This is a genomic window from Caldovatus aquaticus, assembly GCF_019458025.1.
GTDB lineage: Bacteria > Pseudomonadota > Alphaproteobacteria > Acetobacterales > Acetobacteraceae > Caldovatus > Caldovatus aquaticus.
Window position 1 is genome coordinate 1 of the sequence record NZ_JAHZUY010000007.1, and the last position, 112,159, is coordinate 112,159.

97 protein-coding genes and 4 pseudogenes (1 of these 101 cut by a window edge) are annotated in these 112,159 nt (G+C 74.0%); 60 read left to right on the plus strand and 41 right to left on the minus strand.

The annotated features are described in order from the left end of the window. Positions 1–346 precede the first annotated feature (346 nt). Complete coding sequence (locus K1J50_RS04800; protein WP_369413522.1) at positions 347–727, minus strand: GtrA family protein; 381 nt, start codon at positions 725–727, stop codon at positions 347–349. Positions 728–1,035: 308 nt separating this feature from the next. On the opposite strand from K1J50_RS04800, the gene K1J50_RS04805 reads away from it, so the two are divergent. The 12 genes from K1J50_RS04805 (at position 1,036) to K1J50_RS04860 (ending at position 17,241) form a co-directional block, all read left to right on the plus strand. Continuing rightward, the gene (locus tag K1J50_RS04805; RefSeq protein WP_220116306.1) at positions 1,036–2,637 is read left to right on the plus strand and encodes an ABC transporter substrate-binding protein; all 1,602 of its coding nucleotides are present in this window, start codon (positions 1,036–1,038) and stop codon (positions 2,635–2,637) included. A 111-nt stretch (positions 2,638–2,748) separates the two neighbouring features. Beyond that, positions 2,749–4,332 (plus strand): ABC transporter substrate-binding protein, encoded by a 1,584-nt coding sequence (locus tag K1J50_RS04810; protein ID WP_220116307.1) that lies wholly within the window; start codon positions 2,749–2,751, stop codon positions 4,330–4,332. After that, positions 4,329–5,942 carry an ABC transporter substrate-binding protein gene (locus K1J50_RS04815; RefSeq protein WP_255574931.1) on the plus strand — a complete coding sequence of 538 codons (1,614 nt, stop codon included), beginning with the start codon at positions 4,329–4,331 and terminating at the stop codon, positions 5,940–5,942. The genes K1J50_RS04810 and K1J50_RS04815 overlap by 4 nt, the downstream gene beginning before the upstream one ends. A gap of 16 nt (positions 5,943–5,958) precedes the next feature. Then, entirely contained in the window at positions 5,959–7,539 is a 1,581-nt protein-coding gene (locus K1J50_RS04820) for an ABC transporter substrate-binding protein (RefSeq protein ID WP_220116437.1), read from the plus strand. Positions 7,540–7,732: 193 nt separating this feature from the next. Continuing rightward, positions 7,733–9,337, plus strand: coding sequence for an ABC transporter substrate-binding protein (locus K1J50_RS04825; RefSeq protein WP_220116308.1), 1,605 nt, complete (start codon positions 7,733–7,735; stop codon positions 9,335–9,337). Positions 9,338–9,361: 24 nt separating this feature from the next. Beyond that, a complete protein-coding gene (locus tag K1J50_RS04830) occupies positions 9,362–10,303 on the plus strand; it encodes an ABC transporter permease (protein ID WP_220116309.1) in 942 nt (313 codons plus the stop codon). Further along, positions 10,303–11,235, plus strand: a complete 933-nt coding sequence (locus tag K1J50_RS04835; RefSeq protein WP_255574933.1) for an ABC transporter permease — start codon at positions 10,303–10,305, stop codon at positions 11,233–11,235. Before K1J50_RS04830 ends, K1J50_RS04835 begins: the two co-directional genes overlap by 1 nt. Beyond that, on the plus strand, positions 11,235–12,242 hold the full coding sequence (locus K1J50_RS04840; RefSeq protein ID WP_220116310.1) for an ABC transporter ATP-binding protein: 1,008 nt from the start codon (positions 11,235–11,237) through the stop codon (positions 12,240–12,242). Before K1J50_RS04835 ends, K1J50_RS04840 begins: the two co-directional genes overlap by 1 nt. Further along, entirely contained in the window at positions 12,239–13,288 is a 1,050-nt protein-coding gene (locus K1J50_RS04845; RefSeq protein WP_255574934.1) for an ABC transporter ATP-binding protein, read from the plus strand. The genes K1J50_RS04840 and K1J50_RS04845 overlap by 4 nt, the downstream gene beginning before the upstream one ends. 184 nt (positions 13,289–13,472) lie before the next feature. Beyond that, complete coding sequence (locus K1J50_RS04850; RefSeq protein ID WP_220116312.1) at positions 13,473–13,976, plus strand: (2Fe-2S)-binding protein; 504 nt, start codon at positions 13,473–13,475, stop codon at positions 13,974–13,976. 51 nt (positions 13,977–14,027) lie between these two features. Continuing rightward, positions 14,028–16,421, plus strand: coding sequence for a xanthine dehydrogenase family protein molybdopterin-binding subunit (locus tag K1J50_RS04855; protein WP_220116313.1), 2,394 nt, complete (start codon positions 14,028–14,030; stop codon positions 16,419–16,421). A 25-nt stretch (positions 16,422–16,446) separates the two neighbouring features. Beyond that, positions 16,447–17,241: an FAD binding domain-containing protein gene (locus tag K1J50_RS04860; protein WP_220116314.1), complete on the plus strand. Its 795-nt coding sequence runs from the start codon at positions 16,447–16,449 to the stop codon at positions 17,239–17,241. A 211-nt stretch (positions 17,242–17,452) separates the two neighbouring features. On the opposite strand, the gene K1J50_RS04865 is transcribed toward K1J50_RS04860, so the two are convergent. Continuing rightward, positions 17,453–17,947, minus strand: a complete 495-nt coding sequence (locus K1J50_RS04865) for a hypothetical protein (RefSeq protein WP_220116315.1) — start codon at positions 17,945–17,947, stop codon at positions 17,453–17,455. A gap of 638 nt (positions 17,948–18,585) precedes the next feature. On the opposite strand from K1J50_RS04865, the gene K1J50_RS04870 reads away from it, so the two are divergent. From K1J50_RS04870 to K1J50_RS04890, 7 genes and pseudogenes are all read left to right on the plus strand, one after another. Next, the gene (locus tag K1J50_RS04870; RefSeq protein WP_255574935.1) at positions 18,586–19,302 is read left to right on the plus strand and encodes an OmpA family protein; all 717 of its coding nucleotides are present in this window, start codon (positions 18,586–18,588) and stop codon (positions 19,300–19,302) included. Positions 19,303–19,339: 37 nt separating this feature from the next. Further along, positions 19,340–20,446, plus strand: a complete 1,107-nt coding sequence (locus K1J50_RS04875) for a hypothetical protein (protein WP_220116316.1) — start codon at positions 19,340–19,342, stop codon at positions 20,444–20,446. 441 nt (positions 20,447–20,887) lie between these two features. Further along, positions 20,888–21,720: pseudogene (locus K1J50_RS04880) on the plus strand (Bug family tripartite tricarboxylate transporter substrate binding protein). A 52-nt stretch (positions 21,721–21,772) separates the two neighbouring features. Further along, positions 21,773–21,928: pseudogene (locus K1J50_RS19520) on the plus strand (hydantoinase/oxoprolinase N-terminal domain-containing protein); the annotation flags it as partial. Then, positions 21,906–22,241, plus strand: a pseudogene (locus tag K1J50_RS19525) (hydantoinase/oxoprolinase family protein); the annotation flags it as partial. The pseudogenes K1J50_RS19520 and K1J50_RS19525, both read left to right, overlap by 23 nt. A gap of 152 nt (positions 22,242–22,393) precedes the next feature. Continuing rightward, positions 22,394–22,831 (plus strand): hydantoinase/oxoprolinase family protein, encoded by a 438-nt coding sequence (locus K1J50_RS18970; RefSeq protein ID WP_255574936.1) that lies wholly within the window; start codon positions 22,394–22,396, stop codon positions 22,829–22,831. Continuing rightward, a complete protein-coding gene (locus K1J50_RS04890) occupies positions 22,828–24,549 on the plus strand; it encodes a hydantoinase B/oxoprolinase family protein (protein WP_220116319.1) in 1,722 nt (573 codons plus the stop codon). The genes K1J50_RS18970 and K1J50_RS04890 overlap by 4 nt, the downstream gene beginning before the upstream one ends. A gap of 222 nt (positions 24,550–24,771) precedes the next feature. Here the strand turns inward: K1J50_RS04890 and K1J50_RS04895 are convergent, their stop codons facing one another. The 3 genes from K1J50_RS04895 to K1J50_RS04905 all read right to left on the minus strand — a co-directional run bounded on the left by K1J50_RS04895 (position 24,772) and on the right by K1J50_RS04905 (position 27,908). Next, positions 24,772–25,752 (minus strand): Bug family tripartite tricarboxylate transporter substrate binding protein, encoded by a 981-nt coding sequence (locus tag K1J50_RS04895; protein WP_220116320.1) that lies wholly within the window; start codon positions 25,750–25,752, stop codon positions 24,772–24,774. 78 nt (positions 25,753–25,830) lie between these two features. Continuing rightward, entirely contained in the window at positions 25,831–27,036 is a 1,206-nt protein-coding gene (locus tag K1J50_RS04900; protein WP_220116321.1) for a CaiB/BaiF CoA transferase family protein, read from the minus strand. Then, positions 27,033–27,908: an FAS1-like dehydratase domain-containing protein gene (locus K1J50_RS04905; RefSeq protein WP_255574937.1), complete on the minus strand. Its 876-nt coding sequence runs from the start codon at positions 27,906–27,908 to the stop codon at positions 27,033–27,035. Before K1J50_RS04905 ends, K1J50_RS04900 begins: the two co-directional genes overlap by 4 nt. A gap of 182 nt (positions 27,909–28,090) precedes the next feature. On the opposite strand from K1J50_RS04905, the gene K1J50_RS04910 reads away from it, so the two are divergent. Genes K1J50_RS04910 through K1J50_RS04935 form a run of 6 tightly spaced genes read left to right on the plus strand, consistent with a single transcriptional unit; the run spans position 28,091 to position 34,458 of the window. Next, entirely contained in the window at positions 28,091–28,873 is a 783-nt protein-coding gene (locus tag K1J50_RS04910) for a class II aldolase/adducin family protein (RefSeq protein ID WP_220116322.1), read from the plus strand. Positions 28,874–28,881: 8 nt separating this feature from the next. Beyond that, positions 28,882–29,865, plus strand: coding sequence for a Bug family tripartite tricarboxylate transporter substrate binding protein (locus tag K1J50_RS04915; protein ID WP_220116323.1), 984 nt, complete (start codon positions 28,882–28,884; stop codon positions 29,863–29,865). Then, positions 29,862–30,848: a Bug family tripartite tricarboxylate transporter substrate binding protein gene (locus K1J50_RS04920; RefSeq protein WP_220116324.1), complete on the plus strand. Its 987-nt coding sequence runs from the start codon at positions 29,862–29,864 to the stop codon at positions 30,846–30,848. Before K1J50_RS04915 ends, K1J50_RS04920 begins: the two co-directional genes overlap by 4 nt. Before the next feature lie 30 nt (positions 30,849–30,878). Next, positions 30,879–32,552, plus strand: coding sequence for a thiamine pyrophosphate-dependent enzyme (locus K1J50_RS04925; RefSeq protein WP_220116325.1), 1,674 nt, complete (start codon positions 30,879–30,881; stop codon positions 32,550–32,552). Continuing rightward, positions 32,549–33,526, plus strand: a complete 978-nt coding sequence (locus K1J50_RS04930; RefSeq protein WP_369413523.1) for a Bug family tripartite tricarboxylate transporter substrate binding protein — start codon at positions 32,549–32,551, stop codon at positions 33,524–33,526. Before K1J50_RS04925 ends, K1J50_RS04930 begins: the two co-directional genes overlap by 4 nt. Before the next feature lie 14 nt (positions 33,527–33,540). Further along, positions 33,541–34,458 carry an SMP-30/gluconolactonase/LRE family protein gene (locus K1J50_RS04935; protein WP_220116326.1) on the plus strand — a complete coding sequence of 306 codons (918 nt, stop codon included), beginning with the start codon at positions 33,541–33,543 and terminating at the stop codon, positions 34,456–34,458. A 689-nt stretch (positions 34,459–35,147) separates the two neighbouring features. Here the strand turns inward: K1J50_RS04935 and K1J50_RS04940 are convergent. Beyond that, a complete protein-coding gene (locus tag K1J50_RS04940) occupies positions 35,148–35,345 on the minus strand; it encodes a hypothetical protein (protein WP_220116327.1) in 198 nt (65 codons plus the stop codon). A gap of 452 nt (positions 35,346–35,797) precedes the next feature. On the opposite strand from K1J50_RS04940, the gene K1J50_RS04945 reads away from it, so the two are divergent. Then, positions 35,798–36,772, plus strand: a complete 975-nt coding sequence (locus tag K1J50_RS04945) for a Bug family tripartite tricarboxylate transporter substrate binding protein (protein ID WP_220116328.1) — start codon at positions 35,798–35,800, stop codon at positions 36,770–36,772. A 10-nt stretch (positions 36,773–36,782) separates the two neighbouring features. Beyond that, the gene (locus K1J50_RS04950; protein WP_220116329.1) at positions 36,783–37,568 is read left to right on the plus strand and encodes an SDR family NAD(P)-dependent oxidoreductase; all 786 of its coding nucleotides are present in this window, start codon (positions 36,783–36,785) and stop codon (positions 37,566–37,568) included. A gap of 10 nt (positions 37,569–37,578) precedes the next feature. Here the strand turns inward: K1J50_RS04950 and K1J50_RS04955 are convergent, their stop codons facing one another. Further along, positions 37,579–38,712 carry a serine hydrolase domain-containing protein gene (locus K1J50_RS04955; RefSeq protein ID WP_220116330.1) on the minus strand — a complete coding sequence of 378 codons (1,134 nt, stop codon included), beginning with the start codon at positions 38,710–38,712 and terminating at the stop codon, positions 37,579–37,581. 147 nt (positions 38,713–38,859) lie between these two features. On the opposite strand from K1J50_RS04955, the gene K1J50_RS04960 reads away from it, so the two are divergent. Further along, complete coding sequence (locus K1J50_RS04960) at positions 38,860–39,849, plus strand: aldo/keto reductase (RefSeq protein WP_220116331.1); 990 nt, start codon at positions 38,860–38,862, stop codon at positions 39,847–39,849. Here K1J50_RS04960 and K1J50_RS04965 read toward each other — a convergent pair whose 3' ends face one another. Then, positions 39,850–40,590, minus strand: a complete 741-nt coding sequence (locus tag K1J50_RS04965; RefSeq protein ID WP_220116332.1) for an enoyl-CoA hydratase/isomerase family protein — start codon at positions 40,588–40,590, stop codon at positions 39,850–39,852. 99 nt (positions 40,591–40,689) lie between these two features. Here K1J50_RS04965 and K1J50_RS04970 point away from each other — a divergent pair, with 99 nt between their 5' ends. Together K1J50_RS04970 and K1J50_RS04975 are read left to right on the plus strand one after the other, a co-directional pair. Further along, a complete protein-coding gene (locus tag K1J50_RS04970; protein WP_220116333.1) occupies positions 40,690–41,265 on the plus strand; it encodes a chromate transporter in 576 nt (191 codons plus the stop codon). Beyond that, positions 41,255–41,800 (plus strand): chromate transporter, encoded by a 546-nt coding sequence (locus tag K1J50_RS04975; protein WP_220116334.1) that lies wholly within the window; start codon positions 41,255–41,257, stop codon positions 41,798–41,800. Before K1J50_RS04970 ends, K1J50_RS04975 begins: the two co-directional genes overlap by 11 nt. Here K1J50_RS04975 and K1J50_RS04980 read toward each other — a convergent pair. After that, the gene (locus tag K1J50_RS04980; RefSeq protein ID WP_220116335.1) at positions 41,797–42,741 is read right to left on the minus strand and encodes a 3-hydroxyacyl-CoA dehydrogenase NAD-binding domain-containing protein; all 945 of its coding nucleotides are present in this window, start codon (positions 42,739–42,741) and stop codon (positions 41,797–41,799) included. The two genes, K1J50_RS04975 and K1J50_RS04980, sit on opposite strands and share 4 nt — an antisense overlap. A 55-nt stretch (positions 42,742–42,796) precedes the next feature. Beyond that, entirely contained in the window at positions 42,797–43,645 is an 849-nt protein-coding gene (locus tag K1J50_RS04985) for a nitroreductase family protein (protein ID WP_220116336.1), read from the minus strand. A 176-nt stretch (positions 43,646–43,821) separates the two neighbouring features. Here K1J50_RS04985 and K1J50_RS04990 point away from each other — a divergent pair, with 176 nt between their 5' ends. From K1J50_RS04990 to K1J50_RS05000, 3 genes are all read left to right on the plus strand, one after another. After that, a complete protein-coding gene (locus K1J50_RS04990) occupies positions 43,822–44,799 on the plus strand; it encodes a hydroxymethylglutaryl-CoA lyase (protein ID WP_220116337.1) in 978 nt (325 codons plus the stop codon). A gap of 6 nt (positions 44,800–44,805) precedes the next feature. Continuing rightward, entirely contained in the window at positions 44,806–45,969 is a 1,164-nt protein-coding gene (locus K1J50_RS04995) for a CaiB/BaiF CoA transferase family protein (RefSeq protein WP_220116338.1), read from the plus strand. Between the two features lie 68 nt (positions 45,970–46,037). Further along, complete coding sequence (locus tag K1J50_RS05000) at positions 46,038–47,165, plus strand: zinc-dependent alcohol dehydrogenase family protein (RefSeq protein WP_255574938.1); 1,128 nt, start codon at positions 46,038–46,040, stop codon at positions 47,163–47,165. Between the two features lie 20 nt (positions 47,166–47,185). On the opposite strand, the gene K1J50_RS05005 is transcribed toward K1J50_RS05000, so the two are convergent. Continuing rightward, positions 47,186–48,262, minus strand: a complete 1,077-nt coding sequence (locus tag K1J50_RS05005; RefSeq protein WP_255574939.1) for an NAD(P)-dependent alcohol dehydrogenase — start codon at positions 48,260–48,262, stop codon at positions 47,186–47,188. A 490-nt stretch (positions 48,263–48,752) separates the two neighbouring features. Here K1J50_RS05005 and pcaH point away from each other — a divergent pair, with 490 nt between their 5' ends. Next, the gene (gene pcaH / locus K1J50_RS05010) at positions 48,753–49,466 is read left to right on the plus strand and encodes a protocatechuate 3,4-dioxygenase subunit beta (protein ID WP_220116340.1); all 714 of its coding nucleotides are present in this window, start codon (positions 48,753–48,755) and stop codon (positions 49,464–49,466) included. A gap of 1 nt (position 49,467) precedes the next feature. Next, positions 49,468–50,013: a protocatechuate 3,4-dioxygenase subunit alpha gene (gene pcaG, locus K1J50_RS05015; RefSeq protein ID WP_220116341.1), complete on the plus strand. Its 546-nt coding sequence runs from the start codon at positions 49,468–49,470 to the stop codon at positions 50,011–50,013. Positions 50,014–50,035: 22 nt separating this feature from the next. Here the strand turns inward: pcaG and K1J50_RS05020 are convergent, their stop codons facing one another. From K1J50_RS05020 to K1J50_RS05040, 5 genes are all read right to left on the minus strand, one after another. Next, positions 50,036–50,455 carry a Rieske (2Fe-2S) protein gene (locus K1J50_RS05020; protein ID WP_220116342.1) on the minus strand — a complete coding sequence of 140 codons (420 nt, stop codon included), beginning with the start codon at positions 50,453–50,455 and terminating at the stop codon, positions 50,036–50,038. Beyond that, the gene (locus tag K1J50_RS05025) at positions 50,455–51,567 is read right to left on the minus strand and encodes an amidohydrolase family protein (protein ID WP_220116343.1); all 1,113 of its coding nucleotides are present in this window, start codon (positions 51,565–51,567) and stop codon (positions 50,455–50,457) included. The genes K1J50_RS05020 and K1J50_RS05025 overlap by 1 nt, the downstream gene beginning before the upstream one ends. Further along, the gene (locus K1J50_RS05030) at positions 51,564–52,634 is read right to left on the minus strand and encodes an amidohydrolase family protein (RefSeq protein WP_220116344.1); all 1,071 of its coding nucleotides are present in this window, start codon (positions 52,632–52,634) and stop codon (positions 51,564–51,566) included. The genes K1J50_RS05025 and K1J50_RS05030 overlap by 4 nt, the downstream gene beginning before the upstream one ends. Before the next feature lie 105 nt (positions 52,635–52,739). Continuing rightward, positions 52,740–55,487, minus strand: coding sequence for a formate dehydrogenase subunit alpha (fdhF, locus tag K1J50_RS05035; RefSeq protein WP_220116345.1), 2,748 nt, complete (start codon positions 55,485–55,487; stop codon positions 52,740–52,742). Continuing rightward, entirely contained in the window at positions 55,484–57,181 is a 1,698-nt protein-coding gene (locus K1J50_RS05040; protein ID WP_220116346.1) for an NADH-ubiquinone oxidoreductase-F iron-sulfur binding region domain-containing protein, read from the minus strand. The genes fdhF and K1J50_RS05040 overlap by 4 nt, the downstream gene beginning before the upstream one ends. Positions 57,182–57,423: 242 nt before the next feature. Between K1J50_RS05040 and dctP the strand changes: the two genes are divergently transcribed. Genes dctP through K1J50_RS05055 form a run of 3 tightly spaced genes read left to right on the plus strand, consistent with a single transcriptional unit; the run spans position 57,424 to position 60,270 of the window. Continuing rightward, positions 57,424–58,443, plus strand: coding sequence for a TRAP transporter substrate-binding protein DctP (gene dctP / locus K1J50_RS05045; RefSeq protein ID WP_220116347.1), 1,020 nt, complete (start codon positions 57,424–57,426; stop codon positions 58,441–58,443). Beyond that, complete coding sequence (locus K1J50_RS05050) at positions 58,440–58,982, plus strand: TRAP transporter small permease (RefSeq protein WP_220116348.1); 543 nt, start codon at positions 58,440–58,442, stop codon at positions 58,980–58,982. Before dctP ends, K1J50_RS05050 begins: the two co-directional genes overlap by 4 nt. 7 nt (positions 58,983–58,989) lie before the next feature. Then, complete coding sequence (locus tag K1J50_RS05055; protein ID WP_220116349.1) at positions 58,990–60,270, plus strand: TRAP transporter large permease; 1,281 nt, start codon at positions 58,990–58,992, stop codon at positions 60,268–60,270. Between the two features lie 30 nt (positions 60,271–60,300). Here K1J50_RS05055 and K1J50_RS05060 read toward each other — a convergent pair whose 3' ends face one another. The 3 genes from K1J50_RS05060 to K1J50_RS05070 form a co-directional block, all read right to left on the minus strand. After that, complete coding sequence (locus K1J50_RS05060) at positions 60,301–60,861, minus strand: carboxymuconolactone decarboxylase family protein (protein WP_220116350.1); 561 nt, start codon at positions 60,859–60,861, stop codon at positions 60,301–60,303. Between the two features lie 98 nt (positions 60,862–60,959). After that, positions 60,960–61,535: a peroxiredoxin gene (locus tag K1J50_RS05065; protein ID WP_220116351.1), complete on the minus strand. Its 576-nt coding sequence runs from the start codon at positions 61,533–61,535 to the stop codon at positions 60,960–60,962. A gap of 181 nt (positions 61,536–61,716) precedes the next feature. Beyond that, entirely contained in the window at positions 61,717–62,628 is a 912-nt protein-coding gene (locus tag K1J50_RS05070; RefSeq protein ID WP_220116352.1) for a manganese catalase family protein, read from the minus strand. A 145-nt stretch (positions 62,629–62,773) separates the two neighbouring features. On the opposite strand from K1J50_RS05070, the gene K1J50_RS05075 reads away from it, so the two are divergent. The 7 genes from K1J50_RS05075 to glcF all read left to right on the plus strand — a co-directional run bounded on the left by K1J50_RS05075 (position 62,774) and on the right by glcF (position 70,648). Beyond that, positions 62,774–63,679, plus strand: a complete 906-nt coding sequence (locus K1J50_RS05075; protein ID WP_220116353.1) for a hydrogen peroxide-inducible genes activator — start codon at positions 62,774–62,776, stop codon at positions 63,677–63,679. Positions 63,680–63,711: 32 nt separating this feature from the next. Continuing rightward, positions 63,712–64,962: a 3-sulfinopropanoyl-CoA desulfinase gene (gene acdA / locus K1J50_RS05080; protein WP_220116354.1), complete on the plus strand. Its 1,251-nt coding sequence runs from the start codon at positions 63,712–63,714 to the stop codon at positions 64,960–64,962. A gap of 72 nt (positions 64,963–65,034) precedes the next feature. Further along, entirely contained in the window at positions 65,035–65,160 is a 126-nt protein-coding gene (ykgO, locus tag K1J50_RS05085) for a type B 50S ribosomal protein L36 (RefSeq protein WP_220116355.1), read from the plus strand. 181 nt (positions 65,161–65,341) lie between these two features. Further along, entirely contained in the window at positions 65,342–66,799 is a 1,458-nt protein-coding gene (locus K1J50_RS05090) for an FAD-linked oxidase C-terminal domain-containing protein (protein WP_220116356.1), read from the plus strand. After that, complete coding sequence (gene glcE / locus K1J50_RS05095) at positions 66,796–67,995, plus strand: glycolate oxidase subunit GlcE (RefSeq protein ID WP_220116357.1); 1,200 nt, start codon at positions 66,796–66,798, stop codon at positions 67,993–67,995. The genes K1J50_RS05090 and glcE overlap by 4 nt, the downstream gene beginning before the upstream one ends. Before the next feature lie 113 nt (positions 67,996–68,108). After that, positions 68,109–68,933, plus strand: coding sequence for a hypothetical protein (locus K1J50_RS05100; protein ID WP_220116358.1), 825 nt, complete (start codon positions 68,109–68,111; stop codon positions 68,931–68,933). Between the two features lie 368 nt (positions 68,934–69,301). Next, positions 69,302–70,648, plus strand: coding sequence for a glycolate oxidase subunit GlcF (gene glcF / locus K1J50_RS05105; protein WP_220116359.1), 1,347 nt, complete (start codon positions 69,302–69,304; stop codon positions 70,646–70,648). A gap of 328 nt (positions 70,649–70,976) precedes the next feature. Here the strand turns inward: glcF and K1J50_RS05110 are convergent, their stop codons facing one another. The 13 genes from K1J50_RS05110 to K1J50_RS05170 form a co-directional block, all read right to left on the minus strand. Continuing rightward, on the minus strand, positions 70,977–72,359 hold the full coding sequence (locus K1J50_RS05110; RefSeq protein ID WP_220116360.1) for an MFS transporter: 1,383 nt from the start codon (positions 72,357–72,359) through the stop codon (positions 70,977–70,979). Between the two features lie 30 nt (positions 72,360–72,389). After that, positions 72,390–73,418, minus strand: coding sequence for a zinc-dependent alcohol dehydrogenase family protein (locus K1J50_RS05115; protein WP_220116361.1), 1,029 nt, complete (start codon positions 73,416–73,418; stop codon positions 72,390–72,392). 101 nt (positions 73,419–73,519) lie between these two features. Beyond that, positions 73,520–73,867: a carboxymuconolactone decarboxylase family protein gene (locus K1J50_RS05120; RefSeq protein WP_220116362.1), complete on the minus strand. Its 348-nt coding sequence runs from the start codon at positions 73,865–73,867 to the stop codon at positions 73,520–73,522. A 43-nt stretch (positions 73,868–73,910) separates the two neighbouring features. After that, on the minus strand, positions 73,911–75,098 hold the full coding sequence (locus K1J50_RS05125; protein ID WP_220116363.1) for an NnrS family protein: 1,188 nt from the start codon (positions 75,096–75,098) through the stop codon (positions 73,911–73,913). A 16-nt stretch (positions 75,099–75,114) separates the two neighbouring features. After that, positions 75,115–75,738, minus strand: a complete 624-nt coding sequence (locus K1J50_RS05130) for a carbonic anhydrase (protein WP_220116364.1) — start codon at positions 75,736–75,738, stop codon at positions 75,115–75,117. Between the two features lie 65 nt (positions 75,739–75,803). Beyond that, positions 75,804–76,346 (minus strand): hemerythrin domain-containing protein, encoded by a 543-nt coding sequence (locus K1J50_RS05135; protein ID WP_220116365.1) that lies wholly within the window; start codon positions 76,344–76,346, stop codon positions 75,804–75,806. Positions 76,347–76,361: 15 nt separating this feature from the next. After that, positions 76,362–77,120, minus strand: coding sequence for a peptidylprolyl isomerase (locus tag K1J50_RS05140; protein ID WP_220116366.1), 759 nt, complete (start codon positions 77,118–77,120; stop codon positions 76,362–76,364). A gap of 13 nt (positions 77,121–77,133) precedes the next feature. Next, positions 77,134–77,832, minus strand: a complete 699-nt coding sequence (gene narI, locus K1J50_RS05145; protein ID WP_220116367.1) for a respiratory nitrate reductase subunit gamma — start codon at positions 77,830–77,832, stop codon at positions 77,134–77,136. Between the two features lie 8 nt (positions 77,833–77,840). Then, complete coding sequence (gene narJ / locus K1J50_RS05150; protein ID WP_220116368.1) at positions 77,841–78,569, minus strand: nitrate reductase molybdenum cofactor assembly chaperone; 729 nt, start codon at positions 78,567–78,569, stop codon at positions 77,841–77,843. Between the two features lie 5 nt (positions 78,570–78,574). Continuing rightward, positions 78,575–80,209: a nitrate reductase subunit beta gene (gene narH / locus K1J50_RS05155; protein ID WP_220116369.1), complete on the minus strand. Its 1,635-nt coding sequence runs from the start codon at positions 80,207–80,209 to the stop codon at positions 78,575–78,577. 12 nt (positions 80,210–80,221) lie between these two features. Next, the gene (locus K1J50_RS05160; RefSeq protein WP_220116370.1) at positions 80,222–83,968 is read right to left on the minus strand and encodes a nitrate reductase subunit alpha; all 3,747 of its coding nucleotides are present in this window, start codon (positions 83,966–83,968) and stop codon (positions 80,222–80,224) included. Positions 83,969–83,979: 11 nt separating this feature from the next. Further along, a complete protein-coding gene (locus tag K1J50_RS05165; protein ID WP_220116371.1) occupies positions 83,980–85,350 on the minus strand; it encodes an MFS transporter in 1,371 nt (456 codons plus the stop codon). 25 nt (positions 85,351–85,375) lie between these two features. After that, entirely contained in the window at positions 85,376–86,836 is a 1,461-nt protein-coding gene (locus tag K1J50_RS05170) for an MFS transporter (RefSeq protein ID WP_255574941.1), read from the minus strand. A gap of 143 nt (positions 86,837–86,979) precedes the next feature. Between K1J50_RS05170 and K1J50_RS05175 the strand changes: the two genes are divergently transcribed. Then, entirely contained in the window at positions 86,980–87,732 is a 753-nt protein-coding gene (locus K1J50_RS05175; RefSeq protein ID WP_220116372.1) for a helix-turn-helix domain-containing protein, read from the plus strand. A gap of 24 nt (positions 87,733–87,756) precedes the next feature. On the opposite strand, the gene K1J50_RS05180 is transcribed toward K1J50_RS05175, so the two are convergent. Continuing rightward, positions 87,757–88,539 carry an enoyl-CoA hydratase/isomerase family protein gene (locus tag K1J50_RS05180; protein WP_220116373.1) on the minus strand — a complete coding sequence of 261 codons (783 nt, stop codon included), beginning with the start codon at positions 88,537–88,539 and terminating at the stop codon, positions 87,757–87,759. Between the two features lie 146 nt (positions 88,540–88,685). Here K1J50_RS05180 and K1J50_RS05185 point away from each other — a divergent pair, with 146 nt between their 5' ends. Beyond that, the gene (locus tag K1J50_RS05185) at positions 88,686–89,549 is read left to right on the plus strand and encodes a MaoC/PaaZ C-terminal domain-containing protein (protein WP_220116374.1); all 864 of its coding nucleotides are present in this window, start codon (positions 88,686–88,688) and stop codon (positions 89,547–89,549) included. 16 nt (positions 89,550–89,565) lie between these two features. Here K1J50_RS05185 and K1J50_RS05190 read toward each other — a convergent pair whose 3' ends face one another. From K1J50_RS05190 to K1J50_RS05200, 3 genes are read right to left on the minus strand one after another with little or no spacing between them, the layout of a single operon-like run. Continuing rightward, positions 89,566–90,000: a hypothetical protein gene (locus K1J50_RS05190; protein WP_220116375.1), complete on the minus strand. Its 435-nt coding sequence runs from the start codon at positions 89,998–90,000 to the stop codon at positions 89,566–89,568. Beyond that, positions 89,997–90,335 carry a rod-binding protein gene (locus K1J50_RS19530; RefSeq protein WP_220116376.1) on the minus strand — a complete coding sequence of 113 codons (339 nt, stop codon included), beginning with the start codon at positions 90,333–90,335 and terminating at the stop codon, positions 89,997–89,999. The genes K1J50_RS05190 and K1J50_RS19530 overlap by 4 nt, the downstream gene beginning before the upstream one ends. Further along, positions 90,332–91,429, minus strand: coding sequence for a flagellar basal body P-ring protein FlgI (locus K1J50_RS05200; protein WP_255574954.1), 1,098 nt, complete (start codon positions 91,427–91,429; stop codon positions 90,332–90,334). The genes K1J50_RS19530 and K1J50_RS05200 overlap by 4 nt, the downstream gene beginning before the upstream one ends. 290 nt (positions 91,430–91,719) lie before the next feature. Between K1J50_RS05200 and K1J50_RS05205 the strand changes: the two genes are divergently transcribed. Next, positions 91,720–92,205, plus strand: coding sequence for a flagellar assembly protein FliX (locus K1J50_RS05205; protein ID WP_255574955.1), 486 nt, complete (start codon positions 91,720–91,722; stop codon positions 92,203–92,205). Positions 92,206–92,330: 125 nt separating this feature from the next. Continuing rightward, positions 92,331–92,750 (plus strand): RNA polymerase-binding protein DksA, encoded by a 420-nt coding sequence (gene dksA / locus K1J50_RS05210; RefSeq protein WP_220116378.1) that lies wholly within the window; start codon positions 92,331–92,333, stop codon positions 92,748–92,750. A gap of 209 nt (positions 92,751–92,959) precedes the next feature. Here the strand turns inward: dksA and K1J50_RS05215 are convergent, their stop codons facing one another. The 3 genes from K1J50_RS05215 to K1J50_RS05225 all read right to left on the minus strand — a co-directional run bounded on the left by K1J50_RS05215 (position 92,960) and on the right by K1J50_RS05225 (position 97,388). Beyond that, positions 92,960–93,691, minus strand: coding sequence for an SOS response-associated peptidase (locus K1J50_RS05215; RefSeq protein ID WP_220116379.1), 732 nt, complete (start codon positions 93,689–93,691; stop codon positions 92,960–92,962). 161 nt (positions 93,692–93,852) lie between these two features. Next, complete coding sequence (gene bcp / locus K1J50_RS05220; protein WP_220116380.1) at positions 93,853–94,404, minus strand: thioredoxin-dependent thiol peroxidase; 552 nt, start codon at positions 94,402–94,404, stop codon at positions 93,853–93,855. Beyond that, complete coding sequence (locus K1J50_RS05225) at positions 94,401–97,388, minus strand: bifunctional [glutamine synthetase] adenylyltransferase/[glutamine synthetase]-adenylyl-L-tyrosine phosphorylase (RefSeq protein WP_220116381.1); 2,988 nt, start codon at positions 97,386–97,388, stop codon at positions 94,401–94,403. Before K1J50_RS05225 ends, bcp begins: the two co-directional genes overlap by 4 nt. Before the next feature lie 17 nt (positions 97,389–97,405). Between K1J50_RS05225 and K1J50_RS05230 the strand changes: the two genes are divergently transcribed. The 10 genes from K1J50_RS05230 (at position 97,406) to K1J50_RS05275 (ending at position 110,580) form a co-directional block, all read left to right on the plus strand. After that, positions 97,406–100,783: a DUF3971 domain-containing protein gene (locus K1J50_RS05230; protein ID WP_220116382.1), complete on the plus strand. Its 3,378-nt coding sequence runs from the start codon at positions 97,406–97,408 to the stop codon at positions 100,781–100,783. 259 nt (positions 100,784–101,042) lie between these two features. Next, entirely contained in the window at positions 101,043–102,050 is a 1,008-nt protein-coding gene (locus K1J50_RS05235) for a PstS family phosphate ABC transporter substrate-binding protein (protein ID WP_220116383.1), read from the plus strand. Between the two features lie 92 nt (positions 102,051–102,142). Then, positions 102,143–103,045, plus strand: coding sequence for a phosphate ABC transporter permease subunit PstC (gene pstC / locus K1J50_RS05240; RefSeq protein ID WP_220116384.1), 903 nt, complete (start codon positions 102,143–102,145; stop codon positions 103,043–103,045). Beyond that, a complete protein-coding gene (gene pstA / locus K1J50_RS05245) occupies positions 103,042–103,989 on the plus strand; it encodes a phosphate ABC transporter permease PstA (RefSeq protein WP_220116385.1) in 948 nt (315 codons plus the stop codon). The genes pstC and pstA overlap by 4 nt, the downstream gene beginning before the upstream one ends. A gap of 17 nt (positions 103,990–104,006) precedes the next feature. Next, entirely contained in the window at positions 104,007–104,828 is an 822-nt protein-coding gene (gene pstB / locus K1J50_RS05250; RefSeq protein WP_220116459.1) for a phosphate ABC transporter ATP-binding protein PstB, read from the plus strand. 30 nt (positions 104,829–104,858) lie between these two features. After that, a complete protein-coding gene (phoU, locus tag K1J50_RS05255; protein WP_220116386.1) occupies positions 104,859–105,590 on the plus strand; it encodes a phosphate signaling complex protein PhoU in 732 nt (243 codons plus the stop codon). A 16-nt stretch (positions 105,591–105,606) separates the two neighbouring features. After that, on the plus strand, positions 105,607–106,347 hold the full coding sequence (gene phoB, locus K1J50_RS05260) for a phosphate regulon transcriptional regulator PhoB (protein WP_220116387.1): 741 nt from the start codon (positions 105,607–105,609) through the stop codon (positions 106,345–106,347). Between the two features lie 141 nt (positions 106,348–106,488). Beyond that, positions 106,489–106,995, plus strand: coding sequence for a flavin reductase (locus K1J50_RS05265; RefSeq protein ID WP_220116388.1), 507 nt, complete (start codon positions 106,489–106,491; stop codon positions 106,993–106,995). A 32-nt stretch (positions 106,996–107,027) separates the two neighbouring features. Beyond that, the gene (locus tag K1J50_RS05270) at positions 107,028–108,329 is read left to right on the plus strand and encodes a flavin monoamine oxidase family protein (protein ID WP_220116389.1); all 1,302 of its coding nucleotides are present in this window, start codon (positions 107,028–107,030) and stop codon (positions 108,327–108,329) included. Positions 108,330–108,582: 253 nt separating this feature from the next. After that, positions 108,583–110,580 carry an elongation factor G gene (locus K1J50_RS05275; RefSeq protein ID WP_220116390.1) on the plus strand — a complete coding sequence of 666 codons (1,998 nt, stop codon included), beginning with the start codon at positions 108,583–108,585 and terminating at the stop codon, positions 110,578–110,580. Between the two features lie 62 nt (positions 110,581–110,642). On the opposite strand, the gene K1J50_RS05280 is transcribed toward K1J50_RS05275, so the two are convergent. Next, positions 110,643–110,978 carry a c-type cytochrome gene (locus tag K1J50_RS05280; protein WP_220116391.1) on the minus strand — a complete coding sequence of 112 codons (336 nt, stop codon included), beginning with the start codon at positions 110,976–110,978 and terminating at the stop codon, positions 110,643–110,645. 229 nt (positions 110,979–111,207) lie between these two features. Further along, positions 111,208–111,804: pseudogene (locus K1J50_RS19535) on the minus strand (SDR family NAD(P)-dependent oxidoreductase); the annotation flags it as partial. A 190-nt stretch (positions 111,805–111,994) separates the two neighbouring features. Between K1J50_RS19535 and K1J50_RS05290 the strand changes: the two are divergent. Then, on the plus strand, positions 111,995–112,159 hold the start of the coding sequence (locus K1J50_RS05290) for an SDR family NAD(P)-dependent oxidoreductase (protein WP_220116392.1). The gene runs 666 nt beyond the window's last position; the window shows 165 of its 831 coding nt (coding positions 1–165); its start codon is at positions 111,995–111,997; its stop codon lies beyond the right edge, outside the window.

Below are 112,159 nucleotides of genomic sequence, written 5' to 3' on the forward strand. Positions count from 1 at the left end.
CACCGCCGTCTCGTCCGCGACTTCGAGCAGCGCACCGATGTCGCCGAAACCCTCATCGTCATCGCCGCCACCGCCACCATGCTCCGCCGCATCACCTAGCAGCCAGCACTTCTCAAACACGCTCTAAGGCCGCGAGCGCAGCCTTGCGGGAAGGGCTCTCGACGCCCCGGCCGAGCGATCGGAGGGCGGGTCGGCGGCCGGCGCGCCCGCGGCCGGAGAGCACTATCGGCGTCGCGCCCCGGCGCCATTCCGCAGAGGGAAGCCGGAGGCGAGGCGCCACCCCGCGAAGCCGGCGAGGCGGGGCCGTGATCGCCGACGCGCCCCGGCACGCGCGGGTGGTTGTCCCTCAGGAGCCGCGCCCGGGGCGCGGCGAGAAGACGAAGCGCCGCGACAGTGAGAAGTTCCAGGCCATTCCCGCGACCGCCCCGGCGGCGACGCCGATCACTGGGTGCTGCGCGCAGAAGGGCGAGAGGCTCACAAGGGCGGCATAGGTGCCGTAGTTGCTCGCGAAGCCGAACAGATTGACGACGAGAAAGGCGATCCACTGCCGCGCCGGGTGGGCGCTCCCTCGTCGGTGCCGGAAGGTCCAGTGGCGATTGAGGGCCCAGGTCGTCGTCGCCGCGGCGAGGTAGGAGAGGGCGCGGCCCGCATAGAGCCCGGCCCCTGCGAGGCCGATCGCGGCGTAGAGCACTGCGGTGTCCACCAGGAAGCCGATCGTGCCCACCACGCCGAAACGGAGGAATTCCCGGACGAGGGGTGCTTGGTCGGGGCCGAACAGGGCGGCGGCGCGGCGCGGGACGCGAATCGGGACAGTCTCCGTGGGGGGCGGGGCGGATGCGGCAGGGCGCGGCTGTCCGCATAGCGTGGCGCGGCGGCGAAGCAAGTCCGAACCCCGCGCGCGGAGGCGGGCGCGGCCTGGCGGGGCGGGGCCGCTTGCGGCGGGCAGGCGAGCGGCCGCGCCCCGAGGCGCTTGCGTCCCGCATCGCCGCTGTGTTTGCTGCCGCCGACACCGATCCGTCACTGGGGGACGCACCGATGCAACGACGCCAACTCCTTGCCGGCGCTGCCGCCGCGGCCGCCGCCGGCCTGCCGCGCCCCTCCCTCGGGCAGGGGACCACGGGGGCCGCGCGGACGCTGAAGTTCATCCCGCAGGCCGACCTCGCCGTGCTCGACCCGATCCTGACCACGGCTTACGTGACGCGCCACCACGGCTACATGATCTGGGACACCCTCTACGGCTTCGACGGCGACTACAAGGCGCAGCCGCAGATGGTGGAGGGGCACGTCGTCGAGGACGGCGGCCGGCGCGTGACCATGCGGCTGCGCGAGGGGCTGAAGTTCCACGACGGCGAACCGGTGCGGGCGCGCGACTGCGTCGCCTCGATCCGGCGCTGGGCGGCGCGGGACGCGCTCGGCCAGGTGCTGATGGCGCAGACGGACGAGCTTGCCGCGGCGGACGACCGCACCATCGTCTTCCGCCTCAAGCGGCCCTTCCCGATGCTGTTCGAGGCGCTCGGCAAGCCCTCGACCCCGGTCTGCTTCATCATGCCGGAGCGGCTGGCGAGCCAGGACCCGAACCAGCCGCTGCGCGGCGAGCTGGTCGGCAGCGGCCCGTTCCGGTTCAAGGCCGACGAGCGCGTGCCCGGCGCGCGCGTGGTCTACACGAGGTTCGAGGGCTACGTGCCGCGCCCCGAGGGGACGCCGAGCTGGACCGCGGGGCCGAAGCGCGTGCACTTCGACCGCGTCGAGTGGCACGTCACGCCCGATCCCGCGACGGCGGCGGCGGCGCTGCAGAACGGCGAGATGGACTGGTGGGAGCAGCCGACCGGCGACCTGCAGCCGGTACTGCGGCGCAACCGCAACATCGTCCTCGAGATTCCCGACCCCACGGGGCTGATGGCGATCTGCCGCTTCAACCACCTGCACCCGCCCTTCGACAAGGCGGCGGTGCGCCGCGCCCTGCTCGGCGCGGTGAACCAGGCGGACTACATGACCGCGGTGATCGGCACCGACCGCAGCCTCTGGCGCGAGGGGGTCGGCTTCTTCCCGCCCGACACGCCGCTCGCCAACGACGAGGGCATGGAGGCGCTGACCAGCCCGCGCGACTACGAGAAGGTCAAGCGCGACCTCGCCGCCGCCGGCTACCGCGGCGAGAAGGTGGTGCTGATCGCCGCCACCGACTTCCCCTCGCTCAACGCCCTGGCGCAGGTCGGCCACGACATGTTCCGCAAGGCGGGGATGAACGTGGAGTTCGTCGCCACCGACTGGGGCACGGTGGTGCAGCGGCGCGCCAGCAAGGAGCCGCCGGAGCGCGGCGGCTGGAGCGTGTTCTTCACCTTCTGGGCCGGGGTGGACATGTTCAACCCCGGCGTCCACCAGTCGCTGCGCGGCCACGGCCAGCAGGCCTGGTTCGGCTGGCCGACCATCCCGCGCATCGAGGAGCTGCGCGCGCAGTGGTTCGAGGCCCCCGACCTGGAGGCGCAGAAGCGCATCGCGCGCGAGATCCAGAAGGTGGCGTTCGAGGAGGTGCCCTACCTGCCGCTCGGCCAGTACTTCCAGGCCACCGCCTACCGGCGGGGGCTGACCGGGGTGCTGAAGGGGCTGCCGCTGTTCTGGAACGTGCAGCGGAGCGACTGAGGCCGGCGCGCCCCCCCCGCGCCCGCCGCGGCGCCCCGGCAATTTTGTCAAGGCGGCGGCGGGCGGGCGATGGTCCCATCCTGCCCAGGGAGACGACCGAGGGAGACGGAGATGTTCCGCCGCGACCTGCTGATCGGCGCCGCCGCCGCCACCGCCGGCCTGCCGCGCCCGTCCATCGCCCAGCCCGCCCGCGGCCGCGTGCTGAAGTTCGTGCCGCAGGCCAACCTCACCAGCCTCGATCCGATCTGGACCACGGCCTACATCACGCGCAACCACGGCCTGATGGTCTGGGACACGCTCTACGGCGTGGACCGGCAGTTCCGGCCGCAGCCGCAGATGGCCGAGGGCCACGTGTTCGAGGACGAGGGCCGGATCTGCACCATCACGCTGCGCCCGGGCCTGAAGTTCCACGACGGCGAGCCGGTGCGCGCCGCGGACTGCGTGGCGAGCCTGAACCGCTGGATGCGGCGCAGCCCGATGGGGCAGAAGCTCGCCACCGTCGTGGACGAGCTGGCCGCGCCCGACGACCGGCGCCTGCGCTTCCGCCTCAAGCGCCCCTTCCCGCTGCTGCTCAGCGCGCTCGGCAGCGTCAACGCGCCGATCCCCTTCATCATGCCGGAGCGGCTCGCGCGCACCGACCCGTTCCAGCAGATCCGCGAGGCGGTCGGCAGCGGCCCCTACCGCTTCAAGGCGGACGAGTTCAACTCGGGCAGCCTGGTCGTCTACGAGCGCAACCCGGACTACAGCCCGACCCCGGTCGGGCAGAGGTCGCTGCTCGCCGGGCCGAAGGTCGCCCATTTCGACCGGGTCGAGTGGCACATCATCGTGGACGCGGCGACGGCGGCGAGCGCGCTGCAGACCGGCGAGATCGACTGGTACGAGCAGCCGACGCCGGAGATCCAGCAGCTCCTGCGGCGCAACCGCGCGATCCGGGTGGAGCCGATCGACCCGCTGCCCAACGGCGCGATCCTGCGCTTCAACCACCTCCATCCGCCCTTCAACGACAAGCGGATGCGCCAGGCGCTGCTGCCGGCGATCAGCCAGGAGGACCACCTGGTCGCGATCGTCGGCACCGAGCCGGGGATGTACCGGATGGGCGGGGTGTTCACGCCGGGCACGCCGCTCGCGAGCGAGGTCGGACTCGAGCCGCTGAAGGGGCCGCGCAGCACCGAGCGGGCCAAGGCGCTGCTGCGCGAGGCCGGCTACACCAACCAGCTCATCCGCCTGATCGGCCCGACCGACATCCTGGCGCCGGCGGCGCTGACCCAGGTCGGCGTGGACCTGTTCCGCCGGCTGGGCGTGAACCTCGACGCGGTGATCACCGACTGGGGCACGGTGGTGCAGCGGCGCGCGAGCCGCGAGCCGCTCGAGCGGGGCGGCTGGTCGGTCTTCTACACGGCGTTCGGCGCGTACGACTTCCTCGACCCTTCCGGGCACTTCCCGCTGCGCGGCAACGGCGCCGGCGCCTGGTTCGGCTGGCCGACCATCCCGAAGCTCGAGGAGCTGCGCGACGCCTGGTTCGAGGCCCCCGACCTCGAGGCGCAGAAGCGCATCGCCGAGGAGATCCAGCGTGTGGCGATGGACGAGCTGCCCTACGTGCCGCTCGGCGCCTACATGTCCATGACCGCGCTTCGGAGCGACCTCGCGGACCGGGTGGAGGGGCCGGCGATGTTCTGGGGGATCCGGCGGACATGAGAGGGAATGCGACGATGCGGCGGCGCGGCATCCTGGCGGGCGGGGCGGCGGCGGCCGCGGCGGCGGCGGGAGGGCTGCCGCGGTTCGCGGTGGCGCAGGGCGCGGCGGCGCGCACCCTCCGGGTGATCCCCCAGGCCAACCTCACCAGCCTCGACCCGGTCTGGACCACGGCGGTGGTCACGCGCAACCACGCCTTCCTGGTCTACGACCAGATCTGCGCCCAGAACTCCCGGGGCGAGATCCGCCCGCAGATGGCCGAGGGCTGGACGACGGAGCAGGACGGCCTCGCCTGGACCTTCACCCTGCGCGAGGGCCTCGCCTTCCACGACGGCGAGAAGGTGCTGGCGAGGGACGCCGTCGCCTCGATCCTGCGCTGGGCGCGGCGCGATCCCTTCATGCAGGTGCTGTGGCCGAACGTCGCGGCGGTGGAGGCGCTGGACGACCGGCGCTTCCGCTTCCGCCTGCACAAGCCGACGCCGCTCCTGCTCATGGCGCTCGGCCAGACGCAGTTCCCCTGCTTCGTGATGCCGGAGCGGATCGCGCAGACCGATCCCTTCCAGCAGATCCGCGAGGCGGTCGGCAGCGGCCCGTTCCGCTTCCTGCGCGACGAGTGGAACCCGGGCCAGCGTGCCGTCTGGGCGCGGAACGAGCGCTACGTGCCGCGCCAGGAGCCGGTGGACGGCCTCGCCGGCGGCCGGGTGCCGAGGATCGAGCGGATCGAGTGGACCGTCATCACCGACCCCTCGACCAGCGCCGGCGCGATGGTCACGGGCGAGCAGGACTACTGGGAATACCCGCTGCACGACCTGCTGCCGCAGCTCCGCCGCGCCCGCGAGGTGGTGGTGCAGCAGCGCCTGCTCGACGGCACCTACGGCATCTGCCGCTTCAACTGCCTGCATCCCCCCTTCAACAACCCGGCGATCCGCCGCGCCGTGGCGATGGCGGTGGACCAGCGCGACTACCTGCGCGCCGTCGCCGGCGAGGAGCCGGACGGCTGGGGCGTGTGCGAGGGCGTCTTCACCTGCGGCACGCCGCTCGCCAACGAGGCAGGGAGCGAGATCCTCAAGGTGCGCAGCGTCGAGCGCGCCCGCGCCGCGCTGCGCGAGGCCGGCTACAACAACGAGCGCGTGGTGCTGGTCGCGCCGGGCGACTACCCGCAGATCAACGCCCTCTCGCTGGTCACCGCCGACCTGCTGCGCCGGATGGGCATGAACCTCGAGCTGGTCTCGGCCGACTGGGGCACGCTGGTGCAGCGGCGCGCCAGCAAGGAGCCGGTCGAGCGCGGCGGCTGGAGCGTGTTCCACACCACCAGCTCGGGCCAGACCCTCGCGGTTCCCGCCACCCACCTGTTCCTGCGCGCCAACGGCGCCCAGGCCTGGTTCGGCTGGCCGGAGGACGCCGAGATCGAGCGCCTGCGCGCCGAGTGGGTGGAGAAGGGGGGCGATCCGGCCGAGGGCCGACGCATCGCCGAGGCGCTGAACCGCCGCGCGATGGAGGTGATGTCCTACATCCCGCTCGGCTTCTACTGGCAGCCGAGCGCCTGGCGGCGCAACGTCACCGGCGTGTTCCGCGCCCCGGCGACGGTGTTCTGGAACATCGGCAAGAGCTGAGGAGGCCGCGATGCGCCTGACCCGCCGCCGCGCCCTCGCCGCCGGCGCCGCCGCGCTGGCGGTGCCGCGCCTCGCCCCGGCGCAGGCGCAGGCGCGCACCCTGCGCTTCGTGCCGCAGGCCAACCTCGCCAACATCGACCCCGTCTGGAGCACCGCCGTCGTGGTGCGCAACCACGGGCTGATGATCTACGACACGCTGTTCGGCGTCGGCGCCGACCTGCGCCCGCGGCCGCAGATGGCGGCGGGGCACGAGGTCTCGGCGGACGGGCGGCGCTGGACGATCGCGCTGCGGCCGGGCCTGAAGTTCCACGACGGCGAGCGGGTGCGCGCGCGCGACTGCATCGCCTCGATCGCCCGCTGGGCGAAGCGCGACGTGCTCGGCCAGCGGCTGGACGCGCTGCTCGAGGAGATGCGCGCGCTCGACGACGACCGGTTCGAGATCCGGCTCAAGCGCCCCTGGCCCGGCCTCGCCTTCGCGCTCGGCAAGCCCTCGGCCAACATCTGCGCCGTCATGCCGGAGCGCGTGGCCCGCACCGATCCGTTCCAGCAGATCCAGGACTACACCGGCAGCGGCCCGTTCCGCTTCCGCCAGGACCTGTTCCGCCCCGGCGACGTCGTGGTCTACGAGCGCTTCGCCGACTACGTGCCGCGCGAGGAGCCGCCCGACCTCCTCGCCGGCGGCAAGCGGGTGCACTTCGACCGGGTGGAGTGGCGGGTGATGCCCGACCCCTCCACCGCCGCCGCGGCGCTGCAGAACAACGAGGTGGACTGGTGGGAGACGCCGCTCGCCGACCTGCTGCCGCTCCTGCGCCGGCACCGCGACATCGTGGTGGAGCGGATCAACGAGTTCGGCAATCTCGGCGTGCTGCGCTTCAACTTCCTGCACCCGCCCTTCGACAACCCGGCGGTGCGGCGGGCGCTGCTGCCGGCGATCGACCAGCGCGCCTTCATGCAGGCGGCGATGGGCACCGACGCGGCGCTGTGGCGCGTGCCGGCCGGGGTGTTCACGCCGGGCACGCCGCTCGCCAACGACGCCGGGATCGAGGTGCTGACCCGGCCCCGCGACCTCGAGGCGGCGCGGCGGATGCTGCGCGAGGCCGGCTACCGGGGCGAGCGGGTGGTGATGCTCTCGGCGACCGACCTCCCCGTGCTGCAGAGCCTGGCCGAGGTGGCGGCCGACCTGATGCGCCGGGTCGGGTTCAACGTGGACCTGCAGGCGATGGACTGGGGCACGCACATCCAGCGCCGCACCAACCGCGGCCCGGTGGAGCAGGGCGGCTGGAGCGCCTTCTGCACCACCTGGGAGGGGCTCGACGTCTCGGTGCCCGGCAGCCACCAGCCGATCCGCGGCCACGGCGCCGCGGCCTGGGCCGGCTGGCCGACCATTCCCCGCCTCGAGGAGCTGCGCGAGGCGTGGTTCGAGGCCGCCGACCCCGAGCAGGAGCGGCGCATCGCCGAGGAGATCCAGCGCCTGGTCTGGCAGGAGGTGCCGTTCATCCCGCTCGGCCAGGTGCTGCCGGTGCAGGCCTACCGGCGCAGCCTGACCGGGGTGCTGAAGGGCAGCTCCTCGATGTTCTGGGGGGTGCGGCGGACGTGAGAGGGCCGGCGGGCGGGGCGCCTGGCACGCGGCCTGCATGGCGGAACGCGATGCTGCGGTGCGGCAGGCCGGGTGCGCGCGGGATTGCGCGTCGGAACCCTGGCGCAATGCCCAAGTCTGGGGCAGGGTGACGCATCGCGAGGCGAAATCCGGGCGGCACGCCGCCCGCGGGAGAGAGAAGGGACACGGGACCATGGACCGCAGGAGCTTCCTCAAGGCGACGGCCGCCGGCGCGGCCGTGCTCGGCGGGGCGCGCGGACTGGCCGCGCCGGCGCTGGCGCAGGGCGCGGCGGCGCGCACGCTGCGCTTCGTGCCGCAGGCCAACCTCGCCAATTTCGACCCGATCTGGGGCACGCAGTACGTGGTGCGCAACGCCTCCGCCCTGGTCTGGGACACGCTCTACGGGCTCGACGACAAGCTCGAGCCGCGCCGGCAGATGGTCGAGAGCGAGGAGCAGAGCGACGGCGGCAAGACCTGGACCTTCCGCCTCCGCCCCGGCCTGAAGTTCCACGACGGCGAGCCGGTGCTGGCGCGGGACGTGGTGGCGAGCCTCTCGCGCTGGATGGTGCGCGACGGCATGGGCCAGATGATCCGCGCCATCCAGGACGAGCTGGTGGCGGTGGACGACCGCACCTTCCGCTGGCGCCTGAAGCAGCCCTACCCGAAGATGCTGCTCGCGCTCGGCAAGACCAACACGCCGATGGCCTTCATCATGCCGGAGCGGATCGCCAGGACCGACCCGTTCCAGCAGATCACCGAGTATGTCGGCTCCGGCCCGATGCGCTTCGTGCGCAACGAATGGGTGCCGGGCGCCAAGGCGGTGTTCGCGAGGTTCGACCAGTACGTGCCGCGCGACGAGCCGCCCTCCTGGCTCGCCGGCGGCAAGCGGATGCTGGTGGACCGGATCGAGTGGATCGTCATGCCCGATCCCGCCACCGCCTCGGCCGCGCTGCAGAACGGCGAGGTGGACTGGTGGGAGACGCCGCTCACCGACCTGGTGCCGAGCCTGCGGCGCAACCGCAACCTGGTGGTGGACATCGCCGACCCGCTCGGCAACATCGGCTCGTTCCGCTTCAACCACCTGCATCCGCCCTTCAACGACGTGCGCGCGCGCCGCGCCGTCGCCATGGCGCTGAGCCAGGAGGACTACATGCGCGCCGTGGCGGGCGACGACACCAGTCTCTGGAAGGCCTCGGCCAGCTTCTTCACCCCCGGCACGCCACTCTACACCGAGGCGGGGGGCGAGATCCTGAAGGGGCGGCGCGACATCGAGGGAGCGAAGCGGCTGCTGCGCGAGGCCGGCTACAACGGCCAGCCGATCACCGTGCTGGTGGCGCAGGACCAGGCGCCGCTCAAGGCGATGGGCGAGGTGACGGACGCGCTGCTCAAGTCGCTCGGCATGACGGTGGACTTCGTGGCGACCGACTGGGGTACGGTCGGGCAGCGGCGCGCCTCCAAGGCGCCTCCCGGCCAGGGGGGGTGGCATATCTTCCACACCTGGCACGCGGGGGCGGACTGCACCAACCCGGCGACGCAGATCCAGATCCGCGCCAACGGCGACGGCGCCTGGTTCGGCTGGCCGAAGGACGACGCGGTGGAGGCGGCGCGCGACCGCTGGTTCGAGGCGACCACGCTCGAGCAGGAGAAGGCCGCGGTCGAGCAGATGAACCGCGAGCTGTTCCGCCACGTCACCTACATCCCGACCGGCTTCTACCTGGGCTTCCAGGCGTGGCGGCGGAACGTCTCGGGGGTGGTGAAGGGGCCGATCCCCTTCTTCTGGGGCGTTGCCAAGGGCTGACGGGGCTGGTGTAACCGCATCGCCATGTACGCCTACGTCGCCCGCAGGATCCTCGCGACCATCCCGGTGATGGCGGTGGTCGCGCTGTTCGTCTTCTCGCTGCTCTATATCGCCCCGGGCGATCCGGCGGCGGTGATCGCCGGCGACCAGGCCACGCCCGAGGACGTGGAGCGGATCCGCCAGAGCCTCGGCCTCGACCGGCCCTACCTGGTGCGGTTCGGGGCTTGGCTGTGGGACATCCTGCGGGGCGATCTCGGCGTCTCGATCTTCACCAACCTGCCGGTCAGCACGATGATCGCGCAGCGGATCGAGCCGACGCTGTCGCTGATGGTGGTGACGCTGCTCTTCGCGGTCTCGGTCGCGGTGCCGATGGGCGTGGTGGCGGCGTGGAAGCAGGGGACGCTGATCGACCGCATGGTGATGGCCTTCGCGGTGCTCGGCTTCTCCGTTCCCGTCTTCGTGGTGGGCTACCTGCTCGCCTACGTCTTCGCGCTCGAGCTCGACTGGCTGCCGGTGCAGGGCTACACCTCGTTCCGCGAGGGCTTCGGCCCCTGGCTCGAGAACCTGGTGCTGCCGGCGATCGCGCTGGGGAGCGTCTACATCGCCCTGATCGCGCGCATCACCCGCGCCACCATGCTCGAGGTGCTGCAGCAGGACTACATCCGCACCGCGCGCGCCAAGGGGGTCGGCCAGCGCGGCATCCTGTTCCTGCACGCGCTGAAGAACGCCGCGGTGCCGATCGTCACCGTGATCGGCATCGGCATCGCGCTGCTGATCGGCGGCGCGGTGGTGACGGAGAGCGTGTTCGCCATCCCCGGGCTCGGGCGGCTGACGGTGGACGCGATTCTGCGGCGCGACTACCCGGTGATCCAGGGCGTCGTGCTGCTGTTCAGCTTCGTCTATGTGCTGGTCAACCTGGCGATAGACCTGATCTACACCCTGCTCGATCCGAGGATCCGGTACTGATGGCCTCCGCGACCGTCGCGAGCCCCGCCGCGCCGCCGCCGCCGCACGAGGTGGCGGCGGCGCCGCCGATGCCCGACATCATGCCGCCGGTGAAGGCGCGGCGCGGGGTGCTCGGCTTCCTCTGGCGCTACCCGACGATCGCGATCGGGGGCGCGCTCCTGCTGCTCATGGTGTTCGTCGCCGTCTTCGCCGACTTCCTCTGGACCGTGGACCCGACGGCGCTCGCCCCGGCGCGGCGGACGCGGGAGCCCTCGGCGCAGTACTGGTTCGGCACCGACATGCTGGGGCGCGACGTCTATTCCCGCGTGATCTACGGGGCGCGCGTCTCGCTTATCGTCGGCTTCGCGGTGGCGCTCCTCTCCTCGGCGGTCGGGCTTCTCATCGGCCTCGTCTCGGGCTTCGTGCGCTGGGCCGACGGGATCATTATGCGGGTCATGGACGGGATGATGTCCATTCCGCCGATCCTGCTCGCGATCGCACTGATGGCCCTGACGCGGGGGTCGGTGCGCAACGTCATCATCTCCATCACCATCGCCGAGATCCCGCGCGTCTCGCGTCTCGTGCGCGGCGTGGTGCTGAGCCTGCGCGAGCAGCCCTACGTCGAGGCCGCGATCGCCGCCGGTACGCGGACGCCGGTGATCATCTGGCGGCACATCCTGCCCAACACGATCGCGCCGATCACCGTGCAGGCGACCTACATCTGCGCCTCGGCGATGATCATCGAGGCGATCCTCTCCTTCATCGGCGCCGGCACGCCGCCGATCATCCCCTCCTGGGGCAACATCATGGCGGAGGGGCGGGCGCTCTGGCAGGTGAAGCCCTACATCGTCTTCTTCCCGGCCGTGTTCCTCTCGGTCACGGTGCTGGCGGTCAACCTCCTCGGCGACGGGCTGCGCGACGCGCTCGACCCGCGCATGGCGAAGCGCATCTGATGGCCCTGCTCGAAATCGAGAACCTGCAGACCCACTTCCGCACCCCGGACGGGATCGTTCGCGCGGTGGACGGCGTCTCCTTCCAGGTCGAGGCCGGCGAGACGCTCGCGGTCGTCGGCGAATCCGGCTGCGGCAAGTCGGTCACGGCGATGAGCGTGCTGCGGCTGATCCCGGAGCCGCCGGGCAAGATCGCGGGCTCCATCCGCTTCAACGGGCGGGAGCTGCTCGGCCTCTCGGAGCGCGAGATGCGCGACATCCGCGGCAACGAGATCAGCATGATCTTCCAGGAGCCGATGACCTCGCTCAACCCTGTGCTCACGGTGGGCTGGCAGATCGGCGAGACGCTCCGGCTGCACCAGGGCCTCGACAAGCGCGCCGCCGAGGCGCGGGCGATCGAGATGCTGCAGCTCGTCGGCATCCCGGAGCCGGCGCGCCGGGTGCGCGAGTATCCGCACCAGCTCTCGGGCGGCATGCGCCAGCGGGTGATGATCGCGATCGCGCTCGCCTGCAACCCGAAGCTGCTGATCGCGGACGAGCCGACCACCGCGCTCGACGTCACCATCCAGGCGCAGATCCTCGACCTGATGCGCGACCTCAAGCGCCGCGTCGGGGCGGCGATCGTGCTGATCACCCACGATCTCGGCGTGGTCGCGGAGGTGGCGGAGCGCGTGGTGGTGATGTACGCCGGGCGGAAGGTGGAGGAGGCCCCGGTGGGGCCGCTGTTCCGCAATCCCCGCCATCCCTACACGCAGGGGCTGCTCGGCTCGGTGCCGAAGCTCGGCTCCTCCCTCACCGGGACCGCGACCCGGCTCTCGGAGATCCCCGGCCTGGTGCCGAGCCTAAAGCAGCGCATCGAGGGCTGCGTGTTCGCCTCGCGCTGCGCCCATGCGACCGACCTCTGCCGCAAGGTGGCGCCGGCGCTGGAGGCGAAGGCGCCGGGCCACCTTGCCGCCTGCCACTACGCGCCGCGCGAGAGCCGCGGCGCCGCCGCGATGGTTGCCGCATGAACGCGCCCGTGTCCGACGCGAATCGCCCGCTGCTCGAGGTCAGCGGCCTCAAGAAGCACTTCCCGCTCCGCGGCGGGTTCCTCGGCGGCGTCACCGGCTACGTCTATGCGGTGGACGGCGTCTCCTTCCACATCAACAGGGGGGAGACGCTCTCCCTGGTGGGCGAGTCCGGCTGCGGCAAGTCCACCGTCGGCAAAGCGATCCTCAAGCTGTTCGACATCACCGATGGCCAGGTGGTGCTCGACGGCCGGCGCATCGACAACCTTCCGGCCGGCGCGCTGCGCCCGATGCGCCGGCGCGTGCAGGTGGTGTTCCAGGACCCCTTCTCCTCGCTCAATCCGCGCATGCGGGTGCGCGACATCCTGGCCGAGCCGATCCGCAATTTCGGCCTGGCGCGGTCGCGCGCCGAGCTCGAGGAGCGGATCGCCGCGCTGATGGACAAGGTGCGCCTGCCGCGCGACGCGGTGAACCGCTGGCCGCACGAATTCTCCGGCGGCCAGCGCCAGCGCATCGGCATCGCCCGCGCGCTCGCCGCCGAGCCGGAGCTGATCATCTGCGACGAGGCGGTGAGCGCGCTCGACGTCTCGGTCAAGGCGCAGATCATCAACCTGCTGCAGGACCTGCAGCAGGAGCTCGGCCTCGCCCTGCTCTTCATCAGCCACGACCTCGCGATCGTCGAGCACATGACGCATCGCGTGGCCGTGATGTATCTCGGCAAGATCGTGGAGGTGGCGCCGAAGCGCCAGCTCTTCGCTGCGCCCAGGCACCCCTACACCGAGGCGCTGCTCTCCGCCGTGCCGGTGCCGATGCCCGGGGCGCAGCGGGAGCGGATCATCCTCAAGGGCGACGTGCCGAGCCCGATCAATCCCCCCAAGGGGTGCCGATTCCACACCCGCTGCCCCTACGCCTTCGACCGCTGCCGGGCGGAGGAGCCGCCGCTGCGCCAGACCGAGGCGGGGCACTGGGCGGCCTGCCACCTGCACGACCTGCCGGCGGAGCAGAACCCGCTCGCCGGCGCCAAGGGCGCGGCGGTCCTCGCCGTCTGACACGTCGCCGGCGGCCCCGGCGCCCGGCCCCGGGCGCGCTCCCGCCGCCCGGTGCGCCGGAGACCCGCCGGGAACGCCGTCAAGCGCTTGACGACACGCCACGCGCAGGGCGAGGCTGCGCCCACCACGCGCGGCGCCCACCCCGGGCGCCCGACCGACGCATCTGGCGGGGGAGACGAGCGACATGCCGCAGGTCACGCTTACGGTGAACGGCAAGAAGCACACGGTGGAGGTCGAGCCGCGCACGCTGCTCGTCGAGCTCTTGCGTGAGACGTTGCGCCTCACCGGCACCCATGTCGGCTGCGACACGAGCCAGTGCGGCGCCTGCGTCGTGCACGTCAACGGCGACAGCGTGAAGTCCTGCACCACGCTCGCGGTGATGTGCGACGGCGCCGAGGTGACGACGATCGAGGGGCTGGCCAGGCCGGACGGCACGCTGCACCCGATGCAGGAGGCGTTCCGCGAGTACCATGCGCTGCAGTGCGGCTTCTGCACCCCGGGCATGGTGATGAGCGCCATCGACCTGGTGCAGAAGAACCCCCAGGGCCTCTCCGAGGAGGAGATCCGCCACGGCCTCGAGGGCAATCTCTGCCGCTGCACCGGCTACCACAACATCGTCAAGGCGATCGCCGCCGCGCAGGAGGTGATGCACGGCCGGCGCAAGGAACTGGCGCGCGCGGCGGAGTAGGGCGCCCCGGGGCGTCCGCCATCCGCGCGACAGCGCATCGGGGAGGAAGACATGAACGTCGTCACGCCGTTCGAGGGCATCGGCGCCAGCGTGCGCCGCAAGGAGGACCTCCGCTTCCTGTCCGGCCGCGGGCAGTACACCGACGACCTGAACCGGCCCGGCCAGGCCTACGCCTGGATCCTGCGCAGCCCGCATCCTCACGCCCGCATCCGCGGCATCGACACCGGGGCGGCGGCGGCGATGCCGGGCGTGCTCGCCGTGTTCACCGGCAAGGACATGGCCGAGGCCGGCGTCGGCGGCCTGCCCTGCGGCTGGCAGGTCCACAACAAGGACGGCTCGCCGATGGCCGAGCCGCCGCACCCGGTGCTCGCGCTGGACAAGGTGCGCCATGTCGGCGATCCGGTCGCCGTGGTGGTGGCCGAGACGCGGGCGCAGGCGCGCGACGCCGCCGAGGCGATCGCCGTGGACTACGAGGTGCTGCCGGCGGCGGTGAACATGGCGCAGGCCCTCGCCCCCGGCGCGCCGCAACTGCACGAGGGGGCGCCCGGCAACCTCTGCTACGACTGGCACATCGGCGACAAGGCGGTGGTGGACGCGGCCTTCGCCAGGGCGCACAAGGTGGCGCGGCTGGAGCTGGTCAACAACCGCCTCATCCCCAACGCGATGGAGCCGCGCGCCGCGATCGGCGAGTACGACCGCGGCACCGGGGACTACACGCTCTGGACCACCAGCCAGAACCCGCACGTGATCCGCCTGCTGATGGGCGCCTACGTGCTGCACATCCCGGAGAGCCGGCTGCGCGTCATCGCGCCCGACGTCGGCGGCGGCTTCGGCTCCAAGATCTACCACTACGCCGAGGAGGCGATCGTCACCTGGGCCGCGGGGCGCCTGGAGCGGCCGGTGAAGTGGACCGCCGACCGCTCGGAATCCTTCGTCTCCGACGCCCACGGCCGCGACCACGTCACGACGGCCGAACTCGCGCTCGACCAGGACGGGAAGATCCTCGGCCTGCGCGTCTCCACGCTCGCCAACATGGGCGCCTACCTCTCCACCTTCGCGCCCTGCATCCCGACTTACCTCTACGCCACGCTGCTCGCCGGCGTGTACACCACCCCGGCGATCTACTGCGAGGTGAAGGCCGTCTTCACCAACACCGTCCCGGTGGACGCCTACCGCGGCGCCGGGCGGCCGGAGGCGACTTTCCTGCTCGAGCGGCTGATGGACGTGGCGGCGATGGAGACCGGCATCGACCGGATCGAGCTGCGCCGGCGCAACTTCATCGGGTCGGAGCAGTTCCCCTACCAGACGCCGGTGGCGCTGCAGTACGACAGCGGCAACTACCACGCCACGCTCGACCAGGCGCTCAAGGCGGCCGACTGGGCCGGATTCGAGGCACGGCGGGCGGAGGCGAGGCGGCGCGGCAAGCTGCGCGGCATCGGCGTCTCCACCTACATCGAAGCCTGCGGCATCGCGCCCTCGGCGGTGGTGGGCAGCCTCGGCGCGCGCGCGGGCCTCTACGAGGTCGGCACGATCCGCGTGCATCCGACGGGCAGCGTCACCGTGCTGACCGGCGCGCACAGCCACGGGCAGGGGCACGAGACCACCTTCGCCCAGCTTGTCGCCGACAAGCTCGGCGTGCCGATCGCCCAGGTCGAGGTGGTGCACGGCGACACCGGCAAGGTGCCCTTCGGCATGGGCACCTACGGCTCGCGCTCGCTTGCCGTCGGCGGCAGCGCGATGGTGAAGGCGATGGACAAGATCATCGCCAAGGGCAAGCGCATCGCCGCCCACCTGCTCGAGGCCTCGGTCGAGGACATCGAGTTCGAGCGCGGCGAGTTCCGCGTCGCCGGCACCGACAAGAAGAAGACGCTCGCCGAGATCAGCCTCGCCGCCTACGTGCCGCACAACTACCCGATCGAGGAGCTGGAGCCGGGCCTGGAGGAGACCGCCTTCTACGACCCGAAGAACTTCACCTTCCCTGCCGGCTGCCACGTCGCCGAGGTGGAGATCGACCCGGAGACCGGCCGGACGCAGGTGGTGAACTTCACCGCCGTTGACGACGTCGGGCGCGTGATCAACCCGATGATCGTCGAGGGCCAGGTGCAGGGCGGCGTCGCCCAGGGCATCGGCCAGGCGCTGCTCGAAGCCTGCGTCTACGACGAGAACGGGCAGCTCCTCAGCGGCTCGATGATGGACTACACCATGCCGCGGGCCGACGATCTCCCGCCCGTCGGCGTCGCCACTCACACCACGCTCTGCACCCACAACCCGCTCGGCGTGAAGGGCTGCGGCGAGGTGGGGGCGATCGGCGCGCCGCCCGCGGTGATCAACGCCGTGGTGGACGCGCTGAAGGAGTACGGCGTGCGGCATGTCGAGATGCCGGCCACGCCCGAGAGGATCTGGCGGATCATCAACGCCAACCGGCCCCGCATGGCGGCCGAGTAGCAACCAGGGGACGGAGAGCACGACCATGTACGAGTTCGCCTACCACAAGCCGTCCAGCGTCGCGGACGCGGTGAAGCTTCTCTCCGCCGACCCCGAGGCGCGGCCGATCGCCGGCGGCCACACCCTGCTGCCGGCGCTCAAGCACCGGCTCGCCCGCCCCACCGCGCTGGTGGACCTCAGCGGCATCGCCGAGCTGCGCGGCATCCGGCGCGAGGGCGACAAGGTGGTGATCGGGGCCCTGGCGCGCCACGCGGAGGTCGCGAACAGCGACGCGGTGAAGGGCGCGATCCCGGCGCTGGCGCGGCTCGCCGGCACCATCGGCGACGTCCAGGTGCGCAACCGCGGCACGCTGGGCGGGAGCGTCGCCAACAACGACCCGGCGGCCGACTACCCGGCGGCAGTGCTCGGCCTCGGCGCCACCGTCGTCACCGACCGGCGCCGCATCGCCGCCGACGACTTCTTCACCGGCATGTTCAGCACCGCGCTCGAGCCGGGCGAGCTGCTGGTCGCGATCGAGTTCCCGATCCCGGAGAAGGCCGGCTACGCCAAGATGAAGAACCCGGCGAGCCGCTACGTGATGACCGGCGCCTTCGTCTCCCGGGGGCCGCAGGGCGTGCGCGTCGCGATCAACGGCGCCGGCCCCTGCGTGTTCCGCCAGAGGGAGATGGAGGCCGCGCTCGCCGCCAACTGGTCGCCCGACGCGGTGGCGAACATCCGGCAGTCGCCCGACGGGCTGAACAGCGACATCCACGGCAGCGCCGAGTATCGCGCGCATCTGGTCACGGTGATGGCCAAGCGCGCGGTGGCGGACGCCGGGTAGGGCGGATCGCGGACGGCGGGAGACAGCCGGGAGCGGGGATCCGCTCGACAGACGACGCGCCGGAGCCGTTGCTGCGCGCACCGCCGAGCGGAAACGGCTCCGGGACGCGTCGCCGCCCCGCCGGTTCCGCCGGAGCCGGCGGGGGCTCGGCCGGCCGCCTCCCGCGGCGCACCGCCGCTCGGGACGCCGGCGGTGCCCTGGGGGCGCCGGGTCAGCGCGTTTGCGCGGTCTGCGGCGGGTTCTGCGGCGATGCCTGCGCCTGGGTCTCGTCCCCCTCCAGGCTGACGCCGTTGCCGAGGGCATTGGCCCATTCCCGGGCGGCGCGCCGCAGGTCGTTGTCGCAGGTGGGGCGGAAGGCGGCGATGAGGCGCGTCGCCGCCTCGTGCCAGGCGGCGTACCAGACGGCGATCTTCACCAGGTCCTGGGGAGAGCGCCCCGCGATGATGCGATGATAGCCCATGAGCAGGGCGAAATGCGTGTCCCAGCCCATGCCGCAGTGCTGCAGCAAGCCGTTGAGGACGGCGAAGCGCCGTACGCGCAGGGCCTCGACGCGTCCGATCGAGGCGTCCAGGGGCGTGCGGAGGATCTGGCGCGCATCCGCCGCGCTCGGCCGGGGCAGGGGCTGCGCCGGCGCCTCCGCCGGCCCGAGCCAGAGCGATGCCGGCAGGGCCAGCGCGCGCGCGAGGAACAGGGCGGTGCGGCGCATGGCCCTGACGGATATGCGCGTGGCATGACGCAGCCGCAATTGGCGGGGCCCGTGAATTCCGGCCGGGCCAGGCTGACAGCCTTGAGAGGAGCGCACTCAGGCCTCCGATGCCGCGGACGCCGCCTCGGCCTGAAGCGAGGCGGCCGGCATATGTCGCAGGGTGGCAGCGCTTGGCCGTGTCCGCGAGGATCCGCCGAGCGTCATTTCAATATTTCACCAAAAAATCGAACATGTCACCAGGGTATGGGACCTGGTGGAGCAGGGGGCCGCCTTCCGTCGGCGGGCGGAGCACGGCCCGGCGCGGAGGCCGCTCCCAGGTGCCGCCTTGCCCCCGCTCCGTCCTTCCGGGTTCTGCCCGACAGGCACGCGAGATGCGGGCGATCGGCGCGAAGCCGGCGGGAAGCGCCGGGAAAGGCGAGCCATGACGGGGCCGGGACCGGGATCGGCCCGAGCGGCCCGGAGGCGATCGCGCCGCCCGGATCTTCCCGGCGCCGCCGTCTCCCCGGCGGCCGCGGCGCCCGGCCGGGCCGCCCGGGCGTCGGTCCTCCGCGCGGCCTCCGCGGGGCCCAACGTTCCGGTCGCGTCCCCGCTGCACGTCTGTGATACCCTGGGGGCATTCCCTTCCTGGGAGTCCGACCATGCCTCGCTTCTTCCCCGCCCCCTTCGGGACGCGCACGGCCCTCGGCGCGATGGCGGCCGGCATCGTTCTGCCGCTGTTCGCCGCCGCTCCCGCCCTGGCCCAGTCCGATCCCGCAGCCCTGCAGCTCATCGAGCGCCTGCGCCCGTCCGGCGGCGAGGCGCCGCTCACCCGGGGGATCCGTGTGCCGGGGGGCACCGGCGCTGCCCCGCAGGGAAGCGCGCCGGCCGTGGCGCCTTCTGCGGGAGGCGCCGCCGCGGAGCCGGTCCCGGGCGGCAAGACCGGCGGCAGCGCCGGGCCGGCGGTCGCCGCACCCGCCCGCCCGCCCCAGGCCGCGGCACAGCCCGATACCACCGCGCCGCCGGGCGTGCCGGCCGTTTCCATCACGGTCACCTTCGCCACCGGCTCGGCGGCTCTGACTCCGTCTGCGGAAGCGGCGCTCGCCCCGCTCGGCCGCGCCCTCAGCTCGCCCGAGCTCGCGCCCTACCGCTTCCGCATCGAGGGGCACACCGACACGGTGGGCGACGCGGCCATGAACCAGGCGCTATCGGAGCGGCGCGCCGCCGCGGTGCGCGACTATCTGATCCGGCGCTTCAACGTGGACCCGGCGCGGCTGGAGGCGGTTGGTCTCGGGGAAACCCAGCCTCTCGTCCCGACCGGCGACGGCGTGCCGGAGGTCCGGAACCGGCGCGTCCAGGTCCTGAACATCGGCGGCTGACCAGTCGGCCCGCCGGGGCTTGGGACCGACCGCGCGGATGACCGGAGGAGCGGAGGATCCCGACGCGACGGTGCGGCTGCACCGCCCGGCCGTGCCGCGGCGAGGCAGCGGCCAGGGAATGGCGCCCCCGCCGTCCCCGCCAGCCGGCACCGGCGCTTCCGCCGCCGCTGCGGGCGAAGGGCGCCCCGGCGCGCGCAAGGCGGCGCGGCGCGTCGCCGTGCGGCTGGCGGCCGCTGCGGTGATGGCCGGCCTGGCGATCGCGGCCGGCGCCCTGTGGCTCGGTCAGCGCGGGCCGCCGCCCGGCGCGGGCGTCGCGCCGGGCGGGGTGTCACCTGCCGCAGGCGTCCCCGCTCCGCCTCCGGCTGCGCTTCCGGGGCGTGCGCCGCCCCAGGCCGACGCCGGGCCGCCGCTGCTCGGCGAGGCGGAGATCCTCGCGCATCGCGCGGCCGTGCCGACCTTGCTGCGCCTGGCGGTCAATCCCCGCGTCTTCGTCCTGGACTTCCCCGATCTCGCCAGCCAGGGCGCCGCGCTGAACCGTGTCGCCGCGCTGGTCGAGAAGGCCGGGCTGCCGCGCGACCGGCTGCTGACGGACAGCGAGCTCGCCGCCGCCATCGCGCGCAGCCGCGACACGCCGGAAACCTGGTACTACGGTCATGACTATCGCGGCCGCGACCTGGAGCGTTTCTTCGCCCTGGCCGACCGCGACGGGATCGCGCTCAATCCGCTGGAGTCGTGGGTGCGCGCCCAGTTCGAGCACGCCCGTCGTCTGGTGCCCGAGGGCGAGGAGGTCGCGCTGATCTCGATCGCCGCGCCCGGGCCGCGGATGACGGAGGCGCTGCGCGCGGCGATCCTGCGCCATGAGATCGGCCACGGCCATTTCTTCACGCTGCCGGCCTACGCCGCGCACGTCCGCCGCGTCTGGCGCGAGGGCTTCACGGAGGCCGAACGCGCCGCCTTCCGCCGTTTCCTCGGCGCCGAGGGCTACGATACGGAGGACGAGGACCTGATGATGAACGAGGCGCAGGCCTACCTGATCCACACGCCGGATCCGCAGATCTTCAATGCCGGCCTTCTGGGTCTGCCGGAGGCACAGGTGGCGCGCATGCGGGCGCTGATGCGCGCCGGGGCGCCGGCGCCGTTCTAGCGCCGCCGCTCGCGGCCGGCCGGGAGTGCGCAGCGGCTCGGCCGGCAGGGAGCGGGAGCCGCCGCGGCGAGGACGGCCGAGCGGAAACGGCTCCGGCGTCGGCGACGCATCACGCGCATCACGGGAGCGGAACCCGGGCGGGCCGCGCGTGCCGCCGTGCGAGCGGGAAGGAACTGGTCCGGGCCGGCTGCGGCGCGAGGCCGGCGGCGCGACCCGGTGCGGCCGGTTGACGCCGGCGCCGTCACGGACCGAGGACGCGCGGGCCGGTCGCTCAGCGAGGGAGGATCCCGCCATGCCGTTTCCGGCCGGACGGCGGAGGCTCGTTCAGGCCGCCGTGGCCGTCGCCGCGGCGGGGCAGCGAGCGCGCCGCGGCGGGCATCGGCCCAGCCCTACCCCCCGCGCCGGATCCGCCTGATCGTGCCTTGCGCTCCGGGCGGCGGCGTGGACGCGACGGCGCGGATCATCGCGCCCCTTCTCGGCGCTGCGCCGGGCCAGCCGGCGGCGGTCGAGAACCGTGCCGGCGCCGGCGGCACGATCGGCGTGGAGGCCGTCGCGAAGGCGCCGCCGGACGGCCACACGATCGGCATGGTGAGCCCGGGCAACATGACTTCCGGCCCGGCGGTGCGGCCCGCGTCCTACGATCCGCTCTCCTGGGCTTCGTCACGCGCGTCGTGCAGAGCCCGCTGCTGTTCGTGTGCCGGAAGGACCTGCCGGCGGGCGATCTGGCCGGGTTCGCCGCCCTGGCGAAGGCGCGGTCCGGCCAGATCCGGTTCGCGTCCGGCGGCGTCGGCACCGGGCAGCATCTTGCGGGCGAATTGCTGAGCCTCCGTCTCGGGGCGCGCATGGTGCACATCCCCTATCGCGGCACCGGCCCGGCCATGACCGACCTCATCGCGGGCAATGTGGACGTGTATTTCGGCGACACCTCGGTTTGGCAGGCGACGCAGCAGGGCCAGGCGCGGCTGCTCGCCGTCAGTACCGCGTCGCGCTGGCGGCAGTCGCCCGACATCCCCGCGATCCGGGAGGCGGTGCCGGGCTTCGACATCGCCAACTGGTATGGTGTGGCCGCGCCGCCGGGCACGCCGAATGCGATCCGCGGACGGCTGCGCGACGAGATCGCGGCGGCGCTGGCGCAGGAGGAGGTGGCGGAGACGCTGCGGCGCATCGGGTTCGAGCCTGCGCCCCTGCCGCCCGCGGAATTCGCCGCCTTCGTTCGCGCCGAGCTGACCACCTGGGCCGCGGTGGTCCAGGCCGCGGGCATCCGGGCCGACTGAGCCGGCCGCCGCGCGCCGTGCGCAGGACAATCCCGCTCCCTTCCCGGATCTCATGACCCCCTCCGCGCGCCTGGCCATCGACATCGGCGGCACCTTCACGGACCTGGTGCTCGAGCACGCCGGCCGGCTGCTCTCCGCCAAGGTCCTGACCACGCATGAGGCGCCGGAGCGCGCGGTGATGCAGGGTGCCGCGGCGATCCTCGGAGAGGCCGGTCGGCGGGCGGATCCGCCTGGAGCCCGACCGGGCGCGGCGCGCGGTGGAGGAGCATGCGGCGCGGCGCCTCGGCATGACGGCGGAGGAGGCCGCGCTCGGCATCGCCGAGATCGTGACGGAGACCATGGCGAGCGCGGCGCGCGTCCACGCCGTCGAGAACGGCAAGGAGACCGCCGACCGCACGCTGATCGCCTTCGGCGGCGCGGCGCCGCTGCACGCGGCGCGGCTGGCGCAGAAGCTCGGCAGCCGGCGCATCGTCGTCCCGGCGGGGGCGGGGGTGGGTTCGGCGCACGGCTTCCTCGGCGCGCCGATCGCCTACGATGTGGTGCGCACGCGGCTCGTCGCGCTGGCCGATTTCGACGCGGCGACGGTGAACGCGCTGTTCGACGAGATGCGGGCGGAGGCGGTGGTGCGCCTCGGCGCGCCGGACGCGCCGCTCCGGGAGCAGCGCGGCGCTTCATGCGCTACCGCGGCCAGGGGCACGAGATGGCGGTGCCGCTCCCCCGGGACCGCTTCGGCGCGGACGGCGCGGCGCGGCTGCGCGCGGCGTTCGAGGCCACCTATGAGGCGCTCTACGGGCGAATCATCCCGCGGCTGGAGATCGAGGCTCTCACCTGGACGCTCTCGCTCTCCGAGGACCGGCCGCTGCCGGGCCGGCTGCCGGAGGTGGCGCCCGCGCCGGCGCCGGACCCGCTCGGCCGGCGCCGGCTCGCCGACCCCGCGACGGGGGCCGAGATCGAGGCCGCGATCCATGCGCGCGCCGCGCTGCGGCCGGGGATGCGCATCGCAGGGCCGGCGGTGATTGCCGAGCCGGAGACCTCGACCCTGGTACCGGGAGGCTTCGTCGCGACGATCAACGCCGCGGGCGACATCCTGATCGAGAGGATGGAGGCATGAGCAGGCCGCGGCTCGGCGAGATCGCGATCCAGGTGCTGTGGAACCGTCTGCTCTCCGTGTTGGAGGAACAGGCGCAGACGCCGGTCCGCACCGCCTTCAGCACGGCCGCGCGCGAGGCCGGCGACATCTCGGCCGGGGTGTTCGACACCGAGGGGCGGATGCTGGCGCAGGCGGTCACCGGCACGCCCGGCCACGTCAATTCCATGGCGCGCTCGGTGGCGCACTTCCTGGCCGAGTTTCCCCTCGCCACGCTCCGGCCTGGCGACGTGCTGATCACCAACGACCCGTGGAAGGGCACCGGCCACCTCTTCGACCTGACGGTGGTGACGCCGACCTTCCGCGGCGGGCGCGCGGTGGCGCTGTTCGCCTGCACGACGCACGTGGTGGACATCGGCGGCATCGGCCAGACGCCGGAGGGGCGGCAGGTCTTCCACGAGGGCCTCTCCATTCCCCTCATGCACCTCTCGCGCGAGGGCCGGATGAACGAGGACCTGCTGCGCATCGTGCGGGCGAACGTGCGCGAGCCGGTGCAGGTAGTGGGCGACATCTACGCGCTTGCGGCCTGCAACGACCGCGGCGGCGCCCGCCTGCTGGCGATGATGGAGGAGTACGGCCTCGAGGATCTCGACGGCCTCGGCACGGAGATCGTCGGGCGCAGCCGCCGCGCCATGGCGGAGGCGATCGGCCGGCTGCCGAAGGGGGGCTGGAGCGCCTCCATGACCATAGACGGGATGGAGGCGCCGGTGGAGCTCGCGGCGACGCTCACCATCGGCGAGGACAGCATCCACGTGGACTACGCCGGCACCTCCGGCGTCTCCCCCTACGCCATCGACTGCCCGCTCTGCTACACGGAGGCCTGCACCGCCTTCGGCGTCGAATGCGTCGTGGCGCCCTTCGTGCCGAACAACGGCGGCACGCTGGACGCGATCACGGTGACGGCGCCGCCGGGCAGCATCGTCAACGCGCCGCATCCGGCGGCGGTATTCTCGCGCCCGATCATCGGCCACATGCTGCCGGACGTGGTCTATGGCTGCCTGCACCAGGCGTTGCCGGAGACGGTGCCGGCCGAGGGCACCTCGAACCTGTGGAACCTCGGCCTCGCCGCCGGCCATGGCCTGACCGGCGCCGGCGGCGCCGCGTGGACGCCCTTCAACGTCACCACCTTCCACTCGGGCGGGGCGGGGGCGCGGCCGCGGCAGGACGGGCTCTCGGCGACGCCGTTCCCGAGCGGCGTGCGCAACGTGCCGGTGGAGGTGACGGAGGCGATCATGCCGTTCGTCGTCTGGCGGAAATCGCTGCGGCCGGGCTCGGGCGGGCCGGGGCGGCAGCGCGGCGGCCTCGGCCAGATCATGGAGATCGGCAGCCGCGAGGACGCGCCCTTCGGCATCTTCGCCCGCTTCGAGCGCGTGCGGTTTCCGACGCGCGGGCGCGAGGGCGGCCTGCCGGGAAAGCCCGGACGCCTCGGCCTGCGCTCCGGCGCGGTGCTGCGCAGCAAGGGCTTCCAGGTGGTGCCGAAAGGCGACCGCCTGGTGGTGGAGATGCCGGGCGGCGGCGGCTTCGGCGATCCCTTCGCCCGCGATCCCGCGCTGGTGGCGCGCGACGTACGCTACGGCTATCTCGGGTCGGAGGAGGCGCGCAGCGACTACGGCGTCGCGCTCGCCGCCGACGGCAGCGTGGACCAGGCGGAGACGGCGCGTCTGCGCGCGCGCCGGGGCTGATCCCGCGCGCGATCAGGGGCGGCACGCGGCGCCCCCGGTTACCGCCCGAGCCGCTCGCGCGACCGGACGCCGGCGGATCCTCTCGCCGCGGGGTGCGCCTCTGTGCCGTGCCCCCTGGCAGAAGGGAGGCCCGTCCTGTCCGCGCGACCCGGTAGACCCCCCTCGCGCCGCGGCATCTTCCGCGCGCGTCGATCCCCGGCGGGCGAGACGGACCCGCGAAGGTCAGTCGGTCCGGACCCCCGCCGCGTCCGCGATGCGCTTCCACTTCTCGGATTCGCGCTGGACGATAGCGGCGAATTCCGCGGGCGAGGTCCAGGCCGCCTCCGCGCCCTGTGCGGCCAGGCCGTCGCGGACCTCGGGAGTCTCCGCGGCCCTGCGCACCGCCTCGGACAGGCGCGCCAGGATGGCCGGCGGCAGGCCCGCCGGGCCGACCAGGCAGTACCAGTTCTCGGCGAGCAGATCCGGATAGCCGAACTCTCCGGTTGTCGGCAGATCCGGCAGGGCGGCGCTGCGCCGCCGGCTCGCCATCGCCAGCGCGGCGAGGGTGCCGCCGCGGATATGCGGCATCAGCACCGGCAGGTCCGCGAACAGGAGCTGGATCTGGCCCGAGAGCAGATCGGTCACCGCCGGAGCAGCGCCGCGATAGGGCACCACCACCACGTCCGCGCCGGTCTGCACCTTGAACAGCTCGGCCGCGAGGTGCGACAGCCCGGCCGCGCCGGCGGTGCCGATGTTGAGCCGGCCGGGCTGGCGCCGCGCCAGGGCGACCAGCTCCGGCAGCGTCTTCACGCCGAGGCGGGGGTTCGCGACCAGCGCCTCGGGGACCCAGGTGACGACGCTGATCAGCGTGAAGTCGCCGGGCACCTTGTACGGCACGTTGCTGCTGACGTGGGGGCTGATCACCAGCGAGCCGCCATTGGTGATCACGAGGGTGTAGCCGTCCGGCGGCGAGCGCACGACCGCGTCGGTGCCGACCACCCCGCCCGCCCCGGCGCGGTTCTCGATCACCACCGGCTGGCCGAGCAGCGCGGAGAGCCGCGGCCCGTAGAGGCGGGCGATGATGTCGTTGGGCCCACCGGGCGGGAAGGGCACGACGAGGCGGATCGGCCGGCTCGGCCATTCCTGGGCGTGGACGATGCGTGGCGCAAGGGCCGGCGCGGCCGCGAGGGCGGCGCCGGAGAGCAGCAGTCCGCGACGGGTCATCCCGTTTCCTCCCCTCCGGTTCGTCGCAGTGTGCCGTCGCCGGGCGGGGTGGCAAGCCCGATCCTTCCGCCGGGGCGATCAGGCCGGATCGTCGAACAGCGCCCCCGCCTCGCGCAGCGCGGCGATTTCCGTTTCGGCGAAGCCCGACTCGCGCAGCACCGCCGCGCCGTCGGCGCCGAGCCGCGGCGCCGGGCGGGCGGGCGGCGCCTCGCCGCCGGAGAGGCGGTTCGCCGCGCCGATCGCGTAGGTCGGTCCCTCGGTCGGGTGCTCCTCCTCGCGGATCAGGCCGACGGCGCGCAGATGCGGGTCGCGCAGCAGGGATTCGATCGTGTTGTAGGGCATCGCCGGCACGTCGAGCCGGTCGAAGATCGCGAGCCACTCGGCGGTGGTGCGGCCCTTCAGCGCCTCGGCGCGCAGCGCGAAGTATTCCTCCGTGTGCGCGGTGCGCGCCGCGACGGTGGCGAAGCGCGGGTCGGTCTTGAGCTCCGGCCGGCCGATCGCGTCGAAGAAGGCGTGCGCCTGTGCGTCGGTGTTGGCGGAGAGGCAGATGTAGCCGTCGGCCGTCGGCAGAGGCCGCGCCTCCGGGCTCAGCACGCGGTGGTCGCCGAACGGGCCGATCGCCGGACGGAAGGACATGGCGCCGAGGTGCTCCATCAGCACGTAGGCCGCCATGTTCTCGAACATCGGCACCTCGATCGCCTCGCCGCGCCCGGTCCTCTCGCGTCGGTAGAGCGCGAAGCCGATGAGCTGCGCGGCGATCAGCCCGACCGTATGGTCGGCGATCAGCATCGGCACGTAGCGCGGCGCGCCGGTCGAGGCCTCGAAGCAGGCGGCGACGCCGGAGACGCCCTGGATCACCGTGTCGTAGGCCGGGCGCCCGGCATAGGGCCCGCGGGTGCCGAAGCCGACGATCGCGCAGTGGATCAGCCGCGGTGCCGCCTCCGCGAGCGTCGCCGCGTCCACGCCGAGGCGCCGCTGCGCCTCCGGCCGGACGTTGGTCACGAACACGTCCGCGGTCGCCGCCAGCCGCCGCAGCGCGGCGGCGCCGAGCGGGTGCTTGAGGTCGATGCAGAGCGAGCGCTTGCCGCGGTTGAAGTTGAGGAATTTGCCGGACATCCCCGGGCTGCGGCCCTTGCCGCCGAGGCGGCGCAGCAGGTCGCCCTCCGGCGGGCTCTCCAGCTTGACCACCTCGGCGCCGTGCTCGGCGAGGACGCCGGTGCAGACCGGGCCGACCACGACCGAGGAGAGGTCGAGCACGCGCACGCCCGCGAGCGGTCCGCTCATGCCGCGTACTCCACCTCGAGCCGCAGCGCCGGCGCGCCGGACTCGTCCTCGACCCAGAGCAGGGCAGCGCCGTGCGCGTCCGGCGCGGTGCCGAGGAGGCGCGCCGGCCGGCCGCAGATCAGCGGGCGCAGGGTGCGCGCGGCGTAGCGCCGCAGCATCGCCGCGCCGGCGCGGCGCAGCCCGGCCTCGATCAGCATCAGCGTGCTGAGGCCGCCGTTGACGACGAGGCCTGGGTAGCCCTCGATCTCGCGCGCATAGGCGAGGTCGTAGTGGATGCGGTGGCCGTTGAAGCCGAGGGCGGAGTAGCGGAACAGCAGCACCGGGTCGGTGCGGAACTCCTCCTGCCAGGCGGCGGCGGGCCAGGGCTCGGCGCGGTCGCCGCCCGGTCCGGCGGGCCGGCCGCCGGAGGCGGTCGCCGCCTCGCGATAGACGATGTCCTGCTCCTCCACCGCGACCACGCCGGCGGGGCCGCGGATGGTGTGGCGCACGGTGACGAAGACGAGCCGGCCGCTGCGCCCCTGCTTGGGCGTGATCGCCGCGATCTCCGAGCGCCGCACCAGCGCGTCCCCGATCCGCGGCGGCGCGGCGTAGCGGATGCGCCGGCCGGCGAGCATGCGCCGCGGCAGGGGAACGGGCGGCAGGAACTCGCCCTTGAGCGCGGCCCCGTCCGGGCCGAGGCGGCTCTGCGGCGCGGCATCGTCGAACAGCACGGCGATCCAGTGCGGCAGCACCGCCTCGCCGCGCGCGAGCGGGACGGCCTCGCGGTCGAGCAGCGCGGCGAGGCGGCGCATGGCCGGGGCGGTCAGCTCGTCCTCCACCTCGCGCGCCCGGCCGATCCAGCCGGCGAGATCCTCCAGCCCGTCGTCGCTCATGCCGCCCCGGCCTCCTCGAACAAGGGTCCTCCGCGCGTCACCATAGCGACGGCGTCGCCGCCGTCACCTCCCGCGCGCCCCGTCTTGCCCTTCGCCCCGGGAAGGCGGATCGTGCGGCGAAGTCCGGCCGCCGCGCGAACCGCCAGGCGACCGACTGCGGCCGGACGGGAGGAAGCTGCGCCATGACCCTGACCGGACGTCTCGCCATTGCCCCGATCCGCGCCTCGGTGAGCGACGCGGAGTGGCAGGCGCGCGTGGATCTCGCCGCCTGCTACCGGCTGTGCGACCTCTACGGCATGTCGGACATGATCTACACGCACATCACGGCGCGCGTGCCCGACAGCCCCGGCCACTTCCTGATCAACCCGAACGGCATGCTGTTCAGCGAGATCACCGCCTCCTCGCTGCTCAAGGTCTCGCTCGAGGGCGAGATCCTCTACAAGCCGGACCTGCCCTATGGCCTGCACCCGGCGGGCTTCACCATCCACAGCGCGATCTACCGCGCGCGGCCCGACGTGATGGCGGCGATGCACACCCACACGGTCGCGGGGATGGCGGTCTCCGCGCTGCAGTGCGGCCTGCTGCCGCTGACCCAGACGGCGACGCGGTTCTACGGCCGCATCGCCTATCACGACTTCCGCGGCCCCGAGCGCGACCCCTCCGAGCGCGAGGCGCTGGCGCGCTCGCTCGGCAAGCACAACTACTGCATCCTGCGCAACCACGGCCTCCTGACGGTGGGCGAGAGCGTGCCGGAGGCCTTCATCGCCATGTGGGGGCTGGAACGCGCCTGTCAGGCCCAGCTCGCGGCCATGGCCTGCAACACGCCGCTGAACATGCCCTCGGACGAGGTGGTGGCGAAGTCCTGCGCCATGTACGACCCGCCGAACTCGCGCCGCTACGGGCTGCTCGAGTGGCCGGCGCTGCTGCGCAAGCTCGACGCCACCGATCCCTCCTATCGCGACTGAGGCCCGCCATGCCCTCCCGCCGCACCGCGCTCCTCGGCGCCGCGCTCGGCCTGGGCGCCCTCGCGCCGCCTGCCTCGCGCGCCGCGCGCGCTGAGGAGGCGTGGCCGACGCGCCCGGTGCGCCTCGTCATCCCCTTCGCGCCCGGAGGGCCGATCGACACCACCGGGCGCCTGATCGCGGAGCCGCTGCGCGAGCGGCTCGGCCAGCCCTTCATCGTCGAGACGCGGCCGGGCGCGGGCGGCAGCCTGGGCGCGCGCTCGGTGGCCCAGTCCCCGCCGGACGGCTACACCTTCCTGCTCACCTCCTCCTCGCTCGCGATCAACCCGGCGATCCACCCGAACCAGGGCTTCGACCCGATCGCCGACCTCACGCCGGTGAGCCTGGTCACCGAGGTTCCGACGGCGATCGCGGTGCGCGCCGATTCGCGATTCCGCGGCCTTGCCGACCTCCTGGCCGAGGCGCGCGCCCGGCCGGGACGCGTCACCTACGGCTCGAGCGGCGTCGGATCGAGCAACCACCTCGCCGGCGCGCTGTTCGCCACCAGCGCGCGGCTCGACCTGCTGCACGTGCCCTATCGCGGCGCCGCGGTGGCGATGAACGCCCTCTATGCCGGCGACGTGGACCTGGTCTTCGCCAGCACCGTCGAGGTGATGCCGCACTGGCGCGACGGCCGTGCCCGCATCCTCGCGGTGACGACGCCGCGGCGCATCGCCCAGCTTCCCGACGTGCCGGCGGCGGCGGAGCTGGTGCCGGGCTACCACGCGCCGAACTGGTACGCGATGGCGGGGCCGCGCGCGCTCGGCCCGGCGATCGTCGCGCGTTTCGTGCGGGCGCTGCAGTCCCTTCGCGACCTGCCGCTGATCCGCGAGCGGTTCCACGCGGTCGGCACCGAGCCGCTGTTCCTCGGGCCGGAGGCGCTGGCGGCGCGGCTTGCCGAGGACGTGCCGAAATGGCGCCGCGTCGTCGCCGAGGCCGGGATCCGCGCCGAATGAGCGCGCTCCCGACGCCGCGCCGCCTGCTGCTCGCGACGGGCGCCGCGGCGGCCCTGCCGGCGCGGGCGCAGGTCCCGCAGGGCGGCGACTGGCCGGCGCGGGCCGTGCGCATCATCGTCCCCTTCGGCGCCGGCGGCCCGAACGACGTGATGGCGCGCATCGTGGCCGAGCGGCTGCGCGAGCGGCTCGGCCAGCCCTTCGTCGTCGAGAACCGCCCAGGCGCCGGCGGCAGCACCGGGGCGCTGATCGCCTCGCAGGCGGCGCCGGACGGGTACACCTTCCTGTTCCACAGCTCCGCCGTCGCCATCGCGCCGGCCCTCAACCCGCGCCAGGCGATCGACCCGCGCCGCGACCTCACCCCGGTCGCCCTCGTCGCCGACGTGCCGATGACCGTGGTGGCGCGGCCGGAGGCGCCGGGATTCGGCAGCCTCGCGGAGGCGATCGCGACCGCGCGCGCGGCGCCCGGGCGCGTCAGCGTCGCCACCGCTGGGGTGGGCAGCGCCAACCACCTCGCGCTGGCCCTGCTCAACGCGCTGGCCGGGATCGAGACGGTGCACGTGCCCTACCGCAGCACGGCGCAGTCGGTCACCGCGGTGATCTCGGGCGAGGTGAACCTCGCCTTCGCCGGGATCGTCGAGGCGCTCGGCCATTACCGCGAGCGGCGCGTGCGGCTGCTCGCCGTCACCACGGCGGAGCGCGCGGCAGCGCTGCCCGAGGTGCCGACCATCGGCGAGACGGTGCCGGGCTACGCCGTGCCGCTCTGGTTCGCGATCTGGGCGCCGCCCGGCCTGCCGCGGCCGATCCTCGCGCGGATCTCGGCCGAGCTCGCCGCGATGCGCGAGGTGCCGGCGGTGCGCGACCGCTTCCTCGCCCTTGGCGCGCCGCCGCTGATGGCCCCGCCCGAAACGCTCGCCGCCCGCGCCGCCGAGGAGGTGCCGCGCTGGCAGCGCGTGGTGGCCGAGGCCGGGATCCGCGTCGAGTGACCGCCGATCAAACGCAGGGGAAGAGAGACGATGAGCCGCACCGTGGGCCGCCTGCTGGCCGAGAGCCTGGAGGCGCATGGCGTTGACACGATCTTCTGCGTCCCGGGCGAGAGCTATCTCGGCCTGACCGACGCGCTGAGCGACGTGGAGAGCATTCGCCTGATCGTCTGCCGCCACGAGGGCGGCGCCGGCTTCATGGCGGTGGCCGACGGACGCATGAACGGCGGCCGCGCCGGGGTGCTTCTGGTCTCGCGCGGGCCCGGCCTCTCGAACGCGATGGTCGCCTTCCACACCGCCTACCACGACGCGACCCCGATGGTGGCGCTGATCGGCCAGGTGGAGCGGAAGGATTTCGGCCGGCTGGCGCTGCAGGAGCAGCACTACGGCCGCCTGCTCTGCGACGTCACCAAGGCGGTGATCGAGGTCAACGAGCCGGAGCAGGCGAGCGAGGCGGTCGCCCGCGCCTTCCACCTCGCCGAGAGCGGCACGCAGGGCCCGGTCGCGGTGATCCTGCCCGAGGACCTGTTCGACGAGCAGACCGACGCCCCGCTGGCGAAGCCGCGCCCGCGCGTGACCTCCGGCGCCACGCCGGAGGATATCGACCGGCTCGCGGCGATGGTCGCGCGCGCCGAGCGGCCGCTGGTGCTGGCGGGGGGCGCGCTGGCGGCGGAGGGCGAGGCGGCCGCGGCCGACCTGGCGAAGCTGGCCGAGGCCTGGGGCCTGCCGGTCTGCCCGACGCACCGGCGCCCGCACCTGTTCGACAGCCACCATCCGAACTACGGCGGCTACATGGGCATCCGCGTGCCCAAGGATCTGCTCGACGAGATGAAGCGCGCCGACCTGCTGGTCGCGCTCGGCGAGCGCCTCACCGATTCCGTCAGCCAGAGCTACACCTTCCCGACCGCGCCCGACCCGCAGCTTCCGCTCGTGCACGTCTGGCCGGACGCGAACGAGGTCGGGCGCGTCTGGCGCCCCGATCTCGGCATCGCGGCGAGCCCGCATGCGGTGATCCGCGCGCTGCTTGCCCGCCCGGCGCCGCCGGTGAGCGAGGTGCGGCGCGCCTGGGTTGCCGGGCTCCACGCGATCCATCGCCGCCTGATGGAGCCGCGCTGGGCGGAGACTCGCGACGGCGTGAACTTCGCCGCCGTGGTGTGCGAGGTGAACAGGCACCTCGCCCCGGACGCGGCGATCACCTCGGACGCCGGCAACTTCTCGAGCTTCCTCCACCGCTACCTGCGCTTCCGTCCGGGGCAGCAGTTCCTCGCCTCCGTCGTCGGCGCGATGGGCGCGGGCGTGCCGATGGCGGTGGCGGCGACCTTGCGCCGGCCGGGCAAGCAGGCGGTGGCCTTCGTCGGCGACGGCGGGATGCTGATGACCGGCAACGAGATCGCCACCGCCCGCCTCTACGAAACGGCGCCGATCATCATCGTCTCCGACAACCGGATGTACGGCACGATCGGCATGCACCACGAGGTGCGCTACCCGAACCGCCCCTACGCCTCGGCGACCAGCCTGAGGAACCCGGACTTCGCCGACTGGGCGCGCAGCTTCGGTGCCGAGGGTATCGCCATCCGCAGCGAATCGGAGGTCGAGGCGGGCATCGCCCGCGCCTTCGCGGTCAAGGACCGGCCGGTGGTGGTGCACGTGCACGCCTCGGCCGACCAGATGAGCGCCTGGCGCCGGCGCGGCGGGGCGCGCACGTGACGCGCCGCCGCGCCTTCGCCGCCGGGCTGGGTGCGGCCGCGCTCGGCCCGCGGCCGCCGGCGGCGCAGCCGGCTGGTGGCTTCCCGAGCCGGCCGATCCGCCTCGTCTCGCCCTATCCGCCGGGCGGCGGGACGGACACCACGGCACGGCTGATCGGCCCGCCGATGAGCGAGTTCCTCGGCCAGCCGATCGTGGTCGAGAACCGCCCCGGCGCGGGCGGGGCGATCGGCGCCGGCCATGTGGCGGAACAGCCGCCGGACGGGCACACCCTGCTGGTCGATTCGCTCGGCCATGTGGTGAACCCGCACCTGCTGCGCGGGCTCCGCTTCGACTACGCCGTCGCCTTCGCGCCGGTCAGCCTGGTGACGGTGCTGCGCCAGATCCTGGTGGTGCCGCCGAGCGTTCCCGCGGGCATCCTGGCGGAGTTCGTCGCCTGGGCGAAGGCGCGGCCCGGACGGCTCTCCTGGGGCTCCTCCGGCAATGCCACCGGCTCGCATCTCGCCGGCGTGCTGTTCACCCGCGCCGCGGGGCTCGACATGACGCACGTGCCCTATCGCGGCGGCTCGGCGGTGCTGCCGGACCTGCTCGCCGGCAACATCGTCTTCGCCTTCGCCACCGTCTCGGTGGGCAGCCAGCTCGTGCGCGACGGGCGGCTGAAGGGCCTCGCCATCGCCTCGCGCGAGCGCGTCGCCTCGCTGCCGGGGATCGCCACGATGGCGGAACTCGGCTTCCCGATGGCGGACATGGACGAGTGGAACGTCCTGACCTCGCCGGCCGGCACGCCTCCGGCCGTGCTCGCGCGGCTGCACCAGGCGGTGCGCCACGCCCTCGCCCAGCCCCACGTCCGGGACCGCTTCGCCCAGATCGGCGCCGTCACCGTCGGCAGCTCCCCGGAGGAGGCCGCGCGCTTCGTGGCCGAGAGGCGCGAGGCGCTGGGCCGGCTGGTGCGCGAGGCGCACATCACCATCGAATAGGAGAGCCGCGCCGCATGTTCGCCGCCCCGCCCGAGATCGCGACCCGGGTCCACACGGAAGTGCCGCCGGAGCTGCGCCTGAAGGGGCGGGCGGCCGAGTTCTTCCACAACCGGGCGCCGGGCGACTCCTTCCTCGAAGGCCCCGCCTTCGACCGCGAGGGCCATCTCTGGCTCGCCGACATTCCCTTCGGCCGCCTGTTCCGCGTCGCGCCGGACGGGCGCTGGACGGTCGCGCTCGAATACGACGGCGAGCCCAACGGCCTCGCCCTGCATCGCGACGGCCGCGTCTTCATCGCCGACCACAAGCGCGGCCTGCTGGTTTTCGACCCGCGCAGCGGCAGGCTGGATGCGGTGCTGACGCGGGTGCGGCGCGAGGGGTTCAAGGGCCTCAACGACCTCACCTTCGCGCGCAACGGCGACCTCTACTTCACCGACCAGGGGCAGAGCTCGCTGCGCGACCCCACGGGCCGCGTCTTCCGCCTGCGTGCCGCCGACGGGCGCCTCGAATGCCTGCTCGACAACGTCCCGAGCCCGAACGGCCTGGCGCTGACCGGCGACGAGCGCACGCTCTACGTCTGCGTCACCCGCGCCAACCAGATCTGGCGCGTGCCGCTGGAGGCGGACGGCGGCGTCGGACGCGTCGGCGTCTTTCTCCAGCTCTCGGGCAGCCTCGGCGGGCCGGACGGCATGGCGATGGACGCCGAGGACAACCTGGCGATCGCCCATGTCGGGCTCGGCACGGTCTGGCTGTTCTCGCGCCTCGGCGAGCCGCTGGCGCGGCTGCGCTCGCCGCGCGGGCTGTGGACGACGAATGTCTGCTACGGCGGGCCGGAGGGACGCACGCTGTTCATCACCGTCTCCGACACGGGGGTCGTGCTCGCCGCCGACATGCCGGTCGCTGGCCGGACGCTCTACTCGCATCAGGAGGCGTGACGGGCGCCGGCGGCTTCGCGTGGCGCGAAGCGGGTGACGCGAAGCCCGCGGCGCGGGACACGGCATCGAATCGGTATGCCCTGGCCGTGCGCTTCACTGCGCGGAGTCGGGCTTGACCCAGGAGGCACGTACGCCGACCGCGGCCTTGCGTCCGCGCTCACGGCGGCGGCACGGCGGAACTGCGCGATGCGGATGCCGGCGCAGGAGCCGACGAAGACGCGATCCGCGGCGCTCGTCTCCGGCGGCGCGGCCTATACCGACGCCAGGAAGGCTAAAGCGCGCCGCATGGCGTCGCGGTACGCTGGATCCGCGCGGCGTCGGCCGGATCAGGCACGCCCCGGTCATCGGCAAGGCGTCCCCAGGCTGATGCCCGGACCGACCATCGGCACGATCCCGGCCGGTCGCGCGTCACTTCGCAGTCCACCAAGGCGTCGGGGTCGCTCGGCAGCGCATGCCGGCGCACCGGCGCACGTTTCAACTCCGTGCCCTGCGAAGCGAAGGGGCGGCCTGCGAAGAAAGCAAAGGCGCTCTCGTGCCGCGACACCATGCCCCCAGGCGCGCCAACCTTGACGGACCTGTTGCGGGCCGTGAGCCGGCCCTCGACCGAGAGCCCGCGGATGGCGATCAGGCATGCGCGATGCGTGCTCCATCGCTTTGCCGGTACCGATGCCGGGGGAGGATGGCGAGGATCACCACTCCGCCGCCGCGCCGGACCAGGGGCCTCGACCGTGGTCCGCATCGCCCTCGGCATGGGCCGCCGCAGCGCCGGTCACGACGATGCCGAAGACGAACGCGGCGAGCGCCAACCTGCGTGGAGGTGTGACCGCCGGGCAGCCGAGCGCCATGCCTCTTTGGATCAGTCCGCTCTCCGGCCCGACGACGGGCATGATGCCTCGGCACTCGCTTTTTCGGCCGAGCAGTAGGGGCCGCGCGCCTTCCCTCTTCCGCATCGGCGCCTCGGTCATGGCGCCGTGGCCGGGTCCGGCATCGCGGCGACGTTGCGTGCCTTGATGGGCAGGTAGGGGACGGGGGCGGCGAAGATGTGCTCCGGCTGCATGGGCTGAGGCCGCGCCGGCGCAGCGCGGCGAAGGCGGTCGGGCCGCCCTCCTGCACGAAATGCCGTTCCGCGCCGAGCAAAGTCGCGCTGTCCTCCGGCTCCCGGATGCGGCGGTCGGTGCGATCTTCTCGCGCGGCATGCTCGGCGCGTCGGCGCGCGGCAGCCGGTGGCGGGAGCGGGTCTTTCCTTGCCTCGGATGCGATCCCGCGCCGGCGTGATCCGGGGCGGCGGCCTTGCCAGCAGCGTGCCCAGGCGCCACGCTTGCGGGAAAGGGAGGAAGCGATGCGACGACGTGCCTTGCTTGCCGGACTGTCCGGCGCCGCCCTGCCGGTCGGCGACGCCCTCTCGCAGCCGGCGCCGTGGGTCCCGAGCCGCCCGATGCGCCTCGTCGTTCCCTGGCCGCCCGCCGGCACCACGGACATCGTGGCGCGGATGCTCGCGCCCCAGCTCGCCGAGGCGCTCGGGCAGCCGGTCGTCGTGGAGAACCGTGCCGGGGCCGCCGGCCTGATCGGCACCGAGGCGATCGTGCGCGCCGAACCGGACGGCCACGCCTTCGGATTCATCATCAGCACCCACGTCGCCAACGCGCATCTGGTGCGCCAGCACCCCTTCCATCCGGTTCGCGACGTCACGCCCCTGGTCTGGGTGGTGAACGTCAGCAACATCCTGGTCGTACCGAGCGCCTCGCCGATCCGCACGGTGCGGGAATTCGCCGAGCATGGGCGGCGCAGCGCGCGGCCGACCACCTTCGCTTCGTCCGGAACCGGGACCTCGACCCACTTCTCCGGGGAGATGTTCCGCCTCGGCACCGGCATCCCGATGCAACACGTGCCCTACCGCGGCGGCGGGCCGGCGCTGACCGACCTCATCGCCGGCAACGTGGACGCGATGTTCGGCAACGCCACCTCCACCCTGCCGCACGTGCGCGCCGGGCGGCTGCGGCCGCTCGCGGTCACGGCGGGGCGGCGCACCGCGCATCTGCCCGAGGTGCCGACGGTGGCGGAGACGGTGCTGCCGGGCTTCGAGATCGCCGAGTGGTACGGCCTGATCGGCCCGCGCGGCATGCCGGAAGCGGCGGTGCGACGACTGAACGCGGAAGTGAACCGCATCGTCACCCAGCCGGCGATGCGGGCGCGGCTGCTGGAGCAGGGGGCGGAGGTGGTGGGCGGCACGCCGGAGGAGTTCGGCGCGCTGATCGCGCGCGACCTCGAGAAGATCGGCGAGGTGATCCGCGCCGCCGGCATCACGATGGATTGAGGACGGCCGCATGGAGCTCGGACTCGAAGGCCGCGTCGCGCTGGTGACCGGCGCGAGCCGCGGCATCGGCGCCGCGACCGCGCGCGTGCTGGCGGGGGAGGGGATGCGCCTCCTGCTGGTCGCGCGCTCCGCCGAGGGGCTGGTGGCGACCGCGTCAGCCGTGCGCGCGGCCGGGGCGGAGGCGGCCACGCATCCGGCCGATCTGCGCGAGCCGGAGGCGGCGAAGGAGGCGGTGGCGGCGGCGGTCGCGCGCTTCGGCCGGCTCGACCTGCTGGTGAACTGCGCCGGCGCGACGAAGCGCGGCGACTTCCTTGCGCTGACCGACGAGGACTGGGCGGACGGCTACGCGCTGAAGCTGCACGGCGCGGTGCGGATGTGCCGCGCCGCCTGGCCGCACCTCGTCGCCGCGCGCGGCGCGGTGGTGAACATCGCCGGCGCCGGCGGCCGCGTGGCGAGTGCGGACTTCACCATCGGCGGCTCGGTCAACGCCGCGCTGATGAACTTCACCAAGGCGCTGGCCGACCGCGGCGTGAGGGACGGCGTGCGGGTGAACTGCATCAACCCCGGCCTGATCGCGACCGACCGTCTCGCCGCCCGCATCCGCGCCCGCGCGGCCGAGCTCGGCGCCGACGAGGCGGCGGGCGCGGCGAGCCTCGCCGCCGAGCACGGCGTGGCGCGGATCGGCGTGCCGGAGGAGATCGGCCGCGTCGTCGCCTTCCTGGCCAGCGAGCGCGCCGCCGGCTACGTGCAGGGGGCGCTGTGGGACGTGGACGGCGGCTGGGTGCGGGCGGTGTAGCGCCGCCGCCTCATTCCCCGACGATCGCGACGTGGACGAGGTTGCTCAGCGTGTCCATGCGCGGCTCGTGGAAGACGTTCTCGTGCCGCGCATTGCTGAGGAAGGCGAAGGAGACGCCGGACTCGGGGTCCGCCCAGCAGTAGGAGGAGCCGACCCCGCCGTGGCCGAAGGTGCGCGGGTGGGCCAGGCTGCCGAGGCCGCGGATCGTCTCCGTCGTGCCGCGCAGGTGCGGGCCGAGACCGCGATGCATCGGCATGCCCATGTAGCCGTCCACCCGCTCGCCGGTGAAGTTGCGGATGGCGAACTGCAGGGTGCGCGGCGCCAGCACGCGCTCGCCGCCGAGCGTGCCGCCCTGCGCCAGCATCTGGTAGAAGGCCGCCATCGCCCGCGCCGTCGCATAGCCGCCGCCGCCCGGAATGCCCGCGGCGCGGTGGGCGGAGGTGTTCTCCGGCATGCGCGGCGCGAAGCCGCCGCCGGGAAGGGGATCGTACATGCCGGCGGCGCGCGGCTCCTCGGCGGCCGGCAGGCCGACGAACAGCTCCTCGCCGAGCCCGAGCGGGGCGACGATCCGCTCCCGGATCACGCGGCGGTAGTCCTCGCCGGTGATCGCCTCGATCAGCACCGCCGCGACCCAGTGCGCGGCGGCGGGGTGGTAGTGCACGCGCGAGCCGGGGGTCCATTCGAGGACGAAGTCGCACACCTCGCGGCGCAGGCGCTCGTGGTCCTCCCACGCCTCGGGCGTGACCGCGGCGGAGGGGAAGCCCGCCTGGTGCGTGAGGAGCTGGATGACGGTGATCTCGCCCTTGCCGTTCCGCTCGAAGCCGGGGACGTGGCTCGCGACGGTGTCGGAGAAGCGGAGCGCGCCCTCCTCGACCAGCTTCCACACCGCGGCGGCGGTGACGACCTTGGTGTTGGAGTAGAGCAGCCAGAGCGTGCGCTCGTCGGCGGCGCGCGCCTCTGCGCCGATGCGCGCCTGGCCGAAGCTCCGGAACAGCGCGAGCTGCCCGCGCCGCGCCACGGCGAGCTGCGCGCCGGGATGGCGGCCCTCGGCGATGTGGCGCTCGACCAGGGCGCAGAGCCGCGCCAGCGCGTCCGGATCGAGGCCGAGGGCGGCGGGATCGGCGGCGGGCAGCGGGAAGGCCATCGGCGGTTCCTTTCGGCGTCGGGGTGGCCGGCGTGGCGGCGAGCTTTCCGCCGTCCAGGCGCGCGGTCAAGCGCGGTGCGCGGCTTGTGCCGCCCGCGGCGCGGCGCCTATCCTCCGCCCCGGCGTCCGCAGGAAGGGTGTCGCCTCATGCAGCAGCGCAATCTCGGCTCGTCCGGTCTTCGCGTGTCGGTGGTCGGCCTCGGCTGCAACAACTTCGGCGCGCGGCTGGACGCCGAGGCGACGCGGCGGGTGGTGCACGCGGCGCTCGACCTCGGCGTCACGCTGTTCGATACCGCCGACGTCTATGGCCGCCCGGTGCGTCACGGCAGTTCGGAGGAATTCCTCGGCGCCGCGCTCGGCCCCCGGCGCAAGGACATCGTGCTGGCGACCAAGTTCGGCATGGAGATGGACGGGGACCCGGAGAAGCAGGGCGCCTCGCGCCGCTACATCATGGCGGCGGTGGAGGCGAGCCTGCGGCGCCTCGGCACCGACTGGATCGATCTCTACCAGGTGCACCGCTTCGATCCGCGCACCCCGCTCGAGGAGACGGTGCGCGCGCTCGACGACCTGATCCGCCAGGGCAAGGTGCGCTATGTCGGGGTGTCGAACTTCGCCGCCTGGCAGGTGGCGGACGCGGTGTGGACCGCGCGCTCCCTCGGCTGCCACGGCTTCGTCTCGTGCCAGGACGAGTACAGCCTGCTGGTGCGCGCGCCGGAGAAGGAGCTGATTCCCGCCATGCAGGCGCACGGTCTCGGCCTGCTGCCCTACTTCCCGCTCGCAAGCGGGTTGCTGACCGGCAAGTACCGCCGCAACCGGCCGCTGCCGGAGAAGGCGCGCCTCACCACCACGCAGCGCCTCGCCGACACGTTCCTGACCGAGCGCAACTGGGAGATCACCGAGCGTCTCGCCGATTTCTGCGAGCGGCGCGGACGCAGCCTGCTGGAGCTCGCCTTCTCCTGGCTGCTCGCGCGCCCGACCGTGGCGAGCGTGATCGCCGGGGCCAGCACGCCGGAGCAGGTCGCGCAGAACATCAAGGCGACGGAGTGGGCGCTCACCGCGGAGGAGATGGCCGAGGTGGACGCCATCACCGGCGGCGAGGCGCCGCCGGCGCGCCGTGCCCCGCCGCCCGCGCGCTAGCTAGCGCCCCTGGAAGCGCGGCGGCCGCTTCTCCCTGAACGCCGCCACGCCCTCGCGGAAGTCCTCCGAGTTGCGGATCGCGCCCATGCGCTGCATGTGGATCGCCATCCGCTCGGAGGGGCCGCGGGGCAGGATCTCCTCCGTCACCATGCGCTTGATCTCGCCGAGGACGAGCGGCGCCATCGCCGCGAGCTCCTTGCCCCAGGCGATCGCCTTCGCCAGCGCCTCGCCGTCCGGCACCACCTCGTTGACCAGGCCGACGCGCTCGGCGCGCTCCGCTTCGACGATGCGGCAGAGCAGCGCGATCTCCATCGCGATCTTGTGCGGGATGCGCGAGACGAGGCCGGCAATCATGCCGCCGGTGATGCCGAGCTTGGCCTCCGGATAGTAAAACCTCGCGCTCCGTCCGCAGACGGCGAGATCGCACATCATCGCCAGCACGATGCCGCCGCCGACGCACCAGCCCTCGATCGCGGCGATGATCGGCTTGTTGGTGGCGACGCCGACGGTGGGCACGGCGCGCCACAGCTCCGGCGGGTCGGTGACGTCGGCGCCGAAGCTGAAGGCGCGGGTTCCGGTCCCGGTCAGCACCATGGCGCGGCTCGTCCCGGAGGCGGCGAAGTCGCGCATCGCCGCCTGCACGCCCTCCGCCATGCCCCTGGTGATGGCGTTGCCCTTCTCCGGCCGGTTCAGCGCGACGATCCGCACCGGCCCGTCGTCCCAGACCTTCACGTGCTCCATGGCGGTTCCCCAGTGGCGATGCGGCGCCAGTCTAGCGGCCCGGGCGGGGGAGGCCATCGGCCCCCTTTGCGCGGGCGCGCCTTCCGCTAGCTTCGGCGCATGCCAGACGACGCCCTGCGTTCGCCCGCGACCCTGCCCGCGCTCCTCGCCGTGTTCGTCCGCATGGGCATGGTGAGCTTCGGCGGCGGGCTCTCCGGCTGGATGCACCGCGAGATCGTTGAGCGCCGCCGCTGGATGAGCGAGGAACGCTTCCTCGCCGCGCTCGCGCTCGGCCAGGTGCTGCCGGGGCCGAACAGCGTGAACCTGGCGCTGCAGATCGGTTTGCACCTGCGCGGCGGGATCGGCGCGGCGGCGGCGGGGATCGGCCTGCTCGGCCCGCCCTTCCTGGTGATCCTGGCCCTGGCGCTGCTGTACGGGCGCTACGGCGGCGCGGCGCTGGTGAACACCGCGCTCGCCGGGGTGGCGGCGGCGGGCATCGGCCTCACCTGCGCGACGGGCGTGCGCGCGGCGCGGCGGATGCGCGGGGTCGGGCCGTTCGGCATCGCGGCCGCCGTGTTCGTCGCGGTGGGCGTGCTGAAATGGCCTATGGTCCCGGTGGTGCTGGCGGTGATCCCGCCGAGCGTCGCCCTCGCCTGGCGGTCGGCGCGGCAGGAGCGGGAGCGCCGTGGCGCCTGACCGGCTGCTCGCCCTCGTCCTGGTCTTCGCGCCGCTCTCCCTGGTCTCGCTCGGCGGCGGCCCGAGCATCTTCGCCGAGATGCAGCGCCAGGCCGTGGAGGTGCACGGCTGGATGACGGAGGCGGAGTTCGTGGACCTGTTCGCCATCTCGCGCGGTGCGCCGGGGCCCGGCTCGCTGATCGCTGCGCTGGTCGGCTGGAAGGCGGCAGGGTTCCCGGGCGCTGTGGCGGCGGCGCTCGCGCTCTATCTGCCCTCCTCGCTGCTGGTCTGCGCGGTCGGCGTGCTCGGGCGGCGCCATGCCGCCTCGCCGCTGCGCGCGGCGATCGAGCGCGGCCTCGCGCCGGTCGCCGTGGGGCTGATCTTCGCCGGAGCGCTGGCGCTGCTGCGGGCGTCGGAGGCGGGCGTGGCCGAGGTGGCGACCGCCGTCCTCGCCACGCTCGCGCTGCTCCACCCGCGGGCCAGCCCCGTTCTCGTGCTCGGCGCCGCCGGCCTGGTCTTCGCCGCGCTCGGCGCCGCGGGCCTCGCGCCGCGCTAGGACACCGCCTCGCGCGCCGCGAGCAGGCGCACCAGCGCCTCGTCGCGCCAGCGCGCGAGGTCGGTCACGGAGCGGCCCGCCGCCTCCTCCGCCACGCCCTCGACGAGCCGCCTCTGCAGCTCCGGCGTCATCTCCGGTCGGCCGAGCGTGTCCCACCAGCCCTGCATCGCCGGCAGCAGGTGGCGCAGGAAGTGCGCCATGCCGCCCTCGCCGCCGGCGAGGTGGAAGGTCAGGGTCGGCCCCATCAGCGCCCAGCGCAGCCCCGGCCCCTCCGACACCGCCGCGTCCACGTCGGCGACCGAGGCCACGCCCTCCGCCACCAGGTGCACCGCCTCGCGCCACATCGCCGCCTGCAGGCGGTTCGCGACATGGCCCGGCACCTCCTTGCGGATCTCGATCGGGCGCTTGCCGACGCTGCGGTAGAAGGCCAGCGCCGCCTCGATCGCGGCACGGCTCGCATGGGGGCCGACCACTTCGACCAGCGGGATCAGGTGCGGCGGGTTGAAGGGATGGCCGATCAGCACCCGCTCCGGATGCGTGCAGCCCTCGGCGAGGCGGCTCGCCAGCAGGCCGGAGGTGGAGGAGGCGATCACCACATCCGCCGGCAGCACCGCGGCGACCGCGCGCAGCAGCGGCTGCTTCGCCTCGTAGCGCTCCGGCGCGCTCTCCTGGACGAAGTCTGCGCCTTCCGCGGCGCGGGCCGGGTCGGCCTCGAAGCGCCAGCGCCCGGGATCGGCGCCGGGGGCGACGGCGCCGAGCCGCTCCAGCACCGGCCAGGCCTGCGCGACCATGCGGCGCATCAGCTCCGGCGCGCCGGGCGCGGGGTCGTAGGCCACCACCTCGAGACCGTGCGCGAGGAAGCACGCGGCCCAGCTCGCGCCGATGGTGCCGGCGCCGATCACGGCGACGCTCCGCACCGGGCGGATGGCGGTCTGGCGCATGGCGGCGTTGCCTCCCTCTCTCGTGGCTGCGGTCCGGGGCCGTCCGCGCTCGGCCCTAGCGCAGGCCGAAGCCCATGGCGATCAGCACCTCGCGCAGCCGGTGGCGGCCGGCGAGCCCCGCCAGCGTGCCGATGCGCTCGAGCACCCGCGGCGTCCAGGCGGAGTCGCCAAGGCCATTGCGGCGCGAGAATTCGGCCAGCGCGGCGTCGTAGCGCGCGATGTCCTCGGATTCCGCCGGGGCGCCGTAGGTCTCGCGGTGCAGCACGACGCGCTGCGGCAGGCGCGGCTTGATCTCCGTCCGCACCAGAGGGTCGGGCCAGCCGACCGCGAGACCGAACGCCGCCATCGCGTTCGGCGGCAGCCTGAGCTCCGCCGCCACCTCGGCCGGCCGGTTGCGGATCGCGCCGACATAGACGCAGCCGAGGCCGAGCGATTCCGCCGCGACCACCGCGTTCTGCGCCGCCAGCGCCGCGTCCACCAGCGCGAGGACGAAGGACTCGAGATAGGGCAGGCCCTCCATCTCCTTCCCCCACGCCCGGCCGAGGCGTTCGAGCCGCGACAGATCGGCGATCCAGACCAGGAAGAGCGGCGCGTCGCGGATGAACTTCTGGTTCGCCGCGAGCACCGAGAGCCGCGCCTTGCGCTCCGGCTCCTCGACCGCGACGACGCTCCACGCCTGCAGGTTGGAGGAGGTGGAAGCGGAGGAGGCGGCGGCGATCAGCGTCTCCAGCGCGCCGGGCGGCAGCGGGCGGTCGGGCAGGAAGGACCGGACGGAGCGGTGGCGGAGCAGCGTGCGGATCACTGCGTTGTCCGGGCCGGGCGGCGGCGGGTCCACCGCGCCGTAGCGAGCGCTGAGGAGATCGGCGAGGGTCTCGGCGGCGGCCGCGGCGGCGGTGGCGGACATTCCGGGCTCCGGAGTGGTTGGCGCGGCCGCTGTTGTATCCGGCAAGGCCGCGGCGGCAAGCGGGGGGCGGGCTGGCGGCACGCCTCGCGCCCCGGGGCCTGTCGCCGCCCGGCGGGCGCGCTATGCTGGTGCCCGCGGCGGGCGCGCCCCGGGGGGCGCGGCCGGGAGGAGCAGCGATGTCGGACCGTCCGAAGTTCGTCGAGTTCCGCGAGGAGGGCCCGCGCGAGGGCTTCCAGATCGAGAAGCGGATCTACCCGCTCGCCGACCGCGTCGCGCTGGTCGAGGCGCTGGCCGAGACCGGGCTGAAATACATCCAGGTCGCCTCCTTCGTCAGCCCGAAGCACGTGCCGCAGATGGCCGACGCGGAGCAGCTCTTCGCCGCCATCCGGCGCAAGCCGGGCGTGCACTACGCCGCGCTGTGGCTGAACGAGCAGGGCTTCGAGCGGGCGCGGCGCACCCCCAACGTGGACCTCTCCGCCAAGCTCTCGCTCTACGCCTCCGACGCCTTCGCGCGCCGGAACAACGGCTGCTCGGCCGAGGATATGAAGGAGCGCCAGCGCCGCTGGATGGAGCTCTACGCCGAGGCGGGTCTGCCGATCGACAACGCCCTGGTGATGGCCGCCTTCGGCTGCAACTACGAGGGCGAGATCCCGCCCGCGCGCGTCGTCGAGCTGGCGCGCTGGACCGACGCGCTGTGCCGCGAATACGGCCAGAAGCTGCCGAAGTTCTTCCTCGCCGACACCATGGGCTGGGCCAATCCGGACTCGGTGCGCCGCCTGGTCGGCATGGTGCGCGAGGCGCTGCCGGAGGTGCGCATCGGGCTGCACCTGCACGACACGCGCGGCCTCGGCGCGGCCAACGTGCTTGCGGCGCTGGAGATGGGGGTGGACCTGTTCGACAGCTCGGTGGCCGGGCTCGGCGGCTGCCCCTTCGCGAGCCATGGCGACGCCACCGCGGCCGGCAACATCTGCACCGAGGACATGGTCTTCCTCTGCCACGAGCTCGGCATCGAGACCGGGATCGACCTCGAGGCGCTGATCGAGTGCGGGCGCATGGCGGAGCGCATCATCGGCCGCAAGCTCTCGGGCCGCCTGATCCACAGCGGCTCGCTCACGGCCTACCGCCGCGCGCGCCCGGCGAAGGCGGCGGAGTGACGCGGCATGGCGGATGACGGTGGCGGCGTGCTCGCGGGCGTGCGCGTCGTCGAGATCGGCCAGGTGCTCTCCGGCCCCTTCGCCGGGACGATCTTCGCCGATCTCGGCGCCGACGTGATCAAGGTCGAGAAGCCCGGGGGCGGCGACGACGCGCGCCAGATGGGCCCCGCCTTCCGCCACGGCGACGCGCTCAACTTCCACGAGTTCAACCGCGGCAAGCGCTCGGTGGTGCTCGACCTGAAGTCGGCGGCGGGGCGGGAGGCGCTGCACCGCCTGCTCGAGACCGCCGACATCCTGATCCACAACCTGCGCCCCGGCGCGGCGGAGGCGCTCGGCCTCGGGCCGGAGGAGGTCTGCGCCCGCCATCCGCGGCTGATCTACTGCGCGATGGGCGCCTTCGGCCACAAGGGGCCGCTGCGGCTCCGCCCCGGCTACGAGCCGCTGTTCCAGGCCTTCTGCGGCCTCTCCAGCATCACCGGCGAGCCGGACGGGCCGCCGGTGCGCATGGGCGCCTCGGTGGTGGACCAGGGCACCGGCATGTGGACGGTGATCGGCGCGCTCGCCGCGCTGCAGCGGCGCCACCGCACCGGGCGCGGCGGCGTCGTCAACACCTCGCTGTTCGAGACCGCGCTGCTCTGGGCCGGACAGAAGATCAGCGCCTACGTGAACCAGGGCAAGCTGCCGGAGCGCCACGCCTCGGGGCACCCGAACTTCGTGCCCTACCAGGCCTTCGACGCGGCGGATGCGCCGCTCCTCGTCTGCTGCGGCAACGACCGCCTGTTCGCCAGGTTCGCCGCCGTCGCCGGGCGCCCGGACTGGCCGGAGGATCCGCGCTTCGCCACCAACCGCCAGCGCCTGGCCCACAAGGCGGAGCTGCTGCCGGAGATCGCCGCCGTGCTGCGCACGCGCCCGCGCGCCGAGTGGCTGGAGCGCCTGGTCGCCGCCGGCGTGCCCTGCGCGCCGATCAACACCATTCCGGAAGTGCTGGCGGAGCCGCAGACCACGGCGATGGAGATGCTGCAGCCGGTGCCGGGCGAGGACTTCTCCCTCGTCGCCCTGCCGCTCTCCTTCGACGGCGAGCGCCCGCGCATCCGCCGCGCCGCGCCGCGCCTCGGCGAGCACAGCGCGGAGGTGCTGGGCGCCGGGGAAGGCGAGGCGGCCGCCGGGTAGGGCGGGGCAGACGCGGCGCGGCGCAGGCAGCGCCGGCCGCCGGGAAGGGGGGGACGATAGCGATGCGCATGAAGGCGGCCATCCTGTTCGAGCAGGGCCTCAAGCGCCCCTATGCGGAGACCAGGCCGCTCGTCGTCGAGGAGGTGGAGCTGGAGGGGCCCGGCCCGGACGAGATCCTGATCGAGGTCGCCGCCGCCGGCCTCTGCCATTCGGACCTGTCGGCGATCGAGGGCATCCGCCCGCGCCCGCTCCCCATCGTCATCGGGCACGAGGGCGCGGGCATCGTGCGCGAGGTCGGCCCCGGCGTCACCGGCTTCAGGCCCGGCGACCACGTCATCACCGTCTTCGTCGCGAGCTGCGGCGAGTGCCGCTACTGCGTGCGCGGGCGCCCGAACATCTGCCAGAGCGGCTTCGCGGCGCGCGCGGCCGGCACGCTGCTCTCCGGCGCGCGTCGCATCCGCCGGCTCGACGGCACGCCGGTCAACCACGGCAGCGGCCTGTCGCTGTTCGCGCAGTACGCGGTGGTGCACCGCCGCTCCGCGGTCAAGATAGACCCCTCCGTGCCGCTCGAGGACGCGGCGATCTTCGGCTGCGCGGTGATGACCGGCGCCGGCGCGGTGTTCAACACCGCCGGGCTGCGGCCGGGCGAGAACATCGCCGTGGTCGGGCTCGGCGGCGTCGGCATGAACGCGCTGTTCGCCGCGGTGGCGGCGGGGGCGGAGCGGATCGTCGCGGTGGACACCAACCCGGAGAAGCTCGGCCTCGCCCGCCAGTGGGGCGCGACCGACACCTTCCTCGCCACCGACCCCGACTGCGCGAAGAAGGTGCGCGAGGCGACGGAGGGCGGCCTCGACACGGTGATCGAGACCGCGGGCAGCATCCCCGCCATGCAGCTCGCCGCCGCCATCACCGCGCGCGGCGGCAGCACGATCAGCGCCGGCCTGCCGGACGCGAAGGCGACCTTCTCCTACCTGCACGCGGAGCTCGTCACCGACGAGCGCTCGCTCCGCGGCAGCTACATGGGAAGCTGCGTCGCCGAGCGCGACATCCCGCGCTTCCTCGGCCTCTACAAGCGCGGCAAGCTGCCGGTGGAGCGGCTGCGCAGCGGCTTCCTCGGGCTCGAGGAGATCAACGCCGGCTTCGACCGCCTCGCGGAAGGCAGCGTGCTGCGGCAGATCCTGCGGCCGAACGCCTGACCCGCCCGGCCGCGGGGGCGTCAGGGCGTGATCGCCACCTTCAGCACGCCGTCGCGCTGGTGGCTGAACAGGTCGTAGGCCTCCTCGATCTGGTCCAGCCTGAAGCGGTGCGTCACCAGCGGCCGCAGGTCGGCGCGGCCGCTCGCGATCACCTCCATCAGCCGCCGCATCCGCTCCTTGCCGCCGGGGCAGAGCGTGGTGACGATGCGGTGGTCGCCGAGGCCGGCGGCGAAGGCGTCGAGCGGGATGCGCAGGTCGCCGGAATAGACGCCGAGCGAGGAGAGCGTGCCGCCCGGGCGCAGCACGCGCAGGCACGCCTCGAAGGTCGCCTGGGTGCCGAGCGCCTCGATCGCGACGTCCACGCCGCGCCCGTCGGTGATGCGGCGGATCGCCTCCACTGGGTCTTCCTGCGTGAAGTCCACGACGTGATCGGCGCCGAGGCGCTTCGCCACCGCCATCCGCTCCGGCACGCGCTCGACGGCGATGATCGTCGTGGCGCCCATCAGCCTCGCGCCCACCGTGGCGCACAGGCCGATCGGGCCCTGGGCGAAGACCGCCACCGCGTCGCCGATGCGGATCGCGCCGCTCTCCGCGCCGCCGAAGCCGGTGGACATGATGTCGGGGCACATCAGCACCTGCTCGTCCGTCAGCCCGTCCGGCACCGGCGCGAGGTTCGCCATCGCGTCGGGCACCCGCACGTATTCCGCCTGGCAGCCGTCTATGGTGTTGCCGAATTTCCAGCCGCCGATCGGCTTCCATCCGTGCTTCGTCCCCGCTCCGTCCTGGGAGCAGAAACCACAGAGGCAGGCGTTGGAATGGCCCGAGGGCGTGATGGCGCCGGCGATGACCCGCTGGCCCTCGCGGTAGCCCTGCACGGCGGAGCCGAGACGCTCGATCACGCCGACCGGCTCGTGGCCGATGGTCAGCCCCTTCGCCACCGGGTACTCGCCCTTGAGGATGTGGACGTCGGTGCCGCAGATCGTCGTCGTGGTGATGCGCAGCAGGGCGTCCAGGGGCCCCACCTCCGGAATGGGCTTCTCCCGGAGCTGGATGCGGCCGGGCTCGACGAACACGGCGGCCTTCATGGTGCGCGGCATGGCCGGTCTCCTCCTGGTCGGGGCGGCATGGGGAGGCAACGCGCCGGGGGATGCCTTGATCCACCGCAAGGCCTGAAGGCCACGCGCCGGCTACTCGTACGAAAACAGTGCGGGCTGGCGCGCCCGGGCAAGGTCTGGGGGCGGACGCTCGTGCGCTCCCCGCGGCAGGCAACAATCTCCTCTGGGCCGCCCGAGGTGTGGTTGCGCGAAGAGCCGATGAGAGGACCTCCGCCCGCTCGAATTCCCCGCCCGCCCCCGGCACGGAAATTGCCGCTGACGCTCTCGCTGATCGGACCTCCGCCCGCTCGAATTCCCCGCCCGCCCCCGGCGGCGAGGCGTCACGGCCCGGCCGGCCCCGCGGCGATCGGGGCCGCGCCGCGGGCGCCCGATCCCCGTTGGCAGGCGTGCGGCGCGGCCGCAAGGATCTTGGACCGCCGACCCCGTTCCGGGGTCGCCCGCAGGTGACCGCGCTACCGCAAGGAGCCCGAGCATGACCGACCCCACCGGCTACCGCCGGCCCGACCCGGCCACGCAGCCGCCCTACGACGTGCCGGCCTATGGCAGCACGCACCACCGCCATCCGAAGCAGGCGCTGGTGCGGGTGCCGCACACCCTCACCGAGGTCAGCGGCCCGCGCTTCTCGCCCGCCTGGTACGCGCCGCACGCCGACCTCTCGACGCTGAACGGCAAGGCGGCGCTCGGCGAGCGCATCATCGTCGCCGGCCGCGTGCTGGACGAGGACGGCCGCCCGGTGCGCGGCGCGATGGTCGAGGTCTGGCAGGCGAACGCCGCCGGCCGCTACCACCACCCCGGCGACCAGCACGACGCGCCGCTCGACCCCAACTTCCTCGGTCGCGGGCGGGTCTTCACCGACGAGGAGGGGAGCTACCGCTTCACCACCATCCGCCCCGGCGCCTATCCCTGGCGCAACCATCCCAACGCCTGGCGCCCGGTGCACATCCACTTCTCGCTGTTCGGCGCGGGCTTCGCGCAGCGGCTGATCACCCAGATGTACTTCCCGGGCGACCCGCTGCTCGCCTACGACCCGATCTTCAACGGCATCGCCGACGCGGCGGCGCGCGAGCGGCTGATCGCCCGGTTCGACCTCGACATCACCGAGCCGGAATGGGCGCTGGGCTACCGCTTCGACATCGTGCTGCGCGGCCGCGAGGCCACGCCCTTCGAGAACGACGGAGCGCACTGACATGACCGCCGCGACCGCCAGCCAGACGGCGGGGCCGTACTGGCACCTGATCGACTTCCCCGAATGGGCCGACCTGCTGCGGGCCGACGGGCCGAACGCGGGCGTCGCCGGCGGCGAGCGCATCGTGCTTACCGGCCGCGTCACCGACGGCCAGGGCGCGCCCGTCGCGGACGCCATGGTCGAGATCTGGCAGGCCGACCCCGAGGGCCGCTACGACGGCGCCTTCCACGGCTTCGGCCGCTGCGGCACCGATGCGGACGGCATGTTCCGCTTCGTCACCCTGAAGCCCGGCCCGGTGCCGGGCCGCGGCAACCAGACCCAGGCGCCGCACGTGGTGCTCTCGATCTTCGCGCGCGGCCTGCTGAAGCCCCTCGTCACGCGCCTCTACTTTGAGGGCGAGGCGCTGAACGAGACCGACCCGGTGCTGCAGGCCGTCACGCCCGCGCGCCGCGCCACGCTGATCGCGCGCCCGACCGGCGCGCCCGGCGAGTGGCGGCTCGACATCCGCCTGCAGGGCGAGGGCGAGACGGTCTTCCTCGACATCTGAGGCGCGCGCCCCTCCGGCGGCGCTACGCCTCGACCACCACGTAGTCGTCCTCGACCCGCACCGGGAAGGTCTCCACCGCGGGGATGCCTTCCCGGAGCACCGCCCCCCGCTCGACGCGGGCGGGGAAAGCGCGCACCCGGGTGCGCTCCGGGTCATGCCAGGAACGGCCGGTGCGGATGTCGAACTCCCACTGGTGCCAGGGGCAGCGCAGGATCTCGCCCTTGCGCCCGTAGCGGAACACGCCCGGCTCGTCGCTCTCGACCAGGCCGCAGAGCTTGCCCTCCGAGAGCCGCCCGCCCTGGTGCGGGCAGCGGTCGAGCAGGGCGAAGAACTCGCCGCCGAGGTTGAACACGACGATGCGCCGGCCCTGGCCGGCCTCCACCACCTTGCGCGCGCCGGGCGGGATCTCCGCCGCCGGCGCCACCACGTAGCGCGCCGCCATCAGGCCGCCGGCATGCCGTAGAGCGCGCGCGCGTTGGCGCCGAAGATGTCGCGCCGCCGCTCCGGCGGGATGAAGGCGGGGAAGGCGGTGCGCGGGTCGTCGAAGTCCCAGTGCGGGTAGTCGCTGGCGTAGAGGATGCGGTCCCAGCCGATCCACTCCATCACGTCGAGCAGGTGCTCGGGCCGCTCCGGCTCGTCCATCGGCTGGGTCGAGACCCAGAAGTTCTGGCGCAGGTACTCCGAGGGGGCGCGCCTCAGGTGCGGCACCTCGTCCTTCAGCTTCCGCCAGTGCTTGTCGAGCCGCCAGCCGACCGAGGGGATCCAGGCGAAGCCGCACTCGATCATCAGGATCCTGAGGCTCGGGAAGCGCTCGAACACGCCCTCGACGATCAGGCTGATGACCTGGGACTGGCAGGATGTGGCGTGCTCGCTCACCTCCTCGATGTAGAAGCTCGGCCAGCCGCCGTTGGTCATCGCCCAGCCGGAGTAGCCGAAGGCGTGGAAGGCGACCGGCAGCCCGGCCTCGCAGGCGGCCTCGTAGATCGGCCAGTAGCGCTTGCGCCCCAGCGGCTCGGCGGTGCGGCTCATCAGCAGCACCTGGACGAAGCGGCGGTCGCCGGCGCGGCGGCGGATCTCGCGCGCGGACGCCTCGCCGTCCTCGTAGGGCACGACGACGGAGGCGCGCAGCCGCGGTTCGTCCCTGAGCCAGCGCTCGAGCTGCCACTCGTTCACCGCGTAGGCCATGGCGGCGCTGAAGGCGTCGTTCTGGTCGCCCTGGCCGGAGGGCTGCAGCGGGTTGAGCACGCCGATGTCGATGCCGTGGAAGTCGAGGTGCTGGGCGCGCAGGAAGTCGAGGTCGGAGGCCGGCACCTTGCCGGGCGGCCAGGCGTCGCGCCGGCTCGCGAGCGGCGCCGCCTTGGGGAAGGGATAGCCCTTGGCGAAGCCGTGCCGCGGCCGGATGCCGTAGGTCGAGAGCCGGTGCCACATCTCCGCCGAGAGCCAGGGCCGGTACTCCTCCAGGCTCAGCGGCCGCGGGTGGATGTCGCAGTCGAACAGGCCGAGCGTCGCGACGGCGGGGCGCCCGGGCGCCGCGATGGGGCGGACGACGTTCATGACGGCACTCCCTCCTCCCGCAGCCGCGCATAGGTGGCGAGCGGGTTGTCCACCATGATCCTCGGCAGGAGATCGGCCGGCAGGCCGGGCGGCGCGACGGCGTCGCCGTCGAACTGCCAGTGCGGCCAGTCCGAGGCCCAGAGCAGCAGCTCGTCCGAGCGCAGGTGGTCGAGCAGCCGGCGCACCAGGTCGGGATCGTCGGGCGCGTCGAAGGGCTGCACCGTCAGGCGCACGTGGTCGCGCACGATCTCGGCCGGCGGCCGGTCCACCCAGGGCACCTCGAAGCGCACGCCCTTCCAGGTCTTGGTCAGGCGCCAGAGGAAGGGCGGCAGCCAGCTCACGCCGGATTCGAGCAGCACCACCTTGAGGCCCGGGAACTTGGCGAAGACGCCCTCGGTCACCAGGCTCGCCAGCGTGCTCTGGAAGCCCTGCTGGTGCGCGGCGTAGTCCTCCAGGTACCAGGAGGGCCAGCCGACCGAGGTCACCGGATGGCGGTAGGCGCTGCCGGCGTGGATCGCGAGCGGCAGGCCGTGCCGCTCCAGCGCCGCATAGACCGGCCAGAAGGTCCGGCGGCCCGCCGGGACCTCGCCCATCGCCAGGATCATCCCCTGCACGAAGCGCCGGTCCGGGGCGAGGCGCTCGATCTCCTCCACCGCGTGCTCCGGGCTCGCCATCGGCAGCACGATGGAGGCGCGCAGGCGCGGGTCGCGGTCCAGCCACTCGGCGCGCACCCAGTCGTTCAGCGCGCGCGCGAAGGCGGCCGACATGTCCTCGCTGAAGGGGAGCTGCACCGGGAAGAGGCAGTTGAGGATGCCGATGCCGGCGCCGAAGCGGTCCAGCGCCTCGGCCTGCAGTTGCGCCAGGGTGGCGCCGGCGCGGCCGCCCCTGGGGCGCCAGTCGGCGCGCGCGGTGATCGGCGCGTTGGGCGGGTAGGAGGCGCTCTCCAGCGCCTCCATGCCGCGCTCCTCGACGCTGTCGCGCCAGTAGGGCTCGAGGTAGGGGACGAGCGCGGCGAGGCCGGCCGGCGTCGGGTGCAGGTCGCAGTCAATCGCGCGGGGCCGGGTCACGGTCGCGCCACCTCCTTCGCCTGGGGGCAGTCCGGACGGGGCCAGCATCGCGTCAAGCGGGGCGGCGGGCAATGGGGAGCGTGCCCGGCCCCGCCCGCCGCCGGCTCACGCCGGCTCGACCCGTGCCGCGCAGAACTTGAAGCCCGGGATCTTGGCCAGGGGATCGAGCCGGGGATCGGTGAGCAGGTTCGCTGCCGCCTCGCGATAGGCGAAGGCCATGAACACCATCCCTTCCGGCACCGCCGGGTCGGCCCGCGCGGTGCATTCGACCGCGCCGCGCCGGGTCGCGACACGCAGCCTCGCGCCGGGGGCGAGGCCGAGCCGGCGCAGCTCCGCCGGGGCGAGCGAGGCGGTGGGCGCGGGCTCCAGCGCGTCCAGCACCGCGGCGCGGCGGGTCATCGCCCCGGTATGCCAGTGCTCGAGCTCGCGCCCGGTGCTGAGGATGAAGGGGAACTCCGCGTCCGGCATCTCGCCGGGGTCGGAAAGGCCGGCGGGCACCAGGCGCGCGCGCCCGTCCGGCGTGGGGAAGCGGTCGCGGAACACGATCTCCTCGCCGGGCGCGTCGGGGGCGGGGCAGGGATAGGTGACGCTGCCCTCCCGCTCCAGCCGCTCCCAGGTGATGTGGGCGAGGGAGGGCATGGCGCGCGCCATCTCGGCGAAGACCTCGCGCGGATGCGCGTAGGACCAGCCGAGGCCGAGGCGGCGCGCCATCTCGACGATGATGGCGAGGTCCTGACGCGCCTCGCCGGGCGGCTCCACCGCCTTCCGGCCCATCTGGACCTGGCGGTTGGTGTTGGTGACGGTGCCGTCCTTCTCCGGCCAGGCGGAGGCGGGCAGTACCACGTCGGCGAGCGCCGCGGTCTCGGTCAGGAACAGGTCCTGCACGACGAGGTGCTCGAGGCGGGCGAGCCCGGCGCGCGCGTGCGCCGCGTCGGGGTCGGACATCGCCGGGTTCTCGCCCATGATGTACATGCCGCGGATCTCGCCGCGCAGGGCGGCATCGAGGATCTCCACCACCGTCAGGCCGGGGTCGGGATCGAGCCGCGCGCCCCACAGCTCCTCGAGGAAGGCCCGCGCCGTGCTATCGCCGGTGCGGCGGTAGTCCGGGAACATCATCGGGATGAGCCCGGCGTCGGACGCGCCCTGGACGTTGTTCTGGCCGCGCAGCGGATGCAGCCCCGTCCCCGGCCGCCCGACCTGGCCGCAGAGCAGGGCCAGCGCGATCAGCGCGCGCGCGTTGTCGGTGCCGTGCACCGACTGGCTGATCCCCATGCCCCAGAGGATCAGCGCCGCCCGCGCCCGCGCGTAGAGCCGCGCGACGCGGCGGAGCTGCGCCGCCGGCACGCCGCAGACGCGCTCCATCGCCTCCGGGCCGTAGGCGGCGAGGTGCGCGCGCAGCGCCTCGAAGCCATCGACGCGGGCGGCGACGAACTGGCGGTCGTAGAGCCCCTCGGTCACGACCACGTGCAGCAGCGCGTTGAGCAGCGCGACGTCGCTGCCCGCCGCGAAGCGCAGCACCTCGGCGGCGAAGCGGTCGAGGCCGTTGCCGCGCGGATCGGCCACCACCAGGGTGGCGCCGCGGCGCGCGGCGTCCTTGAGGAAGGTCGCGGCGACCGGATGGTTCTCGGTCGGCCGGGCGCCGATGACGAGGATCAGGTCGGCGTCCGCGGCCGCGGTGAAGGGCGCGGTGACGGCGCCGGAGCCGATCCCCTCCAGCAGCGCCGCGACCGAGGCGGCGTGGCAGAGCCGGGTGCAGTGGTCCACGTTGTTCGTGCCGAAGCCGGTCCGCACCAGCTTCTGGAACAGGTAGGCCTCCTCGTTCGAGCCCTTGGCCGAGCCGAAGCCGGCCAGCGCGCCCGGCCCGTGGGTGTCGCGGATGCGCGCGAGGCCGGCGGCGGCGCGCTCCATCGCCTCCTCCCAGCTCGCCTCGCGGAACTTCGTCCGCGCGCGGGCGGGGTCGAGGCAGTCGGCCGGGTCCTTCGCCGCGCCCTCGATGCGGACCAGCGGCCGCGTCAGGCGATCCGGATGCGCGACGTAGTCGAAGCCGAACCGGCCCTTGACGCAGAGGCGGTTGCGGTTGGCCGGCCCGTCCCGCCCGACCACCTCGACGATCCGGTTCTCGCGCACGCGGAAGCCGACCTGGCAGCCGACGCCGCAATAGGGGCAGACGCTCGCCACCTCGCGCTCCGCCGGCGCGCCGCGGCGCCAGGTCTCGTTCAGCACGCTCTTCGGCAGCAGCGCGCCGGTCGGGCAGGCCTGGACGCATTCGCCGCAGGCGACGCAGGAGGAGGCCCCCATCGGGTCGAGCAGGTCGAAGGCCACCGTCACGCCGATGCCGCGCCGCGCCAGGCCGATGACGTCGTTGTGCTGCACCTCGCGGCAGGCGCGCGCGCAGAGGCCGCAGGCGATGCAGGCGTCGAGCTGCACCGCCATCGCCGGATGCGACAGGTCGGGCGCCGGGCGCTCCGGCTCCGGGGCGAAACGTGAGCGCGTGACGCCGAGCCTCGCCGCCCAGCGCGCGAAGCCGCCGGTCGCGTCGCGCGCCGCCGCGTCCGGCTGGTCGGCGAGCAGCAGCTCGAACACCATCCGCCGCGCGTGCCGCGCCCGCCGGCTCGCCGTGCGCACCGCCATCCCCGGCGCCGGGGCGCGGATGCAGGAGGCGGCGAGCACGCGCTCGCCCTCGATCTCCACCAGGCAGGCGCGGCAATTGCCGTCCGGCCGGTAGCCCGGGCGCGGCAGGTGGCAGAGATGCGGGATCTCGACGCCGAGGCGCGTCGCCGCCTCCCAGATCGTCTCGCCGGGCGCGGCCTCCACCTCCCGGCCGTCGAGGGTGAAGCGGATCGCATCGGTCACGGCACCGCCTCCGGGAAGAAGCGCAGCACGGACAGCACCGGGTTCATCGCCGCCTGGCCGAGGCCGCAGATCGAGCCGTCCGCCATCGCCGCCGCCAGCTCCTCGAGCAGCGCGCGGTCCCAGCGCGGCGCCTCGAGCAGCCGCGCCGCCTTCGCCGTGCCGACGCGGCAGGGCGTGCATTGCCCGCAGGATTCGTCGCGGAAGAAGCGCACCAGGTTGCGCACCGCCGCGGCGAGGTCGTCGCGGTCGGACAGCACCACCACGGCGCCCGAGCCGACGAAGCAGCCGTGCGGCTCCAGCGTGCCGAAGTCGAGCGGCAGGTCGGCCATCGCCGCCGGCAGGATGCCGCCGGAGGCGCCGCCCGGCAGGTAGGCGACGAAGCGGTGGCCCTCCGCCATGCCGCCGCAGAACTCCTCGATCAGCTCCCGCGCCGTGACCCCGGCCGGCGCCTCCACCACGCCGGGGCGGCGCACGCGGCCGGAGACGCTGAACAGCCGCTTGCCGCCGCGCCCGCGCCGGCCCGCGCCGGCGAAGCGGGCGGCGCCGTCCGGCGTGCCGAGGATCTCCGGCAGCCACCACAGCGTCTCGACGTTGTGGATCAGCGTCGGGCGGCCGAACAGGCCGCGCTCGCCGGGGTAGGGGGGCTTGTGGCGCGGGTAGCCGCGCCTGCCCTCCAGGCTCTCCAGCAGCGCCGTCTCCTCGCCGCAGACGTAGGCGCCGGCGCCGCGGCGCAGGTGGATGGCCGTGCCGGCCGCCATCCCCTCCGCCTGCAGCGCGGCGATCTCGGCGGCGAGGTCGCGGCGCAGATCGGGATACTCGTCGCGCAGGTAGATCCAGCACGCCTCGGCCTCGATCACGTGCGCGGCGAGCAGCATGCCCTCCAGCACCCGGCGGGGGTCGCGTTCCAGGCAGTCGCGGTCCTTGAAGGTGCCGGGCTCGCCCTCGTCGGCGTTGACGACGACGTGGCGCGGTCCCGGCTGGGCGAGCACGGCGCGCCACTTGCGCGCCGCCGGGAAGCCCGCGCCGCCGAGGCCGCGCAGCCCCGATTCCTCCAGCGCGCGCAGCACGGCGTCGCGCGACAGGCGGCCTTCGCGCGTCGCGCGCAGCACCGCCCACCGGTAGGGGGGCAGGGGCGCCCGGGGCGGCTGCGGCACGCCCTCCGCCGCGGCGCGCGCGATCCGCTCCGGCGTCGCGTGCTCGACGCGGCCGCAGCGCCCGCCCCGCGCGACGCTCGCCGCCGGCGCCCGGTGGCAGGCGCCCATGCAGGGCGCGGCGAGGACGCGCGCTCCGGCGGGCGGGGCGGTGCTGAGCGCGGCGAGCAGCTCCTCCGCCCCGGCCATCGCGCAGGGCAGGCCGTCGCAGACGCGGATGGTGACGGGCGGCGGCGGCGGTGCGTCGTCCGCGACGATGTCGAAATGCGCGTAGAAGCTCGCCACCTCGAACACCTCGACCGGGGCGAGGCGCAGGAGCTCGGCGAGCGCGACCAGGCGGCCGGCGCGCAGGCAGCCCTCGCGGTCCTGGATCGCGTGCAGGTGCTCGACCAGCAGGTCCGGCCGCAGCGGCAGGTCGCCGAGCAGGCCCGCCACCGCGGCGCGCGCCTCCGGCGTCGCCACGCGCCCGCGCGGCCCGGGCCGCGGAGGGCGGCGCTGCCGCTCGTCGCGGGCCGAAGAGGGCGCGGTGGTGTGATCGTTCACGCGGCCGTCCCGCCGGCCTTGCCGGGCATGGTCGTTCCTCCTTGCTCCGCCGCGCGCCGCCGCGGCGCGGAGGGCGAGGGTAGTATGGGGCGGGCGCGGCGCAAACAGCGTGGCGGGGCCGGCCGGCGCGCGTCCCCGGCGCCGCCGCGGACGCCGTTGACCCCGGGCGCCGCCTCGCCCAAACCTGCGCCGGAACGGATCCCGCGCGGCACCGCCGCCGGGACCTTCGGGAGAACGACGCCATGCCGAGCCGCCGCGGCCTCCTCCTCGCCGCCCTGCCGGGTGCCGCCGCCCTCGCCGCGCCGGCGCTGATCCGCGCCGCCCGCGCCCAGGGCGTCCCCGCCGTCATGCGCCTTTCGCATCAGTATCCGCCGGCGCACCACAATGCCCGCGTCATCGCCGCCTTCGCCGAGGACGTTGCGCGGCGCTCGGGCGGCAGCGTGCAGGTGCAGGTCTTCCCCGCCGAGCAGCTCGCCAAGGCGGGCGAGAACTTCCCCGGCGTCGCGCGCGGCGCCTTCGAGGCGGCGGCGGCGGTGAACTTCCAGTGGGGCACCACCATCCCGGAAATGAACGCCCCCACCATCCCCTACCTCTTCACCGACCTCGCGCGCATCCGCAGGTTCATCGCCGGCTCGGAAGCGGCGAAATTCCTCGAGGGGCTGCTGGAGCGGCGCCAGGTGCGCAACCTGATGTGGCTCTACACCACGCGGATGAGCATCTTCACCTCCAACCGCAAGCCGATCGTCTCGGTCGAGGACTTCCGCGGCCTCAAGATCCGCGGCCTCAACCCGCTGACCGACCACGCGCTGAGCGCGGTGGGGGCCGCCCCCTCCGCCATGCCGGGGCCGGAGGTGCCGCAGGCGCTGCAGTCGGGCGTGCTCGACGCCGGCCTCACCGACGTCTCCGCCGCCGTCTCGCGCCGCTACTACGAATTCCAGCGCTACGGCACCGTCGCCCCCTACTTCGCGGTGATCAGCCACGTCTATGTCAACCCGCGCTGGTGGAACGGCCTCAGGCCGGAGCAGCGCCAGGCGATCGAGGCCGCGGCGCGCCAGGCCGAGCAGGACCAGATCGGCGTCACCGAGGAGACCGCCGCCGCCGCCGTCGGCGAACTGCGCGCGAGGGGCATGACCATCCACGAGCAGACGCCGGAGGAGGCCGAGGCGTGGAAGGCCCGCATGCAGCCGCCGGTGATGGAGGCCTTCCTGCGCCTCGCGCCGGAGAACGGGCGGCGCGTGCTCGAGCTGATGCAGGCGCTGTGAGGGCGCTGGAGCGCCTCTCGGCGCTGGCCGCGCGCCTCGCCGGCGCCGTCGCGTCGCTGGCGACGGTGCTGTGCCTCGCGCTGATCTGCTGGTCGGTGGCGGCGCGCTACCTGTTCGGCGCGCCGCAGCCCTGGATCGACAAGGCGGCGGGCTGGCTGGTGGTGGCCCTGGTGCTGCTCGGCGCGCCCGAGGCGCAGCGACGCTTCGAGCACATCGGGGTGGACATCGCCGTCGGCCGGATCGGCCCGCGCCTCGCGCGGCTCGCGCGCCTGCTCGGCGTGGTGTCGGTGGCCGCGGTGGCGGCGATCCTGCTCGACGCTGGCCTCGAGGCGGTCGCCTTCAGCCGCCTGGTCGGCCTGATGACCGACATCGAGGGCGTGCCGCAGTGGTGGATCCACGCTCTGTTGCCGATCGGCGCTTCGGTGCTGCTGCTGGTCGCGCTCGTGCAGGCGCTGGCGCTGCTTGCCGGGCGCGAGCCGCCCTGCCTGCCGCACGACGAGGACGGGTTGCCGCGCGACAGCCTCGCGCGCGGGGAGTAGCGCCGGCGTGACCTTCCTGCTGCTGCTCGCGGCGCTGATCGCGCTGCTCTATCTCGGCCTGCCGATGTTCGCGGCGCTGTTCCTGCTGCCGCTCGCAATGCTGCTGTGGGTCGAGGGCGGCCTGCCGGCGCTCGGCGAGCTGGTGGTCGGCCAGCTCGACGGCTACCTGCTGGTGGCGATCCCGCTCTTCATGCTGATGGCGCACGTGATGGTTCGCGGGCGGGTGGTGGACGACCTCTACGGCGCCGCCTTCGCGCTGCTGCGGCGCGTGCGCGGCGGGGTCGGCATCGCGACCGTCGCCGCCTGCACCGTGTTCGCCGCGATCAGCGGCTCCTCGGTCGCCACCGCGCTGACGGTGGGCAAGATCGCCATCCCGCAGATGCTGCGCTACGGCATGTCGCGCCGTGGGGCGTTCGGCGTGGTGGCGGGGGGCGGGACGCTCGGCATCCTGATCCCGCCCTCGGCGCCGATGGTGCTCTACGCCTACGTGACGGAGAGCTCGGTCGGCGCGCTGTTCCTCGCCGGCGTGGTGCCGGGGCTGATGATGGCGGCGATGTTCGCGGCCTGGGTCTTCCTCACCGAGGGCCACGCCAAGGCGCCGCCCGGCGACCCGCCGCCGGCGCGCGCCTCCGCCGCCTTGCGCCGCGCCGGCTGGAGCCTGACGCTGCCCTTCTTCGTCCTGGGCGGCATCTACTTCGGCGTCTTCACCGCGACCGAGGCGGCGGGCACCGGCACGCTCTGGGCGCTGATCGTCGCCGCGCTGATCTACCGCGCGCTTTCCTGGCGCGACCTGCTCGAGGGAGTGCAGGAGGCGACGCGCACCTCGGCGATGCTGCTGATGATCATCGCCGGCGCCGCGATCTACGGCTACATGCTGACCAAGCTGCGCGTGCCGCAGGAGCTGGTGGCGCTGGTCGCCGATCTCGGGCTCGGCCGCACCGGGTTCCTGGTGGCGATGATGGTGCTGCTGTTCCTGCTCGGCCTGGTGCTGGAGAGCTTCTCGATCATCCTCCTCACCATGCCGGCGATCCTGCCGGTGATGGCCGGGCTCGGCATCGACAAGGTGTGGTACGGGGTGCTGCTGACGCTCAGCCTGGAGATGGCGCTGATCAGCCCGCCGGTGGCGATGAACCTGGTGGTCATCAAGGCGATCACCGGCGCGCCGCTCGCCGAGGTCAACCGCAGCATCCTGCCCTACATGCTGATGCTGGCGCTGGGGACGGCGCTGCTGATCGCCTTCCCGGGCATCGCGCTCTGGCTTCCGCGCCAGGCGGGATACGGCGGCTGAGCGCCCCGCCCCCGCCCGGGCGCGGGGGCGCTACGCCGCCTGCGCGACCGCCGCCGGCGCGGCGCCGCCGAGGGCCGCCTCGGCGTCCAGCACCGTCGCCACCGCATGCACCACGGCGGCGATGCGCACCGCGGCCTGCACCTGCTCCTTCGACAGGCCGGCCTCGCGCACCACCCTCTCGTGCGCCTCCATGCACGCGCCGCAGCCGTTGACGGCCGAGACGGCGAGCGACCAGAGCTCGAAATCTGCCTTCTCCACCCCCGGGCGGGCGATCACGTTCATGCGCAGCCGCGCCGGCATGGAGCGGTAGTCGCCGCCGACCAGGTGGGTGAAGCGGTAATAGACGTTGTTCATGCCCATGATCGCCGCCGCGGCCTTGGCGGCGTTCAGCGCCTCGGGCGAGAGGCGTGGGGCGAATTCGGCGGCGATCGCCGCGGCGACCTCGGCGTTGCGCGCGGCGAGCGCGGCGGCGAGGAAGGTTCCGGCGAGCTGCTGCGGCGTCAGCGCCGGCTCGGCGGCGAGGGCCGAGAGGTTGAGCTTCAGGTCCTTGGCGTAGTCGGGCAGGCGGTTGCGCAGGGCTTCGAGCGACATGGCGGACGGTTCCTTGGGTCCGGAAGGGGCGGGGGCTGGCGCGCGCAGCGGCGCCGCGCGGGGGCGGGGCGGGCCGGGGGCGCCCGGCCCGCCCGCGCTCACGCCGCCTGGCCGAACAGCTCCTCGGGCTTCAGCGTCTCCTTGCCCTTCTCCCAGTTGCAGGGGCAGAGCTCGTCGGTCTGCAGCGCGTCGAGCACGCGCAGCACCTCCTGCGGGTTGCGCCCGACGTTCAGCCCATAGACCGACACCCACTGGATCGTCCCGGCGGGGTCCACGATGAAGGTCGCGCGCAGCGGCACGCCCTCGGCCTTGTCGAGGATGCCGAGGGCCGAGGACAGCTCGCGCTTCACGTCGGCGAGCATCGGGATCGCGAGGTCGCGGATGTCGTCGTTGTGAAGGCGCCAGTTGAGGTGCACGAACTCGCTGTCGGTGCTGACGCCGTAGACCACCGCGTCGCGGTCCGCGAACTCGCCGGCGAGCTTGCCGAAGGCCGCGATCTCGGTCGGGCAGACGAAGGTGAAGTCCTTCGGCCAGAAGAACACGACCTTCCACTTGCCGGGATCGGACTCGCTGGTGATCTCGGCGAAGGACCGGCCGGGCCCGCCGAGGCCCTCCTTGCCGGCCTTCACCGCGGTCAGCCGGAAGGCCGGAAACTTGTCGCCAACGGTCAGCATGCGTGCGCTCACTCCGATTGTCGGGGAAACGGGCGCCCCGGGCGCCTCGCGAGCGCATATGCTGCGGCGCAGCAGGATGGGCAAATGAATAGTTTTGTTCGTGATGATCGGAATATTCCATCATTCCCGGCCGGAGCGGCAGCGCCCGGTCCCGCCGGACCGGGCGCCCGCCGCGCGGCCGTCATCCGCTCGCCTTCTGGTAGAGCTTCCGCGCGATCTCCAGGATCTCCTCCGGGTGATAGTCCGGGATGAAGGCCTGGGCGACGCCTTCGAGCTGGTATTGCGGGCCGCCGGTGGGCGGGCCGTCGGTCACCTCGAGCGGCCCCGACCCGTCGAGCGCCTGGCCCTGCCAGATGGCGCGGATCTCGTCGAAGTCGGTGGTGCTGAAGCGGTAGAGCCGGCGGTGCGAGCCCTCCTCCAGGAACTTCCGGCTCTCCGGGATCTCCTCTGCCCGGATGTTCGGGATCGGCAGCATCTTCTTCATGTCCACGCCGGTGAGCTGCTCGAGCGCCCGCGCGTAGGCCTCGGCGTGCACGCCGCCGCGCGTGAACAGGTAGCCGAGCATGCGCCGCGCCGCCGGGTTGTCCGTCATCTGATAGACGCGGAGCTTCACCGTGCGCGCGCCGTTCTCGAGGAAGAAGTTGTGCAGCAGGTCGAGGATCAGGTTGCCCGAGTTGAAGATGTAGTCGCCCCGCCAGGGCTGGCCGAGCGCATTCGCCGCCATGATCCCGTGCGGCCCGTTGATATGGAAGCTCGGGCCGGCGCCGGCGGCGGTCTTGAACGGGTCGGCGAAGGGCGCCTCGCCCTTGGCGGTGTCGCCCTTCGGCTCGATGCCGTGGAGCAGGGCGTTCACCGTCGCGCCGACCAGCTCGATGTGGCCGAGCTCCTCGGTCGCGATGTTGGCGATCAGCGCGTAGAACGGGCGCAGCTTGTCGCGCTGGCGGAAGTTGAAGCTCTGGTACATGTAGGTGTTGAGCGTCGTCATCTCGCCGAAGCGCCCGCCCATCAGCTCCTGCACCGCGGCGGCGGCGCTCGGGTCCGGCCTGGTCGGCATCGGCATCTCGACCTGCAGCCGGTCGATTCTCAGGAACATGGCATGCCTCCCTTGCAGAGCCGCGGCGGCGCGGAGGCCGGCGGTCCGCTGGCCGGCCGCCTGCCTGGCCGCAGCGGGTCGAGGGTGGCGATCCGCGGCGCAACGTTCTAATGAATAATGTCAACGCTTTTCATCGAGCGGACCGATGACGCCGCTGCCGTCCCCCCGTCAGCTCCGCTACCTCGTCGCCCTCGCCGAGCACGGGCATTTCGGCCGCGCCGCCGCGGCCTGCGCCGTCACCCAGTCCACCCTCTCGGCCGGGATCATCGCGCTGGAGCAGCAGCTCGATGCCGCGCTGCTGGAGCGCACCGGCGCCAAGCGCCCGGTCTTCACCCCGCTCGGCCTCGAGATCGTGGCGCGCGCCCGCGCCGCGCTCGGTGCCCTGGAGGCGGTGGTGGAGACCGCCGCCGCGGCGCGCGAGCCGCTGAGCGGCCCGCTGCGCCTCGGCATCATTCCGACCATCGGGCCCTTCCTGCTGCCGCGCCTGATGCCGCGGCTGCGCGACCGATTCCCGCGCCTCAAGCTCTGGCTGCGCGAGGATTTGACCGAGCGGCTGGTGGAGGCGCTGGAGGGCGGCCGCCTCGACCTCCTCCTCCTCGCGCTGCCCTGCGCCTGCGGCGAGGCGGAGACCGAGCCGCTCGCCCTCGATCCCTTCCTCGCCGCCCTGCCCGAGGACCACCGGCTGGCCGCGCGCGAGCGGGTGCCGGTCGCCGCCCTCGGCGCGGAGCGGCTGCTGCTGCTCGAGGACGGCCACTGCCTGCGCGAGCATGCGCTCGACGCCTGCGGCCTGCCGGGCGCGGCGGCGGGCGAGGCCTTCGCCGCCACCTCGCTCTACACCCTGGTGCAGATGGTCGCGAGCGGCCTCGGGGTGACGCTGGTGCCGCGGCTTGCGGTGCGCGGCGGCGTCCTTGCCGGCGCCCCGGTGGCGGTGCGCCCGCTCGATCGCGAGGTCGGGCGCAGGCTCGGCCTCGCCTGGCGCGCCCGCAGCCCGCGCGCGGCGGAGTTCCGCGGCCTCGCGCCCACCATTGCCGAGGCGATCGCCGCCGAGTAGCAACGCGGCGGGCCGGCGGAGGAGGGCGCGAGATGGCGGCTGCCGAGACGACCGATGCGGATGGCCTGACCGCGGCGCAGCGGCATCTGCGCGACCGCGCCCGCGAGCTGGCGCGCGAGGCCGCCGCCCAGGCCGCGGAGACCGACCGCAGCGAGCAGTATCCCTGGCCGATGGTCCGCCGCCTGACCGAGGCGGGCTTCATGGGCATGACCATCCCCCGCGAATGGGGCGGGGCCGGTCTCTCTTATTTCGACGCGGTGCTGGCGATCGAGGAATTCTCCAGGGCCTGCGCCGTCTGCGGCCGCATCGTCGTCGAGGCCAACATGGGCGCGATCGGCGCCGTGATGGCCTACGGCACGCCGGAGCAGAAGCGCCTCGCCGCCGGCCTCGTCCTCGCCGGCGACAAGCCGGCGATCCTGATCACCGAGCCCGAGGCCGGTTCCGCCGCGACCGAGATGCGCACCCGCGCGGTGCGCCGCGGCGACGTGTGGGTGCTCGACGGCGACAAGACCTGGATCACCGGCGGCGGCGTCTCGCGCCTGCACCTCGTCTTCGCCCGCGCCGTCGAGGACGGCGAGGAGAAGGGCATCGGCGGCTTCCTCGTCGTGCGCGAGGGCGACGCCTTGCCGCCCGGCATGAGCGTGCGCCGCATCCCCTCGATGGGCCTGCGCGGGATGCCGGAGGCGGAGATCGCGCTGCGCGGCGTCGCGGTGCCCGACGCGATGGCGCTGCGCCCGCCCGGCGGCTGGGCGCGCGGCTTCGGGCGGCTGATGGACGCCTACAACGGCCAGCGCGTCGGCGCGGCGACGGTGGCGCTCGGCCTCGCCGCCGGCGCCTACGGGCACGCGCTCGACTACGCCAGGCGGCGCCGCCAGTTCGGCCGGCCGATCGCGGAATTCCAGGGCCTCTCCTGGATGCTCGCCGACATGGCGATCGAGATCGAGGCCGCGCGGGCGATGGTCTGGCGCGCCGCGCGCAGCGCCGGCCCGGCCGGCTTCCCCGATCGCCTCGCCGCCGCCCAGGCGAAGATCCTCGCCTCGGAGATGGCGATCCGGGTGACCAACGCGGCGCTGCAGGTCTGGGGCGCGGCCGGCTATTCGCGCGACAACCCGATGGAGCGCTACGTCCGCGACGCGCGCATGTTCGCCATCGCCGGCGGCACCGCGCAGGTGCTGCGCAACCAGGTCGCCGAGCAGATCCTCGGCCGCAAGCTGCCGCAGACGCGCGAGGGCGTGCTGCGGCTCGCGGCGGAGGAGGCGGCGGGCCGGGCGGCGGCGGAGTAGCGACGCCGCGCCGCCGGCTTGACCCGTCCCCCCGCCGACCCTAGAAGCCGCAGCCTTGCGAGGTGGCCACCGATGAAGATCCTCAACAGCCTGAAGACCGCCAAGACGCGCGACAAGAACTGCAAGCTCGTGCGCCGCAAGGGGCGGATCTACGTCATCAACAAGCTGAAGCCGCGGCTCAAGGCCCGGCAGGGCTGACCCGTCCCCGGCCGGGCCGCGCCTGGCCGGCGTTCGGGGCGGGGGCTGTGTCCGGGGCGGGGCCGGCGGAGGGTGCCGGGCCGGCCGCGGCGCGCTCCGCCGGCCCCGCCGCGTGCCGACTTGCTCCTCCGGCGGCGGCGCCACATCTTCGTCTCCGGCCCCCTTCCGGAGCCTGCCCGCCGTGATCGCCCTGCCGCCGCCGAAGCCGGAAATCCTCGCCCGCCGCGACGCGATCGTCGCCGCGCTGCGCGCCATCGTTCCCGGCGAGGGCGTCATCAGCGCCCCGCTCGAGCTCAAGCCCTACGAGACCGACGGCCTCACCGCCTACCGCCAGCCCCCGCTCGCGGTCGTGCTGCCCACCAGCACCGAACAGGTCGCCGCCGTGATGCGCTACTGCCACGCGAACGGCATCCGCGTGGTGCCGCGCGGGGCCGGCACCTCGCTCTCCGGCGGGGCGCTGCCGCTCGCGGACGCGGTGGTGATCGGCCTGATGCGGATGAACCGCATCCTCGAGGTGGACTACGACAACCGCCTCGCCGTGGTGGAGGCGGGCGTGACCAACCTCGGCATCACCGCCGCGGTCGCGGAGCGGGGCTTCTTCTACGCCCCCGACCCGTCCTCGCAGCTCGCCTGCATGATCGGCGGCAACGTGATGATGAACTCGGGCGGCGCGCACTGCCTGAAATACGGGGTGACGGCGAACAACCTGCTCGGGGTGAAATTCGTCACCGTCGAGGGCGAGGTGGTGGAGATCGGCGGCCGCCACCTCGACGCCGCGGGCTACGACTGGCTCGGCCTGATCACCGGCAGCGAGGGCCAGCTCGGCATCGTCACCGAGGTCACGGTGCGCATCCTGCCGAGCCCGGAGGGGGCGCGGGCGATGCTCGCCGCCTTCCGCTCGATCGAGGTCGCCGGCGCTGCGGTCGCCGCCATCATCGGCAGCGGCATCATCCCGGTCGCGCTCGAGTTCATGGACCGCCCCTGCATCCACGCCTGCGAGGCCTTCGCCCATGCCGGCTACCCGCTGGACGCGGAGGCGATGCTGATCATCGAGGTCGAGGGCAGCGAGGCCGAGCAGGACATGCTCCTCGGCCGCATCCGGGAGATCTGCGGACGCTTCGACCCGATCTCGCTGAGGGTCGCGCAGACCGCCGAGGAGAGCGCGGCGATCTGGAAGGGCCGCAAGGGCGCCTTCGGCGCCGTCGGCCGCATCTCGCCCGACTATCTCTGCATGGACGGCACCATCCCGACCTCCGAGCTGCCGCGCGTGCTCGGCCGCATCGCCGAGATGAGCCGCGCCTACGGCCTCCAGGTCGCCAACGTCTTCCACGCCGGCGACGGCAACCTCCATCCGCTGATCCTGTTCGACGCCAACGACCCCGAGAGCACGCGCAAGGCCGAGGCCTTCGGGGCGGACATCCTCAGGCTCTGCGTCGAGGTCGGCGGCTGCCTCACCGGCGAGCACGGCGTCGGCGTCGAGAAGCGCGACCTGATGGGGGTGCAGTTCCTGCCGCACGAGCTCGCCCAGCAGCGGCGGATCAAGGGCGCCTTCGACCCGGACTGGCTGCTGAACCCCTCGAAGGTCTTCCCGCTGGAGGGCGAGGGCGCCGCGCCCGCTCTCACCGCCCGCGCGGCATGAGCGCCGCGCTGCTCGCGCCGGACTCGGAGGAGGAGGTCGCCCGCGCCGTCGCCGCGGCAGCGGCCGCGGGCGAACCCCTCGCGATCGAGGGCAACGGCACGAAGCGCGCCCTGCTGCGCCCGGTCCAGGCGGCGCGCACCCTCTCCACCCGCAACCTCCGCGGCATCACGCTCTACCGGCCGCAGGAGCTCATCCTCTCCGCCCGCGCCGGCACCCCGCTGCCGGAGATCGAGGCGGCGCTCGCCGAGCACGGCCAGCACCTGATCGCCGAGCCGCCCGACACCCGCGCCCTGTTCGGCGCCGAGCTGCCGGCGACCCTCGGCGGCGTCGTCGCCGCCAACCTCTCCGGCCCGCGCCGGATCGCCTGGGGGGCGATGCGCGACCACGTGCTCGGCGTGCGCTTCGTCAACGGCGCGGGCGAGGTGATCCGCTCCGGCGGGCGGGTGCTGAAGAACGTCACCGGGCTCGACCTCTGCAAGCTGCTCACCGGCAGCTACGGCACGCTCGGCGTGCTCACCGAGATCACGCTCAAGGTCCTGCCGGCGCCGGAAGCCACCGGCAGCGTCGCGCTGCGCGTCCCCGACCTCGCCACCGGAGTCCGCGCCCTCGCCGCCGGTCTCGGCAGCCCCTTCGGCCCCACCGGGGCGGCCCTGCTGCCCGAGGGGGCGCCGGCCTTCGGCCTGGAGGGGACGACGGCGCTGCTGCGGATCGAGGACTTCGCGCCCTCGGTCGCCTATCGCCTCGACCGGCTGCGCGCGCTGCTCGCCCCCCTCGGCGCGCCGCGCCTGCTCGACGCCGAGACCAGCCGGGCCCTGTGGCGCCTGGTGCGCGAGGCGAGCCTGCTCGGCGCCGCTGCCGGGGAGGCGATCTGGCGCGTCTCCGTCCCGCCGACCGCCGGGCCGGCAGTCGCCGCGGCGCTGCGCGGGGCCTTCGCCGCCAGGCTGCTGCTGGACTGGGGTGGCGGCCTGGTCTGGGTCGCCGGGCCGGCGACCGAGGCGGCGCACGCCGCCGTCACGGCGGCGGCCCGCGCCGGCGGCGGCGTCTGGACCCTGTTCCGCGCCCCCGAACCCCTGCGCGCCGCGGTCGCGGTGCTGCCGGGGGAGCCGCCGCCGCTCGCCGCGATCGCCGCCCGGGTGAAGGCGGCGCTGGACCCCAAGGGCGTGCTCAATCCGGGCCGGATGCGGGCGGGGGCCTGATCCGTCGGCCCCGAGTCGGCCCTGCGGCCGTCATCGTCGCGCACAGAACATGCTGCGTTCGCGCTCGCATACATGTTATAAAGATATTATTGCGATCGTCGGTTCCCGTCGCCATGGCGCGGATCGTTCTTCTCGGCCTCACGCTCGTGTTCACCGCCTTCCCGGCGGTGGCGGCGCTGGGGCTGTGGGTCCTGCTGCCCGATCCGCAGAAGGTGCTCGGGGCGGGGCCGGGGGAGCTCGGCGCCTTGCTCGCCGGCTTGTTCGCCCCGCCGGCGCTCGCCTTCCTCGCCGCCGCCCATCTCCTGCAGCGGCGCGAGCTCGGCCTGCTGCGCGAGGCCGTCACCCGCAGCGCCGAGGCGCTGGCGCTGCAGCAGCAGCAGCTCGCCGTCGCGATCCGCGAGTACCGCACCCAGACGGACGTGCTGCGCGCGCAAGGCGAGCTCGCGAAGGAGGGCGTGCGCGTCGGGCGGCAACAGATCGAGGCGATCGGCCAGCACGCGCGGGAGACCCGGGCGCTGCGCCTGACGGCGGAATGGGACCTCACGGTGCGCGAGCTGACCATGCTGCTCACCGCGATGTTCCGCCTCGCCTTCGGCTGGCGGCGCGTGGGCGGCGATCCCGACGAGCCGACGCTCGAGGAGGTGCCGCTGCCCGGGCCGGAGGAGCTGGCGCTGCGCATCCTGCGCATGCTGCCGGCCTCGCCGCGCGAGGGCTGGACGCTGGAGATGGATCCGCGCTTCGCCCGCCACGCCCGGCGCTACATGGAGGTGTACGAGCGCTTCCTGGCCCGGCTGCCGAACCGGGCGGCGGCCGGAGGCATCGTCGACCGCGCCTTCTTCGAGGCCTCGATCTACGGGCAGATCCACGCGCGGCTGTCGCTGCTGCCCCGGCCGGCGGAGGCGGAGGCCGAGCCGGAGATCGGGGCGGCCGCCGACTGACCGCCCGCAAGGGCGGCGGCCATGCCGGCGGTCGCCGTCCAGCGCCGCGCCAGCTCTTGCCAGAGCGTCGTCGCGCCGTCGCGGCCGCTCCGGCGGGAAGGCGCCGCGGCGTCCCGCCACGCGGCATGGCACGGGATCGGTCGCTCGTCGTCCGGTCGCATGGGCCCGTCCTTCCCCTCTGGGCACCGCCAGCACACCGGCCCGGAGCGGCGAGGGAAGGGCTGTGCCGGGGCGGCACTGCGGCAGGCGCGGCGAAATGATGGCGGGCATCGCTTCCGCCGGCCGAGCGCGCGATTCGCGGCGGGCGCGCGGAGCCGCTACTAGAGGGAAGCAGGACGCGGCCCCCGGCCGCCCGCGAGGTTCACCGGATGCAGACCAGCTTCACGCCCGAGCAGCTCCGCGACCCGGACATCCGGGAGTCCAACCGCATCCTCCGCACCTGCGTGCATTGCGGCTTCTGCACCGCGACCTGCCCGACCTTCGTGCTGCTCGGCGACGAGCTCGACTCGCCGCGCGGGCGAATCTACCTCATCAAGGACATGCTGGAGAGCGGCCGCCCGGCGGCGCCGGAAGTGGTGAAGCACGTCGACCGTTGCCTCTCCTGCCTCTCCTGCATGACCACCTGCCCCTCCGGCGTGCACTACATGCACCTGGTGGACCACGCCCGCCGCGTCATCGAGGAGACCTATCGCCGCCCGCTGCCTGAACGCCTGCTGCGGCGCCTGCTGAGCCGGCTGCTGCCCTATCCGGCGCGGTTCCGCGCCGCGCTCCTCGCCGCGCGGCTCGGCCGGCGGCTGGCGCCGCTGGTGCCCGGCGCCTCGATGACCGCGCAGCGGCTGCGGGCGATGCTGCGCCTCGCCCCCGCCGCGCTGCCGCCGCCGAGCCCGATGCAGCGCCCGCAGGTGCACCGCGCCGCGGGGGAGCGCCGCGGGCGCGTGGCGCTGCTCACCGGCTGCGCCCAGCAGGTGCTCGCCCCCGCGATCAACGAGGCGACGATCCGCCTGCTCACCCGCCTGGGCGTCGAGGTGGTGGTGGCGCAGGGCGAGGGCTGCTGCGGCGCGCTCGACCACCACATGGGCCACCACGCCCCGGCGATGCGCCTTGCCCGCGCCAACATCGCGGCATGGAGCGCGGAGATGGAGGGGGAGGGGCTCGACGCGGTGGTGATCAACGCCTCGGGCTGCGGCACCATGGTCAAGGACTACGGCTTCCTGTTCCGGGAGGAGCCCGCGCCCTGGGCCGAACGCGCGGCGAAGGTCGCGGCGATCGCCAGGGACGTGAGCGAGGTGCTGGCGCGGTTCGGCTACGCGCCGGCGCGCGAGCCGCCTGGCCTCACCGTCGCCTACCAGGCGGCGTGCAGCCTGCAGCACGGGCAGCAGATCACGTCCCTGCCGAAGGAGTTGCTGCAGCGCGCCGGCTTCGCGGTGAGGGAACCCAGGGAGGCGCATCTCTGCTGCGGCTCGGCCGGCACCTACAACCTGCTGCAGCCGGAGATCGCGGGCCGCCTGCGCGAGCGCAAGCTCGGCCACCTGGAGCGGACGGGCGCCGACCTGATCGCCACCGGCAACATCGGCTGCCTCACGCAGCTCGCGGGCGGCGCCCTCCCCATCGTGCACACGGTGGAGCTGCTCGACTGGATGGCCGGCGGGCCGAAGCCCGAGGTCCTGGCACGGACGCGCGCCGCGCAGCGGGCGGCGGTGGCCGGGCCCGCCTGACCCTCTCCGGCGCGGTTTCGCGGGCCGCGGCCTGGCGCAGCCGGGGCGCCCGGACGCGCCGCACCCGGCGGCGACGGGCGACCTGATCGCCGTCGCGGACCACGGCGCGCGGCATCCGGGCCTCGTCACGCGGGAGCCGCCGCTGCCGCGCGGAGACCGTCTCCGGCGCCGGCGCTTTCATGGGGGCCGGGCCACCGGCGGTGGCGGCGCGTGCTCCCGGAGGCCTTCGCGCCGCATGGCCGCCCGGTCAAAGCGAGCGCCGCCGGATCGTCATCGTCGTCACCGCTGCGCCGGTGCCGTGCCGGGGACGGGTCCGCCCCGGGCCCGATCAGCCCACAGGCCGGTCGGCGCGCAGCCGCCTGCCCAGGCTCACCGCCCCGCCCGCCAGCGCGAAGCACGCGCCGAGCGCCAGCGCCGTGGCCGGCGCGGCCTGCGGCACGGCGAGGAAGGTCAGCCCGACCACCGTCGAGCCGAGCGTCTGCCCGCTCAGCCGCGCGGTGCCCTGCAGCCCGCCCGCGCCGCCGCTGCGCGCGCGGGGCGCCGCGCCGAGCATCGCGCGGTTGTTCGGTGTCTGGAACAGCCCGAAGCCCAGCCCGGCCAGCGCCAGCAGCGCGACGAAGCCGGCGGTTCCCGCCGCATGCGGCAGCGCCGCGAGCAGCGCGAGCCCCGTTGCCGTCAGCGCGCCGCCGATCGCGCAGAGGGTCGCGGTGGAGAACCGGTCCGACAGCCGCCCTGCCAGCGGCGCCACCAGCGCGACCGCGACCGCCCAGGGCGTGATGAGCAGCCCGGTCTCCACCTGGTCGCGCCCGAGATCGTGCTGGAGCAGGAAGGGCAGCGCGACGAAAGCCGTCATCTGCCCGGCGAAATTGCAGACCGAGGCGGCGACGGCGAGGCCGATCGCCGGCACCCGAAGCAGGTCGAGCGGCAGCAGCGGCGCCGGCGCGCCGGACTCGCGGCGCACCAGCGCCGCCCCGGCCGCGAGGCCGCCGCACAGCGCGACGACGCCGAGCACGGGCCGCGCCGCGAGCGCGTAGAGCCCGACGAAGACGAGGCCGAAGGCGGCGGCGTTGAGCAGGGCGGCCAGCGCGTCGAAGCGCCCGTCCGCCGCGCTCCGCGTCGCCGCGTCGCGCGGCAGGGCCGGCGCGCCGAGCGCCAGGCCGAGCAGCGCCAGCGGCAGGTTCACCAGGAACATCCACGGCCAGTCGGCGACCGCGAGCAGCGCCGCGGCGGCGCTCGGCCCCACCGCGGTCGAGATCGCCACCACCATCGCCGTGTTGCCGATGGCGCGGCCGAGCTGGGCATGGGGATAGCTGAAGCGGAGCAGCGCCGGCTGCACGCTCATCGTCGCCGCGCCGCCGAGCCCCTGCACGAACCGCGCCGCGATCAGCAGAGGCAGCGACGGCGCCAGCGCGCAGGCTGCCGACGCGAGGCCGAACGCGGCCGTGCCGGCGAGGAAGACGCGCCGGTGCCCGATCCGGTCGCCGAGCGCGGCGAAGGGCAGCATGGTGGCGACGACGGCGAGCTGGTAGGCATTGACGATCCACACCGTCGCCGCCGGATCGGCGGCGAGGTCGCGCGCGATGCCGGGCAGCGCGACATTGACCTGCGCCGCCAGCAGCACCGCCTGGGCGAGCACCAGCATCACCGCGAGCACCGCCCGGCGCCGCTGCGCCGGCGGCAGCCCGTCCTCCTGCGCGGCAGGCGCGTCCATCCGACGTCGGGCGGTCCGGTCGTGGCCGGCTCAGGCGATCCGGATCACCACCTTGCCGAAATGCGCCTGGCTCTCCAGGTGGCGATAGGCGTCGCGCGCCGCCTCGAAGGGGAAGACGCGGTCGATCACGGGCTGGATCGCGTGCAGCGCGATGGCGCGGTTCATCGTCTCGAACATCGCGCGCGAGCCGACATAGATGCCGCGCAGCAGCAGATTGCGGCGCATCAGCGGCGCCGGGTCTACCAGCCCGCCGGCGCCGGCGAGCGCCGCGCCGATCTGGTGGATCTGCCCGCCGAGCCGCGCGGCGCGGATCGAGCGCGGCAGGGTCCCGGGGCCGCCCACCTCGACGACATGATCCACGCCGCGTCCGCCGGTCAGCTCCAGCACCCGGTCCTGCCACTCCGGCTGGGCGCGGTAATTGACCCCGGCCGCGGCGCCGAATTCCGCCGCGCGGGCAAGCTTGGCGTCGCTCGAGGAGATCACGATCGGTCGCGCCCCGCCGATGCGTGCGAATTGCAGCGCGAAGACGGAGACGCCGCCGGTGCCGAGCAGCAGCACCGTCTCTCCCGGCTGCAGCGGCCGCGGTCCGCCGTACAGCGCGTTCCAGGCGGTGACGCCGGCGCAGGGCAGGGTGGCGCCGGCCTCGAAGGAGAGGTGGTCGGGCAGCCGGACCAGCGCGTCCTGCTCGAACAGCACGTATTCGGCCAGCACCCCATCGGTCGCGCCGCCGCCGAGCGCGACCGCCGCCACCTCCTCGGTGATCTCGCCGCCGAGCCAGCGCGGCATGAACAGGCCGGCGACGCGATCGCCGGGGGCGACGCGGGTGACGTCGGGCCCGATCTCGACCACCTCGCCGGCGCCGTCGGAGAGCGGCACCAGCCCCGGCTTCACGCCGCCGCCGCGGCCATAGCGCCCGGTCGCCACCATCAGGTCGCGGTAGTTGAGCGAGGCCGCGCGCATGCGCACCAGCACCTGGCCGCGCGCAGGCCGCGGCGTCTCGGCCTCGGTCAGGGTGAGGTCCTCGATCCGTTCCGCGCGGGGGAGCCTGTAGAGCCGCATCGCACCGATCCCTCCCGATCGCCTGTCCGGTCGTCCGGGGAGGGGCTTAAGCCGTGTCCGCCCCCGGCGCAACGGAGCGTGGCGGAGCGGCCGCGCCTCAGTCAGGTCGTCGTCAGGGGGGAGTGCCTGGGCTTGCCGATCACGTCCTCGATCCAGGTGAGCGCCGCCACCGCGCGCGGGAATCCGAGCGTCGGGATGGCGAGCAACGCCACCTGCCGCATCGCCTCCGGCGCGACGCCCTCCTCGAGGGCGCGGCGGCAATGCGAATGCACGCCGCCCTCCGACCCGGCACCGATGGCGAGCGCGAGCTTCACCAGGCGCTGCGTCTTCGCCTCGATCGGGCCGCTCGCGGCGCACGCGGCGCCGAGCGCGGCATAGGCGCGGTAGAGCTCGGGGTAGTCCTGCGCGACCCGGGCTGCGGCGGCGGGCAGGGGCGGGGGGTTCTGCATCGGGGGCTCCTTGTGCAGAGGGCGAAGGGGGAACGCGCTCCGGTCACCCCGGCTTCCCGTCGGGCCGCGGCGCAAGCAGCATCGGCGCGAACCCCCACAGGAACAGGGCGAAGGCCGCAAGCCACAGCGCGCCGGCGAGCGCCAGCCCGGCGCTGCCCGGCAGGACGAACGGGCCGAAGGCGCGCGCGAGCGCCGCGAGCGGCAGCAGCGCGTAGGCGAGCGCCGCGGAGGGGGGCGCGCGCAGCTCGCGCCCGGTGTGGCCGAGCGTGGCGCGGGTCATCACCGCGAGGATCATCAGCGCGATCGCGCCGATCGCCTGCACGTGCAGCCAGTTCGCCGCCCAGCCCGCGCCGGCCAGAAGATGCAGCGCCTTCAGCCCGAGCGCGACGGGGATGAACAGGTAGGCGAGATGCAGCACCCAGAGGATCGGCTGGTCGAGCGTAGCGAGGCCGTGCCAGCGCGACAGCCGGAGCAGCGCGAGCACGGCGGCCGCCGCGGCGACCGCGCCCGCGAGCGGCGTCTCCTCCGCCACCAGGTCCACCAAGGCGACGGCGAGCAGCGCCGCCACGGTCCCCGTGTCCACGCCCGGCAGCGGCCGCAGCGTGGCGTCCCGCCCCAGCTTGCGCAGCGCATTGACGGTGAAGGACGGCACGATGCGCCCGCCGATCAGCCCGACCAGCGCCAGGGCGAGGTTCAGCATCAGGTGCTCGCCCGTCTCGCCGGTGTCGTGGAACCAGCCGGCGGCGTCGCCGAGCATCAGCAGGTCGCCGACCCAGAAGCCGAGGACGAGGGCGGGCGGTCCGAACAGCCGCGCCCGGCCGGCTCGGATCAGCGCCGGCAGCACGGTCAGCAGCAGCACCGGCAGCGGCAGCAGCGCGAGCGCGGCGGCGAGGCCGATAGGAACCGGCGAGCCGGGCGCCAGCGCGAGGCGCGCGAGCACGAACAGCGCAACCGGCAGCACCAGCGGCGCGCCGCCATAGCCCGGGCGCCCCGTCCAGTTCGGCACGGCGGTCAGCAGGAAGCCCGACATCGCCGCGCCGACGAAGCCGGCCAGCATCTCGTGAGCATGCCAGTGCGGCAGCGGTCCCTCCGGCAGGGCGGCGCCATGCAGGGCGGCGACCCAGGCCGCGATCACGGCGACCGCCAGCAGTCCGGCGAGGAGGAAGAAGGGGCGGAACCCCTGCGCGAACAGCGCAAGGCCTGGCGGGCGGGAGGTGGCGGTTGCGTCCATGGCGCGTGAGCCTCGGTCAGACGGCGAGCGACGCGGCGGCGGCTTCCTCCCGCCGGCCGCTGGCGGCGAGCGGCACGCCCCAGCCGAAGCGGAAGGGCCAGCCGTGCAGGTCCGGACGCCCACCGGCCACGCGCTCCGATACGAACGGAGAGGTGGCGCGGCGATGCGGGCTTGCAAGCACCGTCGCCCGTTCGGCGAAACCGGCGGCGAGCGCGCGGCCCGCCTCGGTGGCCGGGTCCTTCCTCTCCGCGCACACCGCGGCGGCGACCTCGATCCGGTCGGAGACGAAGGCGAAGCGCCGCGCCACGTGGTCGTGCCCGGGCAGGCAGCGCACCCCGGCGCAGAAGGAATGGCCGAGCGCCGTGGCACAGCGCACGCCGAGGCCGGCGATGCCGAGGCCGATCGCCGCGGCCATGCCGCGCGGGTGCCGGTCCTCCTCGCAGGGCGGCACCGGCGCGGCGGCGTCGCGCACGACGCGGAGATCGCCCGGCGCGGCGCCGGTGACGACGGCGGGATCGGTGCGGCTGCCGGCGCGGGCGATGACCGTCGCCTCCGGGCGCTGTTTCCCGCGCAGCAGCGCGTCGTGCCGATCGGTGGCGGTCGCGAAGCGGTGCCGGCGGAGCCGCTCGAGACCCTGCACGAGCCGGCGCGGTGCGCCGTCGTCGGGAGAGGACGGAGCGGGCGGTCCACGCGGCGGCGGTTCGCTCAGACCCGCCGTCCGTCGCGGCGGGCGGCCATCTCCGCCCCCAGGGCGGCCATCGCCTCCGGGCCGAGGCAGCGCCGTGCCAGCGGCGCCAGCACCGACTCCTCGATGGCCAGGTGCCGGCGATGCCCCGCGGCGAATTCCCGCGCGATCTCGGGGAAGCCCGCCATCGGCGCGTGGCCCTCGGCGATGCGGCGCAGGCCGGAGACGAGGTCGGCGATCAGGCGGTGGTCGCGGCGGTGCTCCTCGCGCAGCCGCTCGAGGACGCCCTGCTCGTCATGGGCGGCGAGACGCGGATAGAGCGAGCGCTCTTCGTCGGCGACGTGCAGCGGCATCTCCTCCGTCAGCCAGACCAGCAGCACGGCGGCGAGGTCCCGCGCAGCACGCCCCTGGGGGTCGCGCGCGACCCGCTCGAGGTGGCCGAGCAGCACGGTCTGGCGCGCGTGCTCGGCGCTCAGGAAGGCGATCGGGTCGTCGAGCAGCGCCGGCTGAATCGGCGCCACATGGGCGCCGGAGACAGGGGGCGAGGGCTCGCCGGGGGGCATGGCCGAGCGGAGCTCCTATTGCACAAGGGGGCCGTCCGCGGCGCTGTGGTCGAGGGAGAAGCCCTCGATCCGCGCGCGCCGCGCAAGGAGGGCGATGTACTGGTGCACGGCGCGGCGCCAGCTCGCCTCGCGCAGCCAGGCCGCGATCCGCGGCGCGACCGTCTCGTAGGGCAGTTCGCGGCCGGGCTCGTGGCGCAGCAGGCGCAGGACGTGGAACCCGAAGCGCGTCGCGACCGGCGTGGGATGGATCCCGCCCGGCGCAAGCGCCCGCAGCGCCGCCTCGAACTCCGGCACGGTCGTGCCGGGCTCCACCAGGCCGAGGTCGCCTCCCTGCTCGCGCGAGGGGCAGGCGGACCGCTCCCGGGCGAGGGGGCCGAGCCGGTCCGGATCGGCCTGCACCTCCGCGAGCAGCGCGCGCGCCTCGGCCTCCGCGCTGCGGCGCGCCTCCGCGTCCTCGGGATCGGCGGCGATGAGGAGGTGCTGCGCGTGCCAGGCCTCCTGGCTGCGGAAGCGCCCGCGGTTGGCCTCGTACCAGCGGCGGCAGGTCGCCTCGTCCGCCTCCGGCACCGCGATCTCGGCGGCGAGGAGACGCGAGACCGCCTCCTCCTCCGCGCCGCCGAAGCCGCGCCGTTCGGCCTCGGCGAGCAGGAGCTGGCGCACCACCAGCGCCTGCGCCGCCGCATGCCAGGCCGCTTCCCGCGTGGGGGCGGGATGGTGCTGCATCTCCGCCGCGATCGCCCGGTCCGGGATCTCGACGCCATCCACGCGGATCATGGCGCGGACCCTCTCAGGCCGCGGTGCGGGCGCCGCCGCGCCGGCGCACGAGCTGGTAGGGCCGGAAGACGTAGCCGACCGGCGCCGACCAGATGTGCACCAGGCGCGAGAACGGGAACACGACGAACAGCGTCATCCCGAGCAGGAGGTGCGCCTTGAACACCCAGCCCACGTCGTCCAGGAAGGACGCCGCGTCGGCCCGGAAGGTGAGGATGTGCTGCGCCCAGTGCGAGAGCTGCATCATCACCTGCCCGTCGCGGTGCGCGAGCGAGAAGGGGATCGTCGCCAGGCCGAGCACGAGCTGCAGCCAGAGCAGCACCAGCACGGCGATGTCCATCGCGCTGGAGGTCTTGCGGATGCGCGGGTCGTAGAGCCGGCGGTGCAGCAGCATCGTCAGGCCGACGAAGCAGACGACGCCGGCGATGCCGCCCGAGACGATCGCCAGCATCTGCTTCTGCTCGGCGGTGATGACCAGGCTGTAGATCTCGTGCGGCGTCAGCAGCCCGACCGTGTGGCCGAACAGCAGGAACAGGATGCCGATGTGGAACAGGTTGCTGCCGACGCGGAGCTGCCGCGCGCGCAGGAGCTGCGAGGAGCCGCTGCGCCAGGAGTACTGCTCCCGCTCGAACCGCACCAGGCTGCCGAGCAGGAACACGGTCAGCGCGATGTAGGGGTAGATGCCGAAGGCGAGGGTGTGCAGGAAATCGGACATGGCGGGGATCAGCCTCCGCTGGGCGCCGTCGTGACGTGGCGGATCACGGGACGGCGCGATGGCATCGGGGGGGCGGGGTTGCGGCGCGCGGCGCGCAGCTTCGCGGCGAGCGCGACGCCGCCGCACTCGGCCGCCGGGTCGGCGTCCGGGCCGAAGACGACGGGGGCCTCGGCGTAGGCGGCGTCGAGCTCCTCCGGCGTCGCCTCCGGCGCGTCGGCGAGGGGCGCGGTGCCGGGCTCGGCACCGGCGACGAGAAGCGCGGCGTGGAGCACTGCGGCATAGGCGCTGCCGCGGGCGAGCAGGCGCCGGTGGAGGAGGTCGAGCAGAGGCGCGGCGTTGGCGAGCAGGTCGGCCCCCCGCTCCGGCGCGACCGCCGCGAACTCCAGCAGCATCGGCAGGTAGTCCGGCAGCTCGCCCGCGGCGGGCGCGAGGCCGGCCGCGGCGTAGATGCCGGCGAGCTCGACCATGGCCGGTCCGCGCTCGCGCGAATCGCCGTGGACGTGCTCGAACAGGTTGAGGCAGAGGCCGCGGGTGCGGTCGAACAGCGCGACGTAGGCCTCCTGCAGGTCGAGCAGGTCGCCCGCGCCGAGCTCCGCGAGGAGGCGATCGAGTGCGGGCATCGCCGGCGCGAGCGTCGCGTCGGCGGCGAGCGCCGCCCGCACCTCGGGCAGCGCCTGCTGCAGTTCCGCGGTCGGGTAGGCGAGCAGCGCGGCGAGCGCGCGCAGGGAGCGGCGCATGGCGGTCACACCTTCTCCGGCTGCCGCGGAGGCGGTGCCGCGGCGGCCGGCGCGGCCGCAGGGGAGGGGGCGGCGGGCCGCGCGCCGTTCGCCGGGACGCGCCGGATCTCCACCCGCGGCGCCTGCAGCCCGGCCGAGGTCCGCTTCGTCGAGAACAGGTTCGCCCCCGCGGAGCCCGAGGTCGAGCAGCCGTTGCCGAAGGTGAAGCCGCAGGCCGCCTTCAGGTCGAAGGCGTTCTCCGCGTACTCGCGGTGCGTGGAGGGGATGACGAAACGGTCCTCGTAGTCGGCGATCGCCATCACCTTGTACATCTCCTCCACCTGCTCGAGGCTGAGGCCGACCTTCTTCAGCACCTCGGTCTCGACGCGTCCCTCGACGGTGCGCGCGCGCATGTGGATGCGCATCGCCATCATGCGCTGCAGCGCCAGCACCACCGGCGCCTCGGCGCCGGCGGTGAGGAGGTTGGCGAGGTAGCGGACCGGGATGCGCAGCGACTTCACGTCCGGCAGGCCGCTCTCCTCGTCCCAGCCGATGTGGCCGGCCTGGTGCGCGCCCTGGATCGGCGAGAGCGGCGGCACGTACCAGACCATCGGCAGGGTGCGGTACTCGGGGTGGAGCGGGAAGGCCACGCCCCACTCGATCGCCATCTTGTAGACCGGCGAGCGGCGCGCAGCCTCGAGCCACAGCTCCGGCACGCCGTCGGCGCGCGCCTGTGCGATCACCGCCGGGTCGCTCGGGTCGAGGAAGATGTCGAGCTGGGCGCGGTAGAGGTGCTGCTCGTTCTCGACGCTCGCCGCCTGCTCGATGCGGTCGGCGTCGTAGAGCATCACGCCGAGGTAGCGGATGCGGCCGACGCAGGTCTCCGAGCACACGGTCGGCTCGCCCGCCTCGATGCGCGGGAAGCAGAAGGTGCACTTCTCCGCCTTCCCCGACTGCCAGTTGTAGTAGATCTTCTTGTAAGGGCAGGCGGAGACGCACATGCGCCAGCCGCGGCACTTGTCCTGGTCGATCAGGACGATGCCGTCCTCCTCGCGCTTGTAGATCGAGCCCGACGGGCAGGCGGCGACGCAGGCCGGGTTGAGGCAGTGCTCGCACAGCCTGGGCAGGTACATCATGAAGGTGTGCTCGAACTGGCCGTAGATCTCCTTCTGCACCGCCTCGAAGTTGCGGTCGCGCGAGCGCTTGCGGAACTCGGTGCCGAGGATCTCCTCCCAGTTCGGGCCCCACTCGATCTTCTCCATCCGCTCGCCGGTGATCAGGCTGACCGGGCGGGCGGTCGGCATCGCCTTCGACTCGGGCGCGTTGTGGAGGTTCCCGTAGTCGAAGGTGAAGGGCTCGTAGTAGTCGTCGATCTCCGGCATGTCGGGGTTGGCGAAGATCTTGGCCAGCACGCGCAGGCGCCCGCCGATGCGCGGCTCGATCCTGCCGTTGCGCTTGCGCCGCCAGCCGCCCTTCCAGCGGTCCTGGTTCTCCCAGTCCTTCGGGTAGCCGATGCCGGGCTTGGTCTCGACGTTGTTGAACCAGGCGTATTCGACGCCCTCGCGCGTCGTCCACACCTGCTTGCAAGTGATCGAGCAGGTGTGGCAGCCGATGCACTTGTCGAGGTTCAGCACCATCGCGATCTGGGCGCGGACCTTCATCGTCGTCGCTCCTTATTCCGCGGCCACAGCCGGAGCGGCCTGGTCGGACGCGGCGGGCTCGTCCATCCAGTCCACCTTCGCCATCTTGCGCACCACCACGAACTCGTCGCGGTTGGTGCCGATGGTGCCGTGGTAGTTGAAGCCGTAGGAGAGCTGCGCGTAGCCGCCGATCATGTGCGTCGGCTTCAGCACCGCGCGGGTGACGCTGTTGTGGATGCCGCCGCGGGTCTTCATCACCTCCGACCCCGGCGTGTTCACGATCTTCTCCTGCGCGTGATACATAAGAATCATCCCTTCCGGCACGCGCTGGCTCACCACGGCGCGGGCGGTGAGCGCGCCGTTGAGGTTGAAGGCCTCGATCCAGTCGTTGTCCTCGATGCCCGCGCGCGCGGCGTCGGCCTCGCTGATCCAGGCGACGGGCCCGCCGCGGTTCAGCGTCAGCATGATCAGGTTGTCCGAATAGGTGCTGTGGATGCCCCACTTCTGGTGCGGCGTGATGAAGTTCAGCACCAGCTCCTTGTTGCCGTTCGGCACGCGGCCGACCATCGCCTGGTGCGCCTTCAGGTCGACCGGCGGCTTGTAGACGCAGAGCTGCTCGCCGAAGGCCAGCATCCAGGGATGGTCCTGGTAGAGCTGCTGCCTGCCGGACAGCGTGCGCCACGGGATCAGCTCGTGGACGTTGGTGTAGCCGGCGTTGTAGCAGACCTCCTCGCTCTCCACGCCGCTCCAGGTCGGCGAGGAGATGATCTTGCGCGGCTGCGCCTGCACGTCGCGGAAGCGGATCGCCTCATGCTCCTTGCCCTTCGCGAGGTGGGTGTGGTCGCGGCCGGTGTTCTGCGACAGCGCCGCCCAGGCCTTGACCGCGACGTGGCCGTTTGTCTCGGGGGCGAGGGCGAGGATCACCTCGGCGGCGTCAATGTCGGTCTCGATTTTCGGACGCCGGCCCTCCACGCCTGGCACGACGGTGGTGCCGTTGAGCTGCGCCAGGAACTCGACCTCGTGCTCGGTCTTCCAGGCGATGCCCTTGCCCCCGTTGCCGACCTTGTCCATCAGCGGTCCGAGCGCGGTGAAGCGCGCGTAGGTGCGCGGATAGTCGCGCTCGATCGCGACCACCGCCGGCATGGTCTTGCCGGGAACAGGCTCGCACTCGCCGCGCTTCCAGTCGCGCACCGCGTTCTGCGCCAGCTCCTGCGGCGTGTCGTGCATCAGCGGCGCCAGCACCACGTCGGTTTCGACGCCGAGATGCCCGACGCAGAGCTCGCTGAAGCGCCGCGCGATCCCCTTGAAGATCGCCCAGTCCGTGCGCGCCTCCCAGGCCGGGTCCACCGCCGCCGAGAGCGGGTGGATGAAGGGGTGCATGTCGGAGGTGTTGAGGTCGTGCTTCTCGTACCAGGTCGCGGTCGGCAGCACGACGTCGGAATACATGCACGTCGTGCTCATGCGGAAGTCGAGCGTGACCAGGAGGTCGAGCTTGCCCTCGGGCGCCGGATCGCGCCAGACGACCTCCTCGGGCTTCACGCCGCCCTGCTCGCCGAGGTCCTTGCCCTGCACGCCATGCACCGTGCCGAGCAGATGCTTGAGGAAGTACTCGTGCCCCTTGCCCGAGGAGCCGAGCAGGTTGGAGCGCCAGACGAACAAGTTTCGCGGCCAGTTGGCCGGATGGTCCGGGTCCTCGCAACTCATGCGCAGCGTGCCGTCGCCCAGGGCGCGCGCGACGAAGGCCGCCGGCGCCTCGCCCGCCGCCTTCGCCAGCTCCGCGATGCGCAGGGGGTTGGCCTGGAGCTGCGGTGCCGAGGGCAGCCAGCCCATCCGCTCGGCGCGCACGTTGAAGTCGATCAGCGCGCCCTTGAGCGGCTGCGGCGCGGTCGGGGAGAGCAGCTCCTCCACCCGCAGCTTCTCGTAGCGCCACTGGTCGGTGTGCGCGTACCAGAAGCTCGTCGAGTTCATCTGCCGCGGCGGGCGGTGCCAGTCGGTGGCGAAGGCGAGCGGCACCCAGCCGGTCTGCGGGCGCAGCTTCTCCTGGCCGACATAGTGGGCCCAGCCGCCGCCCGACTGGCCGATGCAGCCGCACATCACCAGCAGGTTGATGATGCCGCGGTAGATCATGTCGCCGTGGTACCAGTGGTTCACCGCGGCGCCGAGGATCACCATGGACTTGCCCTGCGTGCGGTCCGCGTTGGCGGCGAATTCGCGGGCGGTGGCGACGATGTGCGCGCGCGGCACGCCGCACACCTTTTCCGCCCAGGCCGGGGTGTAGGGCCGGTCCTCGTCGTAGTTGGCGGCGCAGTCGCCGAAGCCGCGCTCGACGCCGTAGTTGGCGACGAACAGGTCGTAGACCGTGGCGACCAGGCGCGCGCTGCCGTCCTTGAGGCGCACCCGCATGGCGGGCACGCGGCGGACCAGCACCTCGTCATGCCGCGACGGGTTGAAGAACTCCGGCGCGCGGCCGCCGAAATAGGGGAAGGCGACCTCGGCCGTCTCGCCGCCGTTGCCGAGCAGCGTCAGGCGCGGCGTCGTCACCTCGAGCGTGCGCGAATCCCGTCCCTCGAGGTTCCACTTCCCCTGCTCGCCCCAGCGGAAGCCGATCGAGCCGGTCGGGCAGTAGAGGCGGCCCGTCGCGTCGTCCACCGCGACGGTCTTCCATTCGGAATTGTTGGTCTCGCCCAGGGCGTCCGGAAGATCGGCGGCGCGGAGCTGCCGGCCCATCACCTGCACGCCGTCGCGGGGCTCGAGCAGCACCAGCATCGGCATGTCGGTATAGCGGCGGCAGTAGTCCTCGAAGTAGGACGAGCGGCCGGCGAGATGCCATTCCTTGAGGATCACGTGGCCCATCGCCAGCGCCAGCGCCGCGTCCGTCCCCTGCTTCGGGTGCAGCCACAGGTCGGCGAACTTCGAGGCCTCGGAGTAGTCGGGCGTGACGACGACGGTCTTGGCGCCGTGGTAGCGCGCCTCGGTCATGAAGTGGGCATCGGGCGTGCGCGTCTGCGGCACGTTCGAGCCCCACATCATGAGGAAGCCGGCGTTGTACCAGTCCGCGCTCTCCGGCACGTCGGTCTGCTCGCCCCAGGTCTGCGGCGAGGAGGGAGGCAGGTCGCAGTACCAGTCGTAGAAGCTCATGCAGACGCCGCCGATGAGGGAGAGATAGCGGCTGCCGGCGGCGTAGCTCACCATGCTCATCGCCGGGATCGGCGAGAAGCCGATGATCCGGTCCGGCCCGTGGGTCTTCGCCGTGTACACGTTTGCGGCGGCGATCAGCTCCTCCGCCTCCTCCCAGCTCACGCGCACGAAGCCGCCCATGCCGCGCACCTTCTGGTACTCGCGGCGCTTCGCCGGATCGGCCTGGATGCTCTCCCACGCGCGCACCGGGTCGGGATGCTGCGCCTTCGCCTCGCGCCACAGCCGCAGCAGGCGCTTGCGCATCATCGGGTGCTTCAGCCGGTTGGCGCTGTAGAGATACCAGGAATAGGTCGCGCCGCGTCCGCAGCCGCGCGGCTCGTGGTTCGGCAGGCCGGGCCGCGTGCGCGGATAGTCGGTCTGCTGCGTCTCCCAGGTCACCACGCCGCCCTTGACGTAGATCTTCCAGGAGCACGAGCCGGTGCAGTTCACCCCGTGGGTGGAGCGCACGATCTTGTCGTGCGCCCAGCGCTGCCGGTAGGCGTCCTCCCAGCCGCGCGGCTCGTTGGTGACGCTGCCGTGCCCACCCGCGAAGGGCTCGACGTAGCGCTTGAAGAAGGCGAGGCGGTCGAGGAAGTGCGACATCTGTCAGGCCCTCAGCAGGGGGTCTTCGCGCCGCGGCGGGCGTAGAGCCACCAGTTCAGCGCGACGTTGATCAGGAAGAAGGCGGCGATGCCGTAGAACACCACGTTCGGGCCGCCGAAGGCGCCGAACGCCCAGCCGAACAGCAGCCCGAACAGGAACGGGCCGTAGGCCGCGACCGCCGCGGTGAAGCCGATGACGCCGCCCGCCTGGCGCGGCGGGAAGATCATCGGCATCTGCTTGAAGGTGGAGGCGTTGCCGACGCCGGCGAAGAAGAACAGGCCGAGCATCGTCGCCACGAACCAGGGGAAGGCCTCGAGCGAGGCGGAGGAGGTGAAGAACGGCACCGCGAGCGCGCAGGCCGTCATGCCGAGCCCGGCCCAGTGCGTCACCCGCCCGCCGCCGAACCGGTCGCTGACCGGTCCTGCCAGCACGCGCGAGATGGAGCCGACCAGCGGCCCGTAGAAGGCGTAGGCCAGCGGGTCGGGCGCGCCGGGAAGCGCGCCGTAGATCTGCTTGATCAGCAGCGGGAAGGTCGCCGAGAGGCCGCTGAAGCACCCGAAGGTCATGATGTAGAGCGAGGTCATGACCCAGGTGTGGGGGTTGCCGAAAATGTCGAACTGCTCGCGCACATTGGCGGTGATCGGCACGCTGCGCAGCATCACCCAGGCGAGCGCCGCGCAGAGCGCGATGAACGGCACGTAGACCAGCGTCGCGTTCTGCAGCCAGACCGTCTTCTGGGCGCCGCCCATGGTCAGCACCTGCGGCGTACCGGCAAGACTGCCGAACAGCGCGATGCCGATGATCCACGGCGTCACGAACTGCACGACCGAGACGCCGAAATTGCCGATCCCCGCCTGGATCGCGAGCGCCGTGCCCTGCAGGCGCTTGGGGAAGAACAGGCTGGTGGAGGGCATGAAGGAGGAGAAGTTCCCGCCGCCGAGGCCCGCCAGGAAGGCGAGGACCATGAGCACCCAGTAGGGCGTTCCGGGGTTCTGCACGGCGACCGCCCAGCCGAGCGCGGGCACCAGCAGCGAGGCGGTGGACCATGTCACCACCGCGCGCGTGCCGTAGATCGGGGTGAGGAAGGTGTGGACCAGACGCAGCGTCCCGCCGGCGAGGCCCGGCATCGCCGCCAGCCAGAAGAGCTGCCCGGTGGTGAGCCGGAAGCCGATCTGCGGCAGGCGCACCACCAGCGCGCTGACCACGAACCAGACGATGAAGGCCAAGGTCAGGCTGGCGGTGGTGATCACCAGCGTCTTCCAGGCCCGCGCCTTGCCTTCGGTCTCCCAGAAGACGGGGTCCTCGGGCTCCCACCGGGAGAGCCAGCTTGCCCCCCGGCGCGCGGTCGGGGAGGCGGCGCCGGGGGCGAGGGTCGTGCTCATGCTCGTGTCTCTCCGACTCCTGGGATCACCGGCCGGTCACGGGGAGGGGGCGCGGCTCGCCGCCCTTCGCGCCGCCGGGGACTGCTGCGGCCTGGCGCGCGACGCTGGCCGCCTGCTCGGCCGCGTCCGCGGCCTGCTTTGCCGCCGCCGCGGCGGCGATCGCGGCGGCGCGCAGCGCCTCCAGCTCCGGCAGGTCGCGCGGCGCGGCGAGCGCCGGCACCTCGCGCAGCTCCATGCGGCGGATCGCGATGTGCATCCAGACGAGGCTCACCGCCGCGATCACGAACAGCAGCATGAAGCAGGAGGTCCAGACGCCGATCAGGTCGTTCATCGCGCCGAAGACGATCGGCAGGATGAAGCCGCCGAGGCCGCCGATCAGTCCGACGATGCCGCCGACGGCGCCGACGCGGTTCGGGTAGTAGACCGGGATGTGCTTGTACACGGCCGCCTTGCCGAGGCTCATGAAGAAGCCGAGCGCGAAGGTCAGCACCGTGAAGGGGACGAAGCCGAGGGCGATGGTGAACTCGATCGGCCCGTTGATGCCCTGCACCACGTAGCGCGTCGCCGGATAGCTGAGCACGAAGGTGCAGACGAGGGAGCCGATGAAGGTCCAGTACATCACCTTCCGCGCCCCGTACTTGTCGGACAGCGTCCCGCCGAGGATGCGGAAGATCGAGCCCGGCACGGAGTAGGCGGCGCCGAGCAGGCCCGCCGTCACGATGTCGAGCCCGTATACCCCCACGTAGTAGCGCGGCAGCCACAGGGCGAGCGCGACGAAGCCGCCGAAGACGAAGAAGTAGTAGAGGCTGAAGCGCCAGACCTGGATGTTGGCGAGCGGCGCCAGCATGGCCGAGAACGGCTCCGGCTTCGCGCCGCGCGCGCGCCGCTCGGCGAGGTCCGGGTCGTCCTTGGTGACGAGGTAGAACACCACCGCCGTCACCAGCAGGCCGAGCGCCCAGAGCTGCGCCACCGCCTTCCAGCCGAACGAGACCATCACCACCGGGGCGAGGAACTTCGTCACCGCCGCGCCGACATTGCCCGCGCCGAAGATGCCGAGCGCCGTGCCCTGCTTCTCCTTCGGGAACCACTTCGAGACGTAGGCGATGCCGACGGCGAAGGAGCCGCCGGCGATGCCGACGCCGAGCGCGGCGATCAGGAAGGTCGGATAGTCGTAGGCGTAGGTGAGCAGGAAGGTGGCGATGGCTGCGGCCACCATCACGCCCGTGTAGACGATCCGGCCGCCGTACTGGTCGGTCCAGATGCCCAGCACCAGGCGGATCAGGCTGCCCGTCAGGATCGGCGTGCCGACCAGCAGCCCGAACTGGGTGTCGTTCAGCCCCAGGTCCTTCTTGATCTGCACGCCGATGATCGAAAAGATCGTCCAGACGGCGAAGCAGACGGTGAACGCCACCGTGCTCGCCCACAGGGCGCGCGCGCGGTCGCCGCTGTCCGGCTCCCCCGGTCCGCGCCCAGCCATCGCGTCCATCACCGTTCCCCCTTCGGGTTTGGCTAGTGCGCGGGCCTTGTCGGGCGAGCGGCCGGCGGGCCGGTTGACGCACATCAACCTTGGGCGCGGGAGGCGGGGAAAATTCGCTGCGATCCGAGGCCCCTCAAGGACCGGTCCGGTCCATGCCGCATCGCGACTTGATTCATATCAAGGTCTGCGCGCCGCCCTTCGGCGAACCTGTAGCCAATGCGGAGGGCGCGATGCCGACCACCAGCCGGACCCCGAATCTCGAGCTCCTGCGCCGCAGCCCGTTCTTCGCTGCCGCCGGCGAGACGGCGATGGCGTGCCTGCTGCGGCCGAGTTTCACGCAGCAACTGCCGCGTGCCACCATCCTGTTCGACCAGCACGAGATCCCGGACTTCGTGCACCTCCTGCTTTCCGGCAGCATCGGACTGAAGGCGCGGGCCGAGACCGGGGAGGAGACCTGCGTCGAGATCTTCGGAGCCGGGGAGCTCTTCCTCGTCCCCGCCGCGGTCCTGAGGCTGCCCTACCTCGCCTCCGGCGTGGCGCTGACCGAGATTCGGGTGCTGATGATCCCGGCCGACACCTTCCGCGAGGGCATCGCGCAGGACCCGGCCCTCGCGCGCGCGACCATCGAGCTGCTCTCCCGCCACTGGCGCCTCATGGTGGACCAGGTGGTGGACCTCAAGCTCCGCCCGGCGGAGCGGCGCGTCGCGCGCTTCCTCGCCCGCCGCGTGCCGGAGGAGGCGGGGGCCGGCCCGGCCGAGCTGCCGGAGCCGCGCGCCGCCATCGCCGCGCGCCTCGGCATGACGCCGGAGACGCTCTCGCGCGCGCTCGCTTCGCTCGAGCAGCAGGGGCTGATCCGGATGTCCGCCCGGCGCGCGGACGTGCTCGACCGCGCGCGGCTGCAGTGAGGCGGCGCGCGCCGGGGCGGCGCCCTACCGCCCCTTGAACACCGGCGGGCGCTTCTCGAGGAAGGCGCGCATCGCCTCCCGCGAATCCTCGTACCTGCCGAGCTCGGCGGTCAGCTCCTGCTCGAAGCGGTAGCCGTCGCGCAGGCTCGAGAACTCGATCGCGTTCAGCCCGTGCTTGGCGAGCCGCGTCGCGACCGGGCTCTTGGAGGCGACCTGGCGCGCCAGGTCCATCGCCACCTCCATCAGCCGCTCCTGCGGCACGCAGGCCTCGACCACGCCGAGGCGATAGAGCTCCGGCCCCGGCACCCGGTAGCCGGTCAGCATCATGCGCCGCGTCAGCGAGTGGCCGAACAGCCGCATCGCGTGCCGTCCGCCGCCGAGCAGGCCGACATCCACCTCCGGCAGGCCGAGCACCGCGTTCTCCGAGCAGACCAGGATGTCGCAGGAGGCGGCGAGCGCGAGGCCGGCGCCGAGCGCCGGGCCGTTGATCGCGGCGATCACCGGCTTGCGGCACTCGTAGACCGAGTGGTAGCACTCGCGCGCGCGGCGCAGGTGCTGCAGCCCGTCGCCAGGCCGGCGTTCGGCGGCCATCGCCGCGCGCGCCTTGATGTCGGCGCCGGCGGAGAAGACGCGTCCCGCCCCGGTCAGCACCGCGCAGCGCACCTCGTCCATCTCGGAGAGGCGGTCGAAGACGAGCGCCACCTCCTCGTTGAAGCGGCGGTCCTGCGCGTTGACCGGCGGGTTGTCCATCGTCACCACCGCGACGTGGTCCTCGATGGCGACGCGGATCACGGTCAGGTCGTCCATGGCGCTCTCTCCCCGGGTCGGTGCGGCGCGCGGCAGGCTGGGCGCCGCGCCGGGCGCGGTCAAGCCGGGGCCGACGCCCGGGGGCTCGACGCGCCGGCGCGGCCGGACGAAGCTCGTCCCGTCCGACGCATCCGGGGGAGCGCACCATGATCGACCCGCAACGCCTGCTCGACTGGCGCTTCGAGGAGACCGTTCAGGCCTACAGCGAGCGCGACACCGCCATCTACAACCTCGGCATCGGCCTCGGCGCCGACCCGATGGACGAGGGGCAGCTCCGCTTCGTCACCATCGAGAAGGACCTGCTCGCCTTCCCGACCATGGCGGTGGTGCTGGCGCGCCCGCCCTCGATCGCGGCCGACCCGCGCAGCGGCATCAACCGCACCATGGTGGTACACGGCGAGCAGGGGCTGGAGCTGCTGCGCCCCCTCGCGCCCGCAGGGCGGGTGCGCAGCACGGCGCGGGTCGGCGCCGTGGTGGACAAGGGCCAGGGCAAGGGCGCGGTGATCTACGTCGAGAGCACGCTGCACGACGACGCCTCCGGCGCGCCGATCGCCCGCCTCTGGAGCAGCACCTTCGCCCGCGCCGACGGCGGCTTCGGCGGTAGTCCGGAGGCGCCGCGCACGCCGCACCGCCTGCCGGAGGGCCGCGCGCCCGACGCCGTCTGCGACCTCCCCACTTTCCCCAACCAGGCGCTGCTCTACCGCCTCAACGGCGACCTCAACCCGCTGCACTCCGATCCCGCCACGGCGCGCCGCGCAGGGTTCGAACGGCCGATCCTGCACGGCCTCTGCACCTACGGGGTCTGCGCCCATGCCGTGCTGCGCAGCTTCTGCGGCTACGACCCGGCGCGGCTGCGCAGTTTCGATGTCCGGTTCTCGGCGCCCGTCATCCCCGGCGAGACCATCTCGGTCGAGATGTGGCGCGACGGGGAGGTGGTGTCCTTCCGCGCCTTCGTGCGCGCGCGCGGCGCCAAGGTGGTGGACAACGGCCGGGCGGCGATCGTGCCGTAGCGGCGGCCGCCCGCCGCTACGCCCGCGCCGAGAGCGCGAGCGGCGGCACGGTCCGCCCCGGCGGCGGACGGCGCGGCGTCCCGCCGGCCTGGTAGCGCTCCGGCCCGGCCGCGCGCGGGATCGCCGCGCCGGCGATGGCCTCGATCACCCGCGACTGCAAGGCGATGGCGCGCTCCAGCAGCCGGCGGTTCTCCGCGCCCAGGGTCTCGAGTCGGCGCGCGAGCCGTTCCGCGGCCTGGCGTTCCTCCGCCGAGAGCAGGGCGGCATCGTTGCCGGACCGGGCCGCGCCCGCCGTCACCGCCGCCTGCGCCGCGGCGAAGGCCTCGCAGGCCTGCACCTTCACGGTGGCGAGCACCGCCGCGCTGCCCAGGTCGAGCGCGGCCAGCGCCTCGTTCTCCGCCTGCAGCGCCTCGGCGAGCCGCTGTCCCGCCAGCATCAGGCTCCGGATCATCCTCCCTCCCCCTCCTGCACGCGCGGCGACGCCGCGCGGGTCTCCTGGGCCGCGAGCAGCGCGCGGTGGACCGCCTCGGCGATGCCGAGCCCGCCCGCGTGCGCGATCGCCGCGGCATAGGCGTCCACCAGCATCGGCCGCCATTGCGCCTCGCCCGCGCCGCCGCCGAGCAGGCCGCGCGCGGTGTCCAGCGTGTCGAACATCGGGCGCAGCAACTGCCCCAGCGCCTGTGCCTCGAAGGCGCGGGCCGCGCGGCGTCGCGCATCCTCCGCCGGCGACGCCTCCGTCCGCGGCGGCAGGGCGCCGGGCGTGGCGCTCCGCAGGGCCGGCGTCACCGGATCTCGAGCTCCGCCTGCAAGGCGCCCGCTGCCTTGATCGCCTGCAGGATGGCGATGAGGTCGCGCGGCCCGACGCCGAGGCTGTTGAGGCCGCGCACCAGCTCCTGCAGCGTCACGCCGCCGTGCAGCACGCCGAGCCGGCGCTCGCGCTGGTCGTCCACCTCGACCTGGGTGCGCGGCACCACGGCGGTATCGCCGCGGCCGAACGGGCTGGGCTGGGAGACCTCCGGCGTCTCGGTGATGCGGATCGTCAGGTTGCCCTGGGCGATCGCCACCGTGCTGACGCGCACGTCGGCGCCCATGACGATGGTGCCCGAGGCCTCCTCGATCACCACCCGCGCCGGCTGGTCCGGCACGACGCGGAGCTGCTCGATCCGGGCGAGGAAGGCCGCCGGGTCGCGCCCGCCGAGCGCCAGCGCCACGGTGCGCGGGTCGGTCGCGGTCGCGATCTCGCCGCCGGCGGCGCGGTTGATCGCCGCGGCGATGCGCCGCGCGGTAGTGAAGTCGGGGTTGCGCAAGGCGAGACGCAGCGCCTCCCGCCCGGCGAGACGGTAGGGCACCTCGCGCTCGACGATCGCCCCGTTGGCGATGCGCCCCGCGGTCGGCACGCCGCGCGTCACCGAGGCGGCGGCGCCGCGCGCCGCGATCGCCCCGGTCGCCACCGTGCCCTGCGCCACGGCATAGACCTCCCCGTCGGCGCCGAGCAGCGGCGTGACCAGCAACGTGCCGCCGGTGAGGTTGGTCGCGTCGCCGAGCGCCGAGACGGCGACGTCGATGCGGCTGCCGGGCCGGGCGAAGGCCGGCAGGTTGGCGGTGACCATCACCGCCGCGACGTTCTTCGTCTCGAGCCGCGCTTCGTTGTCGCGCGTGTTCACCCCGAGCCGCTCGAGCATGCCGATCAGGGTCTGCCGGGTGAAGACCGCGGTGCGCAGCCGGTCGCCGGTGCCGTTCAGCCCCACCACCAGGCCGTAGCCGACGAGCTGGTTGTCGCGCACCCCCTCGACATCGGCGATGTCCTTGATCCGCACCTCGGCCGCCCCGGCGGCCGAGGCCGCGAGGCCGGCCGCGAGCAGCACCCCGGCGAGGCGCAGCGCCCTTCCGCCCCCGCGCGCAGCCCAGCGCCGCGCGGCCCGCCCGATCGCTTTCGTCCTTGCGCAAGCAATTCCGGCCAAGCTGCTCTCCCCCCGCCGCTCCCCTCCGGTGCCGCGGCGCGGGCGAAGCGCGGCGGCGCCGCCCGGCGGCAGCACGGCGCGAGTAGCAAGTCGTGTGCCAGCGCTGCGGCCGGGACGCCGGGCAGGATCTGCCCATCACGGGCGGGGCCTGCCGGTCGCGGGCGGCAGGAAGGGGGCGGAAGGGCAAGGCAGGGAGCAGGGCAGGACGCATGGCGGCAGGCGGAGGTGGGATCGGGCATGTCGCGGGGCCGGGGGGGACACGCCCGGCGGCGGCGCCGCGGGGACATGGCCGCGCGGCGGGCGGGGGCGTTCCCTTCCGGGTCAGCGAGCACGGGGGCGGAGGGGGCGCGGCCGCGGTGGCGACCCGGGCGGCAGGCCCGGTCGGCGCGCCGGCCCTGCTGGCGTTGCAGGAACAGGGCGACGGCCTGTCGCCCCCGCTTGCCGCCGCGGAGCGCGACCGGCGGGCCCGGCGCCGCGGCCTTGCCCTGATCGGGGCCCTGCGCGATCTCCAGCTCGCCCTGCTCCTCGGCGCGACCGGCGACACGGCCCGGCTGGCGGAACTGGCGGCTCTGGCCGAAGCCAAATCCGAGGCGGCCGCCGACCCCGCCCTGCGGGAGGCGATCGCGGCCATAGCCCTGCGCGCCCGGGTGGAGCTTGCCCGCCATGCGGGCCGGCGGATGCCGTCACACAAGTGAAATGCGCGCCCGATCAACTATTTGCCTGCGCGCGCCCCCCTTGGCGATTTCTGTTCGCTCACTGTATGGTCCGCCCGCCTTCGAAGCCCGTGGATTGCCTGTGGCCGGGGGCGGGGGATCGTCGGATGATCGTTGTCACGTTGCCGCCAGACTACCGACCGAGCGAAGACGAAGAATTCATGAACCCGCGCCAGTTGGAGTATTTCCGGCAGAAGCTCCTGCGCTGGCGCCAGGATCTCCTCCGCGAGGCCGGCTATACCCTCGCGAGCCTCTCCGAGGGCGGGATCGCCGAGCCCGACCTCACCGACCGGGCCAGCGTCGAGACCGACCGCGCCCTCGAGCTCCGCACCCGGGACCGGGCGCGCAAGCTGATCGCCAAGATCGACCAGGCGCTGGAGCGGATCGAGAACGGCACCTACGGCTATTGCGAGGAAACCGGCGAGCCGATCGGCCTGAAACGGCTGGAGGCGCGCCCCATCGCGACCCTTTCCATCGAGGCGCAGGAGCGCCACGAGCGCATGGAGCGCATCCACCGCGACGACTAGAGCGGATCGCGGACGGCCGGAAACGGCAGGGACCGCGAATCCGCTCGACCGACAACGGACCGGAGCCGTGGCCGCGCGCACAGCCGAGCGGAAACGGCTCCAGGGCGAGGGCGAGGATGGGGCGGCCTGCGGGAGGCCGCCTCGTTCCCGCCGCATCGGGGCCGGCACCCGCCGGGAGGCGAACTCGCCGCCGCGCCGCGGCCGCCCGATCAGGCGAAGGGCGGCGGATCGTCGAGGCCCGGCGGCGGGCTTGCCGAGGCGTCGCGCGCCAGCAGGCCGGCGCCGTTCTGTCCGGCCCGGTTGACGCGGGGCGAGACCGGCCAGACGGCCAGGCCGGCGTCCGGGAAGGGCCGCAACAGCGCGCGCAGCGCCGCCTCTGTCGGCGCCTCCTCCTCGCCCAGCCAGAGCGGCCAGGCCTCAGGCGGCAGGATCGCCGGCATCCGCGCGTGCAGCGCCGCGAGCTTCGCGTTCGCCGCCGTCGTCACGATGGCATAGCTGCGCACGACCGTGCCGTCCGGCGCGCGCCATCCCTCCCAGAGGCCGGCGAAGGCCATCGGCGCGCCGTCCGCCCGTGCGACGGCGTAGGGCCGCTTCGGGCTGCCCGGCGCCCCCTCCTGGCGCCACTCGTAGAACGCGTCCGCCGGAACGAGGCAGCGGCGCTTGCGGAAGGCGTCGCGGAAGGCCGGCTTCTCGGCGAGCGACTCGGCGCGGGCGTTGATCAGCCGCGCGCCGAGGGAGGCATCCCTTGCCCAGTGCGGCACCAGGCCCCAGCGCAGCGCGTCCAGATGCCGCGCGCCGGTCTCCGGATGCCGGCGCACCACCAGCCCGTCCTGGGTCGGCGCCAGGTTCCAGGAGGGCGCGAAGTTGGGAAGCGGGCCGACCGTCCCGAAATGCGCCGCGAGGGCGGCCGGCCCGCGCTGGAGGACGTAGCGACCGCACATCCGCCCCTCCGCTCCATCCCGCACCGCGGTCAACCCCGCGCGCCCGCCGCACCGCGGCCCGACGCCCGGAAGCCGGGAGGCGCGGGGCAGCGGGGGCGGGCCCCGCAACCGGCGCAACGCGCGACGGGCGCCGCGGTCGCGCCGGCCCGGCCCCGGCGGGTTCAGCCGCCGGCGAGCGCCTTCGCCGCCTCCGCCACCGCCGCGACATGGCCCGGGACCTTCACGTTGCGCCAGACGCGGGCGATCCGCCCGTCGGGACCGATCAGGAAGGTCGCCCGCTCCAGGCCCATGTAGGTCCGCCCGTACCGGGACTTCTCCACCCAGACGCCATATACCTCGGCCACCTTGTGGTCGGCGTCGGAGGCGAGGGGGAACCGCAGCCCGTATTTCTCCGCGAACCTCTCGAGCGCGGGAAGCTTGTCCGGCGAGACGCCGATCACCTCGATGCCGAGGCGGGCGAACTCGGGCAGCGCCTCCTGGAAGCCGCAGGCCTCCTTGGTGCAGCCCGGCGTGTCGGCCTTGGGGTAGAAGTAGAGGACGAACGGGCGGCCCCGCATCGCGGCGAGGCTCACCGTGCGGCCTCCGGTCGCCGGCAGCGAGAAGTCCGGTGCGGCCTGGCCCTCCGCCGGCCCGCCGGCCGGCCGCGCTTTCGTCTCCGCCGCCGTCCTTTTCTCCTTCGCCGCCGTGCTCTTCTTCTCGACCGTCCTGCTCATCCGCCGCCCTCCCTCGCCGCCGCGATCGCGAGCGGGCCGACCCGGCGCTCGAACACCGTCCGGACCGTTTCGGCCGTGCGCTGCATCTGCGCGCGCAGGGCGGCGAGGTCAACCGGCGGATCGGGCGCGAGCAGGGGCGCGACGCCGCGCAGCAGCGCCGCCTCGACCGGGCCGGGCAGCGCCTCCTCCCGCCAGCGGCCGACGGTGAGGCGGATCAGGCCGAGGATCGTGCGCCACAGGCGATCGGCGGCGATCAGCGCCTCCGCCTCCGCCGCCGGCAGGATGCGCGCCTTGCCCAGCGCCGCCAGCGCGCGGCGCGTGGTGGTCGCGAGCACCGCGGGGTTCGCGGCGGCGTGGACGAGCTGCAGCGCCTGCGCGACGAACTCCACCTCCACCAGCCCGCCCGGCATCAGCTTCACGTCCCACGGCCCCTCGGGGGGAAGGTCGCGCAGCATGCGCGCGCGCATCGCGGCCGCATCGGCGAGCACCCGTTCCGCATCCGCCGGCCGGGCGAGCGCGGCGCGGATCGCCGCCGCGATCTGCCGCCGCAGCGCCGCCGGGCCGGCGACGGGGCGGGCGCGGGTCAGCGCCATGCGCTCCCAGGTCCAGGCGCTCTCGGCATGATAGCGGCGGAAGGCGGCGAGCGAGACCGCGACCGGCCCCTTGCTGCCCGAGGGGCGGAGCCGCATGTCCACCTCGTAGAGCCGCCCCTCCGCCCCCGGCGCGGTGATCGCGGCGACCATCGCCTGCGCGAGACGGATGAAGTACTGGCTCGCCGGCAGCGGGCGCGGCCCGCCGGTGCTGGTTTCCGCCTCCGGCGGATGGTCGTAGATCAGGATCAGGTCGAGGTCCGAGCCCGGCAGCATCTCCCGCCCGCCGAGCTTGCCGAGCGCGACCACCGCGAGCGCCCCGCCCGCGACCCTGCCGTGGCGGGCGGCGAAATCCGCCGCCACGCGCGGCAGCAGCGCACCGATCGCGGCGTCTGCGAGCGCGCTGCGCGCCTCCCCCGCGGCGTCGGCGTCGAGCAGCCCCTCGAGCGCCGCCGCGTCGATCTCGAATTTGCGCTCGCTCGCCAGCCGCCGGGCGGCCTCCAGCGCCTCCTCCAGGTGGCGCGCGTCCTTGACCAGTGCCGTCAGCGCGGCGGCAGGATCGGAGCCGGCGCCGGCGGCGAGGGTGCCGGACAACAACCCGTCGAGCGCCGCCGCGTTGCGCGCCAGGTGGTCGGCGAGGGCGGGCGCCGCGCCGAGCACGCCGGCCAGCCGGTCGAGCAGCGCGGGGTTGTGGTGCAGCAGCGAGAGGACCTGCACGCCGGCGGCGAGGCGCATCAGCACCGCGTCGAAGCGCGCGAGCGCCGCATCGGGCTGCGGCTGCCGGGCGAAGGCGGCGAGCAGGGCCGGCATCAGCGCGGTCATCAGCTCGCGCGCCCGCTCGCTGCGCATCGCGCGCGGCCGGCCGTGGTGCCAGCCGCGCACCATTGCCGCCACGCCCGAGGGATTGCCGTAGCCCATGGCGCGCAGCGTCTCGATCGTGGCGGGGTCGTCCTCGACCCCGGTGAAGACCAGGCTGCCGCCGGTCTCGCTCGAGGCGAGGCTCGGCTCCGCCTCGAACAGGCGCGCGTAGTGCCGCTCGACGCGGGCGAGGTGGCCGGTCAGCGTGGCGCCGAAGGTCTCGGCATCGGGGAAGCCGAGGAAGCTCGCGATCCGCGCCAGCCCCTGCGCGTCCTCGGGCAGCCGGTGGGTCTGCCGGTCGGCCAGCATCTGCAGCCGGTGCTCGACGGCGCGCAGGAACACGTAGGCGTCGGCGAGGTCCGCCGCGGCGCGCCGGTCGAGCTTGCCGGCCGCGGCGAGCGCGGCGAGCGCCCCGAGCGTGGTCGGATCGCGCAACGCGGGATCGCGCCCGCCCCAGATCAACTGCAGGACCTGGGTCGTGAACTCGATCTCGCGGATGCCGCCGCGGCCGAGCTTGACGTCGAGGCCGGCAACCTGGATCTGGTCGTAGGCGCCGCGATCGGACTTGTGCGCGTGGATCTGCCGCTTGATCGAATGGATGTCGGCCACCGCCGCGAAGTCGAGATGGCGGCGCCAGACGAAGGGGCGCAGCTCGCGCAGGAAGGCCTCGCCGACGGCGCGGTCGCCGGCCACCGGGCGCGCCTTGATCATCGCCGCGCGCTCCCAGTTCTGGCCCATGGATTCGTAATAGGTGATCGCCGCCGGGATCGAGACCGCGAGCGGCGTCGCCGCGGGGTCGGGGCGCAGGCGCAGGTCGGTGCGGAAGACGTAACCCTCGGCGGTGCGCTCCTCCATCAGCCGCACCAGGTCGCGCGCGAGGCGCACGTAGCAGGCCTGGGCGCGCTCGGCGTGGTAGGCTGCCGCCTCGGGGTCGTAGAGGACCAGGAGATCCACATCCGAGGAGTAGTTCAGCTCGCGCCCGCCGAGCTTGCCCATGCCGAGCACGACGAGGCCGGACCCGCGGGCGATGGCGCGCGGATCGGAGCGGCCGGCGCCCGGCAGGCGCAGCTCGCCGCGCTGGGCGGCGTCGCGCAGCAGATGCGCGCAGGCATAGTCCAGCGCCGCGTCGGCGAGGTCGGAGAGCGCCCCCGTCACCCGGTCGAGCGGCCACAGCCCGGCGATGTCGGCCACTGCCGCGATCAGCGCCACCTGGCGCTTCGCCCGGCGCAGCAGCGTGCCGACCGCGGCGCGGCTCGCCCCGGGGTCGGCGCGGCCCAGCGGGTCGAGGGCGAGGGCGAGGGTCTCGTCCGGCCCGCGCTCCGCGAGGCGGATCAGGGTCGCCGATTCGCGCAGCGCCAGCTCGGCGAGGAACGGGCTGTGCCCGCCGAGCGCGGCGAGCAGCGCCGCGCCGCCCGGGCTCGCCGCGAAGTCGCGCTCGGCATGGCCGCGCTCGGCGAACTGCTCGGCCAGCCGCGCGGCGGACTGCGGGTCGAAGGGGGAGGGGGGCAGCCGCTCGGGGCTGATCCATGGCGGCATGGTCGGGGAGGCGTGCCGTGAGGCGTCCCTCCGGTCAAGCCTGGCGCTGGGCGTGGCGCCTGCTCGCCGCGGCGTTCGCGGTGGCGATCCTGGGCGGGCTCGGGCTCGGCGCCCTCGCCTGGCGCCTCGCCGAGGGACCGATGGCGCTGCCCTTCCTCGCGCGCGCGATCGAGCGCCGGGTCAATGCCGAGGGCCGTCCGGCCCGGCTCGAGGTGGGGACGGCCTACGTCGCCTGGGAGGGCTGGCGCGCCGGCCACCTCTCGCCGCTCGAGTTCCTGCTCGAGGACGTGCGCCTCGTCGAACCCGAATCGGGAGAGCTGCGCGCGGCCCTGCCGGCGGCGGCGGTGTCGCTCTCCCTGCCCTGGCTGCTGCGCGGCCGGATCGCGCCGCGCGTGATCGAGCTGCGCCGCCCTGTCCTGCGGCTGATCCGGGCCGGGGACGGCGCGTTCCGGCTCGATCTGGGCGCCGAGGGCGAGGCGCCGGCGCCCCTGTCCCCGGACCAGGGCGAGGCGCCGCCAGCCTTGCCTGCGGACCGGGAAGGCGAGGCGCGCGAGTCCGGCGCGTATCTCGCGCGCCTCCTGGCCGAGCTGATGCAGCCGCCGTCCCAGGCCACGCCCCTGTCCGCGCTGGAGCGGGTCGAGGTGGACGGCGGGCTGTTGCTGGTGGTGGACCGGCAGCTCGGCCAGGTGTGGTGGCTGCAGGAGCCCGATCTCGTCCTCCGCCGTCAGCCGCAGGGCGGCGTGGTCGGCGCGGGGGCGGCGACGCTCCGGCTCGGCGCGGAGTGGGTGCCGATCCGGCTCACCGGCCGCGCCAGCGGCACGCCCCCGCGGGTGGAGTTCGGCCTGCACCTGCCGGCGGTGCGGCCCGGTGCGCTGGCCCGCGCGGCGCCCGGGCTCGCGCCGCTTGGCCTGCTCGACGCTACGGTCGAGGCCTCGCTCGACGTGACGCTCGACGGCCGCGACGGACGGCCCGAATCGGCGCGCGCGGCGCTGCGCGCCGGGGCAGGGGCGATCGATCTGGGCGAGGGTCGGCGCGTCGCGATCGCCGGCCTGGAGGCGCGCGCCGTTGCCACGCCCGGGGCGGTGCGCATCGAGCAGGCGACCCTGCGCCTTGCCCCGCCGCCGGCGGCCGAGGAGGAGGTCTCCGCTTCCCCCGCGCCGGCGCCCCCCCAGGCACGGCAGCGCCCGGCCCCGCCCGCGGCAGGGCGCCCCTCTCTCCCCGCCGCCCCCCGCAGCGGGCCCGTCATCACCGCGGCGGCCGAGGCGCACCGCGCCGGGGAGGGCGACGGCGCGACGTGGCGCGGCGCGGTCACTCTCGCCGTGGACGCGGTGCGCTTCGCCGACCTCGCGACCTACTGGCCGGAGGGCATCGCCCGCGGGGCGCGCGCCTGGATGGTGCGCAACATCACCGCCGGCACGGTGCGCGACGGGCGCTTCCGGATCGCGGGGGAGGTGACGCCGGGCGCGCCTGGCGGCGGCCTTGCCGTCACCGCCCTCGCCGGCACCGCCGAGGCGACGGACGCGACCGTGCACTGGCTGCGGCCGATCCCTCCCGTGGAGGGCGCGGCGGCGAGGGCGGAGTTCGGCCTCTCCGAGATCGTCGTGCATGTCCGCGGCGGGCGCCAGCAGGGCACGCGCCTCGAGGCGCGCGAGAGCGTGCTGCGTTTCGCCGGCTTCGATTCGGGCCCCGGAACCGCCGATCTCGAGTTCCATCTCGCCGGACCGGTGCAGGACCTGTGGGCGGTGCTGCGGCACCCGCGGCTGCGCCTGCTCGACCGGCGGCGGATCGAGATCCAGGACCCGAGCGGCGCGCTGGAAGGCCGGCTCTCTCTCGCCTTCCCGCTGCTCGACGACCTGCCGGTCGAGGACCTGCGGCTGCGGGCCGAGGCCCGGCTCAACGAGGTGAGGGTGCCGAAGGTGCTGCTCGGGCAGGACCTGGTGCGCGGCGCGCTCGACCTCCGGGTGGACAACGACGGGCTGCGCGCGACCGGCACCGGGCAGTTCGTGGAGACGCCGGTCCGCGTCGGGGTGGAGATGGATTTCCGCCCCGGCCGCCCCGACCAGGTGATCAGCCGCGAGACGGTGAGCGCGGCGCGCGTCGCGCCGCGCGCACTCGCCGCGCTCGGCGCCGATCTCGGCGACGTGCTGACGGGCGGCACGATCGCGATCGAGGCGCGGAACGAGACCCGGCGCAGCGGGCTGGGCCGGGCGACGGTGCGGGCCGACCTGCGCGAGGCGGCGCTCGCGCTCGACCCGCTCGGCTGGAGCAAGCCGGCCGGCCGGGACGGGCTGGCGGAGGCGGAGCTGCGCCTGCGCAACGGCGCGCTGCAGGCGGTGGAGAACGCCCGCCTGGAGGCGGGCGATCTGGCGGTCCGCGCGCGCGTCGCCGCGTTCCGCGACGGCCGGCCGGAGCGCATCGAGCTGCTCGAGTCGCGGATCGGCGCCAGCCGTTTCTCCGGGACGGCGCTGCCCCCGCCGGCGCGCGAGGGCGGCGGGGGCGAGTGGCGGCTTGCGCTGGAGGGACCCGTGCTCGACCTCCGCCGGGCCTTCGCCGCGCGCCTCCCGGACCGGCCGTCGCCCCCCCCCGATGCGCAGGGAACACCGGCGCTGACGATCGCGGCGCGGTTCGAGCGCGTGCTGCTCGGCGAGCAGCGCCAGTTGCTGGCGCTTGCGGCCGAGGCGCAGCTGGACAGCCGGGGCGTGCTGCGCGCCGCGCAGGCGCGCGCCCGCACGGCGGAGACCTCCTCCGGCGGCGCGGTCGCCTTCAGCCTCGTGCCGCAGGCCGACGGGCGGCGGCAGCTCACTCTGACGGCGGAGGACGCCGGCGCGCTGCTGCGCGCGGTGGACCTCATCGGCAGCATCCAGGGCGGCACGCTGCAAGTGGAAGGGACGTACGAGCACGCGCGGCCGGGGGCGACGCTCACCGGCATGGCGGACATGTCCGACTTCGTGGTGCGCGATGCGCCGGCGATCGGCAAGCTGCTGCAGGCGCTCTCGGTCTACGGGCTGCTGGAGGCGCTGCGCGGGCCGGGGCTCGGCTTCGCGCGGCTGGTGGCGCCGTTCTCGCTCTCGCCGCAGGCGCTCGAGGTGCATGACGGCGCGCGCGCCTTCTCGGCCTCGCTCGGCGTGACGATGCGGGGGCGGATAGACCGGCGGCGCGGCCTGGTCGACATGGAAGGCACGATCGTGCCCGTCTATGTATTCAACCAGCTGCTCGGCAACATCCCGCTGCTCGGCCGGCTGTTCAGCCCGGAAACCGGCGGCGGCCTGTTCGCCACCGCCTTCCGCGTCCAGGGCCCGCTGAACGATCCGCAGGTGACGGTCAATCCGCTGTCCACCCTGACGCCGGGGGTCCTGCGCAACCTGTTCCGCCTGGACCAGGCGGGCCGGCCGTAGGCCGGGCCGCCGGCCGCCCGGCCGGTTGTCATCAAATCTTCAAGGAACGGCAATGCGCGAGTCCCGGCCGGCCCATAGAACGCCCGCGGACCGGCCGGAGCGCTTTCCGGCCGGTCCGTGCCGGAGGCGCAGCGTTCGGCGCGGCCCGATCCGCCGATGCCCGCGCCGCGGCCGCCGCCGCCCCTGCCAGGGTGGCCCGGGCGGGCCTGCGGCGCCGCTGCCGCGCCCGGCACGCCCGGGGCATCCGAAAGGGACACGCATGCGTCTCACGACCAGCCTGTTCGCCGCGGTGGCGGCGGCCACCCTCTCCGGCGCTCTGGCGCTGCGGCCGCATCCCGCCGCCGCCCAGGCGACCATCGCGATCGACGGGTCGAGCACCGTCTTCCCGATCACCGAGGCGGTGGCGGAGGAGTTCCAGCGCACCAACCGCAACGTGCGCGTTACGGTCGGCATCTCCGGCACCGGCGGCGGCTTCAAGAAGTTCTGCCGCGGCGAGACCCAGATCCAGGACGCCTCGCGCCCGATCCTGCAGGCCGAGATGGAGGAGTGCCGCCGCGCCGGCATCCGCTACGTCGAGCTGCCGATCGCCTTCGACGCCGTCACCGTCGTGGTCAGCCCGCGCAACCGCTTCGTCGAGTGCCTGACCGTGGCCGAGCTGCGCCGCATCTGGGAGCCGGCGGCGCAGGGCCGGATCACCAACTGGAACCAGGTCCGCCCTGGCTTCCCCGACGCCCGCCTCAGCCTCTACGGCGCCGGCGCCGACAGCGGCACCTTCGACTACTTCACCGAGGCCGTCGTCGGCCGCGCCAAGGCGAGCCGCGGCGACTACACGGCGAGCGAGGACGACAACGTCCTGGTCCAGGGGGTGGCGCGCGACCCGAACGCGCTCGGCTACATCCCGTTCGCCTACGTCGCCGCGCATGCGCGCGACCTGAAGACGGTGGCGATCGACGGCGGCCGCGGCTGCGTGCAGCCATCGGCCGAGACGGTGCTGAACGGCACCTACGCCCCGCTCTCGCGCCCGCTCTTCCTCTACGTGAACCTGCAGGCGCTGGAGCGGCCGGAGGTCCGCCGCTTCGTCGAGTTCTACCTCTCCCCCGCCGGGCGCGACCTGATCCGCGAGGTCCGCTACGTCCCCCTGCCCGAGCAGGCCTACGAGATCGGCCTGCGGCGGGTGCGCGAGCGGATCGCCGGCACCGGCTACGGCGGCCGGGCCGAGGTCGCGATGCCGATCGCCGAGGTCCTGCAGCACGAGCCGCGCGAGTAGCGCGGCCGCGCCCCGCCCGGCCGGCGCTTGCGCCGGCCGCCGCGGGCGGCCATTTCTCCCGCCGCCAGGGACGCAACAGGGATCTCTCCGGAATGCTCGAGGGCGTGCCCGCCCGCCAGCGGATCAAGGAACAGGCCATCGAGGGCCTGCTGTTCCTCGCCGGCCTCTCCTCGATCCTGGTCACCACCGCCATCGCCGCCATCCTGGTCTACGAGTCCGCGGCCTTCTTCCGCGAGGTCAGCGTCGTCGAGTTCCTCACCGACACGATGTGGACCCCGCTGTTCGCGGAGCCGCGCTACGGCATCCTGCCGCTGCTCGCCGGCACCGTGCTGTCGGCCGGCGTCGGCCTGCTGGTCGCGATCCCGCTCGGCCTCGTCATCGCCATCTACCTCTCGGAGCTCGCCTCCGAGCGCCTGCGCGAGGTGGTCAAGCCGACGCTCGAGCTGCTGGCCGGCATCCCGACGGTGGTGTTCGGCTACTTCGCCCTGTTCTTCGTCACGCCGCTGCTGCAGCGCACGATCCTGCCCGACCTGCCGGGGTTCAACGTGCTCTCGGCCGGCATCGTGATCGGCATCATGATCGTCCCCTACATCTCCTCGGTCGCCGAGGATGCGATGCGGGCGGTGCCGATGAGCCTGCGCGAGGGCTCCTTCGCCATGGGCGCGAGCCGCGTCGAGACCGCGCTCCGGGTGGTGATGCCGGCCGCCTTCTCCGGCATCGCCGCCGCCTGCATCCTCGCCGCCTCGCGCGCGGTGGGGGAGACGATGGTGGTGGCCATCGCCGCCGGCCAGCAGCCCAACCTCACCCTCGATCCGACCCAGCCGGCGGCGACCATCACCGCCTACATCGTGCAGGTCTCGCTCGGCGACCTGCCGCACGCCAGCATCGGCTACCAGTCCATCTTCGCCGCCGGCCTGGTCCTCTTCGTGCTCACCCTCGGCTTCAACCTGCTCGGCCACGTGCTGCGCCGCCGCTTCCGGGAGATCTACGAGTGAGCGGCGCCGTCCTGGAACCGCCGGCCGCGGCGCGCGGCCTGCCGCAGCCGCCGATCGGCGGGCTGCGCGCCCATGCCGACCTGATCTTCGCCGCCCTCGGCCTGCTCGCCATGCTGGTCGCCGTCCTCACCCTGGCGGCGCTGGTGCTGGACCTCGCCGTGCGTGGCCTGCCGCGGCTCGACCTGCAGTTCCTCACCAGCTTCCCGTCGCGCCGCCCCTCGCAGGCCGGCATCCTCTCGGCCTGGGTCGGCACCACGCTGGTGATGCTGGTGACCGCCGCCATCACCATCCCGCTCGGCATCGGCGCGGCGATCTACCTCGAGGAGTACGCGCCGAGGAACCGCCTCACCGACCTGATCGAGATCAACGTCGCCAACCTCGCCGGCGTCCCCTCGATCATCTACGGGCTGCTCGCCCTCGGCCTGTTCGTCTATGCGCTCGGCCTCGGCCGCAGCATCCTCACCGCCGGGCTCACCCTGGCGCTGCTCGTGCTGCCGATCATCATCGTGGCGACGCGCGAGGCGCTGCGCGCGGTCCCGCCCACGGTGCGCGAGGCCGCCTACGCGCTCGGCGCCACGCGCTGGCGCATGATCGCCGACCACCTGCTCCCCTACTCGGCGGGCGGCATCGCCACCGGCGTGATCATCGCGCTGTCCCGCGCCATCGGCGAGACCGCGCCGCTGATCACCATCGGCGCGCTCACCTTCATCGCCTTCCTGCCGACGCCCCCGATCCGGCCCGACTTCCCCTTCGTCAGCTTCCAGTGGCTGTCCGATCCGTTCACCGTGCTGCCGATCCAGATGTTCAATTGGGTCTCCCGCCCGGGCACCGACTTCCTGCCGAACGCGGCCGCCGCCGGTCTGGTCCTCATCGTCATGACCATCGCCATGAACCTCGCCGCGATCGTCATCCGCATCCGGGTCAGGAGGAGGGTCAAGTGGTGAACGAGGCTGCCGCCGCCCTGCGGACGCCGCCCCCCGTCGTCGCCGCCGACGCCGCGGCCGAGGCGGAGCCGCGCGCGCGGCGCGCCAAGCTGCGCTGCCGCGACTTCCATTTCTATTACGGCGACTTCCACGCGCTGAAGGGCATCAACCTCTCCTTCGAGGAGGGCGCGGTCACCGCGCTGATCGGCCCTTCGGGCTGCGGCAAGTCCACGCTGCTGCGCAGCTTCAACCGCATGCACGACCTCTACCCCGGCACCCGCTACGAGGGCGAGGTGGTGATGGAGCCCTACGGCGTGAACATCGTGGACCGCCGGGTGGACGCGATGGCGGTGCGGATGCGCGTCGGCATGGTGTTCCAGAAGCCGAACCCCTTCCCGAAGTCCATCTACGAGAACGTCGCCTACGGCCTGCGCCTGCGCGGCGAGCGTCGCCGCGCCGTGCTCGACGAGAAGGTGGAGGCGGCGCTGCGCGGCGCCGCGCTGTGGGACGAGGTGAAGGACCGCCTGCGCGAGCCCGGCACGGCGCTCTCGGGCGGCCAGCAGCAGCGGCTCTGCATCGCCCGCGCCATGGCCACCGACCCGGAGGTGATCCTGTTCGACGAGCCGACCTCGGCGCTCGACCCCGTCGCCACCGCCAAGATCGAGGACCTGGTGCAGCAGCTCGCCGGCCGCGTCACCGTCGTCATCGTCACCCACAACATGCAGCAGGCCGCGCGGGTCTCGCAGTACACGGCCTTCATGTATCTCGGCGAGGTGGTCGAGTTCGGCGAGACCGGCCAGATCTTCACCGCGCCGCGGGTGCAGAGGACCCAGGACTACATCACCGGCCGCTTCGGCTGAGCGGGCGAGGGCAGGGCAGGAGAGGGCCCGATGGCGGGCGAGACGACGACGCCGGCGCACACGGTGCGCAGCTACGACCAGGACCTGAGGCGCCTGCGCGACATGGTCGCCCGCATGGGCGGCCTCGCCGAGCGGCAGGTCGCCGACGCCACCACGGCGCTGATCCGCCGCGACACCGAGCTCGCGGCCGAGGTCGTCCGCCGCGACGCCGAGCTCGACCGGCTCGAGCGCGAGATCGAGGCCTTCTGCGTGCGCCTCCTCGCGCTGCGCCAGCCGATGGCCCAGGACCTCCGGCTGATCGTCGGCGCGATGAAGATCGCCCACGCGCTCGAGCGCATCGGCGACTACGCGCGCAACGCCGCCAAGCGCGCGATCGTGCTCGCCGAGCAGCCGCCGATCGGCAGCCTCAACGGTTTCCAGCGCATGGCCCGGCTGGTGCAGGAGAACCTCAAGGGCGCGATGGACGCGCTCGTCCACGACGACGCCACCCGCGCCGACGAGGTCTGGGCCTCCGACCAGTCGGTGGACGAGATCTACAACGGCATCTTCCGCGAGCTGCTGACCCACATGATGGAGGACCCGCGCAACATCACCGCGGCCACCCACCTGCTCTTCATCGCCAAGAACCTCGAGCGGATCGGCGACCACGCCACCAACATCGCCGAGACGGTCCACTACGCGGTGCGCGGCGACACCCTTCCCGAGGAGAGGCCGAAGGCCGACAGCTCCGCCTCCGCCGTCGTGCGCCCCCCGGGGGACTGAGCCGCCTCCTGCCGCCATGCCGGATCACCGCCCCGCCACGGGCCCCGGCGCCGCCCGGCCCACCATCCTCGTCGTCGAGGACGAGGCGCCGCTCCTCACGCTGCTGCGTTACAACCTCGAGAAGCAGGGCTTCCGGGTCGAGGAGGCCGCCGACGGCCAGGAGGCGCTGCTGCGCATCGCCGAGGCGCGGCCCGACCTGGTGCTGCTCGACTGGATGCTGCCCACCCTCTCCGGGCTCGAGGTGTGCCGCCAGATCCGCCGCCGGCCCGACACGCGCGACCTTCCCGTCATCATGCTCACCGCCCGCACCGAGAGCCAGGACGCGGTGCGCGCCCTCGACACCGGGGCGGACGACCATATCGGCAAGCCCTTCGTCATGGAGGCGCTGCTCGCCCGCATCCGCGCCCTGCTGCGCCGCGCCGCCGCGTCGGCGGCGCCGCGCCAGGGCACGCTCGCCTTCGCCGGCCTCGTCATGGACCAGGACGCCCGCCGCGTCGCGCGCAACGGCCGGCCGTTGCACCTCGGCCCGACCGAGTACAGGCTGCTCGAATTCCTCCTCCGGCACCCGCGCCGCGTCTTCTCGCGCGAGCAGTTGCTGGATGCCGTCTGGGGCCGCGACATCCACGTCGAGCCGCGCACCGTGGACGTCCACATCCGCCGCCTGCGCCGCGCCATCAACGCCCCCGGCGAGCCCGACCTGATCCGCACCGTCCGCTCCGCCGGCTATGCCCTTGACACCGAGGCCGCCGTCGGCTGAGAAGCGCGCCGGCCCGGGCCCGGCGGCCGCCCGATGCGGCCGGCCCCCTACCCGAGCCGCGCGCCAGGCGGCATCCTCGCGCCCGAGGGCGGGTGCCGCAGGGGCGGCCGCCCGTCCGACGAGGCCGAGGCGCGCACGCCCATGACCGTTCCCGCCGAGCAGTTCCGCGACGCCATGGCCCGCCTGGGGGCGGCGGTGAACGTGGTCACCACCGGCGGGCCCGCCGGCCGGGGCGGCCTCACCGCCAGCGCCGTCTGCAGCGTCACCGACGACCCGCCCACGCTGCTCGTGTGCATGAACCGCAAGGCCAGCGCCCATCCGCTGTTCAAGGCCAACGGCGTGCTCTGCGTGAACACGCTCTCGGCCGCCCAGCGCGACGTCTCTGACACCTTCTCCGGCCGCACCGGCCTCTCCGGCGAGCAGCGCTTCGCCCGCGGCCGCTGGGGCCGCCTCGTCACCGGGGCGCCGGTGCTCGAAGGCGCCGTCGCCTCCTTCGACTGCCGCATCGTGGACGTCGTGGAGCGCGGCACCCACAGCGTCGTCTTCGCCGAGGTCGAGGCGATCCGCCAGGGCGATCCCGGCGACGAGGCGCTGATCTACTACGGCCGCAGCTACCACCGCATCGGCCGGCCGCCCGAGGGCGGATGAGAGCCGCCGCCGCAGGCCGCGGCGCGGATCCCGTGGCCCCTCCCTCCGGTCCCGACGTCGCGATCGTCGGCGCCGGCGCCGCGGGCATCGCCGCGGCGCGCGCATGCCTGGCCCGCGGCCTCTCCTGCCTCGTGCTGGAGGCGATGGACCGGGTCGGGGGCCGCGCCTTCACCGAGAGCGCGCGGCTCGGCGCGCCCTTCGACCACGGCGCCTCCTGGCTGCACCAGGCGGACGACAACCCGCTGGTGCCGCTCGCCCGCGCCATGGGCCTGCGCCTCGTGGATTCCGACGCGGTGCGCGTGCGCCACGTCTTCATCGGCGCGCGCCGCGCCACCCCGGAGGAGATCGAGGCGCTCGACGCGGCGCGCGCGCGCTTCGACGCGGCGGTCGCCGCGCGCGCCGCGCTCGGCCCGCCCGACGTCCCGCTCGCCGAGGCCGTCCCGCGCGGCGGGTTCTGGGACGCCACGGTCGCGCACCGCCAGGGGCCGGTGATCAGCGCGGCGCAGCTCGAGGAGATCAGCCTGCTCGACTACGTCGCGACCGACCTCGCCCCGCCCAACCTCCTGCCGGAGGCCGGCCTCGGCGCGCTGCTGCGGCGCCTCGCCGAAGGTCTGCCGATCCGCACCGGCCTTCCCGTCGGGCGCATCCGCTGGGGCGGCACGGCCATCGCCCTGGAGACGCCGCATGGCACCCTCGCCGCGCGCGCCTGCATCGTCACCGTCTCGACCGGCGTGCTCGCCGCCGGCGCGATCGCCTTCGACCCGCCGCTGCCGGGCGCGCTGCGCGACGCGGTGGCGGGGATGCCGCTCGGCCTGCTCACCAAGGTCGCCTTCCGCGCCGCCGGCGAGGACCGGCTCGACCTGCCGCCCTTCGCCTCGCTCTGGCGCCACGTGGCCAGCCCGGACGAGGCGGCGATGACCTTCCACGCCTGGCCCTTCGGCCGCGACCATCTGATCGGCTTCGTCGGCGGCCGCGCCGCCTGGGACCTCGCCCGCGCCGGGGCCGCCGCCGCCGAGGCCTTCGCCCGCGACGAGCTGGCCCGCCTGTTCGGCGCCGCCCGCATCGCCCGCGCCTTGCGGACCCCTGCGGCCGTGGTCACCGACTGGGGCACCAACCCCTGGACCCGGGGCGCCTACAGCCACGCCTTGCCCGGCCATGCGGGCGCCCGCGCCGTCCTGGCGGAGGCGGCGCTCGCCGGAGGACGGCTGCGCTTCGCCGGCGAGGCCTGTCACGTCCGCCTCGCCGGAACCGTCGCCGGGGCGTGGGAGAGCGGGCAGGCGGCGGCGCAGGCCGTGGCCGCCGCGCTCGGCGCGCCGCCGGAGCCTGCCCGCTAGGTTCGCGGTTCGCCGCGGCCCGCGCCCGCGGCGTCCGCCGCAGCGGAGGGACCGCCCGCGGCCATGCCGCCGGACGCTGTGACATTTCCCCGATTCGCCCCGACGCCCTGCTGGGCTACAGTCCGAGGGCCAAGAGGCGATCGCGGGCGCGCCCGTTCGGTCCCCGCACCGGCCTGGCCCGCCCGCCTGCCCGGCACACACCGGAGGAGGCCGCGCATGTCGCCGCGGCCCGCGCGTGGGAGGCGCCGATCCGATGCCTGAAGCATCCGCAGCCAGACCAGAAGGCGGGGCCCGGCCCCGCTCCGTCGCCCTCATCGGCCCGCAAGGCAGCGGCAAGAGCACCCTGTTCGAGGCCCTTCTCGCCGCCGCCGGCGGCGCGCCCCGGCGCACCGGCGATGCCCGCAACCGCGTCATGGGCACCGAGCTGCGCGTCGGCCATGGCGCCTATCTCGGCGATCCCTGGGCGGTGATCGACTGCCCGGGCTCCGTGGAGTTCGCCTACGAGACCGCCTGCGCGCTCGCGGTCTGCGACATCGCCGTGCTGGTCTGCGAGCCGTCGCCCGATCGCGCGCTCGCCGTCGCCCCGCTGCTCAAGCAGCTCGAGGCGGCGAGCACGCCCACCATCGTCTTCGTCAACAAGATCGACACCCTCGGCGAAGGCCGCATCCGCGACACCCTCGCCGCGCTGCAGCCCTACTCGAAGCGCCCGCTCGTGCTGCGCCAGGTGCCGATCCGCGAGGGCGAGCAGATCGCCGGCTACGTGGACCTGATCAGCGAGCGCGCCTACCGCTTCCGCAAGGGCCAGCCCTCCGAGGTCATCGCCGTCCCCGCCGCGGTGCGCGAGCGCGAGGCCGAGGCCCGCAACGCCCTGCTCGAGGTCCTCGCCGACCACGACGACGCCCTGCTCGAGAAGGTGCTGGAGGACGCCGCGGTGACGCCGGCCGAGGTGTTCCGTCCCCTCCACGCCGACATGGAGAAGGGCGCGGTGGTCGAGGTGATGCTCGGCGCCGCCGAGCACAACAGCGGCATCCAGCGGCTGTGGAAGGCGCTGCGCCACGACGGCCCCAACCCGCTCGTCACCGCCGCGCGCCGCGGCGTGGCGCCGGAGGGCGAGCCGCTGGTGCAGGTCTTCAAGACCCAGCACACCGGCGCCGGCGGCAAGCTCTCCTTCGTCCGCGTCTGGCGCGGCCCGGTGAAGGACGGCCAGCAGATGGGCGGCGCGCGGATCGGCGGCATCACCCGCTTCCCCGCCGGGGAGCCGACGCGGGTGGCGGAGGCCGGGACCGGCGAGATCGTCGCTCTCGGCCGGCTGGAGGGCGCCGCCACCGGCGCCACCCTCGTCGCCGCAGGCCCCGCCGCCGAGCGGCTTCCCTTCCCGCCGCCGCCCGAGCCGGTCTATGCGCTCGCCATCGCCACCGAGGACCGCAAGGACGACGTGAAGCTCTCCGGCGCGCTGCAGCGCATCGCCGAGGAGGACCCGTCCGTCATCGTCGAGTACGACGGCGCCCTCGGCCAGACCGTGCTGCGCGGCCAGGGCGACATCCATCTCGGCCACGCGCTGCAGAAGCTCGCCGCGAACTACGGCCTCAGGCTCAACGCGTCGCATCCCCGCGTGCCGTACAAGGAGACGATCCGCCGCGCGGTGCACCAGCATGCGCGCCACAAGCGCCAGACCGGCGGCCACGGCCAGTTCGCCGACGTGAAGCTGGAGATCGAGCCGCGCGGCCGCGGCGAGGGCTTCCTCTTCACCGACAGGATCGTCGGCGGCGCCATCCCGAAGAAGTTCATCCCCGCCGTCGGCGAGGCGGCGGAGGAGGCGTGCAGGAAGGGCCCGCTCGGCTTTCCGGTGGTGGATGTCGCCGTCACGCTGGTGGACGGCCAGTTCCACTCCGTGGACAGCTCCGACATGGCCTTCGCCACCGCGACGCGGATCGGGATGCAGGAGGGCCTCGCCAAGGCCGATCCGGTCCTCCTCGAGCCGATCGACCACGTGACGGTGACCGTGCCGAACGAGTACACGGCGAGCGCGCAGCGCCTGCTCACCGGCCGGCGCGGCCAGATCCTCGGCTATGCCGAGAAGGAGGGCTGGCCCGGCTGGGACGAGGTCGAGGCGCTGGTGCCGCAGGCGGAGCTGCACGACCTCATCATCGAGCTGCGCTCGCTCACGATGGGCCTCGGCACCTTCCGCCGGCGCTTCGACCATCTCGCCGAGGCGCGCGGCGCGGTCCATGCGGGGGCGACGGTGCGCTGAGGCGCCGCCGCGCGGCGCCGGGGCGGCGGCCCGCGTCCGTCCCGGCCCGCGCGGAGCCTCCGCTACCGCTTCAGGCTCAGGATGTAGGCCACCACGTCGTCCACCTCCTCGCGGGAGAGCTGGTAGTTCGGCATGTTCGCGTGCGGCGTCTGCAGGAACACCCGCAGCGCGAGCGCCGTCACCGCGGGGCGCTGCGCCGTCGTGACGAAGCTCGGCGCCGCATCCGAGGCCGGTCCGGGGACATCCGGGCCGATCGCGTGGCAGTTGGCGCACCAGATCTCGGCGATCCGTCGTCCGTCCGCCGGATCGCCGGCGGCCTGGGCCGAGGCGGGCGCGGCGATCGCCGCCCCGCCGAGGAGGGCGAGCGCACCGAGGCTGCAGCGACGGATCGGGCGCATGGGCCGCTTTCCTCTCTCGCTCCCGCGCCGCCGTCGCGGGAATGGCGTTGCGCACGGCGGCTCGCTGCGGCGGCGGGCTACGGTATCGGGCTGCCGCCGTTGACGTGGTAGGCCTGTCCGGCGATCCAGGACGCCGCCTCGGACGCCAGGAACACCGCGAGGGCCGCGAATCCCCCGGCCGGCCGATGCGGCCGAGCGGGATCGTCGCCGCCAGCGCCCGGATCTCGTCCTCGCTGTGGCCGTGGCGCGGCTGGGCGGTGTCGGTCAGCCCGGGCGCGATCGCGTTCACCCGGATGCGATGCGGCGCCAGCGCCAGCGCCATCGCCCGCGTCGCGCCGGCGACGCCCGCCTTGGACGCGCTGTAATGCACGCCGAGCGGCGCGCCGCTCAACGCTCGCGAGGAGAGATTGACGATGCAGCCCTGCGTGCCCGCCGCGATCATGGCGCGCGCCGCCGCCTGGGCGCAGAACACGGAGCCCTTGAGGTTGACCGCGATCATCCGGTCCCAGTCCGCCTCGGCCATGTCGAGGAAGCGGACGCGGGGGAAGATCCCGGCATTGTTCGCCAGGACGTCGATCCGCCCCAACTCGGCCACGGCGCGCTCCACCAGCATGCCCGGCACGCCGGCTGCCGCGACATCGCCCTGCAGCAGCGCGACGCGCCGGCCCTGCGCGCGCACCGCCTCGGCCGCCGCGCCGGCGGCGACGGCGTCATCGAGCCAGTTGATCGCGACCTCGTAGCCCGCGGCGGCAAAGGCGATGGCCGCGGCGCGCCCGATGCCCTGCTGCGCGCCGGTCACCAGGACCACCCGCCCGCGCTGCGTCATCGGTTCGGCTCCTCCGGCAGAGGTGGCGCCAGCTTAGGCGGACTCCCGGTCGCTTTCCCAGGCCCGTGGCGGCGCCGCAGCGGTGTCCGCCGCGCGGGACGCGGCGCGCCTTCCTTCCGTGGCGCAGGACCTTCGCGGCAGGGGGCGAAGGCTTGCCGGCCGGGCCGCCCGGTGCTCCGCTGCGCCCGCGATGACGAATCCGACGCCTGGCGCGCCGAGCGCCTTCCCTTCGCCGCAGGGCGGACCGGGGTCCGATGCTGCGGCCCTGTTTTCCCTGGCCGGCCGGATCGCCCTGGTCACCGGCGCCTCGGGCGTGCTCGGCACGCACTTCGCCCGCGTGCTGCACGCGGCGGGC

Bases quoted from the DNA above. Each gene is read 5' to 3' on its own strand.
- pcaH (WP_220116340.1), top strand. From the start codon at position 48,753: ATGACCGACCCCACCGGCTACCGCCGGCCCGACCCGGCCACGCAGCCG.
- dksA (WP_220116378.1), top strand. From the start codon at position 92,331: ATGATCGTTGTCACGTTGCCGCCAGACTACCGACCGAGCGAAGACGAA.
- K1J50_RS05215 (WP_220116379.1), bottom strand. From the start codon at position 93,691: ATGTGCGGTCGCTACGTCCTCCAGCGCGGGCCGGCCGCCCTCGCGGCG.
- K1J50_RS05075 (WP_220116353.1), top strand. From the start codon at position 62,774: ATGACGCCGCTGCCGTCCCCCCGTCAGCTCCGCTACCTCGTCGCCCTC.
- K1J50_RS05275 (WP_220116390.1), top strand. From the start codon at position 108,583: ATGCCTGAAGCATCCGCAGCCAGACCAGAAGGCGGGGCCCGGCCCCGC.
- K1J50_RS04955 (WP_220116330.1), bottom strand. From the start codon at position 38,712: ATGGCCTTCCCGCTGCCCGCCGCCGATCCCGCCGCCCTCGGCCTCGAT.
- K1J50_RS04810 (WP_220116307.1), top strand. From the start codon at position 2,749: ATGTTCCGCCGCGACCTGCTGATCGGCGCCGCCGCCGCCACCGCCGGC.
- ykgO (WP_220116355.1), top strand. From the start codon at position 65,035: ATGAAGATCCTCAACAGCCTGAAGACCGCCAAGACGCGCGACAAGAAC.
- K1J50_RS05025 (WP_220116343.1), bottom strand. From the start codon at position 51,567: ATGAACGTCGTCCGCCCCATCGCGGCGCCCGGGCGCCCCGCCGTCGCG.
- K1J50_RS05170 (WP_255574941.1), bottom strand. From the start codon at position 86,836: ATGGACGCGATGGCTGGGCGCGGACCGGGGGAGCCGGACAGCGGCGAC.
- glcF (WP_220116359.1), top strand. From the start codon at position 69,302: ATGCAGACCAGCTTCACGCCCGAGCAGCTCCGCGACCCGGACATCCGG.
- K1J50_RS04995 (WP_220116338.1), top strand. From the start codon at position 44,806: ATGGCGGATGACGGTGGCGGCGTGCTCGCGGGCGTGCGCGTCGTCGAG.
- K1J50_RS05160 (WP_220116370.1), bottom strand. From the start codon at position 83,968: ATGTCGCACTTCCTCGACCGCCTCGCCTTCTTCAAGCGCTACGTCGAG.
- K1J50_RS05120 (WP_220116362.1), bottom strand. From the start codon at position 73,867: ATGCAGAACCCCCCGCCCCTGCCCGCCGCCGCAGCCCGGGTCGCGCAG.
- K1J50_RS05000 (WP_255574938.1), top strand. From the start codon at position 46,038: ATGAAGGCGGCCATCCTGTTCGAGCAGGGCCTCAAGCGCCCCTATGCG.
- K1J50_RS04965 (WP_220116332.1), bottom strand. From the start codon at position 40,590: ATGGAGCACGTGAAGGTCTGGGACGACGGGCCGGTGCGGATCGTCGCG.
- K1J50_RS04920 (WP_220116324.1), top strand. From the start codon at position 29,862: ATGAGCGCGCTCCCGACGCCGCGCCGCCTGCTGCTCGCGACGGGCGCC.
- K1J50_RS04950 (WP_220116329.1), top strand. From the start codon at position 36,783: ATGGAGCTCGGACTCGAAGGCCGCGTCGCGCTGGTGACCGGCGCGAGC.
- K1J50_RS05020 (WP_220116342.1), bottom strand. From the start codon at position 50,455: ATGGCGGCGCGCTACGTGGTGGCGCCGGCGGCGGAGATCCCGCCCGGC.
- K1J50_RS04815 (WP_255574931.1), top strand. From the start codon at position 4,329: ATGAGAGGGAATGCGACGATGCGGCGGCGCGGCATCCTGGCGGGCGGG.
- K1J50_RS05175 (WP_220116372.1), top strand. From the start codon at position 86,980: ATGCCGCATCGCGACTTGATTCATATCAAGGTCTGCGCGCCGCCCTTC.
- glcE (WP_220116357.1), top strand. From the start codon at position 66,796: ATGAGCGCCGCGCTGCTCGCGCCGGACTCGGAGGAGGAGGTCGCCCGC.
- K1J50_RS05185 (WP_220116374.1), top strand. From the start codon at position 88,686: ATGATCGACCCGCAACGCCTGCTCGACTGGCGCTTCGAGGAGACCGTT.
- K1J50_RS04905 (WP_255574937.1), bottom strand. From the start codon at position 27,908: ATGAGCGACGACGGGCTGGAGGATCTCGCCGGCTGGATCGGCCGGGCG.
- K1J50_RS05165 (WP_220116371.1), bottom strand. From the start codon at position 85,350: ATGAGCACGACCCTCGCCCCCGGCGCCGCCTCCCCGACCGCGCGCCGG.
- K1J50_RS04805 (WP_220116306.1), top strand. From the start codon at position 1,036: ATGCAACGACGCCAACTCCTTGCCGGCGCTGCCGCCGCGGCCGCCGCC.
- narH (WP_220116369.1), bottom strand. From the start codon at position 80,209: ATGAAGGTCCGCGCCCAGATCGCGATGGTGCTGAACCTCGACAAGTGC.
- bcp (WP_220116380.1), bottom strand. From the start codon at position 94,404: ATGAGCAGGACGGTCGAGAAGAAGAGCACGGCGGCGAAGGAGAAAAGG.
- pstC (WP_220116384.1), top strand. From the start codon at position 102,143: ATGCTCGAGGGCGTGCCCGCCCGCCAGCGGATCAAGGAACAGGCCATC.
- K1J50_RS04840 (WP_220116310.1), top strand. From the start codon at position 11,235: ATGGCCCTGCTCGAAATCGAGAACCTGCAGACCCACTTCCGCACCCCG.
- K1J50_RS04980 (WP_220116335.1), bottom strand. From the start codon at position 42,741: ATGCGCCAGACCGCCATCCGCCCGGTGCGGAGCGTCGCCGTGATCGGC.
- K1J50_RS05205 (WP_255574955.1), top strand. From the start codon at position 91,720: ATGGCGGCAGGCGGAGGTGGGATCGGGCATGTCGCGGGGCCGGGGGGG.
- K1J50_RS04985 (WP_220116336.1), bottom strand. From the start codon at position 43,645: ATGTCCGCCACCGCCGCCGCGGCCGCCGCCGAGACCCTCGCCGATCTC.
- K1J50_RS05065 (WP_220116351.1), bottom strand. From the start codon at position 61,535: ATGCTGACCGTTGGCGACAAGTTTCCGGCCTTCCGGCTGACCGCGGTG.
- K1J50_RS05005 (WP_255574939.1), bottom strand. From the start codon at position 48,262: ATGCCGCGCACCATGAAGGCCGCCGTGTTCGTCGAGCCCGGCCGCATC.
- K1J50_RS04850 (WP_220116312.1), top strand. From the start codon at position 13,473: ATGCCGCAGGTCACGCTTACGGTGAACGGCAAGAAGCACACGGTGGAG.
- K1J50_RS04870 (WP_255574935.1), top strand. From the start codon at position 18,586: ATGCCTCGCTTCTTCCCCGCCCCCTTCGGGACGCGCACGGCCCTCGGC.
- K1J50_RS05135 (WP_220116365.1), bottom strand. From the start codon at position 76,346: ATGCCCCCCGGCGAGCCCTCGCCCCCTGTCTCCGGCGCCCATGTGGCG.
- phoB (WP_220116387.1), top strand. From the start codon at position 105,607: ATGCCGGATCACCGCCCCGCCACGGGCCCCGGCGCCGCCCGGCCCACC.
- K1J50_RS04845 (WP_255574934.1), top strand. From the start codon at position 12,239: ATGAACGCGCCCGTGTCCGACGCGAATCGCCCGCTGCTCGAGGTCAGC.
- K1J50_RS04935 (WP_220116326.1), top strand. From the start codon at position 33,541: ATGTTCGCCGCCCCGCCCGAGATCGCGACCCGGGTCCACACGGAAGTG.
- K1J50_RS04900 (WP_220116321.1), bottom strand. From the start codon at position 27,036: ATGAGCGGACCGCTCGCGGGCGTGCGCGTGCTCGACCTCTCCTCGGTC.
- K1J50_RS04990 (WP_220116337.1), top strand. From the start codon at position 43,822: ATGTCGGACCGTCCGAAGTTCGTCGAGTTCCGCGAGGAGGGCCCGCGC.
- K1J50_RS04915 (WP_220116323.1), top strand. From the start codon at position 28,882: ATGCCCTCCCGCCGCACCGCGCTCCTCGGCGCCGCGCTCGGCCTGGGC.
- phoU (WP_220116386.1), top strand. From the start codon at position 104,859: ATGGCGGGCGAGACGACGACGCCGGCGCACACGGTGCGCAGCTACGAC.
- K1J50_RS05190 (WP_220116375.1), bottom strand. From the start codon at position 90,000: ATGATCCGGAGCCTGATGCTGGCGGGACAGCGGCTCGCCGAGGCGCTG.
- K1J50_RS18970 (WP_255574936.1), top strand. From the start codon at position 22,394: ATGCGCTACCGCGGCCAGGGGCACGAGATGGCGGTGCCGCTCCCCCGG.
- K1J50_RS04865 (WP_220116315.1), bottom strand. From the start codon at position 17,947: ATGCGCCGCACCGCCCTGTTCCTCGCGCGCGCGCTGGCCCTGCCGGCA.
- narJ (WP_220116368.1), bottom strand. From the start codon at position 78,569: ATGCGCCGCTCCCTGCGCGCGCTCGCCGCGCTGCTCGCCTACCCGACC.
- K1J50_RS04855 (WP_220116313.1), top strand. From the start codon at position 14,028: ATGAACGTCGTCACGCCGTTCGAGGGCATCGGCGCCAGCGTGCGCCGC.
- K1J50_RS05140 (WP_220116366.1), bottom strand. From the start codon at position 77,120: ATGATCCGCGTGGATGGCGTCGAGATCCCGGACCGGGCGATCGCGGCG.
- K1J50_RS04875 (WP_220116316.1), top strand. From the start codon at position 19,340: ATGACCGGAGGAGCGGAGGATCCCGACGCGACGGTGCGGCTGCACCGC.
- K1J50_RS04945 (WP_220116328.1), top strand. From the start codon at position 35,798: ATGCGACGACGTGCCTTGCTTGCCGGACTGTCCGGCGCCGCCCTGCCG.
- K1J50_RS04925 (WP_220116325.1), top strand. From the start codon at position 30,879: ATGAGCCGCACCGTGGGCCGCCTGCTGGCCGAGAGCCTGGAGGCGCAT.
- K1J50_RS05280 (WP_220116391.1), bottom strand. From the start codon at position 110,978: ATGCGCCCGATCCGTCGCTGCAGCCTCGGTGCGCTCGCCCTCCTCGGC.
- K1J50_RS05180 (WP_220116373.1), bottom strand. From the start codon at position 88,539: ATGGACGACCTGACCGTGATCCGCGTCGCCATCGAGGACCACGTCGCG.
- K1J50_RS04835 (WP_255574933.1), top strand. From the start codon at position 10,303: ATGGCCTCCGCGACCGTCGCGAGCCCCGCCGCGCCGCCGCCGCCGCAC.
- K1J50_RS05115 (WP_220116361.1), bottom strand. From the start codon at position 73,418: ATGCGGCTCTACAGGCTCCCCCGCGCGGAACGGATCGAGGACCTCACC.
- K1J50_RS05125 (WP_220116363.1), bottom strand. From the start codon at position 75,098: ATGGACGCAACCGCCACCTCCCGCCCGCCAGGCCTTGCGCTGTTCGCG.
- dctP (WP_220116347.1), top strand. From the start codon at position 57,424: ATGCCGAGCCGCCGCGGCCTCCTCCTCGCCGCCCTGCCGGGTGCCGCC.
- narI (WP_220116367.1), bottom strand. From the start codon at position 77,832: ATGTCCGATTTCCTGCACACCCTCGCCTTCGGCATCTACCCCTACATC.
- K1J50_RS04860 (WP_220116314.1), top strand. From the start codon at position 16,447: ATGTACGAGTTCGCCTACCACAAGCCGTCCAGCGTCGCGGACGCGGTG.
- pcaG (WP_220116341.1), top strand. From the start codon at position 49,468: ATGACCGCCGCGACCGCCAGCCAGACGGCGGGGCCGTACTGGCACCTG.
- K1J50_RS05225 (WP_220116381.1), bottom strand. From the start codon at position 97,388: ATGCCGCCATGGATCAGCCCCGAGCGGCTGCCCCCCTCCCCCTTCGAC.
- K1J50_RS04970 (WP_220116333.1), top strand. From the start codon at position 40,690: ATGCCAGACGACGCCCTGCGTTCGCCCGCGACCCTGCCCGCGCTCCTC.
- K1J50_RS05110 (WP_220116360.1), bottom strand. From the start codon at position 72,359: ATGGACGCGCCTGCCGCGCAGGAGGACGGGCTGCCGCCGGCGCAGCGG.
- K1J50_RS04910 (WP_220116322.1), top strand. From the start codon at position 28,091: ATGACCCTGACCGGACGTCTCGCCATTGCCCCGATCCGCGCCTCGGTG.
- K1J50_RS04830 (WP_220116309.1), top strand. From the start codon at position 9,362: ATGTACGCCTACGTCGCCCGCAGGATCCTCGCGACCATCCCGGTGATG.
- K1J50_RS04890 (WP_220116319.1), top strand. From the start codon at position 22,828: ATGAGCAGGCCGCGGCTCGGCGAGATCGCGATCCAGGTGCTGTGGAAC.
- acdA (WP_220116354.1), top strand. From the start codon at position 63,712: ATGGCGGCTGCCGAGACGACCGATGCGGATGGCCTGACCGCGGCGCAG.
- K1J50_RS05060 (WP_220116350.1), bottom strand. From the start codon at position 60,861: ATGTCGCTCGAAGCCCTGCGCAACCGCCTGCCCGACTACGCCAAGGAC.
- K1J50_RS04940 (WP_220116327.1), bottom strand. From the start codon at position 35,345: ATGCCCGTCGTCGGGCCGGAGAGCGGACTGATCCAAAGAGGCATGGCG.
- K1J50_RS05070 (WP_220116352.1), bottom strand. From the start codon at position 62,628: ATGTTCCTGAGAATCGACCGGCTGCAGGTCGAGATGCCGATGCCGACC.
- K1J50_RS04825 (WP_220116308.1), top strand. From the start codon at position 7,733: ATGGACCGCAGGAGCTTCCTCAAGGCGACGGCCGCCGGCGCGGCCGTG.
- K1J50_RS05265 (WP_220116388.1), top strand. From the start codon at position 106,489: ATGACCGTTCCCGCCGAGCAGTTCCGCGACGCCATGGCCCGCCTGGGG.
- K1J50_RS04960 (WP_220116331.1), top strand. From the start codon at position 38,860: ATGCAGCAGCGCAATCTCGGCTCGTCCGGTCTTCGCGTGTCGGTGGTC.
- K1J50_RS05235 (WP_220116383.1), top strand. From the start codon at position 101,043: ATGCGTCTCACGACCAGCCTGTTCGCCGCGGTGGCGGCGGCCACCCTC.
- K1J50_RS04895 (WP_220116320.1), bottom strand. From the start codon at position 25,752: ATGACCCGTCGCGGACTGCTGCTCTCCGGCGCCGCCCTCGCGGCCGCG.
- K1J50_RS05100 (WP_220116358.1), top strand. From the start codon at position 68,109: ATGGCGCGGATCGTTCTTCTCGGCCTCACGCTCGTGTTCACCGCCTTC.